Source organism: Streptomyces sp. NPDC053493 (assembly GCF_044544825.1).
Taxonomy (GTDB): domain Bacteria; phylum Actinomycetota; class Actinomycetes; order Streptomycetales; family Streptomycetaceae; genus Streptomyces.
In genome coordinates, this window is the sequence record NZ_JBITXS010000002.1 from 169,106 (window position 1) to 279,702 (window position 110,597).

At 74.3% G+C, this 110,597-nt stretch carries 101 protein-coding genes and 1 pseudogene (2 of these 102 running past the window's edge); 45 read left to right on the top strand and 57 right to left on the bottom strand.

What is annotated here, in order from left to right; translation table 11 throughout:
• The 4 genes from ACIGO8_RS06430 to ACIGO8_RS06445 form a co-directional block, all read right to left on the bottom strand.
• On the bottom strand, positions 1 to 1,813 hold the beginning of the coding sequence (locus ACIGO8_RS06430; RefSeq protein WP_399724765.1) for a choice-of-anchor D domain-containing protein. 1,961 nt of this gene lie to the left of the window's left edge; the window shows 1,813 of its 3,774 coding nt (coding positions 1-1,813); it begins with the start codon at positions 1,811 to 1,813; its stop codon lies beyond the left edge, outside the window.
• Between the two features lie 193 nt (positions 1,814 to 2,006).
• Positions 2,007 to 2,540: a cupin domain-containing protein gene (locus ACIGO8_RS06435; RefSeq protein ID WP_399724768.1), complete on the bottom strand. Its 534-nt coding sequence runs from the start codon at positions 2,538 to 2,540 to the stop codon at positions 2,007 to 2,009.
• A 76-nt stretch (positions 2,541 to 2,616) separates the two neighbouring features.
• Entirely contained in the window at positions 2,617 to 4,269 is a 1,653-nt protein-coding gene (locus tag ACIGO8_RS06440; RefSeq protein WP_399724770.1) for an amidohydrolase, read from the bottom strand.
• Positions 4,270 to 4,376: 107 nt separating this feature from the next.
• Entirely contained in the window at positions 4,377 to 5,840 is a 1,464-nt protein-coding gene (locus ACIGO8_RS06445) for a purine-cytosine permease family protein (RefSeq protein ID WP_399724773.1), read from the bottom strand.
• 211 nt (positions 5,841 to 6,051) lie between these two features.
• On the opposite strand from ACIGO8_RS06445, the gene ACIGO8_RS06450 reads away from it, so the two are divergent.
• Positions 6,052 to 6,609, top strand: a complete 558-nt coding sequence (locus ACIGO8_RS06450; RefSeq protein WP_399726758.1) for a TetR/AcrR family transcriptional regulator — start codon at positions 6,052 to 6,054, stop codon at positions 6,607 to 6,609.
• A 9-nt stretch (positions 6,610 to 6,618) separates the two neighbouring features.
• On the opposite strand, the gene ACIGO8_RS06455 is transcribed toward ACIGO8_RS06450, so the two are convergent.
• Positions 6,619 to 7,464 (bottom strand): 3'-5' exonuclease, encoded by an 846-nt coding sequence (locus tag ACIGO8_RS06455; protein ID WP_399724775.1) that lies wholly within the window; start codon positions 7,462 to 7,464, stop codon positions 6,619 to 6,621.
• Positions 7,461 to 8,936, bottom strand: coding sequence for a dihydrolipoyl dehydrogenase family protein (locus tag ACIGO8_RS06460; protein WP_399724778.1), 1,476 nt, complete (start codon positions 8,934 to 8,936; stop codon positions 7,461 to 7,463). Before ACIGO8_RS06460 ends, ACIGO8_RS06455 begins: the two co-directional genes overlap by 4 nt.
• A gap of 113 nt (positions 8,937 to 9,049) precedes the next feature.
• Here ACIGO8_RS06460 and trxA point away from each other — a divergent pair, with 113 nt between their 5' ends.
• Positions 9,050 to 9,424 carry a thioredoxin gene (gene trxA, locus ACIGO8_RS06465; protein ID WP_399724781.1) on the top strand — a complete coding sequence of 125 codons (375 nt, stop codon included), beginning with the start codon at positions 9,050 to 9,052 and terminating at the stop codon, positions 9,422 to 9,424.
• A gap of 84 nt (positions 9,425 to 9,508) precedes the next feature.
• Here the strand turns inward: trxA and ACIGO8_RS06470 are convergent, their stop codons facing one another.
• The 3 genes from ACIGO8_RS06470 to ACIGO8_RS06480 all read right to left on the bottom strand — a co-directional run bounded on the left by ACIGO8_RS06470 (position 9,509) and on the right by ACIGO8_RS06480 (position 12,326).
• Positions 9,509 to 10,696 (bottom strand): thiolase family protein, encoded by a 1,188-nt coding sequence (locus ACIGO8_RS06470; RefSeq protein WP_399724784.1) that lies wholly within the window; start codon positions 10,694 to 10,696, stop codon positions 9,509 to 9,511.
• A 208-nt stretch (positions 10,697 to 10,904) separates the two neighbouring features.
• Positions 10,905 to 11,174, bottom strand: a complete 270-nt coding sequence (locus tag ACIGO8_RS06475; protein ID WP_399724787.1) for a hypothetical protein — start codon at positions 11,172 to 11,174, stop codon at positions 10,905 to 10,907.
• Between the two features lie 129 nt (positions 11,175 to 11,303).
• Positions 11,304 to 12,326: a LacI family DNA-binding transcriptional regulator gene (locus ACIGO8_RS06480; RefSeq protein WP_399724790.1), complete on the bottom strand. Its 1,023-nt coding sequence runs from the start codon at positions 12,324 to 12,326 to the stop codon at positions 11,304 to 11,306.
• Positions 12,327 to 12,493: 167 nt separating this feature from the next.
• Between ACIGO8_RS06480 and ACIGO8_RS06485 the strand changes: the two genes are divergently transcribed.
• The 3 genes from ACIGO8_RS06485 to ACIGO8_RS06495 all read left to right on the top strand — a co-directional run bounded on the left by ACIGO8_RS06485 (position 12,494) and on the right by ACIGO8_RS06495 (position 15,646).
• A complete protein-coding gene (locus ACIGO8_RS06485) occupies positions 12,494 to 13,849 on the top strand; it encodes an MFS transporter (RefSeq protein WP_399724793.1) in 1,356 nt (451 codons plus the stop codon).
• Between the two features lie 57 nt (positions 13,850 to 13,906).
• Positions 13,907 to 14,125 (top strand): hypothetical protein, encoded by a 219-nt coding sequence (locus ACIGO8_RS06490; RefSeq protein ID WP_399724795.1) that lies wholly within the window; start codon positions 13,907 to 13,909, stop codon positions 14,123 to 14,125.
• 81 nt (positions 14,126 to 14,206) lie between these two features.
• Entirely contained in the window at positions 14,207 to 15,646 is a 1,440-nt protein-coding gene (locus tag ACIGO8_RS06495; protein WP_399724797.1) for an SPFH domain-containing protein, read from the top strand.
• Positions 15,647 to 15,777: 131 nt separating this feature from the next.
• Here ACIGO8_RS06495 and ACIGO8_RS06500 read toward each other — a convergent pair whose 3' ends face one another.
• Positions 15,778 to 16,182, bottom strand: a complete 405-nt coding sequence (locus tag ACIGO8_RS06500; protein WP_399724800.1) for a hypothetical protein — start codon at positions 16,180 to 16,182, stop codon at positions 15,778 to 15,780.
• A gap of 41 nt (positions 16,183 to 16,223) precedes the next feature.
• On the bottom strand, positions 16,224 to 16,391 hold the full coding sequence (locus ACIGO8_RS06505; protein WP_399724803.1) for a hypothetical protein: 168 nt from the start codon (positions 16,389 to 16,391) through the stop codon (positions 16,224 to 16,226).
• Between the two features lie 115 nt (positions 16,392 to 16,506).
• On the opposite strand from ACIGO8_RS06505, the gene ACIGO8_RS06510 reads away from it, so the two are divergent.
• Complete coding sequence (locus ACIGO8_RS06510) at positions 16,507 to 16,923, top strand: type II toxin-antitoxin system PemK/MazF family toxin (protein WP_399724806.1); 417 nt, start codon at positions 16,507 to 16,509, stop codon at positions 16,921 to 16,923.
• Here ACIGO8_RS06510 and ACIGO8_RS06515 read toward each other — a convergent pair.
• Positions 16,908 to 17,741: a TIGR02452 family protein gene (locus ACIGO8_RS06515; RefSeq protein ID WP_399724809.1), complete on the bottom strand. Its 834-nt coding sequence runs from the start codon at positions 17,739 to 17,741 to the stop codon at positions 16,908 to 16,910. The two genes, ACIGO8_RS06510 and ACIGO8_RS06515, sit on opposite strands and share 16 nt — an antisense overlap.
• A 194-nt stretch (positions 17,742 to 17,935) precedes the next feature.
• Between ACIGO8_RS06515 and egtA the strand changes: the two genes are divergently transcribed.
• From egtA to egtD, 4 genes are read left to right on the top strand one after another with little or no spacing between them, the layout of a single operon-like run.
• Positions 17,936 to 19,204 carry an ergothioneine biosynthesis glutamate--cysteine ligase EgtA gene (gene egtA / locus ACIGO8_RS06520; RefSeq protein ID WP_399724812.1) on the top strand — a complete coding sequence of 423 codons (1,269 nt, stop codon included), beginning with the start codon at positions 17,936 to 17,938 and terminating at the stop codon, positions 19,202 to 19,204.
• Positions 19,201 to 20,580, top strand: a complete 1,380-nt coding sequence (gene egtB, locus ACIGO8_RS06525; protein ID WP_399724814.1) for an ergothioneine biosynthesis protein EgtB — start codon at positions 19,201 to 19,203, stop codon at positions 20,578 to 20,580. Before egtA ends, egtB begins: the two co-directional genes overlap by 4 nt.
• A complete protein-coding gene (egtC, locus tag ACIGO8_RS06530; protein WP_399724817.1) occupies positions 20,580 to 21,332 on the top strand; it encodes an ergothioneine biosynthesis protein EgtC in 753 nt (250 codons plus the stop codon). Before egtB ends, egtC begins: the two co-directional genes overlap by 1 nt.
• Positions 21,329 to 22,303 carry an L-histidine N(alpha)-methyltransferase gene (gene egtD / locus ACIGO8_RS06535; RefSeq protein ID WP_399724820.1) on the top strand — a complete coding sequence of 325 codons (975 nt, stop codon included), beginning with the start codon at positions 21,329 to 21,331 and terminating at the stop codon, positions 22,301 to 22,303. The genes egtC and egtD overlap by 4 nt, the downstream gene beginning before the upstream one ends.
• Here the strand turns inward: egtD and ACIGO8_RS06540 are convergent.
• The 3 genes from ACIGO8_RS06540 to ACIGO8_RS06550 all read right to left on the bottom strand — a co-directional run bounded on the left by ACIGO8_RS06540 (position 22,189) and on the right by ACIGO8_RS06550 (position 25,365).
• Positions 22,189 to 23,130 carry a lysophospholipid acyltransferase family protein gene (locus ACIGO8_RS06540; protein WP_399724822.1) on the bottom strand — a complete coding sequence of 314 codons (942 nt, stop codon included), beginning with the start codon at positions 23,128 to 23,130 and terminating at the stop codon, positions 22,189 to 22,191. The two genes, egtD and ACIGO8_RS06540, sit on opposite strands and share 115 nt — an antisense overlap.
• Complete coding sequence (locus ACIGO8_RS06545) at positions 23,127 to 23,954, bottom strand: GNAT family N-acetyltransferase (RefSeq protein WP_399724825.1); 828 nt, start codon at positions 23,952 to 23,954, stop codon at positions 23,127 to 23,129. The genes ACIGO8_RS06540 and ACIGO8_RS06545 overlap by 4 nt, the downstream gene beginning before the upstream one ends.
• Positions 23,955 to 24,117: 163 nt before the next feature.
• Positions 24,118 to 25,365, bottom strand: a complete 1,248-nt coding sequence (locus ACIGO8_RS06550; protein WP_399724828.1) for an extracellular solute-binding protein — start codon at positions 25,363 to 25,365, stop codon at positions 24,118 to 24,120.
• Between the two features lie 182 nt (positions 25,366 to 25,547).
• Between ACIGO8_RS06550 and ACIGO8_RS06555 the strand changes: the two genes are divergently transcribed.
• Positions 25,548 to 25,763, top strand: a complete 216-nt coding sequence (locus ACIGO8_RS06555) for a dodecin (RefSeq protein ID WP_399724831.1) — start codon at positions 25,548 to 25,550, stop codon at positions 25,761 to 25,763.
• Positions 25,764 to 25,868: 105 nt separating this feature from the next.
• Here ACIGO8_RS06555 and ACIGO8_RS06560 read toward each other — a convergent pair whose 3' ends face one another.
• Positions 25,869 to 26,357: a hypothetical protein gene (locus ACIGO8_RS06560; RefSeq protein WP_399724834.1), complete on the bottom strand. Its 489-nt coding sequence runs from the start codon at positions 26,355 to 26,357 to the stop codon at positions 25,869 to 25,871.
• A gap of 68 nt (positions 26,358 to 26,425) precedes the next feature.
• Between ACIGO8_RS06560 and ACIGO8_RS06565 the strand changes: the two genes are divergently transcribed.
• Positions 26,426 to 27,481, top strand: a complete 1,056-nt coding sequence (locus ACIGO8_RS06565; RefSeq protein WP_399724837.1) for an LLM class flavin-dependent oxidoreductase — start codon at positions 26,426 to 26,428, stop codon at positions 27,479 to 27,481.
• A gap of 9 nt (positions 27,482 to 27,490) precedes the next feature.
• Complete coding sequence (locus tag ACIGO8_RS06570) at positions 27,491 to 29,884, top strand: ATP-binding cassette domain-containing protein (RefSeq protein ID WP_399724840.1); 2,394 nt, start codon at positions 27,491 to 27,493, stop codon at positions 29,882 to 29,884.
• A 35-nt stretch (positions 29,885 to 29,919) separates the two neighbouring features.
• Here the strand turns inward: ACIGO8_RS06570 and ACIGO8_RS06575 are convergent, their stop codons facing one another.
• The gene (locus tag ACIGO8_RS06575) at positions 29,920 to 30,471 is read right to left on the bottom strand and encodes a YceI family protein (RefSeq protein ID WP_399724844.1); all 552 of its coding nucleotides are present in this window, start codon (positions 30,469 to 30,471) and stop codon (positions 29,920 to 29,922) included.
• 100 nt (positions 30,472 to 30,571) lie between these two features.
• On the opposite strand from ACIGO8_RS06575, the gene ACIGO8_RS06580 reads away from it, so the two are divergent.
• Together ACIGO8_RS06580 and ACIGO8_RS06585 are read left to right on the top strand one after the other, a co-directional pair.
• Positions 30,572 to 31,426: a helix-turn-helix domain-containing protein gene (locus tag ACIGO8_RS06580; RefSeq protein ID WP_399724846.1), complete on the top strand. Its 855-nt coding sequence runs from the start codon at positions 30,572 to 30,574 to the stop codon at positions 31,424 to 31,426.
• 166 nt (positions 31,427 to 31,592) lie between these two features.
• On the top strand, positions 31,593 to 32,954 hold the full coding sequence (locus ACIGO8_RS06585) for a pyridoxal phosphate-dependent decarboxylase family protein (protein ID WP_399724849.1): 1,362 nt from the start codon (positions 31,593 to 31,595) through the stop codon (positions 32,952 to 32,954).
• 111 nt (positions 32,955 to 33,065) lie between these two features.
• On the opposite strand, the gene ACIGO8_RS06590 is transcribed toward ACIGO8_RS06585, so the two are convergent.
• The 4 genes from ACIGO8_RS06590 to ACIGO8_RS06605 all read right to left on the bottom strand — a co-directional run bounded on the left by ACIGO8_RS06590 (position 33,066) and on the right by ACIGO8_RS06605 (position 37,549).
• Complete coding sequence (locus ACIGO8_RS06590) at positions 33,066 to 33,899, bottom strand: class II glutamine amidotransferase (RefSeq protein ID WP_399724852.1); 834 nt, start codon at positions 33,897 to 33,899, stop codon at positions 33,066 to 33,068.
• Between the two features lie 198 nt (positions 33,900 to 34,097).
• A complete protein-coding gene (locus ACIGO8_RS06595) occupies positions 34,098 to 34,847 on the bottom strand; it encodes a succinate dehydrogenase/fumarate reductase iron-sulfur subunit (RefSeq protein WP_399724854.1) in 750 nt (249 codons plus the stop codon).
• Positions 34,844 to 36,826: a fumarate reductase/succinate dehydrogenase flavoprotein subunit gene (locus tag ACIGO8_RS06600; RefSeq protein ID WP_399724857.1), complete on the bottom strand. Its 1,983-nt coding sequence runs from the start codon at positions 36,824 to 36,826 to the stop codon at positions 34,844 to 34,846. Before ACIGO8_RS06600 ends, ACIGO8_RS06595 begins: the two co-directional genes overlap by 4 nt.
• Entirely contained in the window at positions 36,827 to 37,549 is a 723-nt protein-coding gene (locus tag ACIGO8_RS06605) for a succinate dehydrogenase (RefSeq protein WP_399724860.1), read from the bottom strand.
• Positions 37,550 to 37,645: 96 nt separating this feature from the next.
• On the opposite strand from ACIGO8_RS06605, the gene ACIGO8_RS06610 reads away from it, so the two are divergent.
• Positions 37,646 to 38,569 carry a LysR family transcriptional regulator gene (locus tag ACIGO8_RS06610; protein WP_399724863.1) on the top strand — a complete coding sequence of 308 codons (924 nt, stop codon included), beginning with the start codon at positions 37,646 to 37,648 and terminating at the stop codon, positions 38,567 to 38,569.
• On the opposite strand, the gene ACIGO8_RS06615 is transcribed toward ACIGO8_RS06610, so the two are convergent.
• Positions 38,566 to 38,976 (bottom strand): DUF4345 domain-containing protein, encoded by a 411-nt coding sequence (locus ACIGO8_RS06615; RefSeq protein ID WP_399724866.1) that lies wholly within the window; start codon positions 38,974 to 38,976, stop codon positions 38,566 to 38,568. The genes ACIGO8_RS06610 and ACIGO8_RS06615 overlap by 4 nt on opposite strands.
• A 105-nt stretch (positions 38,977 to 39,081) precedes the next feature.
• Between ACIGO8_RS06615 and ACIGO8_RS06620 the strand changes: the two genes are divergently transcribed.
• A complete protein-coding gene (locus ACIGO8_RS06620; RefSeq protein WP_399724868.1) occupies positions 39,082 to 39,726 on the top strand; it encodes a TetR/AcrR family transcriptional regulator in 645 nt (214 codons plus the stop codon).
• 90 nt (positions 39,727 to 39,816) lie between these two features.
• Here ACIGO8_RS06620 and ACIGO8_RS06625 read toward each other — a convergent pair whose 3' ends face one another.
• Together ACIGO8_RS06625 and ACIGO8_RS06630 are read right to left on the bottom strand one after the other, a co-directional pair.
• Positions 39,817 to 41,994, bottom strand: coding sequence for a putative bifunctional diguanylate cyclase/phosphodiesterase (locus ACIGO8_RS06625; protein ID WP_399724871.1), 2,178 nt, complete (start codon positions 41,992 to 41,994; stop codon positions 39,817 to 39,819).
• Positions 41,991 to 42,803, bottom strand: a complete 813-nt coding sequence (locus ACIGO8_RS06630) for an SAM-dependent methyltransferase (protein ID WP_399724874.1) — start codon at positions 42,801 to 42,803, stop codon at positions 41,991 to 41,993. The genes ACIGO8_RS06625 and ACIGO8_RS06630 overlap by 4 nt, the downstream gene beginning before the upstream one ends.
• A 495-nt stretch (positions 42,804 to 43,298) precedes the next feature.
• Between ACIGO8_RS06630 and ACIGO8_RS06635 the strand changes: the two genes are divergently transcribed.
• The 3 genes from ACIGO8_RS06635 to ACIGO8_RS06645 all read left to right on the top strand — a co-directional run bounded on the left by ACIGO8_RS06635 (position 43,299) and on the right by ACIGO8_RS06645 (position 45,528).
• On the top strand, positions 43,299 to 43,895 hold the full coding sequence (locus ACIGO8_RS06635; RefSeq protein ID WP_399724877.1) for a hypothetical protein: 597 nt from the start codon (positions 43,299 to 43,301) through the stop codon (positions 43,893 to 43,895).
• 118 nt (positions 43,896 to 44,013) lie between these two features.
• Entirely contained in the window at positions 44,014 to 44,778 is a 765-nt protein-coding gene (locus tag ACIGO8_RS06640) for a hypothetical protein (protein ID WP_399724880.1), read from the top strand.
• A gap of 168 nt (positions 44,779 to 44,946) precedes the next feature.
• Positions 44,947 to 45,528 carry a hypothetical protein gene (locus ACIGO8_RS06645; protein WP_399724883.1) on the top strand — a complete coding sequence of 194 codons (582 nt, stop codon included), beginning with the start codon at positions 44,947 to 44,949 and terminating at the stop codon, positions 45,526 to 45,528.
• Between the two features lie 127 nt (positions 45,529 to 45,655).
• On the opposite strand, the gene ACIGO8_RS06650 is transcribed toward ACIGO8_RS06645, so the two are convergent.
• Entirely contained in the window at positions 45,656 to 46,180 is a 525-nt protein-coding gene (locus ACIGO8_RS06650) for a hypothetical protein (RefSeq protein WP_399724886.1), read from the bottom strand.
• A gap of 336 nt (positions 46,181 to 46,516) precedes the next feature.
• On the opposite strand from ACIGO8_RS06650, the gene ACIGO8_RS06655 reads away from it, so the two are divergent.
• Positions 46,517 to 47,179, top strand: coding sequence for a class F sortase (locus ACIGO8_RS06655; RefSeq protein ID WP_399724889.1), 663 nt, complete (start codon positions 46,517 to 46,519; stop codon positions 47,177 to 47,179).
• Between the two features lie 72 nt (positions 47,180 to 47,251).
• On the opposite strand, the gene ACIGO8_RS06660 is transcribed toward ACIGO8_RS06655, so the two are convergent.
• On the bottom strand, positions 47,252 to 48,160 hold the full coding sequence (locus ACIGO8_RS06660; protein WP_399724892.1) for a polysaccharide deacetylase family protein: 909 nt from the start codon (positions 48,158 to 48,160) through the stop codon (positions 47,252 to 47,254).
• A gap of 90 nt (positions 48,161 to 48,250) precedes the next feature.
• Between ACIGO8_RS06660 and ACIGO8_RS06665 the strand changes: the two genes are divergently transcribed.
• Positions 48,251 to 48,697, top strand: coding sequence for a universal stress protein (locus ACIGO8_RS06665; RefSeq protein ID WP_399724895.1), 447 nt, complete (start codon positions 48,251 to 48,253; stop codon positions 48,695 to 48,697).
• Positions 48,698 to 48,712: 15 nt separating this feature from the next.
• On the opposite strand, the gene ACIGO8_RS06670 is transcribed toward ACIGO8_RS06665, so the two are convergent.
• A complete protein-coding gene (locus ACIGO8_RS06670) occupies positions 48,713 to 49,903 on the bottom strand; it encodes a CapA family protein (RefSeq protein WP_399724898.1) in 1,191 nt (396 codons plus the stop codon).
• Between the two features lie 229 nt (positions 49,904 to 50,132).
• Here ACIGO8_RS06670 and ACIGO8_RS06675 point away from each other — a divergent pair, with 229 nt between their 5' ends.
• The 3 genes from ACIGO8_RS06675 to ACIGO8_RS06685 all read left to right on the top strand — a co-directional run bounded on the left by ACIGO8_RS06675 (position 50,133) and on the right by ACIGO8_RS06685 (position 51,781).
• A complete protein-coding gene (locus ACIGO8_RS06675; protein ID WP_399724901.1) occupies positions 50,133 to 50,699 on the top strand; it encodes a sigma-70 family RNA polymerase sigma factor in 567 nt (188 codons plus the stop codon).
• A gap of 5 nt (positions 50,700 to 50,704) precedes the next feature.
• A complete protein-coding gene (locus tag ACIGO8_RS06680; RefSeq protein WP_399724904.1) occupies positions 50,705 to 51,118 on the top strand; it encodes a PaaI family thioesterase in 414 nt (137 codons plus the stop codon).
• A 213-nt stretch (positions 51,119 to 51,331) separates the two neighbouring features.
• Positions 51,332 to 51,781 carry a hypothetical protein gene (locus tag ACIGO8_RS06685; protein WP_399724907.1) on the top strand — a complete coding sequence of 150 codons (450 nt, stop codon included), beginning with the start codon at positions 51,332 to 51,334 and terminating at the stop codon, positions 51,779 to 51,781.
• Positions 51,782 to 51,805: 24 nt separating this feature from the next.
• On the opposite strand, the gene ACIGO8_RS06690 is transcribed toward ACIGO8_RS06685, so the two are convergent.
• From ACIGO8_RS06690 to ACIGO8_RS06720, 7 genes are all read right to left on the bottom strand, one after another.
• Positions 51,806 to 53,023: a histidine kinase gene (locus tag ACIGO8_RS06690; RefSeq protein ID WP_399724910.1), complete on the bottom strand. Its 1,218-nt coding sequence runs from the start codon at positions 53,021 to 53,023 to the stop codon at positions 51,806 to 51,808.
• Positions 53,020 to 54,759, bottom strand: coding sequence for a cation acetate symporter (locus ACIGO8_RS06695; protein WP_399724913.1), 1,740 nt, complete (start codon positions 54,757 to 54,759; stop codon positions 53,020 to 53,022). The genes ACIGO8_RS06690 and ACIGO8_RS06695 overlap by 4 nt, the downstream gene beginning before the upstream one ends.
• A 10-nt stretch (positions 54,760 to 54,769) precedes the next feature.
• Positions 54,770 to 55,174: a hypothetical protein gene (locus ACIGO8_RS06700; RefSeq protein WP_399724915.1), complete on the bottom strand. Its 405-nt coding sequence runs from the start codon at positions 55,172 to 55,174 to the stop codon at positions 54,770 to 54,772.
• A 77-nt stretch (positions 55,175 to 55,251) separates the two neighbouring features.
• Complete coding sequence (locus ACIGO8_RS06705; protein ID WP_399724918.1) at positions 55,252 to 56,049, bottom strand: LytR/AlgR family response regulator transcription factor; 798 nt, start codon at positions 56,047 to 56,049, stop codon at positions 55,252 to 55,254.
• Between the two features lie 10 nt (positions 56,050 to 56,059).
• Positions 56,060 to 56,932, bottom strand: a complete 873-nt coding sequence (locus ACIGO8_RS06710) for an Fpg/Nei family DNA glycosylase (protein WP_399724921.1) — start codon at positions 56,930 to 56,932, stop codon at positions 56,060 to 56,062.
• Positions 56,933 to 56,955: 23 nt separating this feature from the next.
• On the bottom strand, positions 56,956 to 59,130 hold the full coding sequence (locus tag ACIGO8_RS06715) for a SpoIIE family protein phosphatase (RefSeq protein WP_399724924.1): 2,175 nt from the start codon (positions 59,128 to 59,130) through the stop codon (positions 56,956 to 56,958).
• A gap of 88 nt (positions 59,131 to 59,218) precedes the next feature.
• Entirely contained in the window at positions 59,219 to 60,397 is a 1,179-nt protein-coding gene (locus tag ACIGO8_RS06720; RefSeq protein ID WP_399724927.1) for a DUF6777 domain-containing protein, read from the bottom strand.
• 185 nt (positions 60,398 to 60,582) lie between these two features.
• Between ACIGO8_RS06720 and ACIGO8_RS06725 the strand changes: the two are divergent.
• The 4 genes and pseudogenes from ACIGO8_RS06725 to ACIGO8_RS06740 all read left to right on the top strand — a co-directional run.
• Positions 60,583 to 61,398: pseudogene (locus ACIGO8_RS06725) on the top strand (YndJ family protein); the annotation flags it as partial.
• A 221-nt stretch (positions 61,399 to 61,619) separates the two neighbouring features.
• Entirely contained in the window at positions 61,620 to 62,180 is a 561-nt protein-coding gene (locus ACIGO8_RS06730) for a DUF1990 family protein (protein ID WP_399724930.1), read from the top strand.
• A gap of 49 nt (positions 62,181 to 62,229) precedes the next feature.
• Positions 62,230 to 62,406: a hypothetical protein gene (locus ACIGO8_RS06735; RefSeq protein WP_399724934.1), complete on the top strand. Its 177-nt coding sequence runs from the start codon at positions 62,230 to 62,232 to the stop codon at positions 62,404 to 62,406.
• Positions 62,407 to 62,428: 22 nt separating this feature from the next.
• Positions 62,429 to 63,859, top strand: coding sequence for a lipase maturation factor family protein (locus ACIGO8_RS06740; protein WP_399724937.1), 1,431 nt, complete (start codon positions 62,429 to 62,431; stop codon positions 63,857 to 63,859).
• Between the two features lie 161 nt (positions 63,860 to 64,020).
• Here the strand turns inward: ACIGO8_RS06740 and ACIGO8_RS06745 are convergent, their stop codons facing one another.
• The 3 genes from ACIGO8_RS06745 to ACIGO8_RS06755 form a co-directional block, all read right to left on the bottom strand.
• Positions 64,021 to 64,191, bottom strand: coding sequence for a hypothetical protein (locus ACIGO8_RS06745; RefSeq protein WP_399724940.1), 171 nt, complete (start codon positions 64,189 to 64,191; stop codon positions 64,021 to 64,023).
• A 309-nt stretch (positions 64,192 to 64,500) separates the two neighbouring features.
• Positions 64,501 to 65,985 (bottom strand): SDR family NAD(P)-dependent oxidoreductase, encoded by a 1,485-nt coding sequence (locus tag ACIGO8_RS06750; protein WP_399724943.1) that lies wholly within the window; start codon positions 65,983 to 65,985, stop codon positions 64,501 to 64,503.
• A 75-nt stretch (positions 65,986 to 66,060) separates the two neighbouring features.
• A complete protein-coding gene (locus tag ACIGO8_RS06755) occupies positions 66,061 to 66,771 on the bottom strand; it encodes an IucA/IucC family C-terminal-domain containing protein (RefSeq protein WP_399724946.1) in 711 nt (236 codons plus the stop codon).
• Positions 66,772 to 67,063: 292 nt separating this feature from the next.
• On the opposite strand from ACIGO8_RS06755, the gene ACIGO8_RS06760 reads away from it, so the two are divergent.
• Positions 67,064 to 68,122 carry a DMT family transporter gene (locus ACIGO8_RS06760; protein WP_399724949.1) on the top strand — a complete coding sequence of 353 codons (1,059 nt, stop codon included), beginning with the start codon at positions 67,064 to 67,066 and terminating at the stop codon, positions 68,120 to 68,122.
• Here ACIGO8_RS06760 and ACIGO8_RS06765 read toward each other — a convergent pair.
• The 4 genes from ACIGO8_RS06765 to ACIGO8_RS06780 all read right to left on the bottom strand — a co-directional run bounded on the left by ACIGO8_RS06765 (position 68,003) and on the right by ACIGO8_RS06780 (position 72,901).
• A complete protein-coding gene (locus tag ACIGO8_RS06765) occupies positions 68,003 to 69,313 on the bottom strand; it encodes a transglycosylase family protein (RefSeq protein WP_399724952.1) in 1,311 nt (436 codons plus the stop codon). The two genes, ACIGO8_RS06760 and ACIGO8_RS06765, sit on opposite strands and share 120 nt — an antisense overlap.
• Positions 69,314 to 69,689: 376 nt before the next feature.
• Complete coding sequence (locus tag ACIGO8_RS06770; protein ID WP_399724954.1) at positions 69,690 to 70,034, bottom strand: GNAT family N-acetyltransferase; 345 nt, start codon at positions 70,032 to 70,034, stop codon at positions 69,690 to 69,692.
• A 36-nt stretch (positions 70,035 to 70,070) separates the two neighbouring features.
• Complete coding sequence (gene panD / locus ACIGO8_RS06775; protein ID WP_399724957.1) at positions 70,071 to 70,499, bottom strand: aspartate 1-decarboxylase; 429 nt, start codon at positions 70,497 to 70,499, stop codon at positions 70,071 to 70,073.
• A 137-nt stretch (positions 70,500 to 70,636) separates the two neighbouring features.
• Positions 70,637 to 72,901 carry an MMPL family transporter gene (locus ACIGO8_RS06780; protein WP_399724960.1) on the bottom strand — a complete coding sequence of 755 codons (2,265 nt, stop codon included), beginning with the start codon at positions 72,899 to 72,901 and terminating at the stop codon, positions 70,637 to 70,639.
• Positions 72,902 to 73,076: 175 nt separating this feature from the next.
• Between ACIGO8_RS06780 and ACIGO8_RS06785 the strand changes: the two genes are divergently transcribed.
• From ACIGO8_RS06785 to ACIGO8_RS06805, 5 genes are all read left to right on the top strand, one after another.
• Entirely contained in the window at positions 73,077 to 74,249 is a 1,173-nt protein-coding gene (locus ACIGO8_RS06785) for a sensor histidine kinase (RefSeq protein ID WP_399724963.1), read from the top strand.
• Positions 74,224 to 74,886: a response regulator gene (locus ACIGO8_RS06790; RefSeq protein WP_399724966.1), complete on the top strand. Its 663-nt coding sequence runs from the start codon at positions 74,224 to 74,226 to the stop codon at positions 74,884 to 74,886. Before ACIGO8_RS06785 ends, ACIGO8_RS06790 begins: the two co-directional genes overlap by 26 nt.
• 144 nt (positions 74,887 to 75,030) lie before the next feature.
• Positions 75,031 to 76,284, top strand: coding sequence for an NAD(P)/FAD-dependent oxidoreductase (locus tag ACIGO8_RS06795; RefSeq protein WP_399724969.1), 1,254 nt, complete (start codon positions 75,031 to 75,033; stop codon positions 76,282 to 76,284).
• Between the two features lie 5 nt (positions 76,285 to 76,289).
• A complete protein-coding gene (locus tag ACIGO8_RS06800) occupies positions 76,290 to 77,279 on the top strand; it encodes a sigma-70 family RNA polymerase sigma factor (RefSeq protein ID WP_399724972.1) in 990 nt (329 codons plus the stop codon).
• Between the two features lie 134 nt (positions 77,280 to 77,413).
• Entirely contained in the window at positions 77,414 to 78,568 is a 1,155-nt protein-coding gene (locus ACIGO8_RS06805; RefSeq protein WP_399724975.1) for a PP2C family protein-serine/threonine phosphatase, read from the top strand.
• A gap of 27 nt (positions 78,569 to 78,595) precedes the next feature.
• Here ACIGO8_RS06805 and ACIGO8_RS06810 read toward each other — a convergent pair whose 3' ends face one another.
• The 3 genes from ACIGO8_RS06810 to ACIGO8_RS06820 all read right to left on the bottom strand — a co-directional run bounded on the left by ACIGO8_RS06810 (position 78,596) and on the right by ACIGO8_RS06820 (position 80,285).
• Positions 78,596 to 78,982, bottom strand: a complete 387-nt coding sequence (locus ACIGO8_RS06810; protein ID WP_399724978.1) for a hypothetical protein — start codon at positions 78,980 to 78,982, stop codon at positions 78,596 to 78,598.
• A 98-nt stretch (positions 78,983 to 79,080) separates the two neighbouring features.
• Positions 79,081 to 79,557, bottom strand: coding sequence for a DUF3291 domain-containing protein (locus ACIGO8_RS06815; RefSeq protein WP_399724981.1), 477 nt, complete (start codon positions 79,555 to 79,557; stop codon positions 79,081 to 79,083).
• A gap of 32 nt (positions 79,558 to 79,589) precedes the next feature.
• On the bottom strand, positions 79,590 to 80,285 hold the full coding sequence (locus ACIGO8_RS06820) for a helix-turn-helix transcriptional regulator (protein WP_399724984.1): 696 nt from the start codon (positions 80,283 to 80,285) through the stop codon (positions 79,590 to 79,592).
• A 67-nt stretch (positions 80,286 to 80,352) separates the two neighbouring features.
• On the opposite strand from ACIGO8_RS06820, the gene ACIGO8_RS06825 reads away from it, so the two are divergent.
• The 3 genes from ACIGO8_RS06825 to ACIGO8_RS06835 are packed head-to-tail and all read left to right on the top strand — an operon-like array spanning position 80,353 to position 82,193.
• Positions 80,353 to 80,829, top strand: coding sequence for a hypothetical protein (locus tag ACIGO8_RS06825; RefSeq protein WP_399724988.1), 477 nt, complete (start codon positions 80,353 to 80,355; stop codon positions 80,827 to 80,829).
• A 45-nt stretch (positions 80,830 to 80,874) separates the two neighbouring features.
• Entirely contained in the window at positions 80,875 to 81,552 is a 678-nt protein-coding gene (locus tag ACIGO8_RS06830) for a carbonic anhydrase (RefSeq protein WP_399724991.1), read from the top strand.
• A complete protein-coding gene (locus tag ACIGO8_RS06835) occupies positions 81,549 to 82,193 on the top strand; it encodes an L-threonylcarbamoyladenylate synthase (protein ID WP_399724994.1) in 645 nt (214 codons plus the stop codon). Before ACIGO8_RS06830 ends, ACIGO8_RS06835 begins: the two co-directional genes overlap by 4 nt.
• Before the next feature lie 52 nt (positions 82,194 to 82,245).
• Here the strand turns inward: ACIGO8_RS06835 and ACIGO8_RS06840 are convergent, their stop codons facing one another.
• Positions 82,246 to 82,773 carry an ATP-binding protein gene (locus tag ACIGO8_RS06840; protein WP_399726761.1) on the bottom strand — a complete coding sequence of 176 codons (528 nt, stop codon included), beginning with the start codon at positions 82,771 to 82,773 and terminating at the stop codon, positions 82,246 to 82,248.
• Positions 82,774 to 82,957: 184 nt separating this feature from the next.
• Between ACIGO8_RS06840 and ACIGO8_RS06845 the strand changes: the two genes are divergently transcribed.
• Positions 82,958 to 85,702 (top strand): LuxR C-terminal-related transcriptional regulator, encoded by a 2,745-nt coding sequence (locus ACIGO8_RS06845; protein WP_399724997.1) that lies wholly within the window; start codon positions 82,958 to 82,960, stop codon positions 85,700 to 85,702.
• A gap of 196 nt (positions 85,703 to 85,898) precedes the next feature.
• Here ACIGO8_RS06845 and ACIGO8_RS06850 read toward each other — a convergent pair whose 3' ends face one another.
• Together ACIGO8_RS06850 and ACIGO8_RS06855 are read right to left on the bottom strand one after the other, a co-directional pair.
• A complete protein-coding gene (locus ACIGO8_RS06850) occupies positions 85,899 to 87,266 on the bottom strand; it encodes a carotenoid oxygenase family protein (RefSeq protein ID WP_399725000.1) in 1,368 nt (455 codons plus the stop codon).
• On the bottom strand, positions 87,263 to 87,847 hold the full coding sequence (locus tag ACIGO8_RS06855; protein WP_399725003.1) for a hypothetical protein: 585 nt from the start codon (positions 87,845 to 87,847) through the stop codon (positions 87,263 to 87,265). The genes ACIGO8_RS06850 and ACIGO8_RS06855 overlap by 4 nt, the downstream gene beginning before the upstream one ends.
• Positions 87,848 to 87,996: 149 nt before the next feature.
• Between ACIGO8_RS06855 and ACIGO8_RS06860 the strand changes: the two genes are divergently transcribed.
• Complete coding sequence (locus tag ACIGO8_RS06860) at positions 87,997 to 88,509, top strand: PadR family transcriptional regulator (protein ID WP_399725006.1); 513 nt, start codon at positions 87,997 to 87,999, stop codon at positions 88,507 to 88,509.
• Between the two features lie 152 nt (positions 88,510 to 88,661).
• Entirely contained in the window at positions 88,662 to 90,020 is a 1,359-nt protein-coding gene (locus tag ACIGO8_RS06865) for a hypothetical protein (RefSeq protein WP_399725009.1), read from the top strand.
• A gap of 182 nt (positions 90,021 to 90,202) precedes the next feature.
• Here the strand turns inward: ACIGO8_RS06865 and ACIGO8_RS06870 are convergent, their stop codons facing one another.
• Positions 90,203 to 91,159 (bottom strand): SMP-30/gluconolactonase/LRE family protein, encoded by a 957-nt coding sequence (locus ACIGO8_RS06870; RefSeq protein WP_399725012.1) that lies wholly within the window; start codon positions 91,157 to 91,159, stop codon positions 90,203 to 90,205.
• 100 nt (positions 91,160 to 91,259) lie between these two features.
• Between ACIGO8_RS06870 and ACIGO8_RS06875 the strand changes: the two genes are divergently transcribed.
• Complete coding sequence (locus ACIGO8_RS06875; RefSeq protein ID WP_399725015.1) at positions 91,260 to 91,706, top strand: Lrp/AsnC family transcriptional regulator; 447 nt, start codon at positions 91,260 to 91,262, stop codon at positions 91,704 to 91,706.
• 86 nt (positions 91,707 to 91,792) lie between these two features.
• On the opposite strand, the gene ACIGO8_RS06880 is transcribed toward ACIGO8_RS06875, so the two are convergent.
• From ACIGO8_RS06880 to ACIGO8_RS06900, 5 genes are all read right to left on the bottom strand, one after another.
• Positions 91,793 to 96,664 carry a NaeI family type II restriction endonuclease gene (locus tag ACIGO8_RS06880; RefSeq protein ID WP_399725018.1) on the bottom strand — a complete coding sequence of 1,624 codons (4,872 nt, stop codon included), beginning with the start codon at positions 96,662 to 96,664 and terminating at the stop codon, positions 91,793 to 91,795.
• Positions 96,657 to 97,604, bottom strand: a complete 948-nt coding sequence (locus ACIGO8_RS06885; protein ID WP_399725021.1) for an AAA family ATPase — start codon at positions 97,602 to 97,604, stop codon at positions 96,657 to 96,659. Before ACIGO8_RS06885 ends, ACIGO8_RS06880 begins: the two co-directional genes overlap by 8 nt.
• The gene (locus tag ACIGO8_RS06890) at positions 97,601 to 99,835 is read right to left on the bottom strand and encodes a hypothetical protein (RefSeq protein ID WP_399725025.1); all 2,235 of its coding nucleotides are present in this window, start codon (positions 99,833 to 99,835) and stop codon (positions 97,601 to 97,603) included. Before ACIGO8_RS06890 ends, ACIGO8_RS06885 begins: the two co-directional genes overlap by 4 nt.
• Positions 99,832 to 100,824, bottom strand: coding sequence for an alpha/beta hydrolase (locus ACIGO8_RS06895; protein ID WP_399725028.1), 993 nt, complete (start codon positions 100,822 to 100,824; stop codon positions 99,832 to 99,834). The genes ACIGO8_RS06890 and ACIGO8_RS06895 overlap by 4 nt, the downstream gene beginning before the upstream one ends.
• A 359-nt stretch (positions 100,825 to 101,183) precedes the next feature.
• Entirely contained in the window at positions 101,184 to 102,503 is a 1,320-nt protein-coding gene (locus ACIGO8_RS06900) for a glycosyltransferase (protein WP_399725031.1), read from the bottom strand.
• A gap of 161 nt (positions 102,504 to 102,664) precedes the next feature.
• Between ACIGO8_RS06900 and ACIGO8_RS06905 the strand changes: the two genes are divergently transcribed.
• Positions 102,665 to 103,807 (top strand): winged helix DNA-binding domain-containing protein, encoded by a 1,143-nt coding sequence (locus tag ACIGO8_RS06905; protein WP_399725034.1) that lies wholly within the window; start codon positions 102,665 to 102,667, stop codon positions 103,805 to 103,807.
• Between the two features lie 183 nt (positions 103,808 to 103,990).
• Here the strand turns inward: ACIGO8_RS06905 and ACIGO8_RS06910 are convergent, their stop codons facing one another.
• Positions 103,991 to 105,193, bottom strand: coding sequence for a cytochrome P450 (locus ACIGO8_RS06910; protein ID WP_399725037.1), 1,203 nt, complete (start codon positions 105,191 to 105,193; stop codon positions 103,991 to 103,993).
• Positions 105,194 to 105,396: 203 nt separating this feature from the next.
• Here ACIGO8_RS06910 and ACIGO8_RS06915 point away from each other — a divergent pair, with 203 nt between their 5' ends.
• Positions 105,397 to 106,653 (top strand): cytochrome P450, encoded by a 1,257-nt coding sequence (locus ACIGO8_RS06915; protein ID WP_399725039.1) that lies wholly within the window; start codon positions 105,397 to 105,399, stop codon positions 106,651 to 106,653.
• Positions 106,650 to 107,414 carry a class I SAM-dependent methyltransferase gene (locus ACIGO8_RS06920; protein ID WP_399725042.1) on the top strand — a complete coding sequence of 255 codons (765 nt, stop codon included), beginning with the start codon at positions 106,650 to 106,652 and terminating at the stop codon, positions 107,412 to 107,414. Before ACIGO8_RS06915 ends, ACIGO8_RS06920 begins: the two co-directional genes overlap by 4 nt.
• A gap of 173 nt (positions 107,415 to 107,587) precedes the next feature.
• On the opposite strand, the gene ACIGO8_RS06925 is transcribed toward ACIGO8_RS06920, so the two are convergent.
• The 3 genes from ACIGO8_RS06925 to ACIGO8_RS06935 form a co-directional block, all read right to left on the bottom strand.
• Positions 107,588 to 108,802: an endonuclease/exonuclease/phosphatase family protein gene (locus ACIGO8_RS06925; protein WP_399725045.1), complete on the bottom strand. Its 1,215-nt coding sequence runs from the start codon at positions 108,800 to 108,802 to the stop codon at positions 107,588 to 107,590.
• Positions 108,803 to 108,922: 120 nt separating this feature from the next.
• Positions 108,923 to 109,834: a glucose-6-phosphate dehydrogenase assembly protein OpcA gene (gene opcA, locus ACIGO8_RS06930; RefSeq protein ID WP_399725048.1), complete on the bottom strand. Its 912-nt coding sequence runs from the start codon at positions 109,832 to 109,834 to the stop codon at positions 108,923 to 108,925.
• 181 nt (positions 109,835 to 110,015) lie between these two features.
• Positions 110,016 to 110,597: the 3' portion of an NADP-dependent oxidoreductase gene (locus tag ACIGO8_RS06935; RefSeq protein WP_399725052.1), read on the bottom strand. The gene runs 345 nt beyond the window's last position; only the last 582 of its 927 coding nucleotides appear in the window; its start codon lies beyond the right edge, outside the window; it ends in the stop codon at positions 110,016 to 110,018.

The following is a 110,597-nucleotide window of genomic DNA, read 5'->3' on the forward strand; positions in this document are numbered from 1 at the left end:
GCAGGGTGCGCGGAAGGCCGGCCGGGTTCGCGGCGAAGGCGCCGCCGGCCGGAAGGGTGACGGCGTTGACGGTGACGTCCCGGGTGGCGGTGACGGTGACCGTCGTCGTGCCGGTGGAGCCGACGGCGACCTTGCCGAAGTCGACGGGGCTGCTGAGGAGGGCGGTGTTGGCGGGGCGGCCGAAGGCGAGGACGTGGCCGTCGCGGGTGCCGACGTAGACGCGTCCGCCGTCGGTGGCGGGCACGGAGAACTTGGCGGCGGTGCCGATCGGCGCGGACCAGCGCAGCTTGAGGGTGCCGCCGGTCGGGATCGCGTCGTAGGCGCGCAGCTGGCCGTTGGCGCCGCTGGCGCCGTCGGAGTAGACCGACCAGACGAGCGCGGAGCCGGCGTTGGTGCCGGTGGAGGTGATCACGGGCGAGCCGGAGGTGTAGCCGAACGTGCCGGTGCTCCGGCCGGTGTTGGTGAAGGCGGGCTTGCCGTCGCCGGTGAGGCCGTAGGCGAAGGCGCGCAGGGGCCCGCCGGTGCCGATGGTGTAGAGGTAGCCGCCCTGGCCGCCGTACACGGCCGGGTGGCCCCACACTCCCTCGTACGGCCCGAAGGTGCCGACGACCTTGTCGGTGCCGCCGGGGCCCTGGCCGCGTCCGCCGAGGTCGTCGCGGTCGAGGAGGAAAAGCCGGCCGTCCTTGCCGATCTGGACGAGCAGCCGTGGGTGGTCGCTGGTGCCGAAGGGCGGGGCGGGCAGGGCGACGGGGCCGCCGGAGCCGAGGTCGGTGTCGTTGAGGTCGAGCTGGTTGGCGTCGGTGGGGCTGAAGAAGTCCTGGGCGGACATGGTGCCGTCGCTGTTGACGCCGAGCCGGACGACCGATTCGGACAGCTGGCCGGGCGGCATGGTGCCGGGACCGGGCGCGGGTGCGAGGCCGTTGCCGGTGCTGGCGAAGATCCGGCCGGGGCCGTCGGAGACGAGTCCGCCGCCGCTCATCCAGATGCCGGCCATGCCGTTGGCGGAGGAGTTCTCGGTGGCCCACAGGGTCGTCTTGCGGGTGGTGGTGGAGACGCCGAGGACGTAGCCGACGTAGGGGCCGCGGTCGCAGTGGGAGGCGAAGGCGGCGTAGACGGAGCCGCCCATCAGGAGCAGGCCGGGGCGCTGGGCGGCGGTGTACGGGTTGAAGGAGCGGCCCGGGTCGTTCGTCGGGGCGCCGGCCACCTTGACGGGCCAGCCGGTGCGTTCGGCGCCGGTGGCCGGGTCGATGGCGTGCACGTACCAGCTGGGGTGCTGGGTGTCGGGGCCGTCGTTGACCTTGGAGGTCAGGTAGAGGGCCTGGCTCGCGGGGTCGTAGACGGGCGTGCCGGTGACGCCGATGTTAGGGACGAGGTCGCCGCAGCTGATGGCGGAGGCGGGCCAGGGGGCGCCCAGGTTCCTGGTCCAGTTGACGGCGCCGGAGGCGGCGTTGATCCCGTACACCTTGTTGTTCTCGGTGGCGACGACGAGGGTGCCGCCGACGACGAGGGGCTGGGCGTAGACCTGGCCGTCGACGGTCGTGGAGAACTGCTGGCCGAAGTCGGAGCTGGAGACCTGGTCCGGTGCGAGGCCGGGTTCGTTCCGGTCCCAGCCGGTGCGCAGGTCGTCGTGGGAGAGGGTGGTCTGGTCGGCGGCGGCCGCCGCGGCCCGTCCGTCCCGGGGCGGGGAGACGGAGGTGGGTGTCGGGGTGGGAATGGCGGGCGCGGCGGCCGTGGCGGGCGGCAACGCGCCGCCCGCCCCGAGGATCAGACACATCGTCAGCGCTCCGACGAGCGCCCTGCGACTGCCGGTCATCTGCTCCACCCTTGGGTTCGCGCACGGGGGCGGAGAATGGCAACGCCCCGCCGAGGCCATGGTGGAGCGAGCCTGCGGCTACCCGGCGGGTCCGCGTCACCGAAACGGCGTGCTTCACCTGGTCGGGCGTTGGGGAACCCCTGGACGGGGGCTCAGACGAGGTGGCGGACGCGGGCGGGGTTGACGGCGCCGGTCACCTGGCGGCTTCCAGGGCCGCCCGCCAGACGGGGCTGTCGACGTAGTGGTTGTCGAACTGCTCGGCCGTGTCGGCGATCTTCTTGAAGTCGGCCTCGCCGCGCATCACCCGGCCGAGCAGGCGCAGGTAGTCGAAGCGGCCCATGCCGGGCGTGAAGACGAAGAGCACGTCGGCCTCGCAGCCGGGAGCGGCGGCGAAGGCGTGCGGCGTGTGCGGTGGTACGGCGAGGAAGTCACCGGCCTCGAGGACGGTGATCTCCTCGCCGACGAGGACCTGGAGGGAGCCGCTGATGACGAAGAAGAGCTCGGTCGCCTTGGTGTGGAAGTGCGCGGGCGCGCCGACGGCTCCCTTGGCGAAGGTGGAGCGGTAGCTGGTGAAGCCGCCGGCGGTCTGGTCGGAGTCGGCGAGCAGCGTCATGACGCTGCTCGGGTCGGCGCAGGTCTCGGCCTCGGCGTGGCGGGTGAGGACGGGCGCGAAGGGTGCGCCCGGGGCAGCCGCGGCGGTGGGCCGGTCGTTCGTCCGTTCGGTCATGGCGCAGACCTTACGATCATGGAAACCGAGCCCACCATTCCGTTTCGCTCCGCCGCCGCCGGCCGGTGCGTACGTCTTAGGCGACGGTGTGGACGACCTCGCCGCCCACCACGACGGTCTCGGCGACGGTGCCGGGGATGTCGTCGGGGTCGACGGCCAGGATGTCGCGGGAGAGGACGACGAGGTCGGCGAGCTTGCCGACGGTGAGTGAACCGCGGTCGTGCTCCAGGAAGTTGGCGCGGGCCGAGCCCATGGTGTAGCCCTCGACGGCGGTGGTGACGTCGAGGGTCTCCTCCGGGGTCCAGGCCTCGCCGCCGCCGGGCGCGCGCCGGGCGACCGCGGCGTGGATGCCGATCATCGGGTCCATCTCGGCCACGTTCCAGTCGCTGGAGAGGGCGAGCAGGGCGCCGGCGCGGTGCAGGCTGCGCAGCGGCCAGGCCTTGTGCCAGCGCTCGGGGCCGATGTTCTCGGCCCAGTCCTGGCCGGGGCCCGCGATGTCGGGCGCGGCGTGCCGGGGCTGCATGCAGGCGGTGACGCCGAGTGCGGCGAAGCGCGGGGTGTCGGCGGGGTCGAGGCATTCGACGTGCACGATCTGGTGCCGGGCGTCGCGCGGTCCGTTGACGGCGCGGGCCCGCTCGACGGCGTCGAGGACGGTGCGGATGCCGCGGTCGCCGGTGGCGTGCACGAAGCACTGGAAGCCGCGGGCGTCGAGCCGGGTGAGCAGTTCGGCGAACTCCTCGGGCGGGTAGAAGGTGTCGCCGCGGTGGTGGCCGCAGCCCGCGTACGGTTCGAGGAGGGCGGCGGTGCGCGGTTCGACGACGTCGTCGATGTACAGCTTGAGCGGTCCCACGCGCAGCCGGTCGTCGGCGAAGGAGACGGCCGCCGCCGCGAACTCGTCGAGCTCGGCCTCGGTCGTGCCCCGCGGGTGGAAGAGCGCGGCGACGATCCGGGAGCGGAGCCGGCCCTCGGCGCGGGCGCGCTGGAAGAGGGCGAGGTCGTCGAGGGAGTTCTGGGGTTCGACGACGGTGGTGATGCCGTAGCGGACGGCGTCGTCCAGGCTCTTGGCGAGGCGCCCGTACTGCCGGTCGGCCGAGGCCCAGGGCACGCCGAGGTCCCGCAGGGCGCGGTGACCGTCGCGGGAGAGGCCCTTGACGGCGAAGTCCTTGACGAATCCGGTGGGTTCGCCGGTGGCGGGGTCGGTGACGGCGGTGCCGAAGGGCAGGTCCGTGCGGTCGGCGCGGACGTCGAGGCGGCGCAGGGCGGCGGTGTTGAGCCAGGCGGTGTGGACGTCGTAGCTGAGGACGAGGGCGGGCGTGTCGCCGGTGACGGGGTCGAGGTCGGCGGCGGTGGGCATCCGGCCGCCGGGGATCGCGGAGTAGTCGAAGGCCTCGGCCTCGATCCAGGGCGCGTCGGGGTGGGCGGCGCGCCAGGCGCGGATGCGGGCGTGGATCTCGTCGAGGTCGCGGGCTCCGGCGAGCTGGACGCAGGCGTCGTCCGAGCCGAGCCGCACGTGGTTGTGGGCGTCGACGAAGCCGGGCAGCACCAGCCGTCCGCCGGCGTCCAGGACGCGGGTGACGGGCCCGGTCCAGGCCTCGGCCCCGGCGGCGTCGCCGACCCAGACGATCCGGCCGTCGCGTACGGCGAGCGCCTCGGCCTCGGGACGGGCGGGATCGACGGTGTGCACGCGGGCGCGGGTGAGGACGAGGTCGGCCGGGGCGGGGCGGTTCATGCGGGTCTTTCTCCTGCGGTACGAAGAGGGATACGGGTGCGGGTACGGGTACGGGATGGCGCGGGCGGCCGGGCGGCCGGAGCGGGGCCGTACGGGCGGCGCGGCCGTCAGTCCGACGGGACGGGCGGGAGCGGCCGCGTGGTGCGGCGGGCGAGCAGGACGTGGACGGCGGCGGAGACGACCGCGCCGAGCAGGGACAGGTCGGCGCCGCCGAGCGGGGCCACCAGCGGTCCGGTCCAGAGTTCGGAGTCGCAGGTGAGCGCGGCGAAGAGCATTCCGGCGAGGAGGGCGACGAGGCCGGCCGGGTGCCAGCCGGCCCGGTACCAGTAGGCGCCGTCCGCGCCCGCGTGCAGTGCGGCGGAGTCGTAGGTGCAGCGGCGCAGCACCATGTCGGCGAGGAAGACGCCGCCCCACGGGGCGAACACGATGATCAGGAGGGAGAGGAAGGACAGCAGTGAGGTGGTGAAGTCGGCGAGGAACAGCGCGCCGAGGGAGCCGGCCGCGGTGACGGCGGCGCTGATGAGGATGGCGCGGACGCGGCTCCACGGGATGCCGAGGACCTGGAGGTTGAGGCTGGAGGAGTAGAGCGTGATGATCGAGTTGGTGACGGAGCCGCCGAGCACGAGCGCCAGGAACAGCGGCTGGAACCAGCCGGGCAGCAGGCCTTCGGTGCCGGCGACGGCGTCGGTCATGTCGGCCTGGGTCGCGGCGGCGACGCCCGCGATGCCGAGGGCCACGGAGGAGACCAGGCCGCCGAGGCCGCCGCTCCAGGTCAGCGCCTTGAGGGAGGTGGTGCGGGGCAGGTAGCGGGTGTAGTCGGCGGGCATCGGGACGTACGAGAACGGGCCGGCGAGCATGACGACGAGGGCCAGGCTCCAGCCGGAGGGGCCGGGCGCGGCGGCGGCCGGGGCGGCGGTGTCGGTGCCGGGCAGGACGAAGACGAGCAGGGCGGCGAAGCCGACGGCGAGGACGTAGGCCATCCAGCGCTCGGCCCACTGGACGGTGGCGTGGCCCCAGAGGGCGACGGCGAAGGTCAGGGCGAGGGTGACGGCGAGCGCGAGGGCGCGCGGGATCCGGCCGCCGCTCCAGCCGAGGTCGGCGAGGAAGGCTTCGAGGGCGAGTGTGCCGACCACGGTGTTGACGATGGTGTAGCCGATGCTGACGACCCAGTTGAGCAGGCCGGCGGGCCAGTTGCCGCGGACGCCGAAGGCGGCGCGGGAGATGACGAGGGTGGCGGTGCCGGTGCGGACGCCGCTGAGGCCGGCGGCGCTGATGACGAAGAAGGAGAGCCCGCCGAGCACGACGACGAGGGTGGCCTGCCAGAAGGCGAGGCCGAAGGAGACGGCGAGGGCGCCGTTGATGACGTAGGTGAAGGTGAGGTTCGAGCCGAACCAGAGCCAGAAGAGGTCCTTGGCGCCGCCGTGGCGTTCGGCGTCGGGGATCGGGTCGATGCCGTGGCCCTCGACCTGGAAGACCTCGTCGCGGCCCGCTGGGCCCGCTGCGCCCGCCGGACCCGCCGGGTCCCGCGCGCCCTCCGTGCCCGCCGTGTCGGTTCTGCCGGCTGTGCCCATGACGCTCCCCTCACCGACGCCGCTTCTTGAACGACGTTCTAAGTTCTTGAATGGCATTCAAGATGAGGGTTGGGATCCGGCCACGTCAAGACCCGGGGAAACTCCGGTTAGGGTCGACGTCGTGGGAACGGTCGAGACGAGGACGGCAGCGGTGGCAGGGGCGGCGCGGGCGACGGGGCGGCGGCGGGACGGGAGCGTCACGCGGGAGCGGATGCTGGAGGAGGCCATGGCCGCGATCGCCGAGGACGGTCTCGCCGCGCTCACCATGTCGGCGCTCGCCGAGCGGCTCGGGACGAGCGGCGGCCACATCCTCTACCACTTCGGCAGCAAGGACCTGCTGCTCCTCGCCGCCCTGCGCTGGAGCGAGGCGGCCCTGGCCGAGGAGCGGCGGCAGCTGCTGGCCCGCCGTCTCACCGCACCCCGCCGGCTCGACCTGTTCCTGGAGCTCTACCTGCCGCGCGGGCCGCGCGACCCGCGCTGGACCCTCTGGATCGAGCTGTGGGCCCGCATCCCGGGCAACGACGAACTGCGCGCCGCGCAGCAGGAGCTCGACCGCGCCTGGCAGGAGGACCTGGAGACGCTCCTCGCCAAGGGCGTGGCCCGCAGGCAGTTCGCGCCTCTGGACGTTTCCGCCCGCGCCTCCGAACTCCTCGCCCTCCTCGACGGCCTGAGCACCCGCGTGGTGCTCGCCGCCTCCTCGGACCGCGCCGCGGGCACGGCCCTGGACACGGCCCGCTCGGCGGCGTCACTGCTCGTGCCCCGCGCCTGAGCCGCGGGCTCAGCCGGAGGCTCGGCCGGAGGGCGGCGGCTCCCAGGGCAGCGGGTCCGCCGGCGTGAACGGCCAGTCCAGGGACCCGGGATGACGGGCCGTCTGTTCGGCGTGCCAGAGGATCTGGTCGGTGTGGAGCATCGGACGGGAGAGTTTCGCGAGGGACGGATGGGTCGCGCCGAGGGCCTGGGCGAGCAGCAGGGCCGCCTCGGCGTCCGAGGCCGGGTCGCCGGGGCGGAGGTGCGGGACGCCGTACCACTCGGCGACGGCGCGCAGGGAGCGGCTGCCGGGGCGGTAGCGGTCGGCGTGCCGGTCCAGGACGAGCGGGTCGCAGACCGGGGCGACGCCGGCCGGCAGCCGCTCGGTGAGCGGCGCGAGGCCGTGGCGGACGAGCTCCGCGTGCAGGGTCGTCAGGACGTACGGCGCGAACCAGACGACGAGGAGTTCGCCTGCCGCGAGATGGGCCGTCACGAGGGCGGCGATCTCGTCGAGGACGGGGGCAGCGCCGCTGCTGCCGGGCCCGGCATCGGATCCCGTATTCGAATATTGGATATCGGATCCAGGATCCAGGATCCAGTCGCGGGCCGTGCCGTCGCTGCCCCGCAGCGCCGCGGCCCGGACGCGGTCCACCGCCGGGCGGTTGCCGGTGGTGGCGATGTCCAGGGACAGCAGCGGGCGGCGGTGCCAGCCGGGATGGTCGCCCGGCGGTGGCGGGCCGGGAGGCGGAGCGTGGTCCGGGTGGTACACCTCCCACGCCTTGGGGCCGTGCCGCAGCAGCCCGGTGCCCGCCGGCACCGGGCGGCCGCAGGCGGCGCAGGTGGCGTCGTAGTCGTTGGCGCGCTCCCCTGGGCTCACGAGGAGCCGGCCCCGTCCCGGTACGCCTCCAGGAGCCGCAGCCACGCCTCGCTGAGGGTCGGGTAGGAGGGCACGGCGTGCCAGAGACGGGAGACCGGCACCTCGCCGGCGACGGCGACGGTCGCCGAGTGGAGGAGTTCGCCGATGCCCGGCCCGACGAACGTGACGCCGAGGACGGTCTCCCGTTCGAGGTCGACGACCATCCGCGCGTGGCCGCGGTATCCCTGCCCGTACAGTCCGGCGCCCGCCACCGACGTCAGGTCGAGGTCGACGGCACGCACCCGGTGGCCGGCGGCCTCGGCGGCCTCCAGCGTGAGCCCGACGGACGCCGCCTCCGGGTCGGTGAAGACGACCTGCGGCACGGCGGCGTGGTCGGCGGTGGCGCTGTGCGGGCCCCAGGGATCCGTGCCGAGGTCACCGGCGCCGTCGGCGCGCGCGGCGATCGCGGCGCCCGCGATCCGCGCCTGGTACTTGCCCTGATGGGTCAGCAGGGCCCGGTGGTTGACGTCTCCGACCGCGTAGAGCCAGTCGTGCCCGTCGACCCGCAGGCTGTCGTCCACGGAGAGCCACGAGCCGGGCTCCAGACCGATCGTCTCGAGCCCGATGTCCTCGGTGCGCGGCCGCCGGCCGGTGGCGAAGAGGACCTCGTCGCCCTCCACGTGGTCCCCGCCCTCCAGGACCACCGTCACCGGGCCGGTGCCGCCGTCCCGCACCACCGCGGAGACGTCGACGCCGGTACGGACGACCGCGCCGCGCTCCGTGAGGGCGGCGGCGACGTGCTCGCCCGCGAAAGGCTCCATCCGCGGCAGCAGGCCCTTGCCCCGTACGAGCATCGTGACCTGCGAACCGAGGGCCTGCCAGGCCGTCGCCATCTCCGTCCCGACCACTCCCCCGCCCACCACGACCAGACGCTCGGGCACCCGGCTGGAACTCGTCGCCTCGCGGCTGGTCCACGGCCGGGCGCCGGGCAGTCCCGGCAGGTCGGGCAGGACGGCGCGGCTGCCGGTGCAGACGGCGACCGCGTGCCGGGCGGTCAGGACGTGGCGCTCGCCCTCGGGGCTCCGCACGACGACCCGCCGGGGCCCGGCCAGCCGGCCGTGTCCGCGGTAGAGCTCGGCGCCGGTGGACTCGACCCACTCCACCTGGCCGTCGTCCTTCCAGTCGCCGACGACCCGGTCCCGGTGGGCGAGCACCTCCTGGGCGTCGAGCGGTCCGTAGACATGCGCGCGCAGGCCCGGCACCCTGCGTGCCTCGGCGCGGGCGATCGCCGGGCGCAGCAGCGACTTGCTGGGCATGCAGGCCCAGTACGAGCACTCGCCGCCGACCAGTTCGGCCTCCACCACCGCCGTGGTGAGGCCGGCCGCCCGGACCCGGTCCACCACGTTCTCGCCCACCGGTCCCGCGCCCAGGACCACCACGTCATAGGTGTGCTCGTGTCCGTGCGTCCGCTCGTGTTCCGCCGTCTGTGTCATGGGTTCCAGTCTGCGGGCGCGCACGCGGAATAGCGCGGCTCGACAGGCCGTTGTGCCGGACGAGTCCCCAGGGGGACCGTGGGGCGACCGCCAGGAGACGGAAGGTAGGAAGCATGAGCACCGTAGAGCTCACCAAGGACAACTTCGACCAGATCGTGAGTGAGAACGACTTCGTTCTGATCGACTTCTGGGCTTCCTGGTGCGGTCCGTGCCGTCAGTTCGGTCCGGTCTACGAGGCGGCGTCCGAGCGTCACGAGGACCTGGTCTTCGCCAAGGTGGACACCGAGGCGCAGCAGGAGCTGGCGGCGGCGTTCGAGATCCGCTCGATCCCGACCCTCATGATCGTCCGCGACAAGGTCGCGATCTTCGCGCAGCCCGGCGCCCTGCCCGAGGCCGCCCTGGAGGACGTCATCGGTCAGGCGCGCAAGCTGGACATGGACGAGGTCCGCAAGTCCATCACCGAGGCGCAGGCCCAGCAGGAGCAGTGACCGCCGCGTAGAGGGCGGCCCGGCAGGTGTCCGGGTCGCCCTTCGCGCGCTCGGGCCGCTCCGGGGCCGTCGTCCGCGGGACCCTCAGCGCTCCAGGACCAGCGCGAGGCCCTGCCCCACGCCGATGCACAGCGCGGCGAGACCGGTGCCCGAGCCCGCCGCCGCGAGCTGGTGGGCGACCGCGCCGGTGATCCGGGCGCCCGAGGCGCCGAGCGGATGACCGATGGCGATGGCGCCACCGCGCGGGTTGACCACCGCGGGGTCGAGTTCCGGCCATTCGGCGAGGCAGCCGAGGGCCTGCGCGGCGAAGGCCTCGTTCAGCTCGAAGGTGGTCAGGTCGGCGAAGTCCCGGCCGGCCTTGTCCAGGGCGCGCCGCACGGCCTCGACCGGGCCGAGCCCGAAGAGCTGCGGCTCGATGCCGGTGACCGCCGAGGCGCGGATGCGGGCCAGCGGCTCGCGGCCGGTCTCGCGCAGCCCCTCCTCGTCGACGAGCAGCAGGGCCGCGGCGCCGTCGTTGAGCGGCGAGGCGTTTCCGGCCGTGACGGTGCCTCCGTCGGTCCGGAAGGAGGGCTTGAGCTTGGCGAGCGCCTCGGGCGAGGTGCTGTCGCGGATGCACTCGTCCCGTACGAGCTCGACGCCCGGGTACGGGACGACCTCGCCGTCGTACAGACCCTTGGCCCAGGCCTCGGCCGCCTTGCGGTGGCTCGCGAGCGCGAAGGCGTCCTGCTGCTCGCGGCCGATGGCGTGCTTGTCGGCGACCTGCTCGGCGCCCTCGCCGAGGGCGACCGTCCACTCGGCCGGCATCCGCGGGTTGGTCATGCGCCAGCCGAGCGTGGTGGAGTACATCTGCTGGTGCCCGGCCGGGAAGGCGCGCTCCGGCTTCTGCAGCACCCAGGGCGCGCGGGACATCGACTCGACGCCGCCGGCGATCGCCACCGACGCGTCGCCGAGGGCGATGGCGCGGGCGGCCTGGATGACGGCCTCCATGCCCGAGCCGCACAGCCGGTTGACGGTCACGCCGGGCACGGAGGTCGGCAGCCCGGCCAGGAGCACGGCCATGCGGGCCACGTCGCGGTTGTCCTCGCCCGCGCCGTTGGCGTCGCCGAAGTAGACGTCGTCGACCCGGGCCGGGTCGAGGTCCGGGGTCCGGTCGACGAGGGCGCGCACGACATGGGCGGCGAGGTCGTCGGGCCGGACCGAGGAGAGCGCGCCGCCGAACTTGCCGATCGGGGTGCGGACGGCGTCGACGATGTAGACGTCGCGGTTGCTCATCGGTTCTCTCCCACATGACCTTCGCGTACGGGCAACGGATACGGGAAGGACACCGCTTCGGCTGTTCGCCTGGTGAAGTTATGTTCATCCCCGCGCGGCCGAGTCTCCGCCGCGTCCTCGGCTCCTGTCAACGCCGTCCTGAGCCTCCCGGAGCCGTCCGGAGCCCTCCAGCCGCACCCGGCGGCGCCCGGCGCGCTGCCCGACCGCCTCAGGCCGTCCGCGGACTCCTGGTCAGCGCCGTCAGGCCGTAGTCGAGTTCCCGGCCGTCGACGAGCAGGGCCTCCACCGTCCCGGTCTCGGGATCGATGTCGGCGACCAGGCCGTGCCCTTCGTAGATCGGATAGCCGGTCTCACCGGTGCGGCCGGTGACCTCCACGACCGCCGAGCGGACGGCGCTGTCGTCCACGGAGGCGCCGCCCCGGTCCTCCACGTGCGCGGGCACCAGCAGGATCTCGAAACGCTTCGGGTGAGTGCTCATGCACCGACGCTAAGCCGACCTCGACCCGGCCGCGTCCCGGCCGCCGCCCGGCCGGATCCGGCACCGAGCCCCCACCCTGCCCGGACTCGCGGCCGGGGCTCCGCCCCGGGCCTCCTCGAGCGTCGGGCGTCAGCTCGACTCGCGGTGCACGATCCGCGACTCGAGCAGTTCGCGCCGGGCCGGTGCCGACTCCGGGTCGCGCACGACCCGGTCGACGAGTTCGGCCAGCTCGCGGCCGATGACCATGTCGATGTGCACCGTGCTCAGCCGCGGGCGCAGCAGCCGCCCGAGGACCAGGTCGTCCGAGCCGACCACGGCCGTCTCGCCCGGCACGTCGATGCCGGCGTCCTGGAGGGCGCGCATGAGGAGCATGGCGTACTCGTCGTTGTAGGCGAAGACGCCGTCGAGGCCGAGTGCGCGCCAGCGCGCGGCGAGCTCGGCGGCCGGCTCCTCCTCGTAGCGCAGAGGCAGCGGTACGACCTCGGCGCCGGCCGCCTCGACCGCCGCGCGCACGCCCTCCAGGCGCGGCGCGGAGAACATCTCGAGTCCGGGCTCCTCGGGCGTCACGACACCGACCTTCCGGCAGCCGCGCTCGACGAGGTGGGAGCCCGCCACCCGGCCGACCCGGGTCTGGTCGATGACGAGGGCGTGGGCGCCGGTCACCTGCTGCGGACCGACGGTGATGACGGCCTTGGCGCCGGAGCGCTTGAGCAGTTCGACGCCGGAGGGCGTGAGCTCCACCTGCCCGAGCGAGACCACGGCGACCGGCCTCAGTTCGGCCCAGGCGCGGGCCGCCTCGTCCGCGTCGAGGCCGACGCTGCCGTACTGCACCACCGTGTAGTCGAGCCGCCGCAGCGCCCACTGGAGCTCGTTGAAGAAGCGGCTGTAGAGCGGGCCGATCGGCACGTGGGCGGTGGGGAGCAGGACCATCCGGCTGTGTCCGGCGCGCAGGCTGCGGGCCGCCGCGTGCGGCACGTAACCGAGCTCCTCGGCGGCCTCGCGGACCTTGCGGCGGGTGGGCTCGCTGATCCGCACGGCGGCGGTGTTGTTGAGGACGTAGCTCACGGTGGCCCGGGAGACGCCCGCGAGGCGGGCCACGTCGGCGCTGGTGGGAACGGAGCGTCCGGCGGACTGCTTGGGTGACTGGCTCATCGATCCGGCATCTTTCCAGAACGATCCGGCGCGAGGTCTGGCGGATGGCCGGATTCGAGTGCTACACAAGGTTTACACGCGTCACTGACACGTGTCACCACTCCTTCATCACCCTGTCATCCTTCCGCTCCCCGCCCCCGCATCGGGCGATCACTCAGGAGGGCACCGTGGCCCTTTCCTCTCCCGGCACGTCCCCCGGCTCCTCTCCCGGTCAGTCCGCCGGCTCCTCCTCCGGTACGTCTCCTGGTACGTCCCCTGGCGCGTCCGCCGACCCGTCCGCCGGCGCCGCACCGGACACCGCGGCCGCCGGCCCCGCCTCCCCCGCCGCCCCGCGGCCGACGCGCGGGCTGCTCCCCCTGCTGCTCGCCGGCAACACCGCCATGTACGCGTTGTACGTCGGCGTTCCCGGCATGCTCCTCGCGCTCCAGATCGAGGACATCGCCCCGGCGGACAAGGTGGCCAACTTCGGCCTGGTCTCGGGTGTCTCCGCGATCTTCGCGACGGTCTTCAACCCGGTGGCCGGCGCGCTCTCCGACCGTTCGGGGCGGCGCAATCCGTGGATCCTGGCGGGCGGCCTGCTCGCCCTGCCGGTGATGCTGCTGCTCGGCAGCGTGCACACGATCCTGCTGGTGATGATCGCCTGGTGCCTCGGCCAGGCCGTGATGAACGTCTACCAGGCGGCCCTCACCTCCGTCGTGCCCGACCGGGTCCCGCTCGCCGCGCGCGGCAAGGCCTCGGCGGCGGTCGGCCTCGGCCTCCCCGTCGGTTCCACCATCGGCGCCCTGGTCGGCGCCGCCTTCTCCGAGCACTACCGCACCGGCTATCTCGTCTTCGGCGCGATCGTCGCCGCCACCGCCGTGCTCTTCACCGCCTGCGCCCGCGAGGAGCGGATGCCGGCCAAGGCCCCGATGCCGGTCAAGGAGCAGCTCGTCGCGTTCGGCGGCGCCCTGCGCGACCACGACTTCCGCTGGGCGTTCATCGGCCGAGCGCTGCTCGTGCTCGGCTACTTCTCGGTGGCCGGATTCCAGCTCTACATCCTCAAGGACCACACCGCACTGCCCACCGGGCTCTCCGCCGAGGAGGCCGTCGCGCTGCTGATGCCGCTCAACTCGGTGGCCATGGTGGTCTCCACGGTGCTCGGCGGCTGGCTGTCCGACCGCCACGACCGCCGCAAGCTCTTCGTCGGCGCCTCCGCCGTGCTCGCCGCCGTCGCCCTGCTCATCCCGGCGGTCTCGTCGAGCTGGACGGCGATGCTCGCCTTCTCGGTGGTCAACGGCCTCGGATTCGGCTGCTACATGGCGGTGGACACCGCTCTGGTGACGATGGTGCTGCCGAAGGCGGAGGACGCGGCCCGGGACATGGGCGTGCTCAACATCGCCAACGCCGGCCCGCAGATCGTGGCGCCCTTCGTCGCGTCCCTGATCGTGTCGCTCAGCGGCGGCTACACGGCGCTGTTCCTGGTCGCCGCCGTGCTGTCGGTGCTCGGGGCGCTCGCCGTGCGCCCGATCCGTACGGTGCGCTGACCTTCACCGGCCGTCCGCGACCGCCCCGAACCGCCGTTCGTGCCGTACCTTTTGGTCATGGACGACGCTTCGATGGTGGGCCTTCTCGGCCGGGTCACCGGCACGGTCGGGCCCGGCCTCGTCGGTGAGGTGATCGTCCGGATCCGGGGCGGCGCCGAGCACTTCCTCGCCTACCCGGCCTCGGCGAAGGACCGGATCGAGACCGGGACGGTCGTGATGGTCGTGGAACATCTCCCTCCACGTACCGTGTACGTCACAGCCGCGTACGACGGTTGACCGATCCATTGAGCGACGGGCGCCCCGGGCGCACACTCCCTTCACCGGAACCGCACGGGTCCGGTGAAGGGGGACCAGCCCATGAGCCTCTGGATCCTGGCGGGCGCCGTCGCCGGCGCCGTCGTCGTCCTGATCGCTCTGTTCAAACTGATGTGGCGTGTCGCGGAACCCAACGAGGCGCTGATCATCTCGGGTTCGAACCACAAGACGGAGGGCCTCGGCGAGGGCATGGGGTTCCGGATCGTCACGGGACGGGGCACGCTCGTGCTGCCCGGCGTCCAGGCGGTGCGGAAGCTCTCGCTCGACCTCAACGAGACGCAGCTGTCGGTGGAGTGCGTCACGCACCAGGGCATTCCGCTGAAGGTGCGGGGTGTCGTGATCTTCAAGGTGGGCGACGACTTCGTGTCGATCGCCAACGCCGCCCGCCGTTTCCTCGACCAGCAGAAGCTGATGTCGGAGCGGGTGCACATCGTCTTCGCCGGTCATCTGCGCGCCATCGTGGGCGGGTTGACGGTGGAGGACATGATCCGTGACCGGGAGAAGCTGACGGGGCAGGCGCGTTCGGCCTGTGGCACGGAGATGGAGAAACTGGGTCTGATCGTGGACTCGCTGCAGATCCACGAGATCGAGGACCCGACGGGATACATCAAGAACCTGGCCGCGCCGCACGCGGCGGCGGTGCAGCGGGACGCGCGCATCGCGCAGGCGGAGGCCAACCGGCGGGCGACCGAGGCGGAGCAGCAGGCCGCGGCGCGCATGTCGGAGGCCACCAGGGACAGCGAGATCCTGCAGGCGGGCTATCAGGCCGAGCGGGACCAGGCGTCCGCCAAGGCCCGGCAGGCCGGTCCGCTGGCCGACGCGGCGGCGCGCCAGGAGGTGGTGGTCCAGGAGACCCGGGTCGCCGAGCTGGAGTCCCACTTCAAGGAGCAGCAGCTCCAGACGGAGGTCCGCAAGCCGGCCGACGCGATGGCGTACGAGACGAGGACGCTCGCGGAGGCCGAGCGTGACGCCCGGATCTCGGCGGCCGAGGCCAAGGCGAAGGAGACGGAGCTGGCGAGCACGGCGGCGGCGTCGGCGACCCGGGTGACGGGTGAGGCGGAGGCCGCGGCGGCCCACGCCAAGGGTCTGGCGGTGGCCGAGGCGACGCGGGCGAAGGGCCTCGCGGAGGCCGAGGCGATCAAGGCGCGGGCGGCGGCCCTCGCCGAGAACCAGGAGGCCGTGGTCGCGCAGCAACTGGCCGAGCGGTGGCCGGAGATCGTGGAGGCGGGCGCGTCGGCGTTCGGCAACGTCGACCAGATGGTGCTGCTCAACGGCGCGGACGGGATGGCGGAGATGTTCGCCAAGGCGCTGACGATGGGCGGGACGGGGCTGGGCCTGGCGCGCCAGCTGCTGGCGAACATGAACCCGAACGGCTCGGCGCCGGCGCCGGCGCCGTCCGCGGCCGCGTCGGCGGCGGCCGGTTCCGTACCGGCCGTTCCGGCACCGCGCACGGAGGAGATCACGGTCGGCGACGACGCGTGAGGAGCTGACGGAGGAAGTACGGGACGGGGCCCGGCGCGCTCGACGCGCCGGGCCCCGTCCGCTCGCCGTACGCGCGTACAGGGTGTCCTTGACCGTCGGCACCGGCCGGCGTCAGGAGACGTGGGCGGACGTCAGCAGTCCTCGTTGGTCTTCACCGCGCCGAGCACGATCTCCTGCCCGTCGAGCGCGGCGCCCGGGGCGGGGTCCTGGGTGCAGATCTTCCAGTCGGGCGCGTTCATGGGGACGATCCGGCCCTGGCCGGAGACGTCCTCGACGCGCATCGACCCTTCCAGCTGCCCCACCGCTCCGACGACGGTGCCGCCGACGAGGTCGGCCATGAACTTCCCGGTCACGTGGTGGGGCGCGGGAGGCGCGGAGGAGGTGGCCGGCGCGGGATCGGGCGAGGAGGTGCAGGCGGTGCCGAGTGCGCCGAGCAGGGCGACGGCGGCGGCCGCCGCGAGACGTGCCGGACCGGTGTGACGCATGTTCCCCCCAGGGGCGAGCGTGGCGAGCGTGAACAGGTGTTCATCATGCACACGCCGTCCCGGCGACGATCATGGGCGGTCCGGATCGTGTCTCAGTTGTGCCCGAACCTCCGCTCCTTGCGGTGGGAGGGGACGTCGATGGCCGGGCGGGGCGCCTCGGTACTCGCCGAACGCGGGCTCTCCTTGGCGGCGACGGCCGCGCGGTGTTCGTGGCCTCCCGTGCGGGCTCCCTTGTTCACCCGGGTCTGTTTCTTGCCCACGGTCTGCCTCCCGTCGTGGCTCCACGGATTGCCTCCAGGCTCGCACGGAGGTACGAACGCCGCACGTCCGCCAAGGAGAGCGACAGGCCGGTGCGGTCGGCGCTACGGTGCCGGGATGACCATGTCGACGCACTCCACGACCGAGGCCGAACCGTACGAGATCGGCCCCGTCCGCACGTCCTACGCGCCCGATCCCGACGGCGACCCGGACCCGGGCGAGATCGTGTGGACGTGGGTGCCGTTCGAGGAGAACGACGGGCGGGGCAAGGACCGGCCGGTGCTCGTGGTGGCGCGGGAGCCGGAGGGCACGCTGCTCGCCGTACAGCTGTCGAGCAAGCGGCACGACCACGACCGCGAGTGGGTGGCGATCGGGTCGGGACCGTGGGACGCCGAGCGGCGCGAGTCGTGGGTGGATCTGGACCGGGTGCTGCGGGTGCGGGCGTCGGGGATGCGGCGCGAGGCGTGCGCGCTCGACCGGCCGCGCTTCGACCGGGTGGTGAACCGGCTGATCGAGCGTTACGGCTGGTCCTGACCCAGCACCCGGCAGAACGCGTTCAGTGTGGCGCGGTCCCGGGTGCGGTCCAGGATCGCGAAGACGACCTCGTCGAAGTGGCCGGCGAACCGGCCGTCGCCGGTGAGCAGCGCCTTGAACGCGCCGGCGACCTCGGCGGGGTCGTTGGCGAACACGCCGCAGCCCCAGGCGCCGAGGACGATGCGCCGGTAGTCGTACGCGACGGCGGTCTCCAGGACCCGTTCGGCGCGGGCGGCGAGGGCGGCGGGGACGCGGCCGGCGAGCTCGGGCGTGCGGCGCCGGATGACGCCGGCGTTGGGCGCGGGCGAGGTGAGGAAGCCGACGGTGAAGGGCTCGTCGAGCAGTCGGCCGCCGTCGTCGCGGAAGACGGGCACCGCCGGCGAGTGGATGACCCGGTCGGTGTAGAAGGCGTCCCGTTCGGCCCGGTGGTGCGCGTAGTAGGCGGGGGCGCGCAGCAGCGTCGCGTGGAGGGCGGAGGAGCGGCACAGGGCCTCCTCCTGGGCCTGGGCGCCGTTGAGGTAGCCGCCGCCGGGATTGCGGGCGGAGGCGAAATTGAGGACCGCGACGGGCGCGCCGGGGTCGGCGCGGGTCATCCGGCGGGCGGCGGCGAGGCTGCTCTCGCCGGTGACGTCGAGGGCGGTCGTACGGTCGGTGGCGGGAGTGGCGGGGACGCGCCCGGGGCCGTGGAGCCGGGTGCTGGCGAGGGCCGCGGCCAGCTGCTCAGCGAGGGAGACGGTCCGGCCGCCGGGTGCGGTGTAGCGGCCCGCGGCGACGATCTCCTCGGTCTCGCGGGCGAGGGCCCGCAGTCGTGCGCTCATGTCCCGGAAGCATGATCGACGGCGGTGCGCGGCGGCAAAGGGATTTTCCCGGCGACGCCCGGCCCGCGCCCGTCGTCGGGCCGCCCGTGGCGTGACGGTGCGTGACCGCCGGCCGCCGTGGCGCGGGAGGCGCTCTTGCACGCCCGTGCCGGGTGGCTTTAGGTGGAATCAGCGCTTTCCCAGGAGGTGGAGCGATGACGACTCCGTCGTCGGGCGGCATACCCCGGGGCGGTCCTCCTCTGACCGAGGAGGATGCCGAGGATCTGCTGCGATGTATCTGTTTCAAGACGGGACCGCCGAGGACGGTCGGGGCCGAGCTGGAATGGCTCGTCCACGACCTGCGTGATCCCCGCCTTCCCGTTCCGCCGCGCCGGCTGGCCGCGGCGATCGACACCGTACGGGCCGTGCCGCTGGTGGCGGCCCTGACCTTCGAACCCGGTGGGCAGCTGGAGCTCAGCTCGCCGCCCGCCTCTTCCCTGATGGAGTGCCTGGACTCGCTGGCCGCCGACCTGCGCGCGGTGCGGGAGGCGCTCGCCCCGCTCGGACTCGGCCTCAACGGCTACGGCGTGGATCCCTGGCACGCGCCCCGCGCGCGGGTGCTGCGCGAGCCGCGCTACGACGCGATGGAGATCGCGCTCGGCCGGACCGGTCCCGCCGGGCGGGCGATGATGTGCGAGTCGGCCTCGGTGCAGATCTGTCTCGACGCCGGGACGGACGGGCCGGGGCCGCTGGGTTACCGGCGGCGCTGGCGGCTGGCGCATCTGCTCGGGCCGGTGCTCGTGGCGGCGTTCGCCAACTCGCCCGTGCACGGCGGCCGCCGCACCGGCTGGCGTTCGACCCGGCAGTCGCTGTGGGCCGACCTCGATCCGGACCGCTCGCTCGCCCCGCCGCCGGACGGCGAGCCGCGCACCGAGTGGGCGGCGCACGTCCTCGACACGCCGGTGATGTGCGTGCGGGCTCCGAGCGGGCCGTGGGAGGTGCCGGAGGGGCTGACGTTCCGGGAGTGGCTGCGCACGGGCCGGCCGCGGCCCGCCGACCTCGACGACCTGCACTATCACCTCACGACCCTCTTCCCGCCGGTGCGGCCGCGCGGGCACCTGGAGCTGCGGATGGTGGACGCGCAGTCCGGCCGCGACGGCTGGATGGTGCCGGTGGCGGTGACGACCGCCCTCTTCGACGATCCCGTGGCCGCCGAGGCGGCTCACCGGGCGGTGCTGCCGCTGGCGGCGCCGGCCGGTGCCGGCCGCGCGCCGCGCAATCCGCTGTGGCGGGCGGCGGCCCGCGAGGGTCTGACCGATCCGGCGCTGCACCGGGCGGCGCTCGCCGCGTTCGAGGCGGCGCTGGAGGCGCTGCCCCGGATCGGGGCGTCGGCGCGGGTGGTGGCGGCGGTCGCCGCGTTCCACGAACGGTATGTGGTGCCGGGCGGCTGCCCGGCGGACGAGCTGCAGGAGGTGGTGTCATGACCGCGCGGGAGAGGGCGCCGGAGACGACGCCCGGCCGGAACGGGAGCCCGCGCGGCCCCGGGACACCCGACGAGCACGCGCTGCGGCGGCGGGCGGTGGCGGCGCTGAGCACGGCCCGGGAGCGGACCGCGCTGCTCACCTCCTGTGTGGACGACGCCGAACTGACCGCCCAGCACTCGCCGCTGATGTCGCCGCTGGTGTGGGACCTGGCGCACATCGGCAACCAGGAGGAGCAGTGGCTGTGGCGGGCGGTCGCCGGGCGGGAGGCGCTGCGGCCCGAGATCGACTCGCTGTACGACGCCTTCCAGCATCCGCGCGCGAGCCGGCCCTCGCTGCCGCTGCTCGCTCCCGCCGAGGCGCGGGCCTACGCGGCGGACGTCCGCGGCCGGGTCCTGGACGTCCTCGACGGCGCCCGGTTCGAGGGCGGCGGGCCGCTGGTCGACTCGGCCTTCGCCTTCGGGATGATCGCCCAGCACGAACAGCAGCACGACGAGACCATGCTGATCACCCATCAGCTGCGCAAGGGACCGGCCGCGCTGTCCGCTCCTCCCCCGCCCCGGGCCGCGGCCGCCTCGCTCACGGACGACGAGGTCCTGGTGCCCGGCGGGCCGTTCACGATGGGCACCTCCGACGAGCCGTGGGCGCTCGACAACGAACGCCCGGCGCACACCCGGATCGTCCCGGCCTTCCTGATCGACACCGCACCCGTCACCAACGGCGCCTATCTGGCCTTCGTCGCCGACGGCGGCTACCACGACGAGCGCTGGTGGCGGCCCGAGGGCTGGGCGCAGATCCGCGCGCACTCCGTCGAGGCTCCGCTGTTCTGGCGGCGCGAGGGCGGTCAGTGGCTGCGCCGGCGGTTCGGGGTGACCGAGCCGGTGCCCGAGGACGAGCCGGTGCTGCACGTCAGCTGGTACGAGGCGGACGCCTACGCCCGCTGGGCGGGGCGGCGGCTGCCGACCGAGGCCGAATGGGAGAAGGCCGCCCGCCACGACCCGGCGACCGGCCGCTCGCGCCGCTACCCGTGGGGCGACGACGACCCCGGACCCGTACACGCCAATCTGGGGCAGCGGCATCTGGGACCCGCGCCCGCCGGAAGCTACCCGGAGGGCGCGTCGCCGCTAGGCGTGCGGCAGCTGATCGGCGACGTGTGGGAGTGGACGGCGAGCGACTTCCTGCCCTATCCGGGCTTCCGCGCCTTCCCGTACAAGGAGTACTCGGAGGTCTTCTTCGGCCCCGAGCACAAGGTGCTGCGCGGCGGGTCGTTCGCGGTCGACCCGGTGGCCTGCCGGGGCACCTTCCGCAACTGGGACCTGCCGGTGCGGCGGCAGATCTTCGCGGGCTTCCGCACCGCCCGTGACGCGGAGCCGGTCTGATGTGCCGGCATCTGGCCTACGTCGGCCCGCCGGTCGCCCTCGGCGAACTGCTGCTGCGTCCCGCGCACTCCCTGGAGCACCAGTCCTGGGCGCCGGACACCCAGGTCAGCGGGGTGGTGAACGCGGACGGGTTCGGCGTCGGCTGGTACGCCGACGGCGACCCGGTGCCCGCCCGCTACCGCCGCGCCGGGCCCATCTGGGGCGACCTCGGCTTTCGCGACCTGGCCCGGGTGGTGCGTACGCGGGCGCTGCTCGCCGCCGTACGGGGCGCCACGCTGCCCGGCGCGGACAAGGAGGCCGCGGCGGCGCCGTTCGCCGCGGACCGCTGGCTGTTCAGCCACAACGGGGCCGTCCCCGGCTGGCCCGGCTCGCTCGCCCCGGTGGCGGCGACGCTGCCGGCGGCGGAGCTGCTCGCCCTGGAGGCGCGGACGGACTCGGCGCTGGTGTGGGCGCTCGTGCTGCACCGGCTGCGGGCCGGGGACGCGCCGGACCGGGCGCTCGCCGACACGGTCCGGGAGGTGGCCGAGGCCGCTCCCGGCGCCCGGCTGAACCTGCTGCTGACCGACGGGCAGGTCGTCGCGGCGACCACCTGGGGGGACTCGCTCTGCTTTTCCGCGGCGCCCGGCCGCACGGTCGTGGCCTCCGAACCGTACGACGACGATCCCGGCTGGACGGCGGTGCCGGACCGCACGGTCCTGCTCGCCTCCCGCACGGACGTGTCCCTGACCCCGCTCAAGGAGCCCTCCCCGTGAGCCCGTTCCAGCTGACCCGCACCCTCGCCGACGACGCCTCGGACGCCGCGCTGCGCGCCGACGTGCTCACCGGCCTGACCCGTCATCCGAAGGTGCTGCCGCCCAAGTGGTTCTACGACGCGCGCGGCAGCGAACTGTTCGAGGAGATCACCCGGCTGCCGGAGTACTACCCGACGCGGGCCGAGCGGGAGATCCTCGCGGCCCGCGCGCGGGACGTCGCGGCGGTGACCGGGGCCCGGACCCTGGTGGAGCTGGGCTCCGGCTCCTCGGAGAAGACCCGCTTCCTGCTCGACGCGCTGCTGCCGGAGCTCGACGGCTACGTGCCGGTGGACGTGAGCGAGTCGGCACTCGAGGGAGCGGGCGAGGCGCTGCTCGCCGAACGGCCCGGGCTGCGCGTCCACGCGCTGCTCGCGGACTTCACCCACGGGCTCGAACTGCCGCCGACGACGGGGCCGCGGCTCGTCGCCTTCCTGGGCGGCACGATCGGCAATCTGCTGCCGGACGAGCGGCGGGAGTTCCTGCGCGCGGTCCGGGAGATGCTGGTGCCCGGTGACGCATTGCTGCTCGGCACCGACCTGGTCAAGGACGAGGCGACGCTGGTCGCCGCCTACGACGACGCGGCCGGCGTGACGGCGGAGTTCAACAAGAACGTGCTGGCCGTCATCGACCGGGAACTGGGCGCGGACGCGCGTCCGGAGGACTTCGACCACGTCGCGCTGTGGGACCCGCGGCACGAGTGGATCGAGATGCGGCTGCGGGCCCGGCACGCGCTCGTGGTGAAGATCCCGGAGCTGGACCTGGTGGTGCCGTTCGAGGCGGGTGAGGAACTGCGGACGGAGGTGTCGGCGAAGTTCCGTCAGGAGGGTGTGCGGGCGGAGCTGGCGGAGGCCGGTTTCACGCTCTCGCGCTGGTGGACGGACGAGAAGGAGCGGTTCGCGCTGTCCTTGGCGACGGTGCCGGCGCTCGGCTGAGCCGGAATGCCGGGAAGGAGGCGGCTGTCCTGGGCGACGGCCGCCTCCGCGGCGCGGGCGAGCGAACGCCGGTCCGGCCACCGGCCGCTGGACAGCGGATCCGACAGACGGATCTCCGCGACCAGCCGCCGCGCCGTCGCGATCCGCCACAGCGACGCCCCGAGGCTGTCGTCCCCGACGAACGCGGCGGGGCCCAGGGGCCGGTAGTCGATCCGTACCGGCTGGATCTCGGCTCCGGCGTCCAGGGCGGCCTGGAACGCGGCCGGCCGGAACACGCCCCCGGCGCGGCCGCACCAGGTGGAGCCCTCGGGGAAGACCACCACCCGGCCGCCGGCGCCCAGCGCCCGGGCCATGGCGCCGACCGTGGCGTGCAGGCTCCGCAGCCGGTCGCGGTCGATGAAGACCGTGCCGCCGAACACCGCGAGCGGGCCGAGCACGGGCCAGGACCGCACCTCGCGCTTGGCGAGCATCCGGCCCGGCAGCACGGCCGCGATCAGCGGGATGTCCAGCCAGGACACATGGTTCGCGACCACGAGGAGCGGAACGCCCCGCGGCGCCGGCGCCGCTCCCGTCACCCGGAGCCGTACGCCGAAGGCCCGCAGCACGGCCCGGCACCAGACCCGCACCAGGAACAGCCGCGCCGCCGCGGGCAGCGGGGCGGTCAGCGGCGAGAGCAGCACGCCGAGGAGCACGGCGCCGAGCCCCGCGGTCAGCCGGACGGCACCGGTCACGGCACCGGCGCGCGGGGCGGCGGGCCCGGGGTGGGCTTCGCAGCGGTCCGGCGTGCACGGCGCCGTGGGCAGCCAGAAGGAGGGCGGGGTGCTCACCGGGCCGGGGCGAGCGAGAGGAAGTGGCGCAGGTAGCGCGGGTTGGTGCGGTCCAGCGAGAGCAGGACGTAGAGGTCGGCGACGCCGAAGTCGGGGTCGTGGGCGGGAGCGCCGCAGACCCAGGCACCGAGCCGCAGATAGCCGCGCAGCAGCGGCGGAAGCTCGACGCGGCCCTCGGCGGGCGCGGTGTCGGCCTCGGGCGTCCACAGGCGGTGCGGGGTGACCCAGTACTCCTCGGGTGCGAGGTGCTTGGTCTTGACGGTGTCCCAGGTGGCGGAGGCGAGGGTGCCGCCGTCGGCGAGCGGGACGGAGCAGCAGCCGGCCAGCCAGTTGTGGCCGGTGCGGGTCATGTAGCGGGCGAGGCCGGCCCAGACGAGGGCGATCACGGCGCCGTTGCGGTGGGCCGGGTGGACGCAGGAGCGGCCGACCTCGACCAGGTCGTGGCGGATCGGGGCGAGCCGGCTCAGGTCGAACTCGCTCTCCGAGTAGAGCCGTCCGGCGACGGCGGCCCGGTCGGGCGGCAGCACCCGGTAGGTGCCGACGACCTCGCCGGTGTCCTCCTGGCGTACGAGGAGGTGGTCGCAGTAGGCGTCGAAGGCGTCGCTGTCGAGGCCCGGTTCGGGCCCGTCGAGGCGGGCGCCCATCTCGCCGGCGAACACCAGGTGGCGCAGCCGCTGGGCGGCGCGGACGTCCTCCTGGTCCCGGGCGAGACCCACGACGTAGCGGGGCTGGGGCTCGTCGCCGGTCCGCGGCGGGGCCGGTACGGCGGCGAGGGACCCGCCCGACGGTGCGGCGACGGGCTGGGCGAGGGGCACGGCGGCCATGTCGGACTCCTCCGGCGGTACGGAAGGGGACGGTCGGAGCCGGGCCGTGCGAGCGGTGGCCCGGCTCCTCGTTTCTTCCGTGGCAGGCTGGATTCGACGTGACCGGCCGGGGGCCGGTTGGTGTGGAGGCGCTGAATGGTGGGCGGAGCGCGGCCGCCCGCGGCTATTCGGCGAGGCCGTCGGTGATCCGCTCGGACGCGTCCTGGGCCGCCTGCTTCGGGTCCTCGCCGGAGAGGACCGCGGTCATGTAGGGCTTGATGGGGTTGTCGGCCTCGACGTCGGCCCACTGGGGCGAGTTCGGGGTGGCGCGGCCGCGGGCGGCGCCGACGGCCATGGTGGCGGTGGCCTCCTGGCCGGCGACGACCGAGGCGAGGGAGGTCTTGTTGGGCACGTAGTTCATGGCGCGGGCGAGTTCGGTCTGCCACTTCTCGCCGGCGAGGGCCTTGACGACCTCCAGGGCGGCGGACCGCTCGGGCGCGTTGTCCGGGATGATCAGGTCGGAGCCGCCGGTGAAGACGGCACAGGGCTGACCGGCCTTCTTGCCGGGTATCGGGAAGAAGCCCAGCTTGTCCTTGAGGGCGGGGTTGGCCTTGGTGATGACGGGCAGGGCACTGGGCGTCGCGATGATCTGGGCGACGTCGCCCCTGGCGAAGACCTCGGCCTGCGGCGGGTTCTGCTCGTCGGCGTTCTTCGGGCCCTCGCCGAGGGACTGGAGGCGCTTGTAGAAGTCCATGCCGCGCAGGGCGGCGGGACTGTCGAGGGCGCCGGTCCACCGGCCGCCGCGGTCGACGGCGAGTTCACCGCCCTCGTCCCAGATGAAGCCGGAGAGGGTGTACCAGTCCTGTCCGGCGAGGTAGATGCCCTGTCCGCCGGCCTCGTCGAGCTTCTCGGTGGTCCGCAGCCACTCCTGGCGGGTGGCGGGCGGCTTGACGCCGGCGTCGGCGAAGAGGTCCTTGTTGTAGATGACGATGCGGTTGGCTGCGTACCACGGGATGCCGTACTGGGCGCCGTCGATGCTGCCGGGTTCGGCGAGGCCGGGGAGCCAGTCCTCGCTGCCGAGGTCGCGGACCGACTCCAGGGTGAGGTCGTAGAGCTTGTCGGTGTCGGCGTACTGGGCGACCTGGGTGTTGCCGACCTCGATGACGTCGGGGCCTCCGGGGCCCTTGATGGCCTCGGTGACCTTCTTTCCGATGCCGGTCCAGTCCTGGATGGTGACCTTCAGTTCGACACCGTCGTGCTCGGCCTCGAAGGACTCCGTGAAGCGCTGGAGGAAGTCGTCGCTGACGCTGTCGCGCATCAGCCAGAGGTTGACCGTGCGGGTCTTGCTCCCGCCTCCGGGGAGGAGCCCGCAGCCGGCGAGGGCGAGGGCGGAGAGGACGGCCAGGGGCAGGACGAGACGGCGGTTCTTCACGTAGGTCACCTTCTGCGGGGAGGACTGCTGACCCGACGTGTGGGGGACCGAACGGGAGGTTCGCGCGGGTATGTGGCCTGGATTCTGGTCTGGACCAAAGCGCAGGGTCAAGTCCTCCGTGTCGCGGACCTCGGTCGGCTGGGGCACCGTGGAGAGAACGCACCGAGAGGAGTCCGGCACCCATGTCGAACCACACCTATCGCGTCACCGAGATCGTCGGCACGTCCACGGAGGGCGTCGACCAGGCCATCCGCAACGGGATCGAGCGGGCCTCGCAGACCCTGAGGGGCCTCGACTGGTTCGAGGTCACCGAGATGCGCGGGCATCTGGTGGACGGGGCGATCGAGCACTACCAGGTGGGCCTGAAGGTCGGCTTCCGACTGGAGGACGGCGACTGAATCCGGGATCCAGGACACCGGATCCCGGATCCGGGATGTTGGATCCGGGAAGTTGGATCCGGGATGTTGGATCCAAGATTCGGGATATTGGATCCAACGGACCTCTCAGGTCCGGCCCTCCTTCTCCTGCGCGTCCTTCAGCGCCTCCGACGTCACCGCCCAGCGGGCGCGCACCACGGTGAAGCCGGCCACCTCCGCGGCGTCGCAGACCAGTTCGTCGTCGTCGACGAGCACCCGGACCTCGCGGTCGCGCTCCAGCCGGCGCAGCACGTCCAGCTTGGTCTGCCGCGCCGGTCGGAAGTCCCGGTCGCGCCGCATGTGCACCGGTCCCTCCGGGAGTCCGTGCGCGGCGAGCCAGTCGAGCGTGTCGCGGCGGCAGCGCTCGGGCCGCCCGGTGAGGTAGACGATGTCGCACTCCTCCGCGGTCTCCCGGCACAGCTCGACGCCCTCGGCGAGCGGCGGGTCCTTGGGAGCCGCGGCGAAGAAGGCGTCCCAGTCGCGCGGGCGCCGCTCCAGGAAGCGCTGCCGGTGGGCGGTCGAGGCGAGGGTGTTGTCGAGGTCGAAGACGGCCACGGGCCGCTGCTGTCCGGTCACTCCCCCAGCCTAGGCACCGGCGACGGGAATCCTTCGGCGCCGGACGTGTTGAACGGTGGGTGAGCACCATGACGACGCCCGGGCCGACGCCTCAGCAGGCGCCCTTCGACCGCATCCGCTTCTCCGTCCTCGACCGGTCCCGCACCCGCGAGGGCGAGGACGGTGCCGCTGCGCTGCGCGACACGGTCCGGCTGGCGCGCGAGGCCGAGGCGCTCGGTTATCACCGCTTCTGGGTGTCGGAGCACCACAGCGTGCCCGGCGTGGCCGGGTCGGCGCCGACGGTGCTCGCCGCGGCGGTCGCGTCGGCGACCTCGCGGATCCGGGTCGGGACCGGCGGAGTGATGCTGCCCAACCACCAGCCGATGGTGGTGGCCGAGCAGTTCGGCGTCCTGGAGGCGCTGTTCCCGGGCCGGATCGACATGGGCCTGGGCCGCTCGGTCGGTTTCACCGACGGCATCCGGCGGGCGCTCGGCCGGGACAAGGACGACGCGGACCGGTTCGCGGAGCAACTGGACGAGCTGCTCGGCTGGTTCACCGGCGACCAGTCGGCCCATCCGCAGGTGCACGCCCGCCCGGCCGAGGGCCTGCGGGTGCCGCCGTTCGTTCTCGCGACCGGTGAGGGCGCGGCGATCGCGGCGGCGGCCGGCCTGCCGCTGGTGATCGGCGACCTGCGCGGCCGGACGCGGCTCCTCGAGGCGGTGGACGCCTACCGGTCCGCCTTCCGGCCCTCGCCGTGGGCCGCGGAGCCGTACGTGGCGGTCGCGGGCACGGTGGCGGTGGCGGACACCGAGGAGCGGGCGCGCCGGCTTCTGGTGTCGGAGGCCTGGTCGATGGCGTACTCGCGCACGCGCGGCGTCTTCCCGCCGCTCGCGCCGCCGGAGCGGATCGAGGCCCTGGAGATGACGGAGAAGCAGCGCGGTTTCTACGAGTCGGCACTGCGCGGCCATGTGTACGGCACGGAGGAGCAGGTCGCCGACGCCCTGGCGCGGGCCGTGGCGGAGACCGGCGCGCAGGAGGTGCTGGTGACGACGAGCACGTACGACCGGGACGCGCTGCTCGACTCGTATCGCAGGCTCGCCCGCCTGGCCGGACTGACCAGGGCAAACGTGGCAAGCCGGGCCTAGAATCGTCGGATGCGCGACCGTCACGACACCTCTGCCGCCCCTTCCGCCGGCCCGCACGACCCGTTCGTCCGGGTGCGCGGGGCCCGCGAGCACAACCTGCGGGGCGTGGACGTGGACATCCCGCGCGACGCGCTGACCGTCTTCACGGGCGTGTCGGGCTCGGGCAAGTCGTCGCTGGCGTTCGGGACGATCTACGCGGAGGCGCAGCGCCGCTACTTCGAGTCGGTGGCGCCCTACGCCCGCCGGCTCATCCACCAGGTGGGCGCGCCGAAGGTCGGCGAGATCACCGGTCTTCCGCCGGCGGTGTCGCTGGAGCAGCGCCGGGCCGCGCCGAACGCGCGTTCGTCGGTGGGCACGGTGACCACGCTGTCCAACGCGCTGCGGATGCTGTTCTCGCGTGCGGGCAGCTGCCCGCCGGGAGCCGAGCGGCTGGACTCCGACTCCTTCTCGCCCAACACCGCCGCCGGGGCCTGCCCTTCGTGTCAGGGCCTCGGCCTGGTGCACGACACGACCGAGGAACTCCTGGTGCCCGACCCGGCGCTGTCGATCCGGGAGGGCGCGATCGCCGCCTGGCCGGGCGCCTGGCAGGGCAAGAACCTGCGGGACGTGCTCGACGCGCTGGGGCACGACGTGGACCGGCCGTGGCGGGAGCTCGACGCGAAGGACCGCGAGTGGATCCTCTTCACCGACGAGCAGCCGGTGGTGACGGTCCATCCGGTGCGGGAGCCGGGGCGCATCCAACGCCCGTACCAGGGCACGTACATGAGCGCCCGGCGCTATGTGATGCACACCTTCGCGGATTCCCGGAGCGCGACGCTGCGGGCGAAGGCCGAGCGTTTCCTCACCAGCGCTCCGTGCCCGGTGTGCCGGGGCAGCCGGCTGCGGCCGGAGGCGCTGGCGGTGACGTTCGCGGGCCGTACGATCGCGGAGCTGGCGGCGCTGCCGCTGACCGGGCTCGCGGAGGTGCTGGCGAGTCCCGCGACGCGGGAGCGGGACGCGGAGGCGGCCCGGGTCCTCACCGAGGACCTGCTGGCACGGATCGGCACGGTCACCGAGCTGGGCCTCGGCTATCTCAGCCTCGACCGGCCGACACCGACGCTCTCCAGCGGCGAACTGCAGCGGCTGCGGCTCGCCACCCAGCTGCGGGCCGGGCTCTTCGGCGTCGTGTACGTGCTGGACGAGCCGTCCGCCGGACTGCACCCGGCGGACACGGAGGCGCTCCTTGTGGTCCTGGACCGGCTGAAGGCGGCGGGCAACACGGTGTTCGTGGTGGAGCACCACCTGGACGTGGTGCGGCACGCGGACTGGCTGGTGGACGTGGGGCCCCGGGCCGGCGAGCACGGCGGCCGGGTGCTGCACAGCGGCCCGCCGGAGCGGCTCGCGGACGTGGCCGAGTCGGCGACCCGGCGTTTCCTCTTCGACCGGGCGCCGGTGCCGCGGCGGGCGGTGCGCGAGCCCGTGGGCCGGCTGCGGACGGGTCCGGTCACCCGGCACAACCTGCGCGGTCTCGACGCGACGGTCCCGCTCGGCGTGCTCACGGCCGTCACGGGCGTGTCCGGTTCGGGCAAGTCGACCCTGGTGGGCGTGGTGACCGAGCTGGCGGAGGAACGCGGCGACGTGGCCCGGGTGGTGACGGTGGACCAGAAGCCGATCGGCCGGACCCCGCGCTCCAACCTGGCCACCTACACGGGCCTGTTCGACGTGGTGCGCAAGCTGTTCACGGCGACGGACGAGGCCCGGGCCCGCGGCTACAAGGCGGGCCGGTTCTCCTTCAACGTGACCGGCGGACGCTGCGAGACCTGCCAGGGCGAGGGCTTCGTCTCCGTCGAGCTGCTGTTCCTGCCGAGCACGTACGCGCCCTGCCCGGACTGCCACGGCGCCCGCTACAACCCCGAGACGCTCCAGGTGCGGCTGCGCGGCCTGACGATCGCGGAGGTGCTCGACCTGACGGTGGAGGCGGCCGCGGAGTTCTTCGCGGACGAGCCGGCGGCCGCCCGCAGCCTGCGCACGCTGCTCGACGTGGGCCTCGGATATCTGCGGCTCGGCCAGCCGGCGACGGAGCTGTCCGGCGGCGAGGCGCAGCGCATCAAGCTGGCCTCGGAGCTCCAGCGGCCGCGCCGCGCGCACACCCTCTACGTGCTCGACGAGCCGACGACCGGACTGCACCCGGCCGATGTGGAGGTGCTGATGCGCCAGTTGCACGGACTGGTCGACGCGGGCCACACGGTCGTGGTCGTCGAGCACGACATGGACGTGGTCGCCGGCGCGGACTGGGTGCTCGACCTCGGGCCGGGCGGCGGTGACGAGGGCGGCCTGATCGTGGCCGAAGGACCGCCCGGCGTGGTGGCGCGGGCCGCGGGAAGCCGGACCGCGCGGTTCCTCGCGGCCCGGCTCGGCGACTGACCGCGCGCCGGGCCGGGGCCACGCAAGCCGGCCCGCTACCTCGGCTCGACGAACTGGACCTCCAGGGTGACCTTGACGACGTCCCCGAGGAAGCCGGGCGCGAAGTCGAGGCCGAAGTCGCTGCGCCGGAACTCGCCGGTGGCGTCGAAGCCGGCGTGCCGGCTGCCGTCCACGGGCACGTCCACGACGCCGCCGAACTCGACGTCGAAGGTGATCGGCCGGGTCACGTCGCCGATGGTGAGGTCACCCGTCATGGTCCACTCCTCGCCGTCCCCGCTGATCCGGGTGGAGCGGAAGCTCATCGTGGGCCGCTTCGCCACGTCGAGCAGGTCGGCGGCGCGGACGTGGGCGTCGCGGTCGGCGTTGCCGGTGTCGATCGAGGCGAGCTGGACGGTCGCGGTCACGGAGGAGGTCTCCGGCCGGTCGCCGACGACCAGTTCGGCCGTGAGGTCGTTGAAGCGGCCCCGGACCTTGGAGATCCCGAGGTGGCGGATGGTGAAGCCGACGGCGGAGTGCATCGGGTCGAAGGTCCAGCGGCCGGAGGCCAGCGGGAGGACGGTCGTGGTGGGCTGCGATTCGGTGGTCATGGCTCCACGCTGCCGTCGCGCCCGGAGGTGAGGAAGGCCGCGCCGAGACGGGTAGTGACAGGGCCACCCTCGCCCGCGCCCGCGCTCGTACGATCGGTGGATGAGCGACAACGAACTGGGGTCCTTCCTGCGCGCCCGCCGCGAGGCGCTGTCCCCGGCCGAGGCCGGGCTCCCGGCCGGCCCGCGCCGGCGGACCCCGGGCCTGCGCCGTACGGAGCTGGCGATGCTGGCCGGCATCAGCGTCGAGTACCTGGCCCGCCTGGAGCAGGGCCGGGACCGCAATCCGTCGGCGCAGGTGCTCGGTGCGCTCAGCGAGGCGCTGCGGCTGCCGCTGGAGGACCGGATCCATCTGCGGAACCTCGCGAAGTCGGACACCCACCGGCACATGTGCGCGATGGCGCCCGCCCCGGCCCGGGAGGTGCGCGCCACCGTCCGGGCGCTGCTCGACCGGCTCGGGCCGACCCCGGCGGTCGTGGTGAACACGCTCGGCGAGACCGTGGCGTACACGGACGGGTACGAGCGGCTCGCGGGCCCGGCGGGGCTGCTCGACGGCGATCCGCCGAGCGTGACGCGTTTCGTGTTCACCGACCCGCGCGCCCGTGAGGTCTTCCCGGACTGGGAGCGGGTCGCCGATCAGCAGGTGGCGTCGCTGTACCTGTCCGTCACCGGCTCCGATCCGCGCATGGCGGAGCTGGTCAAGGAGCTGTCGGTGACCGGAGGTCCGGCGTTCTCCGGCCGGCTCGGCGCGGCCGGTCCGGTGCGGTCGCGTTCGGGCGTCGACCGTTTCGTCCACCCGGAGGCGGGCGAACTGCGGCTCGCGTACGAGGTGCTCGAACTGACCGAGGCGGACGGGCAGCACCTGGTGGTGCACCTGCCGGCGGACGAGGCGACCGGGGCGGCGCTCGACGCGCTGGTGGGCCGGCGTCCCGGCCGGCTGCGCGCGGTCGGCGGCTGACGCGCTTGCGCGGCGGGACCGGCGGAGGGGCCCTTGGGCCGGTCACGGCCGGCACGACGTGCGTGACGGGACCGGCGGCCGCGGGGGCCGTGGCTTGCGCGGCGGGACCGGCGGTCGCGGGGGCCGTGGCTTGCGCGGCGGGACCGGCGGTCGCATAGTCCGAGGTATGGACCCGCGCGAGGCGGCGCTCCGGCACGCGTACGACCATGCGGTCCGGTGGCTGGCCGGTCTGCCGGACCGCCCCGTCCCGGCACGCGCTCCGGTGGACGAGATCGTGCGCGCCCTCGGTACGGACCTGCCCGACGGCCCCGGCACGCCCGCCGACGTGGTCGACCTCCTGGCCACGGCCTGCGAACCGGGGCTCACCGCCTTCCCGAGCGGCCGTTTCTACGGGTTCGTGGTCGGCGGCACGGAACCCGCCGCGCTCGCCGCCGACTGGCTGGTGAGCGCCTGGGACCAGAACTGCGTCATGCGCGCCGTCTCGCCCGCGTACACGGCGGCGGAGGACATCGCCGGCGCGTGGCTCCTCGATCTGCTCGGACTGCCGGGCGACAGCTCCGTCGGCTTCACCACGGGCGCGACGATGGCGAACTTCACGGGTCTCGCGGCCGGGCGGGACGCGGTGCTGCGACGGGCCGGCTGGGACGTCGCCCGCGACGGGCTGAACGGCGGCCCCGCCGTACGGGTCGTGGCCGGCGCGTCCCGGCACATGGCCGTCGACCTGGCCCTGCGCTATCTCGGGCTGGGCAGGCCCGAGCTGGTGGCGGCGGACTTCCAGGGGCGGATGGAGGCGGACGCGCTGCGCGAGGCGCTGGCGGGCGGCGACGGACGGCCCACGCTCGTGGTCCTCCAGGCCGGCGACGTCCATTCCGGCGCCTTCGATCCCTTCCCGGCGTGCGTGCGGGCGGCGCGCGAGGCGGAGGCGTGGGTGCACGTCGACGGCGCCTTCGGGCTGTGGGCGGCCGCCTCGCCCAGCCACGCCCGTCTGACGGCGGGGTGCGCGGACGCCGACTCCTGGGCGACGGACGCCCACAAGACGCTGAACGTGCCCTACGACTGCGGTCTCGCGATCGTGCGCGACCCGTCGGCGGTCCGGGCGGCGATGGGCGAGCGGGGCGACTACCTCATCCAGCACGAGCACGGCGATCCCGTCGACAAGGTGCCCGAGCTCTCCCGGCGCGGCCGTGCGTTCACGGTGTGGGCCGCGCTCCGGTCGCTCGGCCGGTCGGGCGTGGCCGGCCTCGTCGACCGGCTGTGCCGTCATGCCACCGCGTTCGCGTCCGGCATCGCCGGCATCGACGGCGCGACCGTGCTGAACGACGTCGTGTTCACGCAGGTGTGCGCCGAGTTCGGCGACGACGCCCGTACGGAGCGGGTGCTGGCGCGGCTGCTCGAGGACGGCACGGCCTGGATCAGCGGCTCCACCTGGCACGGGCGGCGCGTCATGCGGATCTCGGTGAGCAACTGGTCGACGACCGAGGAGGACGTGCGGCGCACGCTCGCCGCGATCCGGCGCGCGGCCGCGTGACGGCTCCCGGAGACGGCTCCGGGTGACGTGGAGGCCGGTGACGTGGGGGCCGGAGACGTGGAGGCCCGTGACGTGGGGGCCGGCCGGCGGCCGGTTCAGGCGGCGGTCGGCTCAGGCGGCGACCGGCTCGAAGCGGTGCATCTCGTCGACGCCCGGCTGGACGACTCCGTAACTGCTCTCCGGCACCTCGTTCCAGGCGCCCGGCAGGTCACCGAGCGGTTCGGAGACGATCAGGCGGGTCTCACCGGAGACCTCCTGCAGGAAGCCGAGGTCAGGGTGGAGCCTGCGCAGCGCCTCCACCCGGCTGCTGTAGAACAGCGAGCGCGAGGCGTGGGCGCTGGAGTAGCGGAAGGCCCAGAGGCGCTCACCGTCGGTGACGGCGATCGTCATCTGGAGCGGGAACTCCACGCCGTGCTGGTGGCCGACGCGCTCCACCACTCCCGCCATCGTGGCGACGGCGGCGGGCGGGTCCTCGTCGAGGCCGAAGGTGAGCGCCAGGTAGAACATCACCTCGGAGTCCGTCGTGCCCTCGATGTGCGGGTACAGCTTCGGATCGACGAGGAGGGTGAGGTCGCGGCGCAGGAGCCGGAAGTCCGCGATGGCGCCGTTGTGCATGAACATCCAGCGCCCGTACCGGAACGGGTGGCAGTTCGACTGCTGCACCGCCGTGCCGGTCGAGGCGCGGATGTGGGCGAAGAACAGGGACGACCGGACGTGGTCCGCCAGCTCCCGCAGATTGCGGTTGTTCCAGGCGGGGCCCACGTCCCTGAGAAGCGCGGGGCTGTCGTTGTCCCGCGAGTACCAGCCGACGCCGAACCCGTCACCGTTGGTGGTCTCGACCCCGAGCTTGGAGTGCAGGCTCTGGTCGATCAGGGAGTGGGTCGGCCTGTACAGGATGGTGTCGAGCAGCACGGGCGTTCCCCAGTACGCGAGCCATCGGCACATGCATCATCACCTGGGTCCCTACCGCGGGTCGGGAACGGGTTTCCGGGCGCGGGGACGGCCTGCGGGCTGCCGTCCCGCCCTCTCATTCTCGGCGCCCGCCCCGCCCGACGCCACGCGGCCGGACCGGCGGCCGGGCCCGGCTCCCGGCGCGGCGGCCGGGCCCGAAGCCCGGCTCCGGCCGCCGGCGACGGGACAGCGCTACGAACGGCCCGCCTTGCGCCGGGCCCGCAGCCACTCCTTGTTCATCGCCGCGATCGACGGCAGCGGGATGCCCTTCGGACAGGCGGTGGCGCACTCGCCGGTCAGCGTGCAGCCGCCGAAGCCCTCGGCGTCCATCTGGGCCACCATGTCGAGGACCCGGGTCTCGCGCTCCGGCGCGCCCTGCGGCAGCACGCCGAGGTGGTTGACCTTCGCGGAGGTGAAGAGCATCGCCGAGCCGTTGGGGCAGGCGGCGACGCAGGCGCCGCAGCCGATGCACTCGGCGTGCTCGAAGGCGAAGTCGGCGTCCGCCTTGGGCACCGGGGTGGCGTGCGCCTCGGGAGCGGAGCCGGTGGGCACGCTGATGTAGCCGCCGGACTGGATGATCCGGTCGAAGGCGGAGCGGTCGACGACCAGGTCCTTGACGACCGGGAAGGCCGCGGCCCGCCAGGGTTCGATGTCGATGGTGTCGCCGTCGCGGAAGGACCGCATGTGCAGCTGGCAGGTGGTGGTGCGCTCGGGGCCGTGGGCGTCGCCGTTGATGACGAGGCTGCAGGCACCGCAGATGCCCTCGCGGCAGTCGTGGTCGAAGGCGACGGGGTCCTCGCCGCGCAGGATGAGGTCCTCGTTGAGGGTGTCCAGCATCTCCAGGAAGGACATGTCGGAGGAGATGCCGTCGACCTCGTAGACGGCCATGGCGCCTTCGGCGTCGGCGTTCTTCTGGCGCCAGACGCGCAGGGTGAGCCTCATGCGTAGCTCCGCTGGGTGGGACGGACGTGTTCGAAGACGAGTTCTTCCTTGTGGAGCACCGGGCCGCCGCCGTCGGCGGCGAACTCCCAGGCGGCGGCGTACGCGAACTCCTCGTCGCGCCGGGCGGCCTCGCCGTCCGGCGTCTGGGACTCCTCGCGGAAGTGGCCGCCGCAGGACTCCTCGCGGTGCAGGGCGTCGAGGCACATGAGCTCGGCGAGCTCCAGGTAGTCGACGATCCGGTTGGCCTTCTCCAGGGACTGGTTGAACTCCTCGCCCGTTCCGGGCACCTTGATGCGGCGCCAGAACTCCTCGCGGATCTCGGGGATCCGGCGCAGGGCCTTGCGCAGCCCGGCCTCGGTGCGGGCCATGCCACAGAACTCCCACATGACCTCGCCGAGTTCGCGGTGGAAGGAGTCGGGCGTGCGGTCGCCGTCGACGGCGAGGAGGAGGTGGAGCCGGTCCTCGGTCTCGGCGAGGACCTCGCGGACCGCCGGGTGGTCGTCGGTGACGGCCTCGGCGTGCGGGTGGCGGGCCAGGTAGTCGTTGATGGTGGCGGGAAGCACGAAGTAGCCGTCGGCGAGGCCCTGCATGAGGGCGGAGGCGCCGAGCCGGTTGGCGCCGTGGTCGGAGAAGTTGGCCTCGCCGATGGCGAAGAGGCCGGGGATCGTGGTCTGGAGGTCGTAGTCGACCCACAGTCCGCCCATGGTGTAGTGCACGGCGGGATAGATCCGCATCGGCACCTCGTACGGGTTCTCGGCGGTGATCCGCTCGTACATGTCGAAGAGGTTGCCGTACTTCTCCTCCACCTTGTCCCGGCCCAGGCGGCGAATGGCGTCGGCGAAGTCCAGGTAGACGCCCTGGCCGCCGGGGCCGACGCCGCGGCCCTCGTCGCAGACGTTCTTGGCGGCGCGGGAGGCGATGTCGCGGGGCACGAGGTTGCCGAAGGAGGGATAGATGCGCTCCAGGTAGTAGTCGCGCTCGTCCTCGGGGATCTCGTTCGCGGGACGGTCGTCACCTTGCGCCTTGGGGACCCAGATCCGGCCGTCGTTGCGCAGCGACTCGCTCATCAGGGTGAGCTTGGACTGGTGGTCGCCGGTGCGCGGGATGCAGGTGGGGTGGATCTGGGTGAAGCAGGGGTTCGCGAAGTAGGCGCCGCGCCGGTGGGCCCGCCACACGGCGGTGGCGTTGGAGTTCATGGCGTTGGTGGACAGGTAGAAGACGTTGCCGTAGCCGCCGGTGGCGAGGACGACGGCGTCCGCGTAGTGGGTGGAGACGCGTCCGGTGATCAGGTCGCGGGCGACGATGCCGCGGGCCCGGCCGTCGACGACGATCAGGTCGAGCATCTCGGTGCGCGGGTGCATCTCGACGTTGCCGGCGGCGATCTGCCGGGACAGCGCCTGGTAGGCGCCGAGGAGGAGCTGCTGGCCCGTCTGGCCGCGGGCGTAGAAGGTACGGGAGACCTGGACGCCGCCGAAGGACCGGGTGTCGAGGAGGCCGCCGTACTCGCGGGCGAAGGGCACGCCCTGGGCGACGCACTGGTCGATGATCTCGACGGAGATCTGGGCGAGGCGGTGCACGTTGGACTCGCGGGCGCGGAAGTCGCCGCCCTTGACGGTGTCGTAGAAGAGGCGGTGCACCGAGTCGCCGTCGTTGCGGTAGTTCTTGGCGGCGTTGATGCCGCCCTGCGCGGCGATGGAGTGGGCGCGGCGCGGCGAGTCCTGGTAGCAGAACTGGACGACCTGGTAGCCCTGTTCGGCGAGGGTGGCGCCGGCGGAGCCGCCGGCCAGGCCGGTGCCGACGACGATGACGCGGTGGCCGCGGCGGTTGGCGGGGTTGACCAGCTTGGCCTGGAAGCGGCGGGTGTCCCAGCGTTCGGCGATGGGGCCGGGGGGTGCCTTGGTGTCGGCGATCGGTTCGCCCACGCGGTAGTCGGGGCGCACGCGGTGGTCGGGGCCCACGTGGTGGTCGGGGGAGGTCATTCAGCTCACCACTCCGGTCATGACGGCGACGGGGACGGAGACGAAGCCCACGGTCAGGACGAGCGCGAGCGTGTTGGCGAGGCCCTTGAGGAGGCGTTCGCGGCGGGCGTTGCCGACGCCGAGGGTCTGGGCGGCGCTCCAGAAGCCGTGCCGGACGTGGAGTCCGACGGCGAGCATGGCGACGATGTAGATCACGTCGCCGTACCAGGTGGAGAAGGTGTCGACGACGTTCTGGTAGGGCTTGCCCTCCTCGAAGCCACCGGGGTGGACGGTGCCGGTGGTCAGGTCGAGGACGTGCCAGACGATGAACAGGCCGAGGATGACGCCGCCCCAGCGCATGGTGCGGGTGGCGTAGGACGAGCCCTTGCGGCGGTGCACGTACGCGGTGGGGCGGGCCTTGATGTCGCGCCGGCTGAGCTGGTACGCGGAGACGGCGTGCGCCACGACGGCGGTGAGGAGCACGACGCGGGCGATCCACAGGCCCCAGTGGTGGTGGAGGACGGGAGCGCCCATCACGCGCAGCCAGTGGCCGTAGGCGTTGAACTCCTCGGGGCCGAAGAAGACCTTCAGGTTTCCCGCGACGTGGGCGACGAGATAGGCGAGCATGAGGAGGCCGCTCACGGCCATGACCGTCTTCTTGCCGAGCGTGGACGCCCAGAAGCCGCGGGTGGGAGCGGCGGGTGGCCGGTCGGTCTTCCGATCGGACTTGGTTGCCAGAGCCATGCCAGCGACGGTAGGGGCGAGGGACCCGAGAGGTCCAAGACATGGTTCTGCTGATCTCCATAGGTCGGTCCTATCGATCCCGGGTAGCCTGGTCGCATGCAGTTCCAGCAGCTCCTGTACTTCGTGGCCGTCGCCGAGACCCGCCACTTCACCCGGGCCGCCGAACGCGTCCACGTCTCCCAGCCGTCGCTGTCCCAGCAGATCAAGGCCCTGGAGCAGGAGCTGGGCGCGGAGCTGTTCAGCCGGGCCCGGGGCAACATCGCCCTCACCGACGCGGGTGAGGCGCTGCTGCCGCTGGCCCGCCGGATCCTCGCCGACACGGACACCGCCCGGCACGAGGTGCAGGAGCTGGTGCAGCTCAAGCGGGGCCGGGTGCGGCTCGGGGCCACGCCGAGCCTGTGCACGGGTCTGCTGCCCGACGTGCTGCGCGCCTTCCACGACCTGCATCCGGGGATCCGGCTGCTGATCCAGGAGGGCGGCTCGCACGACCTCGTACGGGAGCTGGCGCGTGGCGCGCTGGACCTGGCGCTGGTGGTGCTGCCGCTGCCGACGCCGTCACCCGCGCTCACCACCGTGGAGCTGCTGACGGAGGACCTGGTGGTGGTCTCCTCGCCGTCCGCGCCGGCGCCTCGCCGCCCGGTGCGGATCGCGGATCTGCGCGACCAGCCGCTCGTGATGTTCCGGCACGGCTACGACCTGCGGGAGCTGACCGTGGCGGCCTGCCGGGCGGCGGGCTTCGAGCCCTCGTTCACGGTGGAGGGCGGCGAGCTGGACGCCGTGCTCGGTTTCGTACGGGCCGGGCTCGGCCTCGCCGTCGTACCGGCGATGGTGGCCGCCCGCGCGGGCCGCGACCTGCGGGTCACGGCCCTCGCCCGGCCGGGCCTGGGGCGGACCATCGCCCTGGCCCACCGCAGCGACGTGGCGCCGCCGCGGGCGGCCCGCGAACTGCAGAAGCTGCTCATGGCCTCCCGGCGTGGCGGGACGAAGGACACGGCCGAGAGCCGGTCGGACACCCCCTAGCCGACCGCGGAGGGCGCGGGGCGGGTCCGGGCGGCGCGCTCGTCGGCGTCCGCGAGCCAGAACCAGATCGGCGGGAAGACCAGCTCGATCACGGTCAGCACGATCTGGAACCAGTGCGGCGGGCCGTGCACGGCCAGGGAGAGCAGGCGCCCGACGCCGCCGAGCAGGAACACGGCGGCGAGCCAGCGCACCACCCGGGCCGGCACCGGGTCCTGCCGCACCGCCCACAGCCAGACCAGGCCGTAACCGGCGAAGATCGCGCCGAGGAAGCGGCCCAGGCTGTCGATGGTGGGCCCCGCTCCCGCCTCGCCGGGGATGGCGGCGTTGCCGCCGATCACATGGAAGAGTCCGATCGCCACGCAGGCGAGGCCCATCGTCCACGCGAACGCCCTGAGAGCCTTGTCCACGGCCGCCCCCTCTCGCATCCGTCCCAACGGCGCATTAGTTGACATGCGTCTACTAAGGATCAGCGTACGACTCCCTGGTAGACACATGTCAAGTAATCTGTCGGTGTGCCGCCCAGACGCCGCCTGTCCCCCGCCGACCGCCGCGCCCAACTCCTCGCCGTCGGCGCCGAACTCTTCGCCCGGGCGCCGTACGACGACGTGCTGATGGAGGAGGTCGCCGAGCGGGCGGGCGTGTCCCGCGCCCTGCTGTACCGGCACTTCCCCAGCAAGCACGCCCTGTTCGCCGCGGTCTACGGACAGGCGGCCGACCGGCTGCTCGCGGCCACCCGCCTCGATCCCGACGCCGGCCTCGTCGAGCAGCTGACGCAGGGCCTCGACGCCCACCTCGACTACTTCGTCGCGAACCGGCACGCCGTTCTGGCCGCGAACCGGGTGCTGGCCGGCGACCCGGTCATCCAGACGATCATGAACGACGAGCTCGACGCCCTGCGCGCCCGCCTGCTCGGCGTCCTCCCGATCGCCGACGACCGCACCCGCGACGCCGTGTCCGCGGCGCTGCGGGCCTGGCTCGTCTTCGTCCAGGTGCTGTGCGTGGACTGGCTCACCCACGCGCACTGCGACCGTACGGAGCTCCGCGACGCCTGCGTCGGCGCCGCGGTGGGCGCCCTGCGCCCCTTGCTCCCCGACGACCCGGCCCCCGACTGGCCGCCGGCGCCACGGCCCCGGGCGGAAGGCGTCCGGCCCGCCTGACCCGTCCGGCCCGCCTGACCCGACCGGCCCGCCTGACCCGTCCGGCCCGACCGGCCCGCCTGACCCGCCGCACCCGGTCCGGGCGCCGGGCTACACCGCGTCCGCGAGTACGAGCGTGTGGATCCGGTCCGGGGCGCCGGGGCGGGCGTAGTACCAGCCCTGGGCCGTGTCGCAGCCCAGCTCCCGCAGCTGCGCGGCCTGCGCGCCGGTCTCCACGCCCTCGACGGTGACCGCGAGTTCCAGGCTGTGGGCCAGCTGCACGATCCCTTCGACGATCTTGAGGTCGACCGGGTCCGCCGGGTGCCGCTGCATGCCCTGGGTGAAGGAACGGTCCAGCTTGAGGACGCTCACCGGCAGCCGGCGCAGGTTCGCCAGGTTGGAGTAGCCCGTGCCGAAGTCGTCGAGCGCGATGTCCACGCCCATCTCGGCCAGCTGCCGCAGCGGCTTGAGCAGGTCGTCGTCCGCGCCGATCAGCGCGGACTCGGTCACCTCCAGGCACAGCGCGCCCGGTTCGAGGCCGGAGCGCTCCAGGACGTCGACCGTCTCGGCGACCAGGCCCGGGTGGTGCAGCTGGGTCGGCGACAGGTTGACGTTGATCCGCAGCGGGCCGGTGGCCTTGCGGCCGCCCGGGGCCTCGTCCTGCCAGAACCGGGCCTGGCGCACGGCCTCCTGGAGCACCCAGCGGCCGAGCGGCACGATGAGCCCGGTGTTCTCGGCGAGCGGGATGAAGCGGTCGGGCCCGAGCACGCCGTGCTGCGGATGGCACCACCGTACGAGCGCCTCGGCGCCGTGCACGCTGCCGTCGCCGAGGTGCACCAGCGGCTGGTACTCGATGAAGAACTCACCGCGCTCCAGGGCGGCCGGCAGCGCGGTGGTCAGCCCGTGCCGGGTGATGGCCCGCGCGTCGGCCTCGGCGTCGGCGTACTCGAAGCGGTTCCCGCCCGCCGACTTGGCCCGGTACATGGTGATGTCGGCGCTGCGCAGCACCTCGGCCGCGGTCCGCTCGCCCGCCGGGCCCTCGACCACACCGACGCTGCCGCGGACGGTCAGCTCGCGGCCGTCGATGCTGATCGGCGAGGCGAGCGCGGCGAGGATCCGGTCGGCGAGCTCGGCGACCTTGCGCTCGGTGCCCGGTCCGGTGGTCAGGGCCACGAACTCGTCGCCGCCGAGCCGGGCGACCATCTCGCCGGGCGCGGCGACACAGCTCTGCAGCCGGTCGGCGACCTCCACGAGGAGCCGGTCACCGGTGGAGTGGCCGAGGCTGTCGTTGATGACCTTGAAGCCGTCGAGGTCGAGGTAGCACAGGCCGAAACGGCTGCCCTCGGCGGGCCCGAGGGCCTTCTCCAGGCGCTCGAAGAACAGCGTCCGGTTGGGCAGACCGGTCAGCGCGTCATGGGTCGCCTCGTAACGCAGCCGCAGGTTGAGCAGCCGTCGTTCGGTGGTGTCCTCCATCAGCGCCAGCTGGTACTGGGGCGCGCCGTTGGCGTCGCGCAGCAGCGAGACGGTGAGGTTGGTCCACAGGACCGTGCCGTCGCTGCGGTAGTACGGCTTCTCGACGCGGTAGTGGTCGCGCTCGCCGCGCACCAGCTCGTCGTAGAGCCGCCAGACGTGCGGTCCGTCCTCCGGGTGGCTCCAGTCGGCGATGTTGCGGCTGAGGACGGTCTGCTCCAGGCCGCCGAACATCCGGGTGAGGGTCTCGTTGACCTCCAGGACGTTGCCGTCGAGGTCGGCGATGCCGATGCCGATCGCGGCGCCGTCGAAGACCGCGCGGAAGCGGCTCTCGGTGGCGTGCAGGGCGACTTCGGCGGCGCTGCGGGCGGAGAGCGCCGACTGGGCGATGGACTCCTGTTCGGCGAGGGTCCGCTCGCGCAGGGCCTGGGCGAAGCCGGCGGCCATGGCGTGCTGGAGGCGGGAGCAGCGGGCCCGCAGCTCCTCGGCGCCGGTCTCCTGCTCGTCGCCGCAGTAGAGCACCAGATACGCGTCGACCACTCCGAGGCTGCGGGCCAGCGCGTCGGGATCGGTGCAGTGGGCGGCCACGAGGGCCTGGCCGACGCGGTGCGCGGGAGCGGTGTCGAAGGGCCGGGCGTGCAGCGCGTCGCACAGTTCCCGGGCCGGCGGCAGCAGGTGCCCCTCGAACTCCTGACGGGTCATCGAGGTGGCGGTGACCGGGAACACGGCGCGGCTCCAGATGGTCACGAACCGCCTGAGTCTGTCCTCCGGGCCGTCGGCGTCGGCGACGGAGCCCGAGGGCTGGGACGGCACCATCACGCCTTGCGCCCCACCCCTGCGAACCCGGAGAAGGCGTAGGGGTCCTCCTCCTCGTCCGGGCTGTCGGGCCGCCACAGCGGCATCGGTACGAGTCCGGGCTCGAGCAGCTCGGTGCCGTCGAAGAACCGGGCGATCTCGTCCCGGGAGCGCATGACGAGCGGGTTGCGGATGTCGCGGTAGACGTCGACGACGCCGCCGGTCCGGTCCTCGGTGGCCGGGATGCCCTCGTGGGCGGCGTGGGTGAGGACGAGGAGGCTGCCGGGCGCGAGCGCGTCGAGGAGTTCGGCGACGGCGTCGGCCGGTTCGTCGTCGTCCTCCAGGAAGTGCAGCACGGCGACGAGCAACAGGGCCACCGGGCGGTCGAGGTCGAGGAGTTCGGCGACCTCGCGGCTGTGCAGGATCTCGCGGGGCTTGCGCAGGTCGGCGGCGACCACGGCCGAGCGGTCGTCGCCGTCGAGCACGGCCCGGCTGTGGGCGACGGCGACCGGGTCGTGGTCGACGTAGACCACGCGGGCCTCGTCGGTGGCGGCCTGGGCGATCTCGTGGACGTTGCCGAAGGTGGGTATCCCGGAGCCGATGTCGAGGAACTGGGTGACGCCGTCCGCCACCGCGTGGCGGACGGCGCGGCGCATGAAGGCACGGTTCGCCTGCATGATCTTGGGCAGTCCCGGCAGGAACTCCATGGCCTTGCGGGCCGCTTCCCGGTCCACTTCGAAATTGTGCGAGCCGCCCAGATAGAAGTCGTACATACGGGACACGCTCGGCACCGAGATATCGATGCCCGGCGGAGCCCAGGCGGGACGCTCCATCAAAGTCTCCAACAAGTCGCCATGGGATGCGGCCGGGTGTTCGCGGCCGACGTTCGAGCTGAGGCTACTGATCGCCCGCCGGGAGAGCGAGCAGAAACGGAAATTCGCGATCCGTTCTTGGTCACACGCCATTGGCACGTGCGTCTCTTACGGAAGAGTTCACGCCTTCGGACCGTGCACCTTCACGTGCATCCGGGCGTGCGTCGCCCGAACGGGTGTGACCGCGCAGCCCGGAAGCGGCGCAGGACGCCGGGCGGGGCCCAACGGACGGCGACTACCGGCCAGTTATCGGGAAAACGGCCCGCGTCCGGTGTTCAGCGCCTCCGATTCCTCCCAATCCCCCGCAACGGCAGGGCCCTTGATGCCGTTGGGTAGCGCGTGGGACGACAGAATCGACGGAAACGTCAAACCAGTACGGCGTCAGATCCGCTCCATCCGGGGAATCCGGGGCCGTTCCGGCCCGGCCGGGCGGATCGCGTGATCATGCTGCTCGGCGTGTCTCTCCTGCCTCGGTACCACCCGCCCCGGTACGGGTCGCTGCTCGCGCGCCCGCTCGCGGCCGGAGCGCTGGTGTGGCTGCTCGCCGCACCGGCGCCCGCCGCGGCCGACGCGTGCGCCTCCGCGTGGGTCGGGCCCGGCGATTCGTACGCGGTCGCGGTGGCCGGCTCGGGGCCGTGCTTCCCGACCCACCCGCCGCATCCGACCCACCCGCCGCATCCCACCCATCCGCCTCACCCGACCCACCCCCCGCATCCCTCCAAGCCGCCCAAGCCCTCGCCGAAGCCGCCCGCGCCGAAGCCTCCGCCGCCGGTGCGCACCACGCCGCCGCCGGCACCGGCGCCACGGCCCGCGCCGCCGCGGCCCGCGCCGCGTACACCGGAGGCGGAGCCGCCGCCCCCGCCCAGCCCCTCGCCCTCACCACCGCCGACCGTGCGCCCGCGACCGCCGGCGCCCCGGCCCGTCGCCCTGCCGCACTACCAGCGGGCGTCCCGGGCCAAGCCGAAGAGCGCCCCGAACGTGCTCACCACGACCCTGCTCGTCACCGCGCCCGCGGTGCTCGCGACCGCGATCCTGCGTCCGCGCTCCCGCTGACCCGGGACCGCTCACGCCCGGGACCGCTCACGCCCGGGACCGCTCACGCCCGGGACCGCTCACGTCCGGCCCCGCTGCCGCTCTCGCCGAGCGCCCCGCTCGGCCAACGGAGGAAACCTTGTCCGAATGGCTCGTCCTGACCCTGGCGATGGCCGCCGCGTGCGCCGTCGTCCTGACCATCGTCGTCATCAACCACCGCCGGATCCCGGACGACGACGACCCCACCGAGACGCCGGACGTCATCGAGTACATGACGATGATGATCGGCGTGGTGTACGCCATCGTCCTCGGCCTCGCCATCGCCGGCGTCTGGGAGGCCCGCAGCGCCGCCCAGGAGACCGTGCGCCAGGAGGCGCAGGCCCTGCACGAGATCTCGGCCCGAGCCGAGGTGTACCCGCAGGCCCCCCGGGACCGGATCCGGGCCGACGTCGACGCGTACGTGCGGTACGTCGTGGACGAGGAGTTCCCGTACATGGCGGAGCACGGCGAGCTCGACGCCCGGGGCACGGAGCTCCTGGAGCGGGTCCGCCGGAGCGTCACCGACTACCAGCCGGCGAACGACTTCGAGGGCCAGGCCTACCAGCCGCTGGTGGACCAGGTGACGATCGTCGACGACGCCCGCGGCGCCCGTGGGCAGAACGCGGGCGAGACGATGCCCGGCGTGGTGTGGTTCGGTCTGATCATCGGGGCACTGGTGACGGTGGGCCTGATCTTCACCCTGCAGATCCGCCGCACCGGCAAGGAACTGCTGCTCGCCGGCCTCTTCAGCGCGCTCATCGCCTTCCTGCTGTTCCTCATCTGGGACTTCGACGCGCCCTTCGGTCGCGGCATCTCGGCCACCGCCGCGCCGTTCACCGATCTGTTCCCGCAGCTCACGGACTGACCGGGAGCCGTTTCGTAGGCCGGGCGGGTGACTTCACTGCCCCGTTCGCACCTCTGGGATCGCGGCTGTGATAGGGGCCTCCTAGCGTTCCGGGTATCGAGGGGCATCCCCTGCCGTTCGCGGAAAACCCCTTCCGCCGCTGCCCCTCGGGGACCCGGAGGACTCACCATGCGCGCGATACGTGCCGCTACCACCGTTCTGCTGGGGGCGGCCAGCCTCGCCCTGACCGCCGTCCCGTCCGCCGTCGCCGCGGACGGCGGCGGCGCCCCGGCGGCGAACCCCCGGGCGCCCCGGGCGAAGGCCGTGGGCGACTTCGTCATCACTCCCGGCATCGTCGCGCCGGGCGGCCGTATCACCCTCAGCGCCCCTGGCTGCGCGGGCACCGCGACGGCCTCGTCCGGCGTCTTCGACACCGTCACGATCCCGGCCGGCGCGGGCTCCACGGCCCTGGTGGACACCGACGCCAAGCGCGGCGCCGTCTACACCGTCACCTTCACCTGCTCCACGGGCATCCAGGGCACCGTCGACCTCACCATCAGCGGCGGTGCGACCTCGACGCCGACGCCCACCTCGCGCTCGACCGCGGTCGCGCCGCTCACCACACCGCGCGGCGTCGCGGGCGGCCTCGGCGGCTCGACGGACGCGACGAACGCCTGGACCCTCGCGGCCGGCGGGACGCTCGTGGTCGCCGCGGCGGGCGGGCTGGTCTACGCGATCCGCCGCAGGTCGGCCGCCGGCCGGCGGCACTGACCGGGCGGCGGGTGCCCACGCCCGCACTCCTTCCCTCTCCCGCGGACCACGCGACGCCCGTCGCCCCCGAGCCCTGAACAGGACTCGGGGGCGACGGGCGTTGCGGCCGACCGGGAGGTTCGACCGGTCAGACCGCGCCGGACATGCGGCGCCGGCGGGCGACGAACAGGCCTCCGCCCAGCGCGGCGGCGGCGACGAGGCTGCCGCCCACCGCCATCTCGGTGGAGCTCGGGGCCAGCGAGCCGCCGAGGCCGCCCGCCGCGCCCTGGCCGGCGAGCACCCGGAAGGACGCGGTGCGCGTCCGGCCGTCGCACGTGACGGTCAGGGTGTGCTGGCCGGGCGTGGCGTTGTTGAAGATGCGCACGGTGGCGGTGGACAGCCCGTTGGTGGAGCCGGTGAGGTTGGTCGTCGTAAAGGCGTCGGACGTGACCGTGCCACCGGCGCAGCCCCTGGCCGTGATGGTGAGGAGCCCGCCCTGGTGGACGGCGAAGGGCGAGACGGTGACGCCGTTGGTGTTGTCACCGCCCCGCTGGACCTGGACGGCGTCGGCGGACACGTTTCCGGGCTCGTTGGTGGCGGTGGCGAGGGGGGCCGCGAGCCCGAGCGCCGCGAACGCCGTCGCCGTCACCGCCAGAGTGCGTGCAGCACGCATGGTTGAACCTCCACTGGAAGGCGCCCCAAAGCGGTGCTCCGGGAGATTCGACGAGTACGCCTTCCATGACGAACCATCACAAGTCGGGACGACCTGCGCATTTCGGCACTGGGCCGGGCCGGTGAGGGCGGGCACCGGCCGAACGGGGGTGGAAATCTGACGGAAGCGCAGGTCACACGACGTCAGGCCGATGATCTGACGAATACTCGGATGGCGCAGCGCGCGGGTCACCCTCGTGGAGGGTCGCCCCGTCGGCGGACACCCGTTCGCCCCGCTCCGATCGCCGGTTCGCGACAGTGCCCTTACCGTTCCCGTGAACGCCACCAAGGGAGAACCATGAGCCCGAAGGACTTCAGCTTCCTCGATGCCGCCAGGAGACGCCAGCCCTGGGGCGCCCTGGCCCTCGTCATGCTGTCCGGCCTGGCGATAATGCGCAACGGGGTCGGGTTCGAGTCCGGCCCGCCGCAGCCGACCGCCGCGGCCCGTACGGTGGCCCGGCCGATCGGTCCGGCGCCGTCGCGGGCCACCGGGCTCGAGCCGCTGGCCTTCGCGCCGGCCTCCCGGATCCGGATCCCGGCCATCCAGGTCGAGGCGCCGCTCCTGGACGTGGGCCTGGACGACAACGGCTGGATCGCCGCCCCGCCGCCGCAGGACGCCAACCTCGCCGGCTGGTACCAGAACGGCATCGCGCCGGGCATGCGCGGCACGGCGGTCGTGGTGGGCCACGTCGACAACATGGCGGGGCCCGCGGTGTTCTACGGGCTCGGTTCGCTGCGCCGGGGCCAGCACATCGAGGTGGAGCGCTACGACGGACGGGTCGCCGTCTTCGAGATCTACGGCGTGGAGGTGTACGCCAAGAACGACTTCCCCGGCGTGGCGGTGTACGGCGACACCGGCGAGCCCGAGCTTCGCGTGATCACCTGCGGCGGCGGCTACTCGCGGGCGCACGGCTACGACGGCAACGTGGTCGTCTTCGCCCGGATGGTGGGCTCGCGCTGACCCACGGCGCGCGCAGGGCCCCGGCACCGTGGAGGTGCCGGGGCCCTTGGCGTACGCCGGAGGCGGCGGGCTTCAGCGGCGCGGGACGGTGATGCTGTAGCCGTCGTCGAGGAGCCGGGGCAGATAGCGCCTGAGGGCGGCGACGCTGTGCGAACGGTTGCCGCCGGCGTCGTGGTTGAGGACGACGACGCCGGGCCCGGCCCCGTCCAGGACCCGGCGGACGATGGTGCCGGTGGGCGGCTCCTGCCAGTCGAGCGTGTCGACGGTCCAGGCCAGCGGCTCCATGCCGAGCTCGGCGGCGATCTCGAAGGAGAGCCGGTTCCAGGCCCCGTACGGCGCCCGGTACCACAGCGGCGGTGCGCCGAGGGCCTCCTCGATGACCTCGCTGGTGGAGCCGAGCTCCTGGCGGATGCGTGAGGGCCGGAGCTTGGGCACGAGCGGATGGGACCAGGAGTGGTTGCCCACGACGTGCCCGTCCTCGGCCATCCGCTTCAGCAGGTCCTGGTTGTCGACCGCCATCTCGCCGCACACGAAGAACATCGCCCGGCAGTCGTAGTGGCGCAGGGTGTCGAGGATCTCCGGCGTGTAGCGCGGATCGGGCCCGTCGTCGAAGGTGAGCACCATCGAGCGGCCGACACCGGTCAGCCGCAGGAACGGCCGGGTCCTGACCGGCGGCAGGGCCCGCCGGTAGGCGGGCGGCGCGTAGCCGGTCATCGGCTGGAGCCGGTACGCGCCGGGTTTGGGCCGGGCGGTCCGCGCCCGGGCCCGCTCCTGGGCCCTGGTCTCGGGGCCCGCGGCGCCGGGGGTGGGCGGGACGGACGGGGACGCCGTGCCGGAGGCGGCGCCGGCGGCCGCCTCGGGCGCGGCGTCGGGGCCGGTCAGACCGTTCCTGGCGAAGACCCCGACGGTGACGGTGGCACCCAGGGCGGCGGCGAGGCGCAGCAGCGACCGCCGCCCCGTGGTCGTCTCATCCTTTTTCATGACCAATGGTGCGAACGGTGGACGGCGCGCTCCGCGCAGCGACACCGGCCGGGTGTCCGAAAACACCTGATGAGCCGATAACCTCGGAGGGTGAGCGGTTTCGAACGCGGTACGGACGGCCCGAAGGTGATCGTCGCCGGGGTCGACGGGTCGGACTCCTCGCTGCGCGCGGCGGCCTACGCGGCCGGGCTCGCCCGGCGCCAGAACGCCCTGCTGGCCCTCGTCTACGTCCAGCCCGTGCTCGCGGCGGGCGCGGCGCTCGGGGCGCCGGTCGCGGGAGCGACGGAGGAGATCGCCGAGAGCCTGGTGGCGGAGATCCGGGAGTCCGCGGAGCGGGTGCGGGAGATCTGGAACGTGCGCTGGGAGTTCCACACCTTCCGCGGGGACGCGTACGCGGGTCTGGTCGCGGCGGCCGACGAGCTGACGGCGGACGCGGTGGTGGTGGGCGCCTCGGAGTCGGCGGGTCACCGCTTCGTCGGCTCGGTGGCGGTCCGCCTGGTGAAGGCGGGCCGCTGGCCGGTCACCGTGGTCCCGTAGCGCTCCCGGATTCCGCTACTCCCCCATCACCAGGCCGTCGTGGTCGGCGCCGCGGCCGAGGACGACCTCGCGGACGGCGTCCCGGATCTCGACGTATCGGCCCTCGCCCTTCCGGATGGCGTCGTTGAGGTTCACCACCCGGCCGCGGGCGGTGTCGAAGAACTGCGGCACGAACTCGGCCCTGGTCACCTCCCAGCGCCGGCCGGGCGCGGTGGGCGGCGCGAAGGTGAACCGTCCCAGGGTGCCCTCGTTGCCGCGGCGGTCGTAGGAGCCGGAGTGGTTGATCATGTCGCCGGCGATCTGGTCGCCCATGCCGTAGACGATCCAGGTGCCGTTGACCTTCTCGTAGGCCTGCGGCACATGGCTGTGCGTGCCGAGCACGAGGTCGATGTCGGGCCGGTCGCCGGTGCGCGAGGCGGTGAGCGCCCGGCCGAGCGTGAGCTGCTGTTCGTCGGGAGCGGTCTGCCATTCGGTGCCCCAGTGGATCGAGACCACCACGACGTCGGCGCCGGCCTCGCGGGCGGCCCGGGCGTCGGCGACGATCTCGTGCTCGTCGATGAGGTTGACGGCCCAGGGTCGGCCTTCGGGCAGCGGATAGCCGTTGGTGTCGTAGGTGTAGGCGAGCTGGGCCACGGTGGCGCCGCCCGCCTTGAGCAGGGTGGGCCGGGCGGCCTCCTCGGCGGTACGGGCGGAGCCGGCGTGCCGCACTCCGGCCCGGTCGAGGGCGTCGAGGGTGCGCCCCAGCCCGGCGGCGCCGTCGTCCAGGGTGTGGTTGGAGGCGGTGGAGCAGGAGTCGTAGCCGGTCTCCTTGAGGGCGACGGCGACCTCGGGCGGCGACTTGAAGGCGGGATAGCCGGTGTAGGGGCCGCCCTTCTCGCCGTAGACGGTCTCCATGTGACAGATGGCCAGGTCGGCGGCGGAGACGACGGGCTTGACGCCGAGCAGCATGGGGCGGAAGTCGTAGCCGGCGCCGCCCGCGTCCACGGCGGCCTGCTGGATGATCGAGTCGTGCGGCAGGACGTCGCCGGAGGCGACGAGGGTGAAGGATGCCGGGGCCGAGGCGGCGCCGGGCGCGGCGGTCCGGTGCGCAGGGCCGCTCGGGCCGGCGGGCCGGCCGGGAGCGCGGCCGTCGACGGCGCAGCCGGCGGCGGCGGTGAGCAGGAGGGCGGCGAGGGCCGCCGCGCCGGTGCGGGTGCGTGGGGTCATCTGCCGGACTCCGCTGATTCGTAGGATGAACATCTTGTCCTGCGAATTCATAGGGCAGATAAGCCCCAGTCAAGGGTCATTGCCGTGCATCGGGCGAAACCCGCTGAATCGGACGCAAGCGGTCCACTCGACCGTTCGCCGTACCGTTCACCGCTCGGTGCGACCGTTCGTCGCAGACATCCGTCCGTTCCCTGTCCACCACCGCCCGGATGCGTTCGTATACGGCGTCATGACGACGGCAACGGCGACCACCGACGAACGCGCCCTGAAGGAGCTCCAGCGCGAGCACGGCCAGGCGCTGCTCGCCTTCCTCCTCGGGCTGACCCACGGCGACCGGCAGCGCGCCGAGGACCTGGCGCAGGAGACCCTGGTCCGGGCCTGGCTGCATCCCGAGGCCTTCGACTCCGCCTACGACTCCATGCGGCCCTGGCTCTTCACGGTCGCCCGCCGGCTCGCCATCGACGCCCGCCGCTCCCGGCTGTCACGGCCCACCGAGGTCGGCGACGAGCTCCTCGCGGTGGCCGCCGACCCGGCCGACGCCACCGAGTCCGCCGACGCCGCCCTCGACGTACGGGCCGCGGTCCGGGACCTGAGCCCGGAGCACCGCGCGGTCCTGGTGCGGCTCTACTTCCACGGCCTGACGGTCAACGAGGCCGCCGCCGAGCTCGGCATCCCGGCCGGCACCGTCAAGTCCCGCTCGTACTACGCGCTGCGCCAGCTCGGCCACCGGCTGCCCGGCTACCGGCCGTCACGCCGCACGGGCGTTGCCCGGTCCCGGGCCGCCGCCCCACAATGACGCTCGTGACGCTGACTCTCGCCGCCGCCGAAAAGATCCTCGCCGACAACTTCGCGCCCTGGGTGCTCGATCTGGGCCTCTCCGTGTCCTCCGTGGACCGTCAGGAGGCCGTCCTCAGGCTTCCCTGGTCCGACCGGCTCGCCCGGGAGGGCGGCGGGCTGTCCGGCCAGGCGCTGATGGCCGCGGCCGACACCGCGACCGTCATCGCGGTGGCCGCCGCCCGCGGCGGCTTCGTCCCGATGACCACGGTGCAGCAGTCGATCAGCTTCCAGCGCGCGGTGGCCGGCGCGGACGTCCTGGTGCGGGCGCGGCTGACCAAGTCGGGCAAGCGGATGGCGTTCGCCGACATCGTCATGACCGCCGACGGGACGGACGAGACCGCGGCCCATGCGACGGCGGTGTACGCACTGCTCGGCTGAACCGTCCGGCCGCCGCGCGCCCCAGGCACCTCTCTCCCGCCCTTCACCTCCGTCACACGGCTCCCACCTGCACCGATGTGACGGACAGCGGAACCGAAACCCGCCGGGCGAGTTGAGTCAAGTGCACCCCGCGCGCGGCGTTCTCGGAGCAGTCTCTCGGAGGAGGCCCGTCGTCGGGGTCTCGTCAGGAACGTCCGGGAGAAGGTGGAAAGGGTGCTGCCCGAGAGCACGAACGGCACCGGCGGAGGCGGGCTCGCCGTCCCCATGGACTGGCTGTGCGCCGAGTACGCGGCCGACGACGTGATGCGGACGAGCGGTCTCGTCGAACCCGGCTCGCTGGAGTTCCGGGCGGGGCTGCGGACCCTCGCCCTCACCATCCTGCTCTCGGGCGCCGGCACGGCGGACTGGCTGCGGCTCACCGCCCACGACCATCCCTGGTCCGCCTGGGTCGACGCCCGCCTGGAGACGGCGGCGGCCGGTCCGCCGGACGCGGATCTGGCCCTCGCCCGGGACACCTGGCGGCGGCTGCGGGCCACCGAGCTGCGCGCCGCCGACCTGGCGGGCCTGGCCGGGCTCGCGGGCGTCGACGAGAGCCGTCAGGTGTGGCTGCCGGCCTGGCGCCTGGGCGTGGCCCTCGGCCATCTCGCCCTGCACCTGTGCTGAACGGCGGCCGGTGGCCGGTCGCTGTCAGGCCGTCGGGTGCACGCCGGGACGGTACTTGGGGATCCGTACGGTCACCTTCATGCCCGCGCCGACGCCGGTCTCGATGACGAGCCCGTACGCGGACCCGTACACCTGGCGGAGCCGTTCGTCCACGTTGGACAGGCCGAGCCCGGAGGCGGAGGGCCGCTCGCCGCGCAGGATCGCGCGCAGCGCCTCCGGGTCCATGCCGACGCCGTCGTCCTCGACCGTCACCTCCGCCTCGGCGCCCGCGTCGCGGGCCGCGATCACCACCCGGCAGCCCTCGGCGGAGTCCTCCAGGCCGTGCTTGACCGCGTTCTCCACCAGCGGCTGCAGACAGAGGAAGGGCAGCGTCACCGGCAGCACCTCCGGCGCGATCCGCAGCGTCACCTTGAGGCGGTCGCCGAAGCGGGCGCCGGCGAGCGCCAGATACTGCTCGATGGCCCGCAGTTCGTCGGCGAGCTGGGCGAACTCGCCGTGCCGCCGGAAGGAGTAGCGGGTGAAGTCGGCGAACTCCAGCAGCAGTTCACGGGCCCGCTCCGGATCGGTGCGGACGAACGAGGCGATCGCGGCGAGCGAGTTGAAGATGAAGTGCGGGGAGATCTGGGCGCGCAGGGCGCGGATCTCCGCCTCCACCATCCGGGTCCGCGACCGGTCCAGCTCGGCCAGTTCCAGCTGGACCGACACCCAGCGGGCCACCTCCGTCGCCGCCCGCACCAGGACCGCCGACTCGCGCGAGCCGTACGCGACGAGGGCGCCGAGCACGCCGTCCTCGCCGGTCAGCGGGGCGACCACGGCCCAGCGCAGCGGGCAGGAGACGTCCGTGCGGTCCTCGGGGCAGTCGGTCTGCGCGGAGCGGCTGCGTCCGGACGCGAGGGTCTCGGCGACCAGCTCCACGACCCGGTCGCGGTGGTGCCCTTCGCCCGGCCCGTCCCAGGCCAGGACCGCCTCCCGGTCGGTGAGGCACAGCGCCTCGGTGCCGAGCAGCGAGCGCAGCCGGCCGGCCGCCTTGCGCGCGGTCTCCTCGGTGAGCCCGGCGCGCAGCGGCGGCGCGGCGAGCGAGGCGGTGTGCAGGGTGTGGAAGGTGGCGCGTTCGACGGGTGTGCCGAGGTCCAGGTCGGCCGAGCGGCGGCCGCGGCGGGCGGTGATCCGGCCGAGGACGAAGCCGGCGGCCAGCAGCACGGCGCCCACGGCCCCGGCGGCGGCCAGCGCGATGCCGCTCACCGCCCGGCCGCCCGGGCCTGCGGTTCCGGCCGGCCGCTGAACTCCTCCGGCAGGTGCAGCCGGGCCAGGATGCGGGGCGTGCCGGCCGGGACGCTGCGCGGTGTCGCGAGGGAGACCAGGACCATGCTGAGGAAGCCGAGCGGCACCGACCAGACGGCCGGCCAGGCCATCAGGGTGTGCGCCCAGCCTCCCGGCGGCAGTCCGGCCCGGGTGGCCATGACGGCGGTCAGCGCCGAGCCGCCGCCGAGCAGGAGTCCGGCGACGGCGCCGGGCGGGGTGAGCCGGCGCCACCAGATGCCGAGGACGAGCAGCGGGCAGAAGGAGGAGGCGGAGACCGCGAAGGCGAGCCCGACGGCGTCGGCGACCGGCACCTTGGAGGCGACGACGCCGACGGTCAGCGGCACGGCCGTGGCGAGCAGCGTCGCGAGCCGGAAGTGCCGGACGCCCCGGGAGGGCAGCACGTCCTGGGTGAGGACGCCGGCGACCGCCATGGTGAGGCCGGAGGCGGTCGACAGGAACGCGGCGAAGGCGCCGCCGGCGAGGAGCGCGCCCAGCAGGTCGCCGAGGACGCCGCCGAGCATCCGCTCGGGCAGCACGAGCACCGCGGCGTCCGCGGCGCCGGTGAGGGCGAGTTCGGGCGCGTAGATCCGGCCGAGCGCGCCGTAGAGCGGTGGCAGCAGGTAGAAGACGCCGACCAGGCCGAGGACGACGAGGGTGGTGCGGCGGGCGGCGCCGCCGTGCGGGCTGGTGTAGAAGCGGACGGCGACGTGCGGCAGGCCCATGGTGCCGAGGAAGGTGGCGAGGATCAGGCCGTAGGTGGCGTACAGCTGGTGGCCGTCGCGGCCGCCGGCCAGCGGCTGGGACCAGCCGAGCGGATCGGCGCCCGTGGTGGCGCGCTCCGGGACGGGCGCGCCCGCCGGGAAGGCGAGTTCGGTGCCGGCCTCGACGCGGTGGGTGCCCGGGCGCAGGGTCACCGTGCTCCGCTCGTAGGCGTGCTCGTCGACCCGGCCGGTGACGGTGAGGGTCAGCGGGGCGCCGACCTCGATCCGGACGGTGTCGGCGATCCGGACGGTGGTGTGGTCCCGCAGGACGGCCGGGGCGTCGAAGCGGGCGCGTGGGGCGCCGTCGCCGTACCAGGCCGTCACGAGGAAGAGGGCCGGCACGAGCAGGGCGGTGAGCTTGAGGCCGTACTGGAAGGCCTGGACGAAGGTGATGCTGCGCATGCCGCCGGCGGCGACGATGCCGGTGACGACGAGCGCGACGACGAGGCCGCCGAGCCAGTCGGGCGCGCCGGTGAGGATCTCCAGGGTGAGCCCGGCGCCCTGGAGTTGGGGCAGCAGGTAGAGCCAGCCGATGCCGGCGACGAAGAGGCTGGCGAGCCTGCGGACCTGCGGCGACTCCAGGCGGGCCTCGGCGAAGTCGGAGAGCGTGTAGGCACCGGAGCGGCGCAGCGGGGCCGCGACGAAGAGCAGCAGCACGAGGTGGCCGGCGGTGTAGCCGACCGGGTACCAGAGCATGTCGGGGCCCTGGAGGAGGACGAGTCCCGCGATGCCGAGGAAGGAGGCCGCGGAGAGGTACTCGCCGCTGATCGCGGCGGCGTTGAGGCGCGGGCCCGCGGTGCGGGAGGCCACGTAGAAGTCGGAGGTGGTGCGCGAGATCCGCAGGCCCAAGGCGCCGATGAGGACGGTGGCGAGGACGACGGCGGTGACGGCGGCGACGGCGTAGCTGTGGTTCACGGGCGGGTGTTCACCGCTCCACGAGACCGGTGAAGTCGCGTTCGTTGCGCTCGGCGCGCCGGACGTACCAGTGGGCGACGGCCCATACGACCGGGTGCACGCCGACCCCGAGCGTGATCCACACGGCGGCCTCGGGAGCGGGCAGGGCGAGCAGCAGCGGCAGCGAGCCGACGAGCAGCACGAGCGCCCCGAGGCCGGTGAGGGCGGCGCGCAGCTGGCTGCGCATCAGGGAGCGGACGTAGGTGTGCCCGAGGGTGGTCTGCTCGCTGATCTCGGAACGCGCGGGCGCGTGGTGCGGGCGCGGCCCGGGCACGCCCGCGGCGGCCACGGCCGAGGCGTGGGTGACGGTCTCGCGCCGGGGCCGGCGCCGGAGGTCGCCCCGGCCGGAGGCGTGGGGCGGGTGGTGTTCGGACATCGGCGTCCGCTCTCTCACGGGCTGGTGGGCCCGTGGAGTGTACGCGGACGGGCTCCCGGCCCGGTAGGGGTCGCCGGTCAGCCGCCCGCGCGGCGCATCAGCAGGTCGCGCAGGTGGCGGGCGTGGCGTCGGGAGACGGCGAGTTCGGTGCTGCCGACGCGGACGGAGGTGGCGCCCGCGTCGAGGCGGAGTTCGTCGATGCGGGCGAGGGCGACGAGGTGGCTGCGGTGGATGCGGACGAAGCCGCGGGCGGCCCACCGCTCCTCCAGGGTGGACAGCGGGATGCGGACGAGGTGGCTGCCGTGGTCGGTGTGCAGGCGGGCGTAGTCGCCGTGCGCCTCCACGTAGGCGATGTCGTCGACGGACACGAAGCGGGTGACGCCGCCGAGTTCGACCGGGATCTGCTCGGGAGCGGGCGCGGGCGCCGGCACGGGCGCGGGCGCGGAGGAGGCCGCCGGGGCGCCGGCCCGCACCAGGTCGTGGACGCGGCGGACGGCCTCGGCGAGGCGTTCGCGGCGCACCGGCTTGAGCACGTAGTCGACGGCCTCCAGGTCGAAGGCCTGGACGGCGAAGCCCTCGTGGGCGGTGACGAACACGATCAGCGGCGGGCGGGCGAAGCCGCCGAGCAGCCGGGCCAGTTCGAGCCCGCCGAGGCCGGGCATGTGGATGTCGAGGAAGACGACGTCGATGCCTCCGGCGCCGTCCGCGCCCGGGCCGGCGCCGGCTCCGGCCTCGAGGGCGCGCCCGATCCTGCGCAGTGCCTCGGTGGCGTCGCCCGCGCCCTCGGCGCTGCGGACCCGCGGGTCGGCCCGCAGCAGGTAGAGCAGTTCCCCGAGGGCCGGCGCCTCGTCGTCGACGGCCAGTACGCGCAGCATGCGGCGGAGTCTATTTGAGGAGTTTCGACAGGCGCCGGTCGGCGAGCGGTTTGCCGCCGGTCTGGCAGGTGGGGCAGTACTGGAGGGAGGAGTCGCTGAAGGAGACCTCGCGGATGGTGTCGCCGCAGACCGGGCAGGGTTCGCCGGTGCGGCCGTGGACGCGCAGGCCGCTCTTCTTCTCGGCCTTCAGCTTGCCGGCGGCGAGGCCGTGGGAGCGTTCGACGGCCTCGGCCAGGGTGGTGCGCAGAGCGGTGTAGAGGGTGGCGGTCTCGTCGGGTGTGAGGTTCTGGGTGGGTTTGAACGGCGACATCTTCGCGGCGTGCAGGATCTCGTCGCTGTAGGCGTTGCCGATGCCGGCGATGAGGCTCTGGTCGCGCAGGGCGCCCTTGAGCTGGCGCCGTTCGCCGGAGAGCAGGGCGGTGAAGGCGGCGAGGTCGAAGTCGTCGGCGAGCGGGTCGGGTCCGAGGCGGGCGACGCCCGGCACGTCCTCGGGCGCGCGGACGAGGTGGACGGCGAGGCGCTTGGTGGTGCCGGCCTCGGTGAGGTCGAAGCCGTCGCCGCCGGTGAGCGCGACCCGCAGCGCCAGCGGGCCCTTGCCGGGCCGCGGCGGCCCGGAGGGCAGCACGTCCTTCCACTGGAGCCAGCCGGCCCGGGCGAGGTGCGCGAGCAGGTGGAGGGTGCCGGCCGGGCCCTCGGTGGCGATGTCGAGGAACTTGCCGTGCCGGGCGATGCCGGTGACCCGGGCGCCGTCGAGCGCGCCGAGCGGCGGATCGTAGGTCTTGAGGACGCTGATCGCGACGGGCAGCACGCGGGCGATCTCCTTGCCCACGAGACGGTCGTCGAGGAAGTCTCGGAGGGCTTCGACCTCGGGCAGCTCGGGCATGTCCCCACCCTGCCGCAACCGCGTCAGGGGCGCCTCTCGTACGCCTCGAAGCCGCCGAGCGCCTCGTAGGCCTCGTAGGCCTCGTGGTGCTCCAGCTGCTCGTACACCTTCTCCTCCTCGCTCTCCCGGGTGACGAACTCGCACCACACGCACTTGCCGCCGCCGCGCGGCTCGACGCCCCACACGTCGGAGATGCGGTCCACGAGCAGCAGGCCGCGGCCCGAGACGCCGGACTCGCCGGCCTCGCGGCGGCGCGGCAGCGCGCTGGAGCGGTCCTCGACCTCGACGCGGAGGCGGCGTTCGGGTCCGGCCAGCATGCGCAGGGTCACGACGGCGCCGCCGTCGGTGTGCATCAGGGCGTTGGTCATGAGTTCGTCGGCGACGAGCTCGATCTCGTCGGAGCGGGCGGCCGCGCCCCAGGCGCGCACGGCGGCGCGGATCATGTGCCGGGCCGAGCTGAGCGCCTCGGGGTCGTTCTGGCCCACGTGCTGCTGGAGGCGGCCGCCGGGCTGCGGCGGGTGGGCGCCCTCGCGGCGCAGCAGCAGGATCGCCACGTCGTCCTCGCCGCCGCGGTCGCCGACGACCTCGCACAGGTGGTCGGCGAGCGGCCCGAGGTCCCGGGGTCCGTGTCTGACCAGCGAGGAGAGCCATTCGAGCCCTTCGTCGAGGTCGGCGCCGGGCTTCTCGACGAGACCGTCGGTGTAGAGCATGAGGGTGTGGCCCGGGTCGAGCTCCACGGTGGTGACCGGGTAGTCGAGGCGGCCGAACTCGGCGGACAGGCCGAGCGGGAGGCCTCCTTCGACGGGGACGCGGTGCGCGCTGCCGTCGGGGTGGCGGACGAGCGGGTCGACGTGTCCGGCGCGGACGATCTGGACGAGGCCGGTGGCCGGGTCGGTCTCCGCGTAGGTGCAGGTGGCGAAGCGGTCGGTGTCGAGCTCGTGCAGGAAGACGGAGGCGCGGGCCATGACGGTCGCCGGGGTGTGGCCCTCGGCGGCGTAGGCGCGCAGCACGATCCGCAGCTGTCCCATGACGGCGGCGGCGTGCGTGTCGTGGCCCTGGACGTCGCCGATGATCGCGCCGACCCGGCCGCCGGGCAGCGGGATGATGTCGTACCAGTCGCCGCCGACGTCCCGGCCGAGCCGGGCGGAGCGGTAGCGGACGGCTATCTGGGCGCCGGGCACGTCGGGGATGCGGCGGGGCAGCATGGCCTGCTGGAGGCCCTCGGCGAGGTCGTGCTCCTGCTCGTACAGCATGGCGCGCTGGAGGCTCTGGGCGATGGAGCTGCCGAGCGCGACGAGCAGGTTGCGCTCGTCGGCGCTGAAGCCGGTGCGGTCGCTGTAGAGCAGGCCGAGGGCGCCGATCGGGCGGGCCTGGGCGATGAGCGGGAGATACACGGCTGAGGTGATGCCGAGCCCGCTGATGTGGGGCCACAGGACCGGGTAGGAGGCGGCGAAGTCCTCGGGCGACTCGATGAAGCGGGGCCGCAGGGTGCGGACGACCTCGCTCATCGGGTACGGCTCGTCCACCCGGGTGAAGCGGGTGCCGGGCACGAACGCGCCGTCGGGTCCTTCGGCCACCAGATGGATCCGCCCGGCCTCCAGGAGGCCCATGACGAGGCTGGCGGCGCCGAAGTGCTCCATGCCCTGGGAGTCGTTGAGCAGGTCGATGATGTCCTGGACGGTGCCGGCGTGGGCGAGGGCTGCGGTCATGCCCTCGACGACGCTGGTGCGCTGGCGGCGCCCTTCGTCGAGGCCGAGCCGGGCCGCGGACTCGGTCAGCTCCTCGGAGGCGTCGCGGACGATGCCGACGATACGGCAGGGGCGGCCGTCCTCGTCGCGGCGGACCAGGCCCTGGGTGTGGGTCCAGCGCTGGACGCCGGCGCGGGTGCGGATGCGGAAGTACGCGCCGTAGCGCTCGCTGCCGTCCTTGAGCGCCTGGGCGACCAGGGTGTCGAGGCGGCGGCTCTCGTCGGGCAGGACGCGCACGCCGAGGGTCGCGGGGAAGCCGTCGTAGTCGGCCGGGTCCATGTCGAAGACGTCCAGGGCGCCCTCGTCCATGGTCATCCGGCCGGTGAGCAGGTCCCAGTCGAAACTGCCCATCCGGAACTCCCGGCCGAACTCGTGCAGGAAGCAGCAGCCCGCTTCCGCCTCGCAGCGGCACTGCCCGGCCGCTTCCCCGCCCCGTCTGCCCGCGTTCATGAGGGCCACGCTAGGCGCACCTCCGGGCGCGCGCACGGGGAAAGATCGGCACAGCTTGGCAACAACGTCCGCGCGGGCACGGGAAGGGTCAGCCTTCGAAGGTCTCGGGCTGCCGGGGCGCGGTGTCGCCGGGGAACAGGTCGTCGAATGAGGGCGGCGGTTCGGGCGCCGGGACCTGCTCGCCGGGCCCGTCCGGTACGGCGGGCGTCTCGGGTACGGCGGGGCCGTCGGGTCCGTCCGGTACGGCGGGGGCCTCGGGTGCCGGGCCGTCGGGGAGGGGCACGCCGGCGCTGTCGTCCGGCGCGGGCGGGCTGACGGGATCGCGGGGCGCCGGGTCGGCGGGCGGGGCCACCTCGTGCGGCCGGGCGGGGCTGGCGGGACCGGTGGGCGGCTGGTCCGCCGGGCCGTCCGGCAGCGGCGCGGGCGGTGCGGCCACGAGGTCGCAGGTGGCGGGATCGCACGGCGGCAGGACGTCGGGCCTGCGGTCCCCGTCGCCGCCGCTGCCGGTCCTGCGCTCGATCCAGCTGTTGCCGGCGGCGTCGGCGATCACGAGCTTGGTGACGACGTTCGCGGTCGGGGTGATGACGACGACCCGGTCCGGCCGGTAGCCGGCCCAGGGCTGTCCGGCGTGGCCGGCGCCGGGCGCGGCGGCCGGCGTGCGCAGCGGGTTGCCGCAGGCGCAGCGGACGCGCGGGGTGCCGTAGTGGTCGACGAGGACGGCGGTGCCCGCCTGGAGGACGGACTGGAAGACGGTGGCGCCGCCGTCCTGGAAGCCGTGGCTGGTGACGCGGGTGTCGGCGCGCAGCAGGACCGGGGTGAGGCCGCGGAGCCACGGGGCGAGGTTGTTCTCGGGGATGCCGGCGGCCTTGGCGAAGGCGCGGGCCTTGTTCTGGTCCGCGGTGAGGTAGTTGATCTGCTGCTCGACGTTGCAGCTGGCGACGGCGAGGGTGCCGCCGTAGAGGCCGGGTGTGGCGCCGGTGAGCGAGCGGCCGGCCGGGGCGGCGCCGGTGACGCCGGTGGCGGCGGGCGCGCCCCGCACGGCGGGAGCGCCCTCCAGGGCGGTGGACGGCGTGAAGGGGGCCGGGCCCTGGTCGGTGGCGGGCTGGAGCAGCACCTCACGGGCCGGGGTCGCGGCGGCGGTCCGCTCCGCGCCGGGTTCGCCGCGGTCGCCGGCGCCGCAGCCGGAGATCAGCAGGGCCGTGACCAGCGCGGCGATCGCGCAGGCACCGGTCCGCGTGGAGGGCCATCGTCCGGATGCGTCGCGCACTGGGTCTCCCACCTCTCGCCCCGGGTCGTCCCTTCATGTCTGCCGCAGGGGCCGCAGGGCCGCAATCAGGGGGCGTCCATCCGGTGCCGTAACGGACGGCCACCCCGCCCTTGAACGTGTTCAAGGAAGGCTCTACGCTCGTCCCGACGAAAGCTTGAACGCGTTCAACAGGGGGTGCCCGTGCCATGTCCGTGCTCGTCGGACTGATCGTGACGCTGGGAATGACGCTCGTCGTCCCGGCGGGGCTGCGGCTCGTCGGCGGCCCCGAACCGGCCGGCCTGCGCCTGCTGCGCCGGGCCTGGCCGCTGCTCGCCGTACCCGGAGCGGTCTCTCTCTGGCTGCCCCGCGCCACACCGCTCGCCGTGGCGCTTGCCGGCGTCTACGCCCTCGCCACCCTGGCGCTCGCGCTCCACGCGCCCGCCCGCCTCGCCCTCACCCGTTCCCTGGCACCGGCCGAGATCGCGGTGCTCACCGCCCTGGTGACGCCGGCCGTCGCGGGCCTGGCCCTGGTCGCCGAACGCGCCGGAAAGGAGCTGTTCGGCTTCGAGCTCGGCATCCTCGCCCTCACCGTGCCCCACTTCCACTTCGCCGGCTTCGCCGCGGCCCTGGTGGCCGGACTCGTCTGCCGCACGGCCGGCGGCCGGGCCACCCGCTTCGCGGCACTCAGCGTCCCGCTCGGCACCCTGCTCGTCCTGCTCGGCTACTTCGTCGACGACTGGGCCGAACTCGCCGGCGCCCTCGTCCTCACCGCGGGCATGTGGGCGGTCGCCCTCACCACCTGGCGCGAGCTGCGGACCACCGCGCCCGACCCGGTCACCCGTGCCCTGCTCGGGACCTCGGCCGCGGTCCTGGTCGCCACCATGCTGCTCGCGCTCAGCTGGGCGCTCGGTGAGGCCACCGGGCTGCCGCACCCGAGCCTGACGTGGATGGCCGCCACCCACGGCCTCGGCAACGCGCTCGGCTTCGCGCTCTGCTCGCTGCTCGCCTGGCACCGCCTGCGGCCGCCGGTCGAGGGCCCGGCCCCGTCCCGTACCGCACCCGCCGCCACGGACCCGCACACCGGCACCGGCACCGGCACCGGCAGCAGCACCGGCACCGGCACCACCCGACGGACCGGCACCGCCGCGCGCGCCGGCACCGGCCCTCGTACCGCCACCGACCCGCGCGCCGTCACCCGCCCTCATACCGCCACCACCCTCACCCACCGGACGGAGCTCCCGGCATGACCCGCCTCATCCGCAGCCTCTCGGACCACACCGCCGCTTCGCCCGCCGCCGGGCCGAACTACCCCGAGGTCGGCGCCACCCGCACCGGGCCGCTGCCCGCCGCCGGCTACCACCATCTGCACCACACCGCCCGCGTCGGCCACGGCCCCGACGCCTTCGCGGCCGCCGGCGCCGCCGTCACCACCTGGGCGATGCACCGCGCGACCGGCGCCCGGGTGACGAGCGCGGCGGAGCGCGCCGAGCCCGGCGTGACGCTCGAGGTGTCGCTGGGCCTCGGCCCGGTCCGCTTCACCGCGCCCTGCCAGGTCATCTGGACCTCGCACACCGAGACGGAGAGCGGCTTCGCCTACGGCACCCTCGCCGGGCACCCGGAGCGCGGCGAGGAGTCCTTCCTCGTCCACCTGCACGAGGACGGCTCGGTGTGGTTCACCGTCACCGCCTTCAGCCGGGCCGCGGCCTGGTACACCCGGCTCGGCGGGCCGGTCGTCCGGGCCCTCCAGCTCGCCTACGCCCGCCGCCTCGGCCGCGCGCTGGCGGGTCTCGTCGCGGGCCGATGAGAGTTACGCTCCTTCTGTACTCATCCGTACGCGCCTTGAGGAGGCGGCCATGAGCCAGTACGAGAGTCAGTACGACGAGTACACCAGTCCCTCGCAGGCCGAGGGCGAGCGCCTCGACGAGGACCTCGACACCGCGCAGAAGCGGCAGATCCACCCGATGACCCAGCGGACCACACCGTCCCAGGCGGAGGGCGAACGCTCGGCGGACGAGGACGAGAAGCGCTGAGCTCCGCCACCGGACGCGCCGGATGGAGTGGTTCACCGCACCCGACTACTGGCTGAGCCGGATCGTCTTCCAGCGCGGGCTCGCCGGGCTCTACCTCGTCGCGTTCCTCTCGGCGGCCCTGCAGTTCCGGGCGCTCATCGGCGCGCGCGGGATGCTCCCGGTGCCGGAGTACGTGCGCCTGGTCCCGGCCCGCCGGGCGCCCAGCCTCTTCCAGTGGCGCTACTCCGACGGCCTCTTCGCGGCCGTCGCGTGGGGTGGCGCGGGCCTCGCCCTCGCGATGGCGGCCGGTGTGGGCGACGCGGTGCCGCTGCCGGTCTCGATGCTGCTGTGGCTGGTGCTCTGGGCGCTGTACCTGTCGATCGTGAACGTGGGGCAGACCTGGTACTCCTTCGGCTGGGAGTCGCTGCTCCTGGAGACCGGCTTCCTCGCCGTCCTGCTCGGCAACGACGACACCGGGCCGCCGGTCCTCGTCCTGTTCCTGCTGCGCTGGCTGCTGTTCCGGGTCGAGTTCGGCGCCGGGCTCATCAAGATCCGCGGTGATCGCTGCTGGCGCGACCTGACCTGCCTGTACCACCACCACGAGACCCAGCCCATGCCCGGACCGCTGAGCTGGTTCTTCCACCACCTCCCGAAGCCGCTGCACAAGGCCGAGTGCGCGGCCAACCACGCCGTCCAGCTCGGGGTGCCCGTCCTCCTCTTCACGCCGCAGCCGATCGCGACCGCGGCCGCCGGGCTGATGGTCGTGACCCAGCTGTGGCTGGTGCTCTCCGGGAACTTCGCCTGGCTGAACTGGATCACCATCGTCCTCGCCCTCTCCGCGGTCGACGGCTCCCTCCTCGCCGGCGACGACCATCCGCAGCCCGAGGCCCCGCTGTGGTACGTGGTCGTGGTGTGCGCCGCCACCGCCCTGATCCTCTTCCTCAGCCGGCGGCCGGTGCGCAACCTGCTCTCCCGCCGCCAGGCCATGAACCGCTCCTTCGACCCGCTCCACCTGGTCAACACCTACGGCGCCTTCGGCACGGTCGGCCGGGTGCGCGACGAGATCGCGATCGAGGGCACCGACGACCCGGACCCGCGGCCGGGCACGGTGTGGCGGGAGTACGGCTTCAAGGGCAAGCCCGGCGACCCGCGCCGGCTGCCGCGCCAGTTCGCCCCGTACCATCTGCGGCTCGACTGGCTGATGTGGTTCGCGGCCCTGTCGCCCGGCTACGCCCGCGACTGGTTCGGGCCCTTCGTCGAGCGGCTGCTCACCGGCGACCGGGACACCCTGCGGCTGCTGCGCCACAACCCGTTCCCGGACGCGCCGCCCACGCATGTGCGGGCCCGGCTCTACCGCTACCGGTACACCACCTGGCGCGAGCTGCGCACGACCGGCGCCTGGTGGCACCGCACGCTGCTGCGCGAGTACATGCCGCCGATCCGGCTGCGGGAGCCCGTGGGGCGGGACCGCTGACCGGACCGCTGACCGGGACCGCTGGGGGAGCCCTGCGGCCGGCCACGCCGGCCCGGCCCCGCGAACCGGTCCCGCCCCGCCCGTGGACACGCCCCTTGACACGCCCGTGCCCCCGGACCGTGGGAACGGCCGGGGGCACGGGGCGAAGCGACAGTCGCGACTCAGTCGATTCCGGGCAGGATGTGCGGCTCGGCGAGGTCGTCCTCGTAGCCGGCGAGTCGGATCGGGGCCGAGCGGGCCCACACTTCGAGGCTTCCCAGCTCTCCGGACCGGCGCGTCCGCTCGGTCCGTTCGGCCGGGGGCTGTTCCTGCTGGGTCAGTTCTGGTGTCACCGCGCACTCCTTTGTGTCGCGTTCAAGGGGACAGGGGGCCGTTCGGTCGCGGTGGCGCCGTTTCTCCGGGCGGGACCGCGGCCTTGGTGGCAGGCCTGTCCCCGGGCCGGCCGTGAGGGTTCGGTGAAACCCCGGTGGCCGACCGTGGACATCAGACTAACCAGATGAGCGCCCAAGTGCTCTATGGGGCACGAAAGTGTGACGCGTTCGAGTGACAGTGGCGCGTTCGCGGCCCGTTCTTGGCTCGTTCGCGGCCCGTTTTCCCAGCTCAACGCCCGATCATCGATCAAACGCGCGGGCCGCGACCGCCTACCACTTGCCCGGCGCGTAGTCCTTCATGAAGACGCCGTACAGGTCCTCGCCCTGCTCGCCGCGCACGATCGGGTCGTAGACGCGGGCCGCGCCGTCGACCAGGTCGAGCGGGGCGTGGAAGCCCTCCTCGGCGAGTCGCAGCTTGTCGAAGTGCGGACGCTCGTCGGTGATCCAGCCGGTGTCGACGGAGGTCATGAGGATGCCGTCGGTCTGGAACATCTCCTCCGCGCTGGTCCGCGTCACCATGTTGATCGCGGCCTTGGCGGCGTTGGTGTTCGGGTGACCGGCGCCCTTGTAGCCGCGGCTGAAGACGCCCTCCATCGCGGAGACGTTGACGACGTACGCGCGCTTGCTCGCGGCCTTCGCCGCCGCCTCGGCCATCGCCGGCCGCAGCTTGCTGATCAGGATGAACGGCGCCGTGTAGTTGCACAGCTGGGTCTCGAGCAGCTCCACCGGCGAGATCTGCTCGATGGTCTGCACCCAGGTGTTGGTGTCGACCACGTCCGGCACCAGGCCGCCCGCGTCGATGGCGGTGCCCGCGTGGTGGCGCTCGATGCTCGCGTTGCCGGCGACCAGGGCGAGGTCCGCGACCTGCTGGGCGTCCAGACCGCTCACGCCGGCGGGCAGCGCGGCCGGGCCGCCGAGCTCGCCGACGGCGCCGGAGTCGAAGGCGCCGATGACGTGGTGCGGCGGGAGCTCGCCGGCGGGCAGCGGGGCGTTCTCGCCCTCGACCAGGGCGGCGTACGCGGAGGGCAGGCGGCGCACGGTCTGCGTCGCGTTGTTGACCAGGATGTCGAGCGGGCCGGCCTCGGCGACCTGGTCGGCGAGCGCCACGGCCTGGGCCGGGTCGCGCAGGTCGATGCCCACGACCTCCAGGCGGTGCAGCCAGTCCGCCGAGTCCTCCATGGCCGTGAAGCGGCGGATGGCGTCCTTGGGGAAGCGGGTGGTGACGGTGGTGTGCGCGCCGTCGCGGAGCAGCCGCAGCGCGATGTACATGCCGATCTTGGCCCGGCCGCCGGTGAGCAGGGCGCGCTTGCCGGTGAGGTCGGCGCGGGCCTCGCGGCGGGCCCGGTTCTCGGCGGCGCAGGGCTGGCAGAGCTGGTGGTAGAAGTAGTCGACCTCGACGTACCGCGTCTTGCAGACGTAGCAGGAGCGGGGCCGCTGGAGTATGCCGGCGATGTTCCCGGCCTCGGTGACCGAGGAGGGCAGGATGCCCTCGGTCTCGTCGTCGATGCGCTGGGCGGAGCCGGTCGCGGTGGCCTCGGTGACCGCCTTGTCGTGGGCGGTCTTGGCGGCCCGGCGCTCCTGGCGGCGGCGCTGCTTCACGGTGCGGTAGATGCCGGCGGTGGCCCGCCGGACGGCGATCGCGTCCGGGTGGTCGACCTCCAGCTTGTCGAGCTCGTCGAGCACGCTCAGGCAGACGGCCAGGCGCTCGGGGTCGATGCCCGGCCCGTAGTCCTGGGTCTCTTCAGTCACCGTCATGGCCTTCGTCGTTCCTCGATCGCTCGTGCCGTCACCACTGGCCGCCTCTGCGAAGGCGTTTCCAAAGACGCAACTTTACGGAGCGGGAGGCCGCCGCTCCAAACCCTTGCCGGGAGCGTGGTCGAACACACAGTCGCCGCACAGGCCTCCGGACGGGCAGCGATAGTAGAGGCAGCAGCTGGTACGGCGCAGGGCGGAGCCGCGGACCGTACGCGCGAGGTCCGGGTGGTCGAAGAGGCCCTGGACCAGTGCGGCGGCGCGTTCGGCGACCTCCGGGCGGTCGTGGGCGCGGGCCCAGCGGGTCAGTTCGCGCAGCGCACCGGCGAGCGCGGAGCCGGCGTTGCCCCACAGCAGGCGCGGGGAGATCCGGCCGTCGCGGGCGAAGGCGGCGTGCAGCGGGACGAGGTGGGCCTCGTGGACGGCGGCGCGCAGCTCGGCGACCGTGCCCGGGCGGCCCTCGGTGCCCGACCACCACAGGTCGTCGGGAGAGCTGACCGCGCCGTCCCAGTGCAGCGTGTCGGGCGCGAGGTCGGGGAAGCGGCCGTGCAGCGCGGCCGGGCCGAGGGCGGTGGACCACAGGCGGGCGGCGAGGCCGAGATGGGCGACGGAGGCGCCGACCCGGCGTTCGGGTGCGCCGAGGCGGGCGGCGACCCGGTCGACGCGGGCGGTGAGCGGGCCGTCGTGACCGGCGTAGAGACGGGCGAGGGGCGCGTGGGTCCCGTGGCCGGGAGCGGTGGTGCGCAGGGCGAAGAAGCCGCCGATCCGTGCGCTCTCGACGAGATCCACCCGGTGTCCTTCCGTACGTCGCGGTCCGGGGCCCGTCGGCCCCGGGAGCACACGCTACGGGCCAATGTGGACCGCTCCGGCGGCCGGGCGGCTCGGAATGAGCGGCTCCGCGAGGCCTCGGCCGTGCCGCCCGGTCCGGCCCGGGCGCCGGAAAGGTCGCGTTCCGCCCGTCCTGACCTGCGGAGGCGTACATCCCGAGGTGTACGCGGGGCGCTCGTACTCCGTCCGCTGTACGGGAGATCGCGTTCCCAGGTACGACGACGTGAACGCCCGGAAGAGAGATCGTGGAGGTATGAGTCCCCTCGTGCTGTCCGTGCTCCTGTCGCTGGTCTCGGCGGTCGCCTACGCGGCCGCGGCGATCGTGCAGGAGCGGGTCGCGGCCTCGGCCTCCGGGCCGACCTACGCGCCGCTGCGCCGGCCCGCGTGGTGGGGCGCCGTGCTGCTGACCGGCCTCGGCGCGGCCCTGCACGTGGCGGCGCTCGCGTACGGGCCGCTCAGCCTGGTCCAGCCGCTGGGCGCCCTGACGATCGTGTGCGCGCTGCCGATGGCGGCGCTGTTCGGGAGCCGCCGGGCCGGGCGCGGCGCCTGGTGGGGCGCGGGCATGGCGACCGCGGGCCTGGCCGGGCTGCTCAGCCTGACCGGTGGCACGGGGAGCCAGTCGCTCGCGTCGGACGACCGCCGAATGCTGGCGCTCGTCGCGTTCGGCGCGGTGGCGGTGCTCTTCGCGCTGGCCCGCCTGGTGGGCCGCTCGGTGCTGCGCGGTGTGGTGCTCGCCGCGGCGGCCGGCATCGCCTTCGGGATCGCGTCGGTCTTCACCAAGACCGTGGCCGTGGACTTCGCGCCGGGCGCTCCGCTCGCCCAGTGGCCGAGCCTGCTGGTGCTCTCGGCGTTCGCGGTCACCGGGCTGCTGCTCTCGCAGGCGTCGTACCGGGGCGCGGGGCTCGCCGCCCCGCTGGCCACGGTGACGGTGGTCAACCCGGTGATCGCCGCGACCGTCGGCCTGACCCTGTTCGGCGAGTCCTTCCGGTACGGGACGGCCGGCGCCGTCGCGGCCCTGATCTGCGGCGCGGTGGCGGCGGGCGGCCTGATCCGGCTCACGCTGGACCGGCTGGCCCGGCCGGAGGACACGCCGTCGGCGTCAGGGCCGGCGGCGGGTCCGGGACCGGCGTCGGGGTCTGCGCCCGAACCGGCGACGGGACCGTCGACGGGATCGGGGCCGGCGGCGCCGGGATCAGATCGAGACGCCGCGGGCCCTGAGGTAGGCCAGGGGATCGATGTCGGAGCCGTACCCGGGACCCGTGCGCATCTCGAAGTGGAGATGCGGCCCCGAAGTGTTGCCGGTCGATCCTGACCGGGCGATCCGCTGGCCGGCGCCGACCCGCTGGCCCTCCCGCACGGTGAGGGCGGACAGATGCGCGTACTGGCTGTAGCGGCCGTCCTCGTGCCGGATGACGATCTGGTAGCCGTACGCGCCGCCCCAGCCGGCGGAGACGACCCGGCCGGAGGCCACGGCCCGTACGGAGGTGCCGGTGGGCACGGGGAAGTCGACGCCCGTGTGATACCCGCTGGACCAGGAGGAGCCCTGGACGCGGTAGCGGGTGCCGACGTCGGTGTCGGCGACGGGCGAGGTGAAGCGGTCGGCGGCGGGCGCGGGCCTCGGCGCGGGCCTGGCGGCCGGCTTGGCGGCGGGCCTCGCGGCCGCCTGCTTGGCGGGCGGGGCCGGCGGCCTGGACGCCGGAGCCTTGGCGACGGGCTTCGTGGCGGGCTTCGGCTGCGCCTTGGGCTGAGTCTTCGGCTGGGCCTTGGGCTCGGCTTTCGGCTGCGCCTTGGGCGGGGCTTTCGGCTGGGTCTTGGCGGGGGCCTCAGGCGCGGCCGCGGGCGCGGCCATCCGCAGGGTGAGGCGCTGACCGGGGTGGATGAGGTCGGGATCCCCGCCGACGACCTGGCGGTTGCGCTCGTAGAGCCGCTTCCAGCCGCCCTGGACGTGCTCGTCGCGGGCGATCTTCGACAGCGAGTCGCCCGGCGTGACGGTGTACATCTCGCGGACGGCCGGGACGGTCGTGGGAGTGGCGGGCGCGCTGCGCTGGGCCGGTAACGCGGTCTGCGCGAGCGGCCGGACGCGCTCGGTCTGCGGCGCGGGACCGGCCGCCGGGCCGCCCCGTTCCAGCCCGGCGCGGGGCGCGCAGGCCGGCCAGGCGCCCGGGCCCTGGCCCTTGAGCACGCGCTCGGCGACGGCGATCTGCTGGTCCTTGGAGGCGAGGTCGGCACGCGGAGCGAAGTGCGTCCCGCCGTAACGCTCCCAGGTGGACTGGCTGAACTGCAGGCCGCCGAAGTAGCCGTTGCCGGTGTTGATCTGCCAGTTCGACGAGGACTCGCAGGACGCGAGTTTCTCCCAGACGTCCAGCGAGGCGGCCTGCGCCGTACCGGCCCCGATCAGCGGCAGGGCCATGCCGGCGCCGCCGGCGGTGACGGTGAGCGAGGCCCGGTTGATCCGGCTCGGCTGGTACCGGCGGTGTTTTCCGCGTGTCCCGCGTACGGCCATGGGCCCCCCTCGAACGCATCGGCAGTCGCCCACGGTAGGGGCGCGCAACGATGCGTGACAAGGGTTTCGGGCCGATCGCCGGCCGGGTTCGTCAGCTCGTCACAGTCCGGCGGGGCCGGGCTGCGGCTGGGGCTCCGGATCCGGTACGGGCGTGGGCTGCGGCGACGGTACGGGGCCGGGCGGCGGAACCGGCGGGGGCACCGGGGACGGCGGTCCGGGCGCGGGCGGCCCGGGTGTGGGCAGCGGGTCCGGGACCGGGGGCTGTGTCATGAGGTACTCCGATGTGCGGGGACAGGTCCGTTCCAGCGTCTACCGGTCCGTCTGCCCCCGCTCGCGGTGCCCATTCATTCGGGTGGCCCGCCCGGGCCACCGGCGTTCACCAGAGTTCGGGCGTGGCCTTGAGCTGGCGCTTGGCCGCCCGGACGACCTCGTCCGCGGGCACCGGGGCCTCGTCGGGATGCCGCTCGGCCCACTTCGCCGCGTACGGGCAGAGCGGCACGACGGGAACGCCTTCGGCGGCCGCCATCCGGTAGAACTCGCGCACCAGCGACCCGGCGACGCCCTTGCCCTCGTGCGTCGCCTCGACCACCGTGTGCACGGCCACGAGCGCGTGCGGTTCCTCGGACAGCGTGAAGTAGACGACGACACCGGCGTAGTCGCCGTCGTCGAACGCCTCCAGGCGTCCCTTCTCCCGGTCGTCGCGGATGGTCAGCTCGGCCATGTACGGCTCTCCCTCGGCTGCTCGCGCGGACCCGGCTCAGCCGCGGGCGGCGGGCACGGCGTGCGGCGGCCGCACCGTGTCGCTCCCGGGCACGGGCGCCGACGCGTCGCCGCCGAGCTCCACGATGCGGTTGTCCGCGTCGACATGCACGACGCGCGGCACGAAGCCACGCGCCTCCTCGCTCGTCATCTGGCCGTAGCTGATGAGGATGACCAGGTCTCCGGGATGCACGAGATGCGCGGCGGCCCCGTTGATCCCGATGACACCCGAGCCGCGCTCGCCCTCGATGACGTACGTCTCCAGCCGTGCCCCGTTGTCGATGTCCACGATGTGCACCAACTCGCCGGGCAGCAGGTCGGCGGCTTCCATCAGCTCGGCGTCGACGGTGACGGAGCCGACGTAGTGCAGGTCGGCCTGCGTGACGGTGGCGCGATGGATCTTCGACTTGAACATGGTGCGAAGCATGAAGAAACTCCCGATTTCGTCTGCTCCCTGCCTGCTTCTGCAGGTCAAGGGCGTCCTTCGGAGCCTACAACGGTTCGCGCGTCCGATCAGCAGTCCCCGGGTGTCGCCCAACTCACTCCGGCCGACGGGTCGAACGGTCAGCCAGCCGTGGGCGCGAGGCCGCTCCCCGGGGAGGCCGCGGCGGTGTCGTCGGTGCCGAGCGGGCCGCGGGGAAGGATCCGGTCCAGCCACGTCGGAAGCCACCAGTTGGTCCGGCCGAGGAGGGTCATGGTCGCCGGCACCAGCACCATGCGGACGACCGTGGCGTCGATGAAGATCGCGGTGGCCAGGCCGAGTCCGAACATCTTGGTGGAAGGGTCCTCGGCGACGGCGAAGGACAGGAAGACCGCCACCATGATGAGCGCGGCCGAGGTGATGATCCGGGCGGTGCCCGAGAGGCCCTCGACGATCGCCGTGCCGTTGTCGCCGGTGCGCTGGTACTCCTCGCGTACGCGGGAGAGGAGGAACACCTCGTAGTCCATCGACAGGCCGAAGAGGATGGCGAAGAGGAACATCGGGATGAACGACACGATCGGCACGGTCGCTTCCAGCCCGACGAGTGCGCCTGCCCAGCCCCACTGGAAGACCGCGACCATGATGCCGTAGGCCGCGCCGATGCTCAGGAGGTTCAGCAGGACCGCCTTGAGCGGTACGAGGACCGAGCGGAAGACCAGCATCAGCAGCAGGAACGACATCGCCAGGACGGCGGCGACGAGCAGCGGCAGGCGCTCGCTGGTGCGGCGGCCCACGTCGGACAGGCTCGCGGCGGCGCCGCCGACGTGGGCCCTGGCCGGGCCCTGCCCGATCGCCGTGGGCAGCACGTCGGTGCGCAGCCGGGCGACGGTGTCGGCCGTGGCCTCGTCCTGAGGGCTGGTGGTCGGGAACACCACGAGGGTCGCGATGCCGGTGGCCCGGTCGAGGTGCGTCGGCGCGACGGACGCGATGCCCGGATCCGCCGCGACCGCCCCGGCGAGTCGGTCCATCACTCCCGGATCGCCGGCGGGGTCCGCGGCGATGACGAGGGGACCGTTGGTGCCCGGGCCGAACCCCTCGGCGACGAGGTCGTAGGCCCGGCGCTCGGTACGGCTGGGAGGCAGTGAGCCGTCGTCGGGCAGGCCGACCCGCAGGCCGAGCACGGGCAGCGTCGCGGTCAGCAGCAGTACCGCCGCGCCGACCGCGTACGGCACCGGGTGCCGGTTGACGTGCCCGATCCAGCGACGCCACCCGGTGGCGTGGGCGGCGCCCGCCGCCGGGTGGCGCCGCCGTGCGAGCCTGCCCGGCTTCCTGCTCTGCAGGGCCCGGCCGATCCGGCCGCCCCGGGCCAGGCGCGGGCCCGCGGCGCCGAGGAAGGCCGGCAGCAGCGTCACCGACGCGAGCACCATCGTCAGGACGACGATCGAGACGGCGAGCCCGCCCACCGTCATGAACGGCACGTTCGCGACCGCCAGACCGAGGATCGACACGACGACGGTGCCGCCGGCGAAGACCACCGGCCGCCCCGCCGTCGCCACCGCCCGCCCGGCCGCCGCCTGCGGATCGAGCCCGCACGCGAGGTACTCCCGGTGCCTGGCGAGCACGAACAGCGCGTAGTCGATGCCCACTCCGAGCCCCACCATGCTGCCCAGGACCGGTGCGAAGGTCGGAACCTCCGTCACTCCCGCCAGCAGCGTCATCGTGGCGACCCCGACGGTCAGCCCGAAGACCGCCATGCCGATCGGCAGCGCGGCGGCGACGAGCGAACCGAACGCCAGGAACAGGATCGCGGCCGCGGCGAGGAGGCCGATCAGCTCGCTCGCGCCGCCGTCGGGGTCGGAGAAGACGTAGAAGAGGTTCCCGCCCATCTCGATGCGCAGGGGCAGTTCGGCGCGCATCCGGTCGCCGAGACCGACGAGGGCGTGGAGGTCTTCGGCCGACAGCCGGCTCTGGTCGGGGTACTGCACCCGGACGACCGCGATCCGCCCGTCGGCCGAGACCAGGCCGCCGCGCACGGCGGTGTCCCCGCCCGCGTCGAGCGCCCCCGCCGGGTCGCTCGTGCCGAGCACGTGCGGCAGCCGCAGCACCTCGGCCCGCAGCCGCGTGAGAGCGGTGCGCGCGCCGTCGTCAGCGAAGAACGTCGCACCGTCGTCGAGGGGAGTGACGACCACTTGGGCGGTCATCCCCTCCTGGCCGGTGCCCGCCCGCTCGATCAGTTCCGCGGCCCGTTCGGAGTCCAGTCCGGGAGCCGTCATCGAGTCCGCGGTCCGCCCGCCGAAGGCGACGGCGGCGAGGACGGCGAGCGTGGCGGCGATCAGCCATGCCGCGACCACCCGCCAGGGATGGCGGGCAGCGGCCCCGCCCAGGCGCAACAGGGCTTTCGAGAGCATCGGTTCCTCCAACCACCTCGTCGGCCGTCCGTGTACGGCCGCCGATGCAGAGGTTCGTCGCCGCGGCGCTGCGCGGCATCGGCCCGCGGGCCGCGGATCCGTCGGCCCCGGGGCGGAGTGACGACCCGTACTTTCGGCCGATGCGCGGCACGCCGCGGTCCCTAGGCTGAGAACCGTGTTCCGAGACGACCTGCGAACCCTGTGGACCGAACCCCGGCCGCCTGACGCGCCCGCCCGGGTGTGGCGGGACTGGGCGCTGCTCGCCGCGGGCCTTGCCGGGGTGGCGCTGGAGGCCACCTTGCGTGAGGACGTCGTGTGGCGGCCGGTGGCGGTGGTGGTCGCCGTATGGCTGTGCCTGCTGCTCCTGTGGCGCCGGACCCGCCCGCTGGCGACGGTGACGCTGGCGTTCGGCGCGGTGGTCCTGCTTCCGGTGGCCTCGCTCGTCGCCGCACCGCGTGAGCCCGTCGGCCTGTACGTCGGCGCGGTCGTGCTCGTGCTCGTGTACGCGCTGCCGCGGTGGGGATCGGGACGCGAGATCGTGCTGGGCACCGCGGTGATCCTCGCGGCCGGCGTGCTGTGTTCCGTCACGGACGAGACGCCGGTCCTCGAGAACGTCGTGGGCCTCGTCTTCCTGCTGCTGCCCGGCGTGATCGGGGCCGCCGTGCGGTTCCGGGTGACCGCGCGCGAGCGGCAGGTGGAGCAGGTGCGTTCCCGCGAGCGCGAGCAGCTCGCCCGGGAACTGCACGACACGGTGGCCCACCACGTGTCGGCCATGGTGATCATCGCCCAGGCGGGCCGGGTGCTCGCGGACGCCGACCCGTCCGCCGCCGTCGAGGCGCTGGAAGGGGTCGAGGAGGAAGGAGCGCGCACGCTGGAGGAGATGCGTGCCATGGTCGCCGCGCTGCGCGACCGCGGGGTCGGCGCCGAGCTGGCGCCCCCGGCCGGAGTCGCGGATCTGGAGCGCCTGGTGCGCACCCCGGGTGGCCGCCTCAGGGTCGACCTGGGGCTCGACGGCGAAGTGGACGCGCTGCCCCCGGCCGTGGACGCGGCCGTCTACCGGATCGTGCAGGAGTCGGTGACCAACGCGCTGCGCCATGCGGTCGACGCGACCGAGCTCGTCGTCCGGGTCGCCGCGGATCGGCACACGGTACGGGTGAGCGTGCGCGACGACGGCCGGCGCACCGGACGGGGTCGCGACGGATACGGACTTACCGGACTGCGCGAGCGCGCGACGCTGCTCGGCGGCACACTACGAGCCGGCCCGGGTACCGACCGGGGCTGGCACGTGGAAGCCGAACTGCCGAGAGCGAGGAGCGAGAGCGGTGTCGATTCGCGTCCTCGTCGCTGACGACCAGACGATCATCCGCACCGGGTTGCGGATCATGCTGAACGCCCAGTCCGGCATCGAGGTGATCGGCGAGGCCGCCGACGGGCGGGAAGCGGTGCGTCTGGCCCGCGAACTGCGCCCCGACGTCTGCCTGTTCGACATCCGCATGCCCGTACTCGACGGTCTCGAGGCCACCCGGCTGGTCGCCGGCCCGGGCGTCGCCGACCCGCTGGCCGTGGTCGTCATCACCACGTTCGACCTCGACGAGTACGTCTACGGGGCGCTGCGTGCCGGCGCCCGCGGATTCCTCCTCAAGGACACGGGGCCGGACCTTCTGGCGCAGGCCGTACGGTCGGCGTCCGACGGTGAGGCGCTCATCGCGCCCAGCGTCACCGTCCGTCTGCTCCAGGCCTTCGCCGACCTGCCCGCCGGCCGGCCCGCGGCCCAGCCGGTCTCCCCCGTCACCGCCCGCGAGGAGCAGGTGCTCCTCGCCGTCGCTCGCGGCCTGACCAACACCGAGATCGCCGACACGCTGCACATCAGCCTCAGCACGGTGAAGACGCATCTGGCGAGCCTGATGGCCAAACTCGGCGCCCGCAACCGGGTCGAGATCGCGATGTGGGCCTACGAGACGCGCCGCATCCTCCCCGGCACCTGAGCCGGGTGTGCTCTTCGCCCGCGCTCACGGAAGCGACGGCCTCGCCGGTCGGTGACGCACGTCACACGCGGTTCCTGTCAGGAATCGGGGTGCTGCTCCGCTCAGGTCATCGGAAGCAAGCGAACCGACCGACGGGAGCGTCCTATGAAGCACCGCATCGTCGTCCTCGGCGCCGGCTATGCCGGGGCCTTCGTGGCCGGGGCCCTGGCCCGTCGGCTGTCACCGGAGGATGCCGAGATCACCGTGGTCAACGCCGAGCCGGACTTCGTCCAGCGGCTGCGGCTGCACCAGCTCGCGGCGGGCCAGGAGATCGAGGCGCCGCGGCTCGCCGACGTGTTCGCGGGGACGGGCGTGCGGCTGCGCCTGGCCCGGGTCACCGCGGTCGCGCCGGAGCGCCGGGTCGTCGCGGTGGCCGACGCCGCCGGCGACGGCGAGGCCGGCGAAAACGGCGAAACCGGCGAGGAGCTCGCGTACGACACGCTGGTCTACGCGCTCGGCAGCCACGTCGCCGACCAGGGTGTGCCCGGCGTGGCCGAGCATGCCTTCGACGTCGCCGGCCGTCCGGCGGCGCGGCGCCTGCGCGAGCGCCTGGACGGCCTGGCCGGACCCGGCGAAGGCGGCAGGGTGGTCGTCGTCGGCGACGGGCTGACGGGCATCGAGACCGCCACCGAGATCGCCGAGTCCCGGCCCGGCCTCTCGGTGACGCTGATCGCTCGCGGCGAGCTCGGCGCCGCCCTCTCGCCCGGCGCGCGCGGCCACCTGCGCCGGGCCTGCGACCGGCTCGGCGTCACCGTCCGGGAGCACACCCGCGTCGAAGCCGTCGAGGCGGCCCGGGTGCTGTGCGAGGACGGCACCGCGCTGGAGTCCGACGCGACCGTGTGGGCGGCCGGCTTCGCGGTCGGCCCGCTCGCGGCCGCCGGCGGGCTCGAGGTCACCGAGCAGGGCCGGATCGTCGTCGACCACGCCATGCGGTCGGTCTCGCACCCGGACGTCTACGCCGTCGGCGACAGCGCCCACGCCCTCGGCGACGACGGCAGGCCGCTGCCGATGTCCTGCGCCTCGGCCGGCTACACCGGTATGCGGGCCGTGGCCTCGATCGTGACACGCCTGACGGGCCGCACCATCCGGAGCACCAAGCTGCAGTACGTGGGCAACCACATCAGCCTCGGCAGGCGGGACGGGATCCTCCAGACGGTCGACGGCGAGGCGCGGCCGAAGCCGGCGTACGTGGGCGGCCGGAAGGCCGCCCGGATCAAGGCGGGCATCCTCCGGTTGTCGCTGTGGTCCACCTCGCACCCGACCTTCGGCCTGCCCCGGCGCAGGCACCGCCTGGCCGCCGTGCCGCCCGCGGCGGCGGAGAGGACCGTCGCGCGGCCGGCCGGGGTCCGCCTACCGTGATCCCCGTGGACGACTCCCCCGTCACCGACGACCGCTTCGACACCGACCGCTTCGACACCGATCGCTTCGAGGCCGGCCGGAACCGGCTGGCCTCGCTGGCGTACCGGCTGCTCGGCTCCGCCGCCGACGCCGAGGACGCCGTGCAGGACGCGTTCCTGCACTGGCAGGCCGCCGACCGCCGGCGGATCGAGGTGCCGGAGGCATGGCTGACCAAGGTGGTCACCAACCTGTGCCTCGACCGGATCCGCTCGGCCCGGTACCGCCGTGAACGCGCCGCCGGCGCCTGGCTGCCCGAACCGCTCCTCGACGGCGATCCGATGCTCGGCCCGGCGGACACGTTCGAGCAGCGCGAGTCGGTCTCCCTGGCGGTGCTGACGCTCATGGAGCGCCTGTCTCCCGTCGAGCGGGCCGTGTACGTGCTGCGGGAGGCGTTCTCGTACAGCCATGCCGAGATCTCCGAGATCCTCGACGTCAGCGAGTCGGCGAGCCAGCAGCACCTCCACCGGGCGCGGCGGCGCGTCACCGCCACGCGCCGGGACGGCGGCGAGGTCGACCCGTCCTCCGCCCGCGGGATCGTCGAGGAATTCCTCGCCGCCGCCTCCTCGGGCCGTACGGAACGCCTGGTGGCGCTGCTCACCGACGACGTGACCGCGGTCTCCGACGGCGCAGGCCTGGCCGCGAAGCTGCTGCGGTTCGACACTCCGCGACGCGTCGCCACCGTCGTACGGGCCGGGTTCACCCCCACGCCCGCGAAGCGTCGCCTCGCCGGCGGCTCGCCCGCGGTGCACTACGCGGTCGTCAACGGCGGCCCGGCCGTCCTGTTCGTCCTCGACGACGGGGCCGTGGGCGACCGGGTCCTCGGCGCCGTGACCTTCGACGTCACGGCCGACGGGATCGCGGCCCTGCGCAGCATCGCGGCCCCGGCCCGCCTCGTCCGTCTCACCGGCGCCTGGCGGCGGCGGGAAACGTCCGCGCCGCTTATCGCCCGCTGGTGACGTCACGGGTCGGGCGTCCCGGAGCGGCGGGCGTGTGGGGGGGGGCGGACGTGTGGCGCGTGGCGCGGGTGGCGGGCGGGGCGGGCGGGGCGTAGCAACAGGACACGGTCCGGCAGCTGCGGTATGCCTTTCCCATGGATCCCCGCCGGCGGGCCTTCGTCCCGCGCCTTTCCCGGCGCGGCGGACGGCTGCTGCTCGCCGCGCCGTTCGCGCTGATCGCGGCGGTCACGGTGGTGGACATCCTGTCGCCGCCCGAGGTCCATCTGGGGCCGTTCCTGATCGCCGCGCCCGCGGTGACGGCGTCGTTCGCGGGGCCGCGGATGACGGCCTTCGTCGGTGCGGTCGCGGTGCTCGCCCAGACGGTGGTGGCGATCGTGCGGACGAGCGTCACCGACCTCAACCACACGTACCAGATCGTCGCCCTGGTCCTGATCTCGGTCATCGCCACCTTCTTCGCCCATCTGCGCGTACGGGACGAGAACCGGGTCACGCGCCTGCGTTCCATCGCGCACGCCGCCCAGAGCGTCGTCCTGCGTCCGCTGCCGCAGCGAGCGGGGCCGCTGCGCATCTCCTCCGTCTACCTGGCGGCGGAGGAGGAGGCGCAGATGGGCGGCGACCTGTACGCGGCGGCGCGTACGGCGTCGGGCACCCGGCTGCTGATCGGGGACGCGCGGGGCAAGGGCCTCGACGCGATCAGCGAGGCGTCGCTGGTCCTGGGCGCCTTCCGGGTCACGGCCGGTCGCGAGCAGGAGCTGCCGGACCTCGTCGCCCACCTGGAGGCGGGAGTCGGCTCGGCGGAGGAGACCGAGGGCGGACAGGGCCCCGGTCCCGAGACCGGCGAGGTCGTCGACGCCGCCGGGGCCGCCGGTGACGCGTACGAGGCCTTCGTCACGGCGCTCGTGCTCGACGTCCCCGACCAGGAGCCGGTGGTACGGCTGGTGAACTGCGGGCATCCGCCGCCGCTGCTCCTGAGCCGCGGGCGGGTGATCCCGCTCGACGCGGCCGACGCGAGGCCGCCGCTGGGCCTGTCGGACGTGCTGTCGCCCGACGTGACCGTGGAGACCTTCCCGTTCGGCGTCGGCGACGTGCTCCTGCTCTACACGGACGGCGTGGTGGAGGCCCGCGACCACCGGCGGGCCTTCTATCCGCTGGCCGAGCGGCTCACCGCCTGGGCCCGGGACGAGCCGCCGGTCCTGCTCGACCACCTGCGGGCCGACCTGCAGGCGTACGCGGGCGGGCATCTCGGCGACGACGCCGCCCTGGTCGCGGTCCAGCGCCTCACCGCCTAGCCGCCGTCCCAAGGAGTGCGGATCGCCCTACGGGTTCGTGGGCGTGTCCGTGTTCGCGGGGGTGCCCGTGCCCGTGGTCGTCTCCGCGGCCGTCGGCAGGCGGACCAGTTCCTGGAAGCGCGGGTCCGTCCGCAGCTCCGCGAAGCACGGGTCTTCCTTGGCTCCCACCTTGTCGGGTTCGGCGAGGAGGGCGGACCGCAGGTCCTCGATCGCGTATCCGCGTTGCCGTCGGCGTTCCTCCTCCGTCAGATCCCTGCGCCGCGCGACGAACATGTGCAGGCAGGCGTGGTCGTAGGCCAGCCGTGGCGAGTCGGGCCCGTCCTCGTGGGAGTGGTGTGACGTGGTGCCGGCGGGCTCGTCGCCCTCCTTCAGCGCGTCGAGGCAGGCCACGAGGTTGCGGGCGAGGGGGCCCATCAGCTGCTGCAGGCGCCGCAGCTCCCTGCCCTCCCAGGAGCCTGGATGAGGCGGGCGTGGGAACCCGACCGGCCGTACGGGCGGGCGGGTACGGCGGGCTACAACGATGCCGCCGCCTCGGCGGCGCCGTAGGAGGACGTGAAGGTGAAGGCGCGCGGGGACGGGCCGTGGGCGCGGAGGTGGGCCAGCCGCTCCAGGGCCTCGTCGACGGTCGGGAGGTGGCCGGCCGGGACCCACCACAGGACGAGGTGCGCCTCGACGTGCCGTGCGAACCATTCGCGGCGGCGGCGCATGGCCTCCAGGTGGCCGCTGCGGTACGCGAAGTCCCACAGGGCCTCCTGGGTCTCCCACACCGAGAGGTTGACGATGACGTCCTCGCCCGCCGGGCGCAGGCCGGTGGCGTCGGCCGCCCCGTCCCCCACGAGCCGCCACACGAAGCCGGGCGCGCCGTCGGCGGCGGCGTTGACGGGCTCGAGCAGCTCGACGAAGGGCGCGGTGCGCGGGTCGTCGAGGGGATGGCGGAGCGTGGCGACGTTGAGCTGGGCGAGGTGGGCGGCGGGCGCGGCTGGGGTCATGGCCTTATCCCAGCACGGGCCGCGTTTCTATGTCAACGATCATTGTTTTTAGAATTCTCAGCCGTCTCGACGACGACGCAGCACTCCCCCGGCCGGGGGTCAATGCGGGCGCGGACGGCTCCGTCGGCACCGAGGAGGCCCTCCAGGAGGGCGAGGTTCATGCCGCAGACGAGCGGCGGGAAACGCTCGGCGACGGCATGGAAGGGACAGTTGCGCATCCGGACGACGGGAGCGTCCGCCGCCGCCCCTTCCGCACCCTCGTCGCCTTCAAGGCGCGGTTCGTAACCGCGGGCGGCCAGCGCCTCCATGGCCTCGCCGAGCCCGCCGCAGGGCGCCGCGGAGCCGCGCAGGGCCTCACCGCGCCGGCGGGCGGCCGCGTACAGCCCGGCGTCGAGACCGGCCTCCTCGGCGGCCTCGGCGAGCAGCTCGGCGGCGGTGCGGTAGTCGCGGGCGGGCAGCGACACCGACCGCTCGGCCCGCGCCCGCGTGTACACCTTGGCGGGCCGCCCGGCCCCCGGCCCCGACCGCCCGGTCAGCCGCCTGCTGCCCGTCTCGAGCAGCCCGGCCTCCGCCAGCCGGTCCAGATGATGCGCCGCCAACGTGCGCGCCACCCCGACCGCCTCCGCCGCCTCGTTCCGCCCGACCTCACGGCCCTGCCCCGCCACGTACTCGTACAGGCGCCGCCGCACGGGGTCCTGCAGCACGGCGATCGCGTCGATGTCCTCCATGCGCACATTCTAGAAACAACGCACATAGACGATAGAAACGGGAGCGCGCCGTGGTCATGATGGGCGGATGTTCGCCGAGGATCTGAGCACGTACGCCTACCAGGACGAGGACGCGTTCGTCGACCGCGCGTCGGGCTTCTACGCGCTCTGGTACCGCCCGGCGTACACGCGCCTGGCCGTCGGATGGCTGGAGGCCGGCCGGCCGTACCCGACCGGGACGGTCCCCACGGCGTTCGTGGAGCGGCTGAAGGCCGTGCAGGAGATCCAGTGGATGAACGTCTGCCTCGGGACGCACGCGTGCGACCTGTGTCCCGAGGAAGCCGCTCCGGAGGGCAACGGCGAGATCCGGATCCCGGGCGAGCCGGGCATCGCCTACGCCGCCCCGTTCCTGATCACGCACTACGTCACCGCCCACGGCTACCGGCCGCCGCAGGTGTTCGTCGACGCCGTGCTCGCCGTCGATCTCGACGCGTGGGCCTCCGCACGATGGCCGGACGTCCCGTTTCCCTGGGTTCCGGAGGACGCGGAACGCATGCGGGACTAGGGGGTCGGCGGAGCGCGGGTGGGGTGGGGATCATATGGTGGGGGCATGCCACGACGCTCTCCGACGGCCGCACTCGACGCCCTGCTCGCCGGCAACGCACGCTTCGTGTCCGGCGCGCCCCAGCATCCCAACCAGGACGCGGCCCGCCGCTCCGAGCTCGCTCCCGGGCAGGATCCCTTCGCGGTGATCCTCGGGTGCTCGGACTCCCGGCTGGCCGCCGAGATCATCTTCGACCAGGGGCTCGGCGACCTGTTCGTCGTCCGCACCGCCGGTCACGTCCTGGGACCGGAGGTCCTGGGCAGTGTCGAGTACGCGACGAGCGTGCTCGGCGCGCGGCTGGTCGTCGTGCTCGGGCACGACTCGTGCGGCGCCGTCGCGGCGGCGCGGGAGGCCGTGGAGTACGGGTCGACGGCGGGCGGCTTCGTCCGTGACGTGGTCGAGCGGGTCACCCCGAGCATCCTGGCGGCCCGGGCCGCGGGTCTGACGGCCGACGGCGACATCATCGACGAGCACATAAGGCACACCGTGGACCTGCTGCTCGACCGCTCCCGGCTGCTCTCGCAGCAGGCGGATTCCGGTGAGATCGCCGTCGTCGGCGTCAGCTACACCCTCACCGAGGGCAGCGCCCGGATCGTGACCGCCCGCGGCGAGCTGCCGCAACTGCCGGACACCGCCCGACCGGAACCGGCGAAGCAAGAGGACCAGGACACCGCGAACGCATGAGCACACGTTTCGACTGTTCGGACCCCGAGGAGCGGGCCGCCGGCGTGACGGCGGCGGCCGAGGCCGTACGGCAGGGGCGCCTCGTCGTCCTGCCGACGGACACGGTCTACGGTCTCGGGGCCGACGCCTTCTCCCCTGCGGCCGTCGCCGCACTGCTCGCGGCGAAGGGCCGCGGCCGCCACAAGCCCTCGCCCGTGCTCGTGGACTCCCCGCGGGCGCTCGGCGAGCTGACGGACGCGCTTCCCGACGCCGGCCGCGCGCTGATCGAGGCGTTCTGGCCGGGCGGGCTCACCCTCGTGGTGCGGCACCGCGCCTCGCTGGACTGGGACCTCGGCGAGACGGGCGGCACGGTCGCGGTGCGGATGCCGGACCACCCGCTCACGCTCGACCTGCTCGCCGCGACGGGCCCGCTGGCCGTGTCCAGCGCCAATCTGACCGACCATCCCTCGCCGCAGGAGTGCGCGGACGCGCACCGCATGCTGGGCGACTCCGCCTCCGTCTACCTCGACGACGGCCGGACGCCGGGTGTCCTGTCGTCCTCGATCGTGGACGTCACCGGCCCGGTGCCGGTGCTCGTGCGCGAGGGCACCATCCCGGCTCCTCGCCTCCGCGCGGTGCTCCCGGACCTCGTCCACGCGTGACGGGACGCTGATCGCCCTCGGGCCCGGGCCGGGCCCCGCTGCCCGGCCGCGCTCAGAGGGCGATCACCACGCGCACGACCGTGCCCTCCGCCGTACGCAGCACCGCCCGCTCCACCGCGTACGCGTCGACCAGCGCGAGCCCGCGCCCGAAGTCGGCGTCCATGTCCGCGGCCTCGCAGCGCGGCGCCGGCCGGTCCCGCCAGCGGCCTCGGTCGCGGACGGAGACGGTCAGCGAGGCGTCGTCCGCCTCGATGGTCACCTGCAGGTCAGGGCTGCCGCTGTGCAGGACGACGTTGGTCGCGAGTTCGCTGACGGTGAGGGCGAGCGCGTCCCGCGCCGCCTCGCAGAGCCGGTGGGCGTCCGCCAGGGCCTGTGCCAGCCGGCGCAGGCGGGGTACCGTGCGCGGACAGGCCGGGAAGACGGCCACGGCCAGGACCCGTCCGTCGTGGGGAGAGATCGCCTCGCGCGGGCGTACGGGCCGGGGCGTCACGTCCGCGCCGGGAAACATGCCGGGGAACGCACCGGGTGCCGCGCACGGCAGCACGCCGGGTGACGCCCATGCGGGGCTCGGGAAGGTCACGTTTCTCAACGCCGGACTCCTGCCTGGCAGCCGACGCGGGTCGGCGACGGGCCTGCCGGTCGGGAGGACGAGGCGGCCTGACGGGTACCACGGTGCCCACCGACCGGGGCACGCGGCAATCAGGGCAGACTGAGTACGGATACGCAAAGAACGCGGTGACGCGTCTGGGGACGGGGTGACGATCGTGCCGGACACCGTCGAAGTGGCGGACGAGGCCGAGGCACGGCTGCTCGCGCGGCTGTCGGCGAGCCTCGCCCCGGCCGGTCCCGGCCGGCCGGTGCTGCTGCTCGTCGAGGGCGCCGCGGGCACCGGCAAGAGCCGGCTGCTCCGCCGGCTCGCCGCCGCGCTGCCCGAGCCCGCGCGCCGTCGCGTCCCGGACCAGCCGCTCGCCGAACCGGCCCGCCCTGTGGCCCTGATGATGGAGGACGTGCACCGGGCGACGGCCGAGGAGGCGGCCGCGCTGCGCGCGCTGCTCGCCGACCCGCCGGCCCGCCTCGCCTGTGTCCTCAGCTACCGGCCCGAGGAGCTCGCCGAGCCGGGGCTCGTGCTGGGACCCGGCACCGAGTTCCCGGCCGCCCTGTCCGTCGTACGGCATGTCGTCGGTCCGCTCGACGTCGCCGCCGTCCGCCGGGCGGCCGAGGCCGCGCTCGGCGCGGAGCGGTGTGCCCCGGGGCTCGCCGAGGCCCTGCACCGGGCCTCCGGCGGAGTCGCGCAGACCGTCGCCGACCTGCTCGACCTGCTGGCCGCCGACGCGTCCGACGCCTCGGGCACCTCCGACGCCTCGGGCACCTCCGGCTCCTCGGCGAACGGCCGCCCGGCCCTGGGACCCGCCGACCTCGACCGGCTCGGCACGCCGCCCCGGCTCGCCGCGCTGGTGCTGCGGCGCACCGCCGCCGTGCCCGCGGAGCACCGGCCGGTCGTGCACGCCGCGGCGGTCCTCGACGAGGCGGCGTCGTCCCGCGACCTGGCCGCCGTGGCCGGGCTCGCCGGTCGGGCCGCGACGGACGCGCTGGTCGCCGCGCTGCGCGCCGCCGCCCTCGAGGAGCGAGGCGAGGGCCGGTACGGCTTCGCGTCACCGCTGGCCGCCGCGGCGGTCCGCGGGGCGGCGGGCGCCCCGGTCCTGGAGGCGCTGCACCGGCGGGCGGCGCGGCTGCTGGCCGGGCGCCCGGTCGTCCCGTGGGAGCGCGTGGCCGGGCACCGCCGCGCCGGCGGCGACGAGCGGGGCTGGCTGCAGGCCGTCGAGCGCGCCGCGCAGCGGTACGAGGACGCCGGCGAGCAGCAGCGCGCCGCGCGCCTGCTGGAGTCGGCCCTGGCCGGCGGGCCGGTCCCGGAGGCCGCCCGGTCGCGGCTCGCCGTGCCGCTGGCCCGCTGCGCCGTGGTGGGCCTGCGGTCCGACGAGACGGTGCGGGTGCTCCGGCACATCGTGGCCGATCCCGGGCTGCCGCCCGCCGTGCGCGGCGAGATCCGGCTCGACCTCGGTCTGTTGCTGTGCAATCAGATGGGCCAGGTGATCGAGGGCCGCGACGAGCTGGCCCGGGCGGTGGAGGAGCTGAAGGAGCGTCCGGTGCCGCTGGCGCGGGCGATGTCGGCGCTGGCGATGCCGTACGGTCCCGGGCCGGCCTTCGCCGAGAACGTGGCCTGGATCGAGCGCGCGGTGACCGTCGCGGACGCCTCGGGCGATCCGGTCGTGCAGGCCGCCGTCGCCGCGAACCGGGTGAGCGTCCTGCTGAACATCGGCGACCCGGCCGCCTGGGCCCTGATCGACCGGCTGCCCCGCGACAGCGAGCTCGTCGGCTGCCGGCAGCAGACCGCCCGGGGCCTGTGCAACGCGGCGGACGCGGCGGTCTGGCTCGGCCACTACGACCGGTCGCGGGCGCTGCTCGCCGAGGGTGTCGCGCTGGCCGCGCGCAACGGCGCCGCCTACGCCGAGCGGACCGGCCGCGGCTGCACGCTCGTCCTGGACTGGGCGACCGGCGAGTGGGCCGGGCTCGCCGACCGGGCCCGCGCGTTCGCCGGCGAGGCCGGCACCATGCCGTATCTCGTCTCCGACGCCCGTATGGTGCTCGGTCTGCTGGCGCTGTCGCGCGGCGAATGGGGCGACGCGGCCGCGCATCTGAGCGGGCCGGAGGCGGCCGATCTGGACACCGGGCCGGTGCCGGTCTGCGCGACCATGTCCGGGGCCCTGATCAGGCTGGCGCTCGCCCACGACGACCTCGCCGGAGCGGCGGCCGAGGCCGCCGCGGCGTGGCGGCGGCTGAGCGCCAAGGGCATCTGGGCCTGGGGCGCGGAACTCGCGCCGTGGGCGGTGGAGGCGACGCTGCGGGCCGGTGACGTGGCCGCCGCGACCGCGATGACCGGCGAGTTCGCCGCGGGTCTCCGGGGCCGCGACGCGCCGTCGGCGGAGGCCGCGCTGGTGTGGACGCGCGGTGTGCTCGCCGAGCACACCGGGCGTACGGACGAGGCCGCCGCCTGCTACGAGCGGAGTGCCGCCGCGTACCGGGCGCTGCCGCGGCCGTACCACGCGGCGCTCACCGCGGCCGACGCCGCGCGCACCGCCCTCGCCGTGGACGGCGCCGACGAGAGCCGGGCCACGGCCGTGCTCGCCGACTGCGCCGCCGTCTTCGACGCGCTCGGCGCCACCTGGGACGCCGCCCGCACCCGGGCCCGTCTGCGCAGTCACCAGGCTCCCGCGGACCGCCGTCCGCCCGGCCGGCCCCGCTACGGCGACGTCCTGTCGCCGCGCGAGGCGGAGGTCGCCGAGCTCGCGGCCGCGGGCATGTCCAACCGCGAGATAGCGGTCACGCTCCACCTCTCGCCGCGCACCGTCGAGCAGCACGTGGCCCGCGCCTTGCAGAAGACCGGCGTGCATTCGCGGCAGCAGCTGGCGCACGCCCTGGCGACGGCCGCCGACGGGACACGTATGCGTTGACGAACACGTGTGCGTTGATTACGTATCCGTGAGCGCCGCCCTCCGGATGGCCCGGGCGCCATGATCACGCCATGATCGCTGTGGGCGGCGCCGCATCCCCACCCCCCATGCGGCGCCGCAACGGGGACGGCCGTCGCCGTCGCCGGACGTGCCCGCCGGCGCGCCGGGAATGCGGGCAGTCGGGCAGCCGGCGGGCTCATTCCCGGTCGGCGAGCCAGTTGCCGTGGAAGCCGAACGGGACGCGGGCCGGCAGGTGGACGGTCGCCACGGGCGGCGCGCCGAGGTCGTCGGCGTCCAGGACGACCAGGTCGCTGCGGTCGATGGCGGCGTCGTGGACGTACGTCAGGAGCCAGCCGGGACCGCCGGGCGTGTCGTCGGCGGGAGCGAACGCGGCCTCGCCGGGCGTGCGGCCCGGGCCGAAGTCATGGGCGGCGGACGCGCCGGTGGCGAGGTCGTAGCGGACCAGCGAGCTGCCGCAGGCGACATGACCGTACGGGGAGTCGAGGCCGGTGAGCCGGTCGTCGATGCGCGGGAACTCTCCTGCCCGGTCGTCGATCTGCTCCTCGCGGACGGTGCCGGAGGCCGGGTCGACGGTCCACCGCCACAGGACGGCCCGCCCGCCCGACGCACCGGAACCGGCCACCGCCCCGGACCCGGACCCGGACGCGGACCCGGTGCCGGAACCGGCCTTCGTGCGCTCGCCGGTGCGCCGGTACATCTCCTGATAGCGCATCACGTACAGGACGACGGTGCCGTCCGGCGCGTCGTGCGCGTTGAGCACGTGGAAGACGTAGCACGGGTCGATGTCGAACCAGCGGACCTCGCCGTACGGGTCGTCGCGGCGCAGGAGGCCGAGCCGCGCCCCGTGGCCGTCGTCCCAGGCGTACGGCATCGTCCCGCCGCGCACGGCGAGTTCGAGGTCGAAGACGACCGGGAGGTCCATGAAGACGACGTGCCGGGCGGTCAGCGCGAAGTCGTGCAGCATGGTCGCGGCGGGGACGTCGACGGGCCGGCTGAGGACGAGATCGCCGGCGGCGTCGGCCCGGTGGTAGGTGAGGCGGGTGGGCTCGACCATCCCGTAGCCGAAGAAGTGCAGTTCACCGGTGGTGGGGCAGGTCTTCGGGTGGGCGGTCATGGCGGTGCCGAGCCGGCCGTCGAAGTCGTACGGCCCCACGGTGTCGAGGTCGCGGGTGAGTTCGTACGGGAGGGCCGTCTCGACCAGCGCGAGCGTGCGGCCCGCGTGGCGGACGACATGGGTGTTGGCGGGGCCGGCGGTGAGGTCGCGACGGCCCTGCTCGTCGTACGGGCGGGCGCCGTCGGTGAAGCGGGTGGTGCGGACCCAGCGGTTGCGGTAGGAGACGGCCCGGCCGCCCTCCAGGCGGACTCCGTGGACCATGCCGTCGCCGAAGAACCAGTGGGCGGAGGCGGCGTCGGCCGGGTTGGGGCCGTTGCGCAGGTACCAGCCGGTCAGCTCGCGCGGCAGGGCGCCGGTGACGGTGAGGTCGAGCGCGGTCAGTTCCTCGGTGACCGGGGCGTAGTTGCCCGCGAGGTGGGCGGCGGTCATCGGGTCGCCTGCCCGGTGGCGCCCGCGGCCTGGCCGGCGGCCTTGGCCTGCACATGGGCGACGTAGCGGACGGTGAACAGCATCGGGACGGCGAAGCCGGCGATCTGGACGGCCGTGGCCTGGACGGAGTGGGCCTGCCCGGCGTGCTCCAGCCACGCGAGCGCGGCGGCGGTCAGCACGAAGGCGGCGGTCCAGACGGCGGTGACGACGACGTTGGTGCGGACGAACGGCTTGAGCGACCACACCTCACGCGGTGTGGTGCGCTTGGCGATGCCCGCGGTGAAGGGCCGTCCGACGGCCAGGGAGATCCCGGCGATCAGGCCGAGGGTGGCGCAGGACAGGGCGGGCGAGTAGGTGTGCACCGGCGAGTCGTGGTCGGCGAAGGCGACGGCGGCCAGGGCGGCGAAGAAGACCGCCGAGCCCAGTTCGATGACGAGGGCGTCGAGGCCGACGCCGGAGCGCAGCTGCCCGGCGACGATCGCCGCGGCGACCGCGAGGGCGGCCAGCGCCGCCCACTGCCAGTCGGCTGACGGCAGCACCGCGAAGACGATCCACGGCAGGAAGGTGCGCAGGTAGGACATGTTCTCCCCGTTTCGTCGGTCCTGAGCCGGACCTGAGTCGTTGTCCCTGGTCGGACATGTCAAAAGTAGAAGGTCGCCACTCGACCTGTCAACATTGGAATGTCATCTCTGACATGTCGCTGGTGGAACGTGAGGGGTAAGGTGGGCGCATGAGCCTCAGACACGCACTTCTCGGACTGCTCTCGGAGCGCCCCGCCAGCGGCTACGACCTGCTGAAACGGTTCGAGACGTCCTTGGCCAACGTCTGGCCGGCGACCCAGAGCCAGATCTACACCGAGCTCACCAAGCTGGCGGGCGCCGGCCTCATCACGGTCTCGGCCGAAGGTCCTCGCGGCCGCAAGGAGTACGCCCTGACGGACGAGGGCCTCGCCGAACTGCGCCAGTGGCTGACCGGGACGGCTCCCCAGCGCAACGTCCGCAGCGACATCCTGCTGCGCGTCTTCTTCCTCGGCGTCCTGCCGCCGGAGCAGGGGCGCGCCTATCTGACCGGCCTCGCCGAGATGTCCGAGCGGGAGCACCAGGAGCTGGTCCGGCTCATGGAGTCCATCGACTGGGGCGACGACGACCTCTCCGTGCACGGCCGCATCGCCCTGGAGTACGGGCTGCGCTTCAACGCCATGCGCCGGGAGTGGGCCGAGTGGGCGGCCGCCCAGATCACGTGAATTTGGTCGCTCCGTCGGCCCATTACGGGCGATCCCGGATGGCGCAACGTCAGGAAATGCGTACTAGTGGTGCTCACGTACGTGTTTCTCGACGCTTACGAGCCAGTCACGGTGGACGTCCTCACCGGGGCGTCCACGAACGGAGCACCACCATGACCCCGGACCTCTTCGACAACGAGCACTCCCACCAGGCCACTCCTCCCCTCCCGCCCGTTCCGCCCCGCCCTCCGGAGCCGAACGCGGCATCGGCCACACCCGCGGCACCCGACGCTCCACCCCTGGCCCCGGCTGCTCCCGCTCCTCCGCCCGCGGCGGCGGCGCGGGCCATATCCCCGGACGCCCGCGAGACACCGGACGCACGGGAGGACCCGGCCGCCGCACCGGTCGCACCGGTCGCGGCGGAGGCACCGGAGACCACGGACGCACCCGTCGCGGCGAAGGCACCGGCAACCGCGGTCGCACCCGAGGCCGCGGAAACACCCGAGGTCTCGGACGCTCCCGATGCGGCGGCCGCCGCCCGGGCCGCGGAGGAGCCGGCCGCGGCGGCCGCGGCGGAGGCGACGGACGCACCGGAGAATCCCGGGAATCCGGAGGACCCGGAGGACCTGGAGCGCCCGCAGCGCGAAGAGGACGGCGACGAGGCGATCCGCACCCTGCTGTGGACGGCGGCGACCGAGCGTCCCGTCACCGAGGTCGCCGCGCTGGTCGCCCGGCTCAAGGAGTCCGGCGAGCTGTCCAGCCCCGCCGACGTGGCGCTCCGCGCCGCCGCCGTCTCCCGGCCCCTGGACGAGGTGCGGCAGCTGGTGGTCCTGCTCAACGAGTCGGGCTACGACCTCCACCAGGCCGAGACGACCCTGCGGGCCGCGGCCGTGGGCCGGCCGATCGAGGACATCGTCGAGCTGGTGAACATCATCGGCGCCGACGCCAGCAGCTGGCGCGCCCCGGCCGGCACCGGAGACGCCGAGCCGGCGCGGGCGGCCGCCGCCGCCCCGGCGGACCCAAAGACCACCTCCCGCGTGGCGGGCACCTCGAAGCGGGTCCGCGGAGCCCTGAAGTCGGCGAAGTCGCCGCTGGACCACGCGCTGGCCGCCGGTCCCGGCAGTCATACGCCGTCGCCCGCGCTGCGGTCGGTGCTGCGCTGGCCGGCGGCCGCGGCGCTGTTCGCCTGCGGCCTCATCCACCTCCCGACCGACGTGGACGGCCTGCGCTCGGGCGGCAGCGCCGCGATGGTGTCCGTCGTCGTGACCGTGTTCTGCCTGCTGGCCGCGATCTGGCTGGCGGTACGGGACAGCGTGACCGCCTGGACGGCCGCCGCGGCGGTCGCCGTCGGCCTCATCGGGCTCCATGTGATGGCGGGCGCCCGCACCGTCGACGTCCTGACCAGCAGTCTGGGCTCGCGCTTCGCCTGGGCGCAGGCCCTGGCGGTGCTGAGTTCGGCGGCGGTGGTCGCCCTGGCCGCCGCGGCCGTGCTCCGGCACACCAGAACGACCGGCGCCACCGGCAGCACCTGACGCCGGGTGACGCCGGGGTGTTCCAGGGGCACCGGATCCCGCCCGGGATCCGGTGCCCCTCGCCCGTACGAACCGGCCGTCCCGGCCTCCGCCCCGGGCCGGGACGGGCTGGGCCGGGCCGCCAGCGCGTTGCTCCGGAAGCCCGTGAGCCCGGCCACGCGGTCCGGGCCCGGGCGCGGCGGTCAGCCGGCGGTCGCCCAGGGGCGGTGGCCGGGGCCGGTCGGGTGGGTGCCAGTGACGGACATGACCACGGAGTAAAGGCTGGTCTCGGCGGCGATGAAGAGGCGGTTGCGCTTGGCGCCGCCCCAGGAGATGTTGGCCACGGCCTCCGGGACGACGAGGCGTCCGAGGAGGGTGCCGTCGGGGTCGTAGCAGTGCACGCCGTCGAGCATGGCGGCCACCCACAGCCGGCCGTCGTCGTCGAAGCGCAGATTGTCGAAGCGGGCGTTCTCACGGCCGGCGGCCTCGGCGAAGACCTTGCCGTCGGAGAGGGTGCCGTCATCTCGGACCTCGAAGACGCGGACGCAGCCGGCCCGGGTGTCGGAGACGTAGAGCTGCCGTTCGTCGGCGGAGAAGACCAGGCCGTTCGGCGCCTCGAAGCAGTCGGCGACGAGCCGCACCTCTCCGGTGACCGGGTCGACGCGGTAGACGTTGTTGGCGCCGATCTCGCTCGGGGCGCGGTGTCCCTCGTAGTCGCTGGTGATGCCGAAGTCCGGGTCGGAGAACCAGACGGAGCCGTCCGACTTCACGGCCGCGTCGTTCGGGCTGTTGAGCCGTCTGCCCTGCCAGCGGTCGGCGAGGACCGTGATCGTGCCGTCGTGTTCGGTCCGCGTCACCCGGCGGTTGCCCTGCTCACAGGTGATCAGCCGGCCTTCGCGGTCGAGGGTGTTGCCGTTGGTGTGTCCCGCCTCGCGCCGGAAGACGCTCACGGCGCCGGTCTCCTCGTCCCAGCGCAGCATGCGGTCGTTGGGGATGTCGCTCCAGACGAGCTGGCGCCAGGCGGGGACGTAGACCGGTCCCTCGGCCCAGCGGCAGCCGGTGTACAGCACCTCGAGCCGGTCGTCGCCGTACATGCACCGGCCGGTGCGGAAGCGCTCGTCGAACTTCTCGTACATCTCAGTGCGTTGACTGGTGGTCATGGGGTCCCCTCCCACGGCGATGAGCCGAATTTCCTTCGGCGCAAGGCCGAGACTGCAAGATGAGCTATGGTCCTCGCAAGGTCGTTCCGAACGGAGAGTCGTGGATCACATAGACCGGAGCCTGCTGGCGCTGCTCCAGCAGGACGCCACCCAGTCCTACGCCGCGCTCGGCCGGGCCGTCGGCCTGTCGGCCGGCGCGGCGCACGAGCGCGTGCGCAAGCTGCGCGAGCGCGGAGTCATCCGGCGCACCACGGTGGAGGTGGACCCGGCCGCGGTGGGAGGCGGCGTCCTGGCGTACGTGATGGTCGACTCGACGGCCTGGATGGGCGATTCGGCCGCCGACTTCGCCGCCCTGCCCGAGGTCCTGGAGGCCCATGTCATCGCCGGCAGCGCCACCGTGCTGGTGAAGGTCAGGACCACCACCACCGAGCAGCTCCAGGACGTGCTGCGCCGGATCTACGCGATCGACGGCGTCAGCGGGACCCAGGCGACGGTCGTCCTGGAGACCTTCTTCGAGCGGCCGGTCTCGCCGCACACCGCCGGCTGACCTGGCGGCGTCGCGGCGGCCGCGGGCGCGACCGCGGGGCTCCCGGTGTGAGGCGGCAGCGGGCGCGGGGCTCCCGGCGCGAGGCGTCAGCGGGAGCGCAGGCCGGGAAAGCCGGTGGCGGGCAGCGGTGCGCGCTCGTCGGTGTCGCGCGCCACGACCCAGGCGGTGCCGTCGACGACGACGGACGGGCGGGAGCCGTGGTCCGGGCGACGGCGGGTGAGCGGCACGCTCACGTACGCGTCGGGTCCCGGCACGTGCAGCCGCAGCGCCTCCGCCATCGCCCGGCCCCGCGCGTTGCCCGTCAGGAGCAGGATGCCCTCGGCCCGCAGCGCCGCGCCCGCGAGGCGGACGGTCCGCTCCCGCGCCCGCTCCCAGTCCCGCTCGTGGATGAGCGGGCGCAGCGCGGAGGCCGGCACGGGACGCAGGCGGACCCGGACGAAGAGTTCGGCGACGCGTGCCACGTCGTCGGGCCGGGCGAGCACCTGTGCGCTCCTCTCGGGACCGAGGGTGAGCAGGACGTTCTCGGGCAGCGGCGCGTCGCGGTGCAGCCAGAGCACCGCGGCGGGCGCCGGCACCTCGCCCCGGCCGCGGAAGAGGCCGGCCGACCAGAGGCTGCGGGCGTCGTCGACGTACGCCACCAGGCACACCGCACCGGACGGGGCGACGGACCTGACGGTCCGGGTGGGGCCCCGCAGCGAGATCCGGAGGTCGAACGGCACGGCGCCCGTCGGCCGCGGCCACACCAGGTGCGTGCCGGTGCCCGGTGCGAAGGGGAACGGGCTCTCGGCCAGCTGTCGGCCCCACTCGCGCTCCAGCTCGCCGCGTTCCTCCTCGGTCAGCCGCTCCGGGTCGATCCGGCCCGTGGTGCGGGTGTCGAGCACGGTGTCGAGGCTGCCTCGCAGCGTCCGCGCGAGACCGCGACCCTGCGGGTCGAGTTCGTTCAACGTGCGGGCGAGGGCGAGGAGTTCGGCGTCGAAGGCGGACAGGTCGACGCGCGGGGCCAGGATCACGCACACCACCTGGTCGGCGGTGCTGCGCACCTCGCGCGCGGTGAAGCGCCCGGTCAGCTCGGCCGCGTCGTCGTCGCTGCGGGTCGCCGCCTCGTACACCTCCGGCGAGACGCACAGCGTGGTGTCGGCCGGGTAGTTGTCCGAGACGCCGACGAAGTCGGCCGAGCGCAGCATCGTCCGCGTGTAGTCGACGGCGACGTCGGCGGTCGGTGCGTCGGTGACCAGGCCGGAGTGGACCGCGAGCCGCACCGCCGGCAGCCCGTCGACCAGGGCCCGCAGCAGCGGGACGAGCGGCACGGTGGCGTCGACGAGCAGCAGGAGACAGTCGGGCAGCATGAGGCTCTCGAAGCGGTCCGGCCCGACGGACGGCAGTGCGGCGAGCAGGTCCACGGCCGCCGACGCGACCCGCTCACCGGAGGTTCCCGTGACGGCGAGGGCGACGACGATCCGCTCGGGAGTCGCCTGTGCGGCGCGCAACAGCCGCCGGGCCTCGTCCCGTTCGGCGGCGTTCCGGTCCGGGTCGAGCAGCGTCAGGGCCCGTCGCACCGTCGGCTCGACCTCGTCGCGGCGGCCGAGCCGGAGCAGCGTCGCGGCGGTGCGGACGAGGACCCGGCCCTCCTCGGTCGGGCGGCCGAGGGCGTGGTGGTGGCCGGCCGACTGCCGCTGGGCGGAGAGGAGTTCCTCGTCCTCGCCGAGGGCGGCGAGGGCCCGTTCGAGGCAGCGCAGCGCGTCGCCGGTCTCGGGGTTCGGTGTGCCTCCGAGGAGGGCGAGGGCGTCCCGGGCCCAGGAGGCGGCCTCCCGCGGGCGGTCCGGGCTCAGGTCGAGCGCGAGGTGGGCGAGCAGCAGGGCCGCCGTCGGGAAGGTCGCCTCGTCCTCCTCCAGGCGGGCGACGTCGATCCGGCCGAGCGTCTCCCAGGCCTGCCGGGGCCGGCCGGAGAGGTGCTCGGCGGCGGCGAGGGCGAGCAGCGCGCGGCCGCGGGCGACGCCGCCGTACCGCGGGTCGATTCCCGCGAGCGGGCCGGCGGCCGCCGCGAAACGCGCGCGGTACAGCGCCGTCGCCCCGAGGTCATGGAGGAGCAGGAGCGTGTCCGCGTCGACGTACGGCGACGCGAGCGCGTTGGCCGCCCACACCTCCGGGTGGGGCGCGGCGGCGGGATGGGTGCCGAGGCGCCGGGGCAGTGCGCTGCCGGGACGCCGCTCGAGGTGGCGGGCGGCGGCCGCGGCCCGCCGGAAGTCTCCGATCCGCGCGCGGGACACCTCCCGCCGTGCGTCGAAGCCGGGTGTGGCCTCCACCTCGGCGTGGACGGCCGCGGGGAAGGCGTAGCGCCCGGGTCCCGGACGTTCCAGGAGCCCGTCCCGTACGAGCGTGTCGAGCCGGACGACGGTCTCGTCGTCCAGTCGCAGCACGGCCTCCGCCTCGGCCTCGGTGAACTCGTCCGCCGAGATCTCCGCGAGCCGGACCAGGGTGATGGCCAGGGCGCCGCCGAGGTCGTCGAGCCAGCGGCGTACGGCCGTCCGCGGGTCCAGCGCACCGTCGCCGGCGCGCGCATCGCGGGCGAGGCGGCCCGCCTTGTAGGCGTTCAGCGGGTCGGGTGAGGAGAGGGCGCCGCCGAGGACGCGCAGGGTGAGCGGCCACCAGGCGCCTTCCTGCTCGACGAGTTCGCCGGTGGCCGCGCCGGAGGCGACGAGCAGCCGGCCGGCGTCGCGGCCGCGGAGCGGCGGCAGCACGGCCACCAGATCGCTGTCCACGACGGGTGAGTCGTCCCAGGTCGTGACGATCACGGCGCAGCCGCGCGGCGGCCGGGCGGCGAACGCCAGGGCGTCCCTGTGGCCGTGCAGGTCGTCGACGACGAGCAGGACGCGTCGGCCGCGCAGGGCGCTCTCCAGCGCCTCGCCCAGCACGCCGCCGGTCGCGTCCTCGCCCGGGAGGTCCGCCTCGGGCACGCCGAGCGCGCCGAGCAGCCGGTGCATGGCCTCGTGCGGCGGGACGGGATACGGGGTGGAGCCGCGCAGCGGGACGTAGTAAGCGCCGTCCGGGAAGTGCTCGCGCACGCGGTGGGCGAGGTGCAGGGCGAGGGCGGTGCGGCCGGCGCCGTGGACGCGTTCCTCGGCGTTGACGGCCAGCAGGCGCAGGGAGCCGTCGGCCAGGCTGCGGGTCAGCTGATCGCCCCAGCGGGTGTTTCCGACGTACGGCTCCGGGGCGGGCGGCAGACGGTGGTCCTGCTCCTCGTCCGGCTCGGCCGCACCGGTCTCCGGCTCCTGGTCCCGGTCCTGGTCCTGGTCCCGGTCCTGGTCCTGTCCCTGGTCCTGGCCCGCTTGCGGAGCGGGTTCTTCGGGTTCGGCCAGGCCCAGCAGCTCCAGGGTCCTTCGCGAGGCGCGGGCGAAGGCCGCCTGCTCCGCCGCCAGGTCCTGCGGCCCGTCGCCGTCGTGGGCGACGGACGGCAGGCGGGTGCGGCCGGTGCCACGGGAGGCGATGTGCTGGTCGAGGGCCTCGTGGAGAGCCCACACCTCGTGCGCGGGCAACTGCTCGCGCAGCACGGCCTGGGCGTCGGGCGGCAGGACGAGTTCGACGGTGCCGCCCGGTGACTGTTCCGTCACCTCGAAGACTCCGCCGGTGACGACCTCGGCGACGTCGGCCACCGCCGCGTCCGGCACCAGCTTCTCGCGGACGAGGTGCAGCAGGCGCAGGCTCAGCCGGTCGAAGGGCGAGCAGAGCACGGCGAGCCGGGCCGCCCGCGGCGAGGCGGTGCGCAGGAAGCGGCGGGCGAGTTCGGCCGGCGGGAGCGGTGTCGCGGGCGGCCGGGCGGGCGCGGAGCCGGCGGCGCCGCGGCCCGTGGCGACCCGCCCGGTGGGCGGGACGAGGACGGCGGTGCAGCCCTCCGGGTCGCCCCGCATGAGGGTGCGCGACCAGCGGCCCAGGGAGTGCTGGGTGAGGGAGAGGACCGGGACCGGCAGCCAGTCGCCGCCGTCGCCTCCGCTGTCGGCGCCGGCGCCCACGGGGCCGAGCAGCGGCGGAGGTTCGACGGGGACGCGGCCGCGGTGGGTGCCGGGCGCGGCCGGTGTGAAGCGGGCCGTGGGCAGGTTGAGGCCGCCGCGCCGCCACAGCTTGGTGGGCAGCGGGTTGAGGACGGCGGTGGGATGGGCGCCCGCCCAGCTGCGCAGCAGGTGCCAGATCGCCGGGCGCCGCCAGGCGTCGGCCATGCAGTCGGAGACCACGACGACGAGCCGGCGCCCGTCGCCCGAGCGCAGCGGGCCGGGCGCGTGCGGCTCGCCGGACGCGTCGAAGGCGAGGTCGGTGACCTGGAGCGTACGGAAGGCGCCGAGGCGGTCGAGGACGGCCGTGAACTCGGCGACGGTCTCGCCCCACACTCGCATGCCGGGCGACCGGTCGACGACGAGCACCAGGTCGAACCAGCGCTCCGGCGCGGCCTTGAGGACCGGGATCAGCTCGCCGCTGCGCGCGTAGCCGTCGACGGTGGCGTCGATGTCGAGGGCGCTGCGGCGGCCTTCGGGCCAGCGCCGCTTCCAGGGCCGCAGGGCGCGGGTGAGTTCCAGGGCGCGGGGCAGGCCCGCGGGCTGGGGCGCGGCGACGGCGTGGCCGCGGATCCGGCCGGCGCTGCCGGGCAGGCGTTCGTGCAGCGGCCGGGCGGCGGAGCCGGCGGCCGGTGAGGCGGGATAGGACGCCGCGGGCCGGGGCGTCGGGGTGCCGTCGGTGGCGGGGCCTTCGGCGTGCTCCTGGCCCGGCGGGTCCCGGTCCGGCCGCGCCGCGCCCGGTTCGGGGCCGGGGCCGGGGTCCGTCGGCCGGCCGCCGCCCGTGGCGGACGTGGCGGCGGACGTGTCGGCGCCCATGCGGGCGGCCAGCCACAGCGCCTCCGCGAGCGCGGTGCCGTCCAGTTCGGGAGCGGCGGAGCGCAGCGCGGAGAGCAGCCGGGGCAGGGGATCAGGCATGCGAGAGCTCACGCAGGATGAGGTCCTCGACGGCCTGGCGGCGTGCCTCGTCGGGGGCGTCGGTGCCGGACAGCAGGTGCACGGCGTTGAGGAGCTGGTCGACGGCGAGGCTCTCGCCCGCGCTGAGCCGTTCGAGGAAGGCGGCGACGAGCCGGCCGGCCTCGGCGGTGCCGGCGGTGCCGGCGCCCATGTGGGCCTCGACGATCCGCAGCAGCGTCTCGGGCGTGGGCAGCGGCATGGTGAAGCGGACGCAGCGGCGCAGGAAGGCGGCGGGGAAGTCGCGTTCGCCGTTGCTGGTCATGACGATGAACGGGAACTCGGTGCACTGCACACGGCCGCGCCGCACGTCGTGGTGCCGGTCGCCCTGCCATTCCCGTACGGCGACGACGTCCGTTCCGTAGCGGGCGAGTTCGGGGATCTCGAACTCGCCGCGCTCGAGCACGTCGAGCAGGTCGCTGGGCAGGTCGAGGTCGCTCTTGTCGATCTCGTCGATGAGCAGGGCGCGGGGCCGGTCGGCGGGCAGCAGCGCGCTGCCGAGCGGACCCATGCGCAGGAAGGGCCCGATGTCGTCGCCGCCGCCCGCCGGGCCCTGGAGGCGCTGGGCGTGGATGCGGCCGAGGGCGTCGTAACGGTAGAGCGCGTCGGCGAGGCTGCTGCGGGAGGTGATGTGCCAGCGCAGCACGGTGCCGAGGTCGAGTTCGGCGGCGACCTGTTCGATCACGGTGGACTTGCCGGAGCCGGCGGGTCCGGTGACGAGCAGCGGGCGGCGCAGCGCGAGCGCCGCGTTGACGGCCTCGACCAGGCCCGGCGGCGGCACGAACTGCCGGTGCAGGGAGCGGCGCGGGAACTCCCGCCAGGGCGGGGCCGGCGGGAGGGCGACGCGGTCGTCGGCCGAGGCGGGCGGGGTGCCGTGGCCGGCGTAGAAGGGCTGCCAGGTCATGCGGGTTCCTCCCGGTCCGCCGGGAACGGTTCCGCGGGGAACGGGCCCCCGGGGAACGGCTCCTGGCCGATGTGCTCTCGATCGAACCATGTGCAGAATTCCAGCCACTCGGGTCCGTCCCAGACGCTGCGGAGCCGGGCGAGGTGGGGCAGGCCGTGGTCGCCGCTGCCGTCGCGGTCGCGGTCGCCGCGGGCGCCGTCGCGGTCGCCGTCGCCGTCGCCGCGGTCTGCGTACGCGTCGGGCGCGGCGCGGGCGGTCCACTTCTGGCGGTAGGCGCGGCAGAACCCGGCGGGCAGCAGGTGCCAGTGGGCGTCCACGGAACGCCGTACGGGCGCGGGTACGGGCTCCGTCTCGCCGCCCGCGGCCGTGGCGGCCTCGTCGGGCCACAGGACGATGGGCGAGGAGGCGAGCAGGGTCTCCATCAGCTCCGTGAGCCGGGCGGGCCGGTGGGCGAGGGCGACGGCGCGGGTGCGGGGCGCGTTCATCAGACGGGCGCGCAGTTCGGGCACGCGGCGGGTGTCGGCCTCGCCGAGCCAGTCGACGCGGCTGCCTTCGGGGTGCTCGTCGATGGCCTTCAGGGTGTCGCGGGCCTGGTCGTTGATCCACCACAGGTGGTCGGGTGGCTGGATCCGGTCGCTCCAGCGCAGCACCACGTCGTAGCGGGAGCCGAGGCGCATGCCGAAGTCGGTCTCCTCGGGCCGCCAGGTCGCGAGCAGCGGCGCCGGGGCGGCGATCTCCACCCGGCGCAGCGGTGTGCCGAGGGCCCGGGCGTGTCCGGCGGCCCAGCGCAGCACTCCGCCGAGCGCGCGTTCGGTGCCGGCGCGGTCCTGGGCGGCGCAGCGGAACTCCTCGTGGTGGCGGACGGTGCCGCCGTCGAGGAGCCAGGCGGCGAGCGTCTCGGGCCACTCGTCGCAGACGGCGGCGTGCAGGCTGACGACGAGCCGGAGCCGCATCTCCTCGGTCCGCTCGGCGAGCCGGGCGAAGGCGTCGTTGAGGTCGATGACGGCGCCGGTCTCCTTCGCCCAGGCCCGCAGGGCCGGGTCCTGCGGGGCGACGTCCGTCTCCCGCGCCAGCAGGGCGACGAACTCGGCGAGCGGTGCGGTACGGCTCCGTCCGGCGCGCGGCGCGCGCAGCAGCAGGTGCTCGACGGCGTCGCGGACCAGTTCCGTGCCGGAGGAGTCCGGGAGCGGTGCGTCCGGCGCGTGCGGCGCGGTCTCGACGGCGGCGAGCGCACGGCGCAGGCGCGCGGTGGTGAGGTCGGCGCCCGGCCAGGCGTCGAGCAGGTCGACGGTGCGGTCGGCGTCCCGCAGGGCGTCCAGGACTCCCTCGGCCCACCGGCGGGCGGGCACCGGCAGCTCGGTCAGGAGTTCGCGCAGGGCGTCCAGGTCACGGTCCGGTCCGCCCGCGGGCGCGGTGGCGGCGGGCGCGACGTCTCCCAACGGGCGCAGGGCCCGGTCCAGTTCGGCGCGGCCGACCGGGCCGAGCCGGTCGAGGGGCGAGCCGCGGCGGGCGGCGTGCCGGGCGTTGCGGGCGAGCCACAGCGGGCCGGTGGCGAAACGCGCGCCGTCGTAGTCGACGTGCTGGACGCTCTGGCCGAGCGCGCCGCCGTCCTCCCGTACGGCCCGGGCGACGTCCGCGCCGGTCAGCGTCTCGCCGGCGCCGGCGACGCCCTCGTGGAGCACCTTGGCCAGGGTGGTGCTGAACCGGAGGGCGTACGCCTCCTCGTCGGCGCCGGCTCCCATGACCAGCGAGAGCCGGGTGTCACCGCGGCGGATGCCGCCCGCGAGCGACTTGAGGTCGGGCAGGGCGTGGCCGGCGTGGCAGGTGTCGACGAGGGCGACGAGCCCGTCGAGGCCGGTGCTGTCGAGGAGGCCGCCGAGCAGCGAGCCGACGTCGACGGCGCTCAGCGGGTCCTCGGCGAGCGAGTCGCCCGCCATGAAGTACAGCCGGGTGCCGGAGGCCGTGCCGTGGCCGAGGAAGGCGAGCACGAGCACGGCGCCCGCCTCGGCGGCCCGGCGGCCGGCCCGTCGTACCGCCTTCTCGATGCGTTCCTGGGTGAGGTCGGAGCCGTACAGGAAGGTCGGTCCGTGAGCGGTGTCCTTCTCGCAGGCTCCGGCCCACGGGGCGGTGAGGGTGTCGTGCAGGGCGCGGGCGGCGTGTTCGAGGTCGTCGAGCAGCCCGAGGTCGGGGCACTGGGCCCCGATCACCAGCACATGGCGCGGTCCGCTCATCGCCCCGCGAGGGTGGTGAGCGCCTCGACGAGCGGTCCGGCGACGGCGGGCTGGGCCAGATAGGTGGCGGCCGGGTGGACCCAGGCGCCGTCGGAGTCGACGCGGTGGCTGGTGGGTGCGACGGCGGTGGCGCTCGGCCGTACGAAGCCCTCCAGGAGCGGGCGGGCGGCCACGAGGTCGTCGCGGTCCCAGAAGTTGAGCCAGCGGGCGACGGTGGCCGGGGTGGCGAGCGGGTTCGGGCGGACCCGCGGCTGGACGGCGGTGCGGACGCCGAGCGGCGAGCCGAGGGTGACGAGGAGGGACACCTCGGCGGGATGCTCGTGCAGGGTCTCGAGGGCGACGACGGTGCCGAGGGAGTGCGCGACGACGATGTTGGGCCGGTCGGGGTCCAGGCAGGCGGCGACCCGGGCGCGGATCCGCTGGTCGAGGGTGGTGGCGCCGTCGGACTCGCCGCGGTTGAGGTAGCGGGCGACCTGGCCGAGCATGCCGACGGTGAGCCGGGCGCTCAGCCGGCCGCCGACGAGGCGCAGCCCGGGCACGGCGAGCAGGCTGGTCACGGCGTTGACCACGCGCCGGCCCGCCGCGCCGGCGCCCTGGGCACCGGCGGGCGGGGCCAGGCGGGAGCGGGCGTCGTGCAGGGCCCTGGCCTCGGCGGGAGCGAGCGACGGGTCGGCGAGCCGCTCGTCGGTGACTTCGAGGAGGAGGGCGGCGAGCAGTTCGGCGTTCTCGTCGGCGTCGGAGCCGGAGCCGGGGACGGTGGGCGGGGCGGTGCCGGGGGCGCCGCCGCCCTGGGCTCCCACGGTACGGAACAGGTCGCCGTAGTAGGCGAAGCGGGCGTCGGAGGCCCAGCCGGAGGTGAGTCCCGAGACGTGCGCTGAGTGGCCGGCGGCGCGGGCGCCCGCGGCGCAGGCCCGCAGCCATTCGTCGAGGTCGGCGGCGGCGTCCCGGGGGCCGCCGATGCCGTGCACGAAGACCAGACGAGGCTTCATTGCTCCCCCGTTCGACACGATGTTCCGCGGTGATCCTCGCGGGTGCGGCGGCGCGGGAGCAAGCGGCGGGCCGGGCGCCGGGCGGGTCTCGGCCAACTCGCCCGGCAGCTTGGCGGGATGTGTACGGTCGGGTCTCGGGCCCCTGCGCGCCGGGGCGGGGCCGGGTCGCCGCCGTGCGGGGCCCGGCCCGGCGGCGGCCACGCCCGGCAGCGGCCCCGCTCGGTGCGCCGCACGGCGAGCCCCGGGCCCGTGCCCCGCACGCGGAGCCCCGCCCGGCCCCGCTCGGCGGAGGCCCGGCCCGCCCCCGCCCGGCGGAGGCCCCGCCCGGCGGCGGCGGATCAGCCGCCGCCGCGCCCGTCTCAGCCGGCGTCGGTCCGCCTCACCAGTTCGTCGATCAGGGCCAGGGCGTCGTGCGCCGCGTACTCCTTGGCGAGTTCACCGGCGCGCTCGCGGAAGGAGGGCGTGGTGAGCACGGTGTCCACGACCGTCCGCAGGGCCTCGTCGGAGGGCGCGGCGGTGCGGAGGTTGATGCCGGAGCCGGTCCACTCGACGCGGGCGGCGACCTCCGGCTTGTCCTCGGAGTCGCCCGCGACGACGAGCGGGACGCCGTGCGCGAGGGCGGCCTGGGTGCCGCCGTAGCCGCCGTTGGTGACGAGGAGGTCGGCGAGCGGCAGCAGGTCGGCGAAGGGCACGAAGCCGGCGACGACGGCGTTGCCGGGCACCTCGGGCAGCGCGGCGGCGAACCGCTCGGCGGCGTCGGCGCGGCCGGTGGCGGCCACGACGAGGAGGTCGTCGCGGTCGGCGAGGGCGCGGACGGTGGGGACGACGAGCCGGTTCAGGTCGGTGTTGGCGAGGGTGCCCTGGGTCGTCACGACGATCCGCCGTCCCTCGGCGCGGGCGCTCAGCAGGGTGGGCCACCAGGCGGGCGGCTCCTGCCCGGCCGCGGCCGGGATCGGTATCGCCCCGATGTAGCGGACGCCGGCGGGCAGGTCGCTGCGCGGGTACTCGAAGCCGGGGACGGTCAGCTGCAGGAAGTGGTCGGCGCTGTCGGTCAGCGTGCGGCCGAGCGGTCCGTCGGGCAGGGTGACGCCGGCCGCGTCGAAGCAGCCGCGCAGGTGGGTGACGAGCGGGGCCCGCAGGTCCGCCATTCGCGCGGCGATCGCCGCGTACTGCTCGCGCTGGGCGTCGTCGGTGGGCGGCAGCAGGCCGAGGATGTGCGGCGCGGTGTCCCGGCTCTCCACGCCGAGCGGCGAGATGCCGACGCTGTACGTGGCGGGCCGGGTGCCGGGAGCGCCGCTCAGGGACAGGGCGACACCGCCGAAGAAGAGGTTGTCGTAGAGCACGGCGGTGGCGGGGAAGCCGGCCAGCACGTCCTTCAGCGCCCGGTGCTGCGCGGACGTCGGGTCGCCGAAGACGTGCATGACGTCCCACATGGTCTGCTCGGGTCCGGCCGGCACCCGGTCCCGCTCCGGGAACCGCGCCGAGAAGTCCCGGTCGTCGTAGTCCGCCTCCGCGGGCAGCGCCCTGAACTCCGGCCCCGCCGCCCGCACCTGCTCGGCGAACCGCGCCCCGCCGAGGAACACCACCTCGTGCCCGAGCCGCGACAGATGGCTCGCGATCTGCAGCAGCGGCCCGTGGTGCCCGGAGACGGGCGTGGCGGCGACGAGAATCCTGGACATGACGAAGTCCCCCTAGGGTCACGGTCATTGCGCCCGTCGGTCCCGACGCGCGCATCGCCCCAAGGCTACGACCTGGGACAACGCTCAACAGCACCATGCGGGCGCCTGGGCGAGCCGCCGCCTCTCCCCCGCCCGCCGGCGACCGCCGGCGGGCCGGGAGAATGGGGCAGGTGAAGATCACCGAGCGGGAACTCAACCGGGCCACCCTGGGCCGCCAGCTGCTGCTCGAGCGGGCGCCGGTCGGCGTCGCCGAGGGTGTGCGGCGGGTCGTCGCCGTGCAGGCGCAGCACGGCGGTTCGGCGTATCTGGCGCTGTGGAACCGGCTCGTCGGGTTCGACCCGGCCGAGGCGGACGGCGTCTTCGCCCGGCGTGAGGTGGTGAAGGCGACGCTGATGCGGATCACGCTGCACGCCGTGCACGCGGAGGACTACCGGGTGTTCCGGGAGGCGATGCAGCCGACGCTGTACGCCGCGCGGCTCGGGTCGCGGACCGGGCTTCCGCCCGCCGAGGTGCGGGAGTTGGTGCCGGGACTGCTGGAGTTCGCCGCGGAGCCGCGGAGCGGTGCCGAGATCAGGCGGTGGCTGGAGGAGCGGGTCGGGGAGGCGGCGCGGGAAGGCGCCTGGTGGGGGCTGCGCGGGTACGCGCCGCTGCACCACCATCCGACCGGCGGGCCCTGGTCGTTCGGCGAGCGGCCCTCGTACGTGGCGGCCGGCGGCGGCCCGGTGGCGGGCGGCAAGGAGGGCGTGCCCGGGGCGCTGGAGCGGCTCGTGCTGCGCTGTCTTGCGGCATTCGGGCCGGCGTCGGTCGCGGATGTGGCGCAGTTCGCGATGGTGCGGCGGGCGCCGGTGCGCCGGGTGCTGCGTGAGCTGGCGGACGGCGCGGTCGAGCGGCTCGAAGGGCCGGGCGGCGTCGAGCTGTTCGACGTGCCCGGAGCCGTACGGCCGGACGGCGACGCGCCGGCGCCGCCGCGGCTCCTCGGCATGTGGGACAGCGTGCTGCTCGCGTACGCGGACCGCAGCCGGGTGATACCGGCGGAGTACCGCCGGGTGGTGATCCGGGCCAACGGCGACGTGCTGCCGACGCTGCTGGTCGACGGCCGGGTGGCGGGCGTGTGGCGGCCGGTCGAGGGCGGGATCGAGGCGGCGGCCTTCCACGAGCTGCCGGCGGCGGTGTGGGAGGCGCTCGCCGAGGAGGCGCGGTCGCTGCACGCGCTGCTGGCCGCGCGCGATCCGTGGCTCTACCGGCGTTACGCGCACTGGTGGGCCAAGCTGCCGGCCGGGCGGGCGCGTCTGCTGCCGGGATAGCCCGGGACAGCCGACGGCCCCCGCGCGCGAGGTCGCGCGCGGGGGCCGTGGGTCATGGCGCGCCGGCCGCCGCTCGGGCGGGTGGCGCTGCCCTCAGTTTCAGTGCCAGTACTTCATGTCCGTACCTCCTCCCCCGAACGAAGGGCGGGCATCACTCGGCTCGGTGGGCTCAGTGCCAGTACTTCATGGCCGGTCCTCCTCCCCCGTGGCAGGGCGCAGCGTCACCTCGAAGCGGTCCAGGCCGCGGAGGGTGAGGTTGCGCCGGTGGTGTGGTTCCGCGACCGCCCGTGCGCCGGGATGGTCCGTGGCGAGGGTCCCGAGGACCGATCCGGCGAGCCGGATCGCCATGGACGCGCCCAGGCAGGCGTGGGCCCCGCGGCCGAACCCGAGGTGCGGGTTCGGGGCGCGGTCGAGTCGCAGCTCGGTGGGGCGGGCGAAGCGCAGCGGGTCGTGGTTGGCCGCGCCGAGGAGGAGCGTCACGGGGTCGCCCGCCTTGAGGGTGACGCCCGCGAGTTCGGTGTCGGTGACGCAGACCCGGGCGTCGGCCTGGACGGGTGCGTCGTAGCGGACGAGTTCGTCGACGGCGGTGGCCGGGCCGGCGGCGCGGAAGTCCTCGAGGGCGCCGGGTGTGGTGAGCAGCGCGGCGGCGGCGTTGCCGAGGAGGCGGGAGGCCGATTCGTAGCCGGCGTGCAGGACGGCGCGCAGGCTGTTGCGCAGGACGGCCGGGTCGACGCCGCTGTCGTCGGCGTGGGCGGCGACGTAGCCGATGAGGCCGTGCTCGGGCGGGTCGGCGAGCCAGCCGCCGGCGTAGGCGGCGAGTTCGGCGCGGGCGGCGACGGCCGGCTCGTGCTTCTCGGGCCACAGTCCCGCGTCCATGCCGTCGACGACGGTACGGGACATGGGGACGAACCAGTCGAGGTCGGGGGCCGGGACGCCGAGGAACGCGGTGACGAAGCGCAGCGCGAGCGGTTCGGCGAGCTCGCCGACGAGGTCGAAGGAGGGCCGCCCGGCGAGTTCGGCGAGGAGTTCCTTGACCTGGTGGTCGAGGCGCTCGTGCAGGGCGTGCCGGTCCTGGGCGCGGAAGCCGTCGAGCAGCAGGTGCCGGATGGCGGTGTGCTCGGGCGGGTCGAGGGTCTGGACGCTGAGCAGCGGGGCCGGGATGTCCTCGCCGGCGCGGCGCCAGTCGGAGGCGAAGCGAGCGCTGTCGGTGAGGACGGCGAGGCAGTCGGCGTGCCGGGTGAGGACCCAGGAGCCGAGCGGTTCGTGCCAGAAGACAGGGGTGGTTTCACGCAACGTGGCATATGCCGGATACGGGTCGCGGAGGACGTCCGGGCGGGCCAGTCCTCGTATCGGATCGGTCGTCGCCGTCTGGTCGACCTGTGCCACGAAACGCCTCCCCCTGCGCAGTATGGCCTGGTTGAGGCCGTAAATGCTTCGGTCGAGCTGTGCGGAACAAACGTTTCGCCGGTGGGCTGCGTCGCTCCGCGGGCAATTCTCCGGGTGGAACGCCGGTGACGCTACCACGCAACTTTCGTGGCTGGTATGACTACCTGCCACAGATCTTTCCCACCGTTCACGGGGAGTAGCGGATGTCGGAGCAAGGCCAGACCATCGTCCATGACGTGCCGCTCAACGTCGCCCAACAGCCCGATCCCTACCCGCTGTTCGAGCGGATCCGGGAACACGGAGTGGTGCAGCGGGTTCGGCTGAATCCGACCCTTGAAGTGTGGATGGTGACGGGTTACGACGAGGCCGTGGCCGCGCTCACCGACCCGCGGCTCAGCAGCAGCCCGGCCGGAGTCAACGGCCTCGCCGAGGAGATGGCCCACCAGGAGCGCACCAACGTCCTGATGGCCAGCATGCTGGTGGCCGACGGCTCAGACCACACGCGGCTGCGCAACCTGGTGTCCAAGGCGTTCACGGCGCGCCGCGTCGAGGCGCTCGCCCCGCGCATACAGGCGCACACCGACGCCTTCGTCGACCGCTTCGCGGGCCGCGGAACGGCCGATCTGGTGGCCGAGTTCGCGCTGCCGCTGCCGATGGCCGTGCTCAGCGAGCTCATCGGCATCCCGGCCGAGGGCCAGCCGGACTTCGCCAAGCTGGCGGTCGGCCTGATCATGCCGCCCAACACGCCGGAGCGACTGGCGAAGGGCGCGAAGGCGCGGGCCGAACTCACCGAGTTCTACGAGCCGTTGATCGCGCTGCGGAAGAAGGAGCCGCGCGACGACCTGCTGAGCGCGCTGTGCGCGGCGCAGGCCGAGGAGCGGATCAGCGACCGCGAACTCACCGCGATGGCGATCCTGTTGACGCTCGCCGGGCACGAGACCACGGCGAGCCTGATCGCCAACGGCGTGCACGCGCTACTGCGCCAGCCGGAGCAGTTCGCGATCCTGCGCGACGACCCGTCGCTGCTGCCGGGCGCGATCGAGGAACTGCTGCGGTACGAGGGCCCGGTGAGCCGCGGGGTGGCCCGCTTCACCGTGGACGACTACGAGATCGGCGGCGTCACCATCCCGGCCGGCGAGATGATCATCATCGGTCTGGCGGCCGCCAACCGCGACCCGGGCCGTTTCGACCGGCCCGACATCCTCGACGTGACGCGTCGCGAGATGCCGCAACAGCTGGCTTTCGGCCATGGCATGCACTTCTGCCTGGGCGCGCCGCTGGCCCGCGCGGAGGCCCGGATCGCGTTCGGCACGCTGCTGCGGCGTTTCCCTGACCTTCGGCTGACGGACCCGGAGGAGGACCTGACGCGGCGCGAGGGCATCCTGCGCGGGATGGCGACGCTGCCGGTCAGCTTCACTCCGTCGCCGGCGCCGGCGTCCGCCGAGGACGGCCGGGCATGAGCCGTACCGCCGCGTTCGACGCGATCGCGCCGACGTACGACGCCTCGCGGGGCGGGACGGCCCGGGCGGCCGTCTTCGCCGCGCAGCTGGCGCCGCTGCTCGACCCGGCCGAGCCGGTGCTCGACATCGGCGTGGGCACCGGGATCGTGGCGGCCGAACTGACCGCGCGCGGGCACCGGGTGTGCGGTGTCGACCTGTCTCCCGGCATGCTGGCCAAGGCACGGGAGCGGCTCGGCGCGCGGGTGGCGGTCGGCGACGCGGGACGGCTGCCGGTCCGTACGGGCTCGGTGGCGCAGGCCGTGTCGACCTGGCTGCTGCACGCGGGCCCCGACCCGCGGGCGGTGTTCGGCGAAGTGGCGCGGGTGCTGCGGCCCGGAGGCCGGTATCTGGTCATCCCGGCCCGGGGCATGCGCCCGACGGACGACATCGGTCGGATCGTCGGCGCCCTGGAGGACCGGCTCGACCCGGACGGCGCCCGCCAGGACGGCCCCGAACTCCTCGCTCCGCTCGCCGCCGCCCACGGTCTCGACTACGAGGGCACGGCGAGCGAACGCCCCACGACCTTCCGGGTCTCCCCGGCCTCGATGGCCGACTCGATCGAGGGCGGCCGCCTCTTCACCGGCGCCTGGCAGGTCCGCGACGAGGACCTGCCGCTCGTCGCCGAGGCCTGCGACCGGCTGCGGGCGCTGCCGGACCCCGAGGTGCCGCGGGTGCGCCGGATGGCGGACTTCGTGATGGTCTTCCACCGCCGTCCCGCCTGACGCCCGCGGCCCGGGCCGGCGCCCGGGCCGGCACCCGCCGGCCGGGCCCGGATCCGCTTCACGACTTCCTGCCGGACGGACTCGCCTCGCGTTCGGGCGTGGGCCGGCCCGTGCCGCACACGTCGTGCGGTACGGGCCGCCGGCCGGGTCGCGGGTCGCCCCTTATCGGTGGGTCAGGAGACGGTGACCGTCGCCCAACCGCGGTAGAAGGCGTGGTCCGACAGCTTCAGGTAGTCGCCCTTGGAGTCCCTGGCGGCCTCTTCCGGCTTGTACTTGACGCCCGTGCGCGCGGCATCGCCGAAGTACATGGCGTAGACGCCGGCGCTGAGCGTCGCGCGTCCGGTGGCCTCGGAGAAGAAGAGGTAGTCGATCTTGCTGTTGCGCGGCTCCGTCGGGGACACGTCGACGACCGTGGACTGGCCGCTGCGGCAGGTCTCGTCGGCGGGAGCGACGCAGTCCGGGTCCGTCTGAGTCCAGATGACGGGTTCGGGGCCGGTGCCGTCGGGGTCGCGGTCGTCGGTGGTGTCGGCTTCGTAGAACCGGCCGATGCCGCCGCCCGGCGCGGCGCCGGGGCGGTAGAAGCTGTCCAGGACCGGGACCTTGTGCGGCTGCGGGACCGCGTTGAAGTCCCCGCCCACCACGACGACCTTGCCGGCGTCGATGTCCGCGTCGAGTTCGGAGGCGAGACGCGCCGCCTGCGCGGAACGCGCCCGGTCGCCGACGCCCTTGGCGTCGTAGTAGGCGTACAGGTGCACGCTGCAGCCCTTCACCTTCCCCGGGACGCCGACGAGGGTCACGTCGTGGCACAGGGCGTTGAACGTCCGCGGCAGAGGGAGCGGCTTGCCGTTGTTGTCGAGCTGGTGGTTCTCGCCGCCGAGGGAGATCTCCTTCTTGAGGCCCAACGTCCCACGGGCACCCAGGACCTGGCCGATCCAGCAGCGGTTGTCGTCGTTGTTCGGGTCGCTGTCCATGTTCACCGAACAGTCGGACGCACCACAGGACGGGTAGTTGGTGAGCATGGGCGTGAAACTGAACTCGTAGGTGTCCTTGTACCTGCTCTGGAACCACTCGAACTGCGAGTAGCACACCTCCTGCAGCATGATCAGGTGTGCCGGCGGCTGGAACCTCGCGATCTCACTCTCGATGTGGGGCAGCAGATCGGTACCGCCCCCGTTGCAGTTGCCACCGCACATGTTGAAGGTGACCGCCCGGAGCTGGACCTGGGTTCCGGGCCCCGCGTCCCACACCTCCGCGCCCACCGCCGTGCGCTTCGTGTCCGTCACCGCCCGGTCCGCCCGAAGCAGGTCCGCCCCGCTCTGGGCCAGGCCCACCATCAGGACGACGGAGAGGGCAACCACGAAGGCCGCCAGGTATCCGCGTAGTCTCATCGCTTCCCCTTCGAGGAGATCGGCAAAGGCGATGATCGTAACGCCGCGTGAACATGCCATGTCCGGTCCGGCATCAGGGGCGGCCACTCTGCGCAGCCGGCACGGGTGGCGGAGCGGCGGCTAGCGGGTGTGGCGGAGGGCCGCCTCGTAGGCCTCGTCGGGGTCCAGGCGGCGGAGTTCCTCGGCGATGAGTTCGGCCGTGGTGCGGACCTTGAGGGCCATGACGCGGCTGGGCTGGCCCGGGATGGCCAGGTGGGCGACGGGGCCCTCGGGGCGGTCGATGCGGATCTCGCCGTCCGGCGTGCCCATGCGGACGGCCGTGACGACCGGGCCGTCGGTGACGACCCGTTCGACCGGGACGTCGAGGCGCTCCTCGAACCAGCGGGCGAGGAGCTCCGCGCTCGGGTTCTCCGCCTCGCTCTCGACGGCGGCCGAGGTCACCGTCGCGCGGGCCTGGTCGAGGGCCGCGGCGAGGAGGGAGCGCCAGGGCGTCAGGCGGGTCCAGGCGAGGTCGGTGTCGCCGGGGGCGTAGGCCGCGGCGCGGGCCGCGAGCGCGCCGAGCGGGTCCTCGACGGCGTACGCGTCGGTGATGCGGCGCTGGGCGAGGGAGCCGAGCGGGTCCTTGGAGGGCACCTCGGGCGCGTCGACGGGCCACCACACGACGACGGGCGCGTCCGGCAGGAGCAGCGGCAGGACGACGGAGTCGGCGCGGCGGGCCACTTCGCCGTGCAGGCGGAGCAGCACCGTCTCGCCCGCGCCCGCGTCGGTGCCGACGCGCACCTCGGCGTCGAGGCGCGGCTCGTTGCGGGCGCGCGGGGAGCGGGCGTGGCGCTTGATGACGACGAGGGTGCGGGACGGGTGCTCGCGGGAGGCCTCGTTGGCGGCCTTCACGGAGTCGTAGGCGTTCTCCTCGTCGGTGACGATGACGAGGGTGAGGACCATGCCGACGGCGGGCGTGCCGACGGCCCTGCGGGCCTCCAGGATCGCCTTGTTGATCTTGCTGGAGTTGGTGTCCGTGAGGTCGATCTTCATGGCCGGCACCCGTTCCTTCCGTCGCGTGCGTCGCGCATGTCGCGGCTCTCCCCTGCTCTCCCCGTAGCGCCGGAGCGGCTGCGGATCATCCCGTACGCAACCCTACTCGGCCGTACGGGAGTCGGGAGCCCGGAGCCGGTCGCCGGGAGTCAAGGCCCGGGAGTCAGGGCCCGGGAGTGAGTCAGTCGCCGACCGAGAGGACCAGCTTGCCGCGCGTGTGGCCCTCGCTGTTGAGGCGCCAGGCCTCGGCGGCCTCGCGCAGCGGCAGGACCTTCTCCACGAAGACGGAGAGCCTGCCCTCGTCGGCCAGCGCGGCCAGCGTCGACAGGCCGGCGCCGTCGGGCCGTACCCACACGTAGTGGCCGCCGAGGGCCGCCGCCCGGTGGTCGGTGACGGACGCCAGCCGTTCCGGCGAGCGCAGCAACTCGACCGACACGTCGAGGGCCTCGCCGCCGATGTAGTCGAGCGCGGCGTCGACGCCGTCCGGCGCGAGCTGCCGTACGCGGTCGGCGAGACCCGGCCCGTACGCGACGGGTTCGGCGCCCAGCTCGCGCAGGAAGTCGTGGTTGGCCGGGCTCGCGGTGCCGATGACCCGGGCGCCGCGGGCGACCAGCAGCTGGGTCGCGAGCGAGCCCACTCCGCCGGCGGCCGCGTGGACGAGCACGGTGTCGCCCTCGCCGGCGCCGACCCGGTCGGCGGACTGCAGCGCGGTGAGTCCGGCGAGCGGGAGGCCGGCGGCCTGTTCCCAGCTCAGCGCCCGCGG

Excerpts from the sequence above, each read along its gene's own strand:
- ACIGO8_RS06435 (WP_399724768.1), bottom strand. The coding sequence starts at position 2,540 with ATGACCGAACGGACGAACGACCGGCCCACCGCCGCGGCTGCCCCGGGC.
- ACIGO8_RS06440 (WP_399724770.1), bottom strand. The coding sequence starts at position 4,269 with ATGAACCGCCCCGCCCCGGCCGACCTCGTCCTCACCCGCGCCCGCGTG.
- ACIGO8_RS06445 (WP_399724773.1), bottom strand. The coding sequence starts at position 5,840 with ATGGGCACAGCCGGCAGAACCGACACGGCGGGCACGGAGGGCGCGCGG.
- ACIGO8_RS06450 (WP_399726758.1), top strand. The coding sequence starts at position 6,052 with ATGCTGGAGGAGGCCATGGCCGCGATCGCCGAGGACGGTCTCGCCGCG.
- ACIGO8_RS06460 (WP_399724778.1), bottom strand. The coding sequence starts at position 8,936 with ATGACACAGACGGCGGAACACGAGCGGACGCACGGACACGAGCACACC.
- trxA (WP_399724781.1), top strand. The coding sequence starts at position 9,050 with ATGAGCACCGTAGAGCTCACCAAGGACAACTTCGACCAGATCGTGAGT.
- ACIGO8_RS06470 (WP_399724784.1), bottom strand. The coding sequence starts at position 10,696 with ATGAGCAACCGCGACGTCTACATCGTCGACGCCGTCCGCACCCCGATC.
- ACIGO8_RS06475 (WP_399724787.1), bottom strand. The coding sequence starts at position 11,174 with ATGAGCACTCACCCGAAGCGTTTCGAGATCCTGCTGGTGCCCGCGCAC.
- ACIGO8_RS06480 (WP_399724790.1), bottom strand. The coding sequence starts at position 12,326 with ATGAGCCAGTCACCCAAGCAGTCCGCCGGACGCTCCGTTCCCACCAGC.
- ACIGO8_RS06490 (WP_399724795.1), top strand. The coding sequence starts at position 13,907 with ATGGACGACGCTTCGATGGTGGGCCTTCTCGGCCGGGTCACCGGCACG.
- ACIGO8_RS06495 (WP_399724797.1), top strand. The coding sequence starts at position 14,207 with ATGAGCCTCTGGATCCTGGCGGGCGCCGTCGCCGGCGCCGTCGTCGTC.
- ACIGO8_RS06510 (WP_399724806.1), top strand. The coding sequence starts at position 16,507 with ATGACCATGTCGACGCACTCCACGACCGAGGCCGAACCGTACGAGATC.
- ACIGO8_RS06515 (WP_399724809.1), bottom strand. The coding sequence starts at position 17,741 with ATGAGCGCACGACTGCGGGCCCTCGCCCGCGAGACCGAGGAGATCGTC.
- egtA (WP_399724812.1), top strand. The coding sequence starts at position 17,936 with ATGACGACTCCGTCGTCGGGCGGCATACCCCGGGGCGGTCCTCCTCTG.
- egtB (WP_399724814.1), top strand. The coding sequence starts at position 19,201 with ATGACCGCGCGGGAGAGGGCGCCGGAGACGACGCCCGGCCGGAACGGG.
- egtC (WP_399724817.1), top strand. The coding sequence starts at position 20,580 with ATGTGCCGGCATCTGGCCTACGTCGGCCCGCCGGTCGCCCTCGGCGAA.
- ACIGO8_RS06545 (WP_399724825.1), bottom strand. The coding sequence starts at position 23,954 with ATGGCCGCCGTGCCCCTCGCCCAGCCCGTCGCCGCACCGTCGGGCGGG.
- ACIGO8_RS06555 (WP_399724831.1), top strand. The coding sequence starts at position 25,548 with ATGTCGAACCACACCTATCGCGTCACCGAGATCGTCGGCACGTCCACG.
- ACIGO8_RS06565 (WP_399724837.1), top strand. The coding sequence starts at position 26,426 with ATGACGACGCCCGGGCCGACGCCTCAGCAGGCGCCCTTCGACCGCATC.
- ACIGO8_RS06570 (WP_399724840.1), top strand. The coding sequence starts at position 27,491 with ATGCGCGACCGTCACGACACCTCTGCCGCCCCTTCCGCCGGCCCGCAC.
- ACIGO8_RS06575 (WP_399724844.1), bottom strand. The coding sequence starts at position 30,471 with ATGACCACCGAATCGCAGCCCACCACGACCGTCCTCCCGCTGGCCTCC.
- ACIGO8_RS06580 (WP_399724846.1), top strand. The coding sequence starts at position 30,572 with ATGAGCGACAACGAACTGGGGTCCTTCCTGCGCGCCCGCCGCGAGGCG.
- ACIGO8_RS06585 (WP_399724849.1), top strand. The coding sequence starts at position 31,593 with ATGGACCCGCGCGAGGCGGCGCTCCGGCACGCGTACGACCATGCGGTC.
- ACIGO8_RS06590 (WP_399724852.1), bottom strand. The coding sequence starts at position 33,899 with ATGTGCCGATGGCTCGCGTACTGGGGAACGCCCGTGCTGCTCGACACC.
- ACIGO8_RS06595 (WP_399724854.1), bottom strand. The coding sequence starts at position 34,847 with ATGAGGCTCACCCTGCGCGTCTGGCGCCAGAAGAACGCCGACGCCGAA.
- ACIGO8_RS06600 (WP_399724857.1), bottom strand. The coding sequence starts at position 36,826 with ATGACCTCCCCCGACCACCACGTGGGCCCCGACCACCGCGTGCGCCCC.
- ACIGO8_RS06605 (WP_399724860.1), bottom strand. The coding sequence starts at position 37,549 with ATGGCTCTGGCAACCAAGTCCGATCGGAAGACCGACCGGCCACCCGCC.
- ACIGO8_RS06610 (WP_399724863.1), top strand. The coding sequence starts at position 37,646 with ATGCAGTTCCAGCAGCTCCTGTACTTCGTGGCCGTCGCCGAGACCCGC.
- ACIGO8_RS06630 (WP_399724874.1), bottom strand. The coding sequence starts at position 42,803 with ATGGAGCGTCCCGCCTGGGCTCCGCCGGGCATCGATATCTCGGTGCCG.
- ACIGO8_RS06645 (WP_399724883.1), top strand. The coding sequence starts at position 44,947 with ATGCGCGCGATACGTGCCGCTACCACCGTTCTGCTGGGGGCGGCCAGC.
- ACIGO8_RS06650 (WP_399724886.1), bottom strand. The coding sequence starts at position 46,180 with ATGCGTGCTGCACGCACTCTGGCGGTGACGGCGACGGCGTTCGCGGCG.
- ACIGO8_RS06655 (WP_399724889.1), top strand. The coding sequence starts at position 46,517 with ATGAGCCCGAAGGACTTCAGCTTCCTCGATGCCGCCAGGAGACGCCAG.
- ACIGO8_RS06660 (WP_399724892.1), bottom strand. The coding sequence starts at position 48,160 with ATGAAAAAGGATGAGACGACCACGGGGCGGCGGTCGCTGCTGCGCCTC.
- ACIGO8_RS06670 (WP_399724898.1), bottom strand. The coding sequence starts at position 49,903 with ATGACCCCACGCACCCGCACCGGCGCGGCGGCCCTCGCCGCCCTCCTG.
- ACIGO8_RS06675 (WP_399724901.1), top strand. The coding sequence starts at position 50,133 with ATGACGACGGCAACGGCGACCACCGACGAACGCGCCCTGAAGGAGCTC.
- ACIGO8_RS06700 (WP_399724915.1), bottom strand. The coding sequence starts at position 55,174 with ATGTCCGAACACCACCCGCCCCACGCCTCCGGCCGGGGCGACCTCCGG.
- ACIGO8_RS06705 (WP_399724918.1), bottom strand. The coding sequence starts at position 56,049 with ATGCTGCGCGTACTGGCCGTCGACGACGAGGCGCCGGCCCTCGGGGAA.
- ACIGO8_RS06710 (WP_399724921.1), bottom strand. The coding sequence starts at position 56,932 with ATGCCCGAGCTGCCCGAGGTCGAAGCCCTCCGAGACTTCCTCGACGAC.
- ACIGO8_RS06715 (WP_399724924.1), bottom strand. The coding sequence starts at position 59,130 with ATGAACGCGGGCAGACGGGGCGGGGAAGCGGCCGGGCAGTGCCGCTGC.
- ACIGO8_RS06730 (WP_399724930.1), top strand. The coding sequence starts at position 61,620 with ATGACCCGCCTCATCCGCAGCCTCTCGGACCACACCGCCGCTTCGCCC.
- ACIGO8_RS06735 (WP_399724934.1), top strand. The coding sequence starts at position 62,230 with ATGAGCCAGTACGAGAGTCAGTACGACGAGTACACCAGTCCCTCGCAG.
- ACIGO8_RS06740 (WP_399724937.1), top strand. The coding sequence starts at position 62,429 with ATGGAGTGGTTCACCGCACCCGACTACTGGCTGAGCCGGATCGTCTTC.
- ACIGO8_RS06750 (WP_399724943.1), bottom strand. The coding sequence starts at position 65,985 with ATGACGGTGACTGAAGAGACCCAGGACTACGGGCCGGGCATCGACCCC.
- ACIGO8_RS06760 (WP_399724949.1), top strand. The coding sequence starts at position 67,064 with ATGAGTCCCCTCGTGCTGTCCGTGCTCCTGTCGCTGGTCTCGGCGGTC.
- ACIGO8_RS06765 (WP_399724952.1), bottom strand. The coding sequence starts at position 69,313 with ATGGCCGTACGCGGGACACGCGGAAAACACCGCCGGTACCAGCCGAGC.
- ACIGO8_RS06770 (WP_399724954.1), bottom strand. The coding sequence starts at position 70,034 with ATGGCCGAGCTGACCATCCGCGACGACCGGGAGAAGGGACGCCTGGAG.
- panD (WP_399724957.1), bottom strand. The coding sequence starts at position 70,499 with ATGCTTCGCACCATGTTCAAGTCGAAGATCCATCGCGCCACCGTCACG.
- ACIGO8_RS06780 (WP_399724960.1), bottom strand. The coding sequence starts at position 72,901 with ATGCTCTCGAAAGCCCTGTTGCGCCTGGGCGGGGCCGCTGCCCGCCAT.
- ACIGO8_RS06795 (WP_399724969.1), top strand. The coding sequence starts at position 75,031 with ATGAAGCACCGCATCGTCGTCCTCGGCGCCGGCTATGCCGGGGCCTTC.
- ACIGO8_RS06805 (WP_399724975.1), top strand. The coding sequence starts at position 77,414 with ATGGATCCCCGCCGGCGGGCCTTCGTCCCGCGCCTTTCCCGGCGCGGC.
- ACIGO8_RS06810 (WP_399724978.1), bottom strand. The coding sequence starts at position 78,982 with ATGGGCCCCCTCGCCCGCAACCTCGTGGCCTGCCTCGACGCGCTGAAG.
- ACIGO8_RS06815 (WP_399724981.1), bottom strand. The coding sequence starts at position 79,557 with ATGACCCCAGCCGCGCCCGCCGCCCACCTCGCCCAGCTCAACGTCGCC.
- ACIGO8_RS06820 (WP_399724984.1), bottom strand. The coding sequence starts at position 80,285 with ATGGAGGACATCGACGCGATCGCCGTGCTGCAGGACCCCGTGCGGCGG.
- ACIGO8_RS06825 (WP_399724988.1), top strand. The coding sequence starts at position 80,353 with ATGTTCGCCGAGGATCTGAGCACGTACGCCTACCAGGACGAGGACGCG.
- ACIGO8_RS06830 (WP_399724991.1), top strand. The coding sequence starts at position 80,875 with ATGCCACGACGCTCTCCGACGGCCGCACTCGACGCCCTGCTCGCCGGC.
- ACIGO8_RS06835 (WP_399724994.1), top strand. The coding sequence starts at position 81,549 with ATGAGCACACGTTTCGACTGTTCGGACCCCGAGGAGCGGGCCGCCGGC.
- ACIGO8_RS06850 (WP_399725000.1), bottom strand. The coding sequence starts at position 87,266 with ATGACCGCCGCCCACCTCGCGGGCAACTACGCCCCGGTCACCGAGGAA.
- ACIGO8_RS06855 (WP_399725003.1), bottom strand. The coding sequence starts at position 87,847 with ATGTCCTACCTGCGCACCTTCCTGCCGTGGATCGTCTTCGCGGTGCTG.
- ACIGO8_RS06860 (WP_399725006.1), top strand. The coding sequence starts at position 87,997 with ATGAGCCTCAGACACGCACTTCTCGGACTGCTCTCGGAGCGCCCCGCC.
- ACIGO8_RS06865 (WP_399725009.1), top strand. The coding sequence starts at position 88,662 with ATGACCCCGGACCTCTTCGACAACGAGCACTCCCACCAGGCCACTCCT.
- ACIGO8_RS06870 (WP_399725012.1), bottom strand. The coding sequence starts at position 91,159 with ATGACCACCAGTCAACGCACTGAGATGTACGAGAAGTTCGACGAGCGC.
- ACIGO8_RS06880 (WP_399725018.1), bottom strand. The coding sequence starts at position 96,664 with ATGCCTGATCCCCTGCCCCGGCTGCTCTCCGCGCTGCGCTCCGCCGCT.
- ACIGO8_RS06885 (WP_399725021.1), bottom strand. The coding sequence starts at position 97,604 with ATGACCTGGCAGCCCTTCTACGCCGGCCACGGCACCCCGCCCGCCTCG.
- ACIGO8_RS06890 (WP_399725025.1), bottom strand. The coding sequence starts at position 99,835 with ATGAGCGGACCGCGCCATGTGCTGGTGATCGGGGCCCAGTGCCCCGAC.
- ACIGO8_RS06895 (WP_399725028.1), bottom strand. The coding sequence starts at position 100,824 with ATGAAGCCTCGTCTGGTCTTCGTGCACGGCATCGGCGGCCCCCGGGAC.
- ACIGO8_RS06900 (WP_399725031.1), bottom strand. The coding sequence starts at position 102,503 with ATGTCCAGGATTCTCGTCGCCGCCACGCCCGTCTCCGGGCACCACGGG.
- ACIGO8_RS06905 (WP_399725034.1), top strand. The coding sequence starts at position 102,665 with ATGGGGCAGGTGAAGATCACCGAGCGGGAACTCAACCGGGCCACCCTG.
- ACIGO8_RS06915 (WP_399725039.1), top strand. The coding sequence starts at position 105,397 with ATGTCGGAGCAAGGCCAGACCATCGTCCATGACGTGCCGCTCAACGTC.
- ACIGO8_RS06920 (WP_399725042.1), top strand. The coding sequence starts at position 106,650 with ATGAGCCGTACCGCCGCGTTCGACGCGATCGCGCCGACGTACGACGCC.
- ACIGO8_RS06925 (WP_399725045.1), bottom strand. The coding sequence starts at position 108,802 with ATGAGACTACGCGGATACCTGGCGGCCTTCGTGGTTGCCCTCTCCGTC.
- opcA (WP_399725048.1), bottom strand. The coding sequence starts at position 109,834 with ATGAAGATCGACCTCACGGACACCAACTCCAGCAAGATCAACAAGGCG.